The organism is Pseudomonas mucoides, assembly GCF_015461845.1.
GTDB classification, from domain to species: Bacteria; Pseudomonadota; Gammaproteobacteria; order Pseudomonadales; family Pseudomonadaceae; genus Aquipseudomonas; species Aquipseudomonas mucoides.
Genome location: NZ_JACOPW010000006.1, coordinates 1 through 113,471, shown reverse-complemented (window position 1 = coordinate 113,471; position 113,471 = coordinate 1). Strand labels below are relative to the sequence as shown.

Annotated in this window: 105 protein-coding genes, 4 tRNA genes and 1 pseudogene (1 of these 110 running past the window's edge); 59 read left to right on the top strand and 51 right to left on the bottom strand. The window is 59.3% G+C overall.

Features of this window, described 5'->3' with window-relative positions; all coding sequences use genetic code 11:
• The 3 genes in view from katB to radA are tightly spaced (at most 59 nt apart) and all read left to right on the top strand, a layout consistent with a single transcriptional unit that may run on beyond the window.
• On the top strand, nt 1–1,366 hold the 3' portion of the coding sequence (katB, locus tag H8F22_RS23810) for a catalase KatB (RefSeq protein ID WP_059182126.1). It extends 176 nt beyond the left edge of the window; 1,366 of the gene's 1,542 nt are visible here — the last part of the coding sequence; the start codon falls outside the window, past its left edge; the stop codon is at nt 1,364–1,366.
• 59 nt (nt 1,367–1,425) lie between these two features.
• Entirely contained in the window at nt 1,426–1,968 is a 543-nt protein-coding gene (locus H8F22_RS23805) for an ankyrin repeat domain-containing protein (RefSeq protein WP_194940757.1), read from the top strand.
• 45 nt (nt 1,969–2,013) lie between these two features.
• The gene (gene radA / locus H8F22_RS23800) at nt 2,014–3,381 is read left to right on the top strand and encodes a DNA repair protein RadA (protein ID WP_008040321.1); all 1,368 of its coding nucleotides are present in this window, start codon (nt 2,014–2,016) and stop codon (nt 3,379–3,381) included.
• Nucleotides 3,382–3,500: 119 nt separating this feature from the next.
• On the opposite strand, the gene H8F22_RS23795 is transcribed toward radA, so the two are convergent.
• Nucleotides 3,501–3,869 carry a PilZ domain-containing protein gene (locus H8F22_RS23795; protein WP_194940756.1) on the bottom strand — a complete coding sequence of 123 codons (369 nt, stop codon included), beginning with the start codon at nt 3,867–3,869 and terminating at the stop codon, nt 3,501–3,503.
• A 160-nt stretch (nt 3,870–4,029) separates the two neighbouring features.
• Here H8F22_RS23795 and H8F22_RS23790 point away from each other — a divergent pair, with 160 nt between their 5' ends.
• The 3 genes from H8F22_RS23790 (at nt 4,030) to yjiA (ending at nt 7,447) form a co-directional block, all read left to right on the top strand.
• Nucleotides 4,030–6,096 carry a carbon starvation CstA family protein gene (locus H8F22_RS23790; protein WP_027924221.1) on the top strand — a complete coding sequence of 689 codons (2,067 nt, stop codon included), beginning with the start codon at nt 4,030–4,032 and terminating at the stop codon, nt 6,094–6,096.
• Nucleotides 6,097–6,111: 15 nt separating this feature from the next.
• Nucleotides 6,112–6,309, top strand: coding sequence for a YbdD/YjiX family protein (locus tag H8F22_RS23785; RefSeq protein WP_007895266.1), 198 nt, complete (start codon nt 6,112–6,114; stop codon nt 6,307–6,309).
• 163 nt (nt 6,310–6,472) lie between these two features.
• The gene (gene yjiA, locus H8F22_RS23780) at nt 6,473–7,447 is read left to right on the top strand and encodes a GTPase (RefSeq protein ID WP_027924220.1); all 975 of its coding nucleotides are present in this window, start codon (nt 6,473–6,475) and stop codon (nt 7,445–7,447) included.
• Nucleotides 7,448–7,543: 96 nt separating this feature from the next.
• Here yjiA and H8F22_RS23775 read toward each other — a convergent pair whose 3' ends face one another.
• From H8F22_RS23775 to H8F22_RS23755, 5 genes are all read right to left on the bottom strand, one after another.
• Entirely contained in the window at nt 7,544–8,233 is a 690-nt protein-coding gene (locus H8F22_RS23775; RefSeq protein WP_194940755.1) for a GntR family transcriptional regulator, read from the bottom strand.
• 24 nt (nt 8,234–8,257) lie between these two features.
• Nucleotides 8,258–8,962, bottom strand: coding sequence for a FadR/GntR family transcriptional regulator (locus H8F22_RS23770; protein WP_027924218.1), 705 nt, complete (start codon nt 8,960–8,962; stop codon nt 8,258–8,260).
• Nucleotides 8,963–9,019: 57 nt separating this feature from the next.
• Nucleotides 9,020–10,333, bottom strand: coding sequence for a C4-dicarboxylate transporter DctA (locus H8F22_RS23765; RefSeq protein WP_027924217.1), 1,314 nt, complete (start codon nt 10,331–10,333; stop codon nt 9,020–9,022).
• A 276-nt stretch (nt 10,334–10,609) separates the two neighbouring features.
• Entirely contained in the window at nt 10,610–11,863 is a 1,254-nt protein-coding gene (gene glyA / locus H8F22_RS23760) for a serine hydroxymethyltransferase (RefSeq protein WP_059182128.1), read from the bottom strand.
• Between the two features lie 250 nt (nt 11,864–12,113).
• Nucleotides 12,114–15,962, bottom strand: coding sequence for a sensor domain-containing protein (locus H8F22_RS23755; RefSeq protein WP_194940754.1), 3,849 nt, complete (start codon nt 15,960–15,962; stop codon nt 12,114–12,116).
• A gap of 285 nt (nt 15,963–16,247) precedes the next feature.
• Between H8F22_RS23755 and ettA the strand changes: the two genes are divergently transcribed.
• A complete protein-coding gene (gene ettA / locus H8F22_RS23750; RefSeq protein ID WP_027924214.1) occupies nt 16,248–17,912 on the top strand; it encodes an energy-dependent translational throttle protein EttA in 1,665 nt (554 codons plus the stop codon).
• 91 nt (nt 17,913–18,003) lie between these two features.
• Here the strand turns inward: ettA and H8F22_RS23745 are convergent, their stop codons facing one another.
• From H8F22_RS23745 to H8F22_RS23730, 4 genes are all read right to left on the bottom strand, one after another.
• The gene (locus H8F22_RS23745) at nt 18,004–18,498 is read right to left on the bottom strand and encodes a GreA/GreB family elongation factor (protein WP_027924213.1); all 495 of its coding nucleotides are present in this window, start codon (nt 18,496–18,498) and stop codon (nt 18,004–18,006) included.
• Between the two features lie 70 nt (nt 18,499–18,568).
• On the bottom strand, nt 18,569–18,925 hold the full coding sequence (locus H8F22_RS23740; RefSeq protein WP_027924212.1) for a hypothetical protein: 357 nt from the start codon (nt 18,923–18,925) through the stop codon (nt 18,569–18,571).
• Between the two features lie 216 nt (nt 18,926–19,141).
• Nucleotides 19,142–20,995, bottom strand: coding sequence for an Lnb N-terminal periplasmic domain-containing protein (locus H8F22_RS23735; RefSeq protein ID WP_194940753.1), 1,854 nt, complete (start codon nt 20,993–20,995; stop codon nt 19,142–19,144).
• A gap of 92 nt (nt 20,996–21,087) precedes the next feature.
• Entirely contained in the window at nt 21,088–21,576 is a 489-nt protein-coding gene (locus H8F22_RS23730; RefSeq protein WP_027924210.1) for a DUF3015 domain-containing protein, read from the bottom strand.
• A 278-nt stretch (nt 21,577–21,854) separates the two neighbouring features.
• Between H8F22_RS23730 and H8F22_RS23725 the strand changes: the two genes are divergently transcribed.
• Nucleotides 21,855–24,293: a Lon protease family protein gene (locus tag H8F22_RS23725; RefSeq protein ID WP_027924209.1), complete on the top strand. Its 2,439-nt coding sequence runs from the start codon at nt 21,855–21,857 to the stop codon at nt 24,291–24,293.
• 324 nt (nt 24,294–24,617) lie between these two features.
• Nucleotides 24,618–24,947, top strand: a complete 330-nt coding sequence (locus H8F22_RS23720; protein ID WP_027924208.1) for a PA4575 family protein — start codon at nt 24,618–24,620, stop codon at nt 24,945–24,947.
• A 4-nt stretch (nt 24,948–24,951) separates the two neighbouring features.
• On the opposite strand, the gene H8F22_RS23715 is transcribed toward H8F22_RS23720, so the two are convergent.
• On the bottom strand, nt 24,952–26,781 hold the full coding sequence (locus H8F22_RS23715) for a hypothetical protein (RefSeq protein ID WP_027924207.1): 1,830 nt from the start codon (nt 26,779–26,781) through the stop codon (nt 24,952–24,954).
• A gap of 171 nt (nt 26,782–26,952) precedes the next feature.
• Between H8F22_RS23715 and H8F22_RS23710 the strand changes: the two genes are divergently transcribed.
• From H8F22_RS23710 to H8F22_RS23700, 3 genes are all read left to right on the top strand, one after another.
• Nucleotides 26,953–27,441 (top strand): TIGR00645 family protein, encoded by a 489-nt coding sequence (locus H8F22_RS23710; RefSeq protein WP_027924206.1) that lies wholly within the window; start codon nt 26,953–26,955, stop codon nt 27,439–27,441.
• 212 nt (nt 27,442–27,653) lie between these two features.
• A complete protein-coding gene (locus H8F22_RS23705; protein ID WP_027924205.1) occupies nt 27,654–27,965 on the top strand; it encodes a DUF6482 family protein in 312 nt (103 codons plus the stop codon).
• 121 nt (nt 27,966–28,086) lie between these two features.
• Entirely contained in the window at nt 28,087–28,704 is a 618-nt protein-coding gene (locus H8F22_RS23700) for an FKBP-type peptidyl-prolyl cis-trans isomerase (protein WP_027924204.1), read from the top strand.
• A gap of 113 nt (nt 28,705–28,817) precedes the next feature.
• Here the strand turns inward: H8F22_RS23700 and H8F22_RS23695 are convergent, their stop codons facing one another.
• The 3 genes from H8F22_RS23695 to H8F22_RS23685 all read right to left on the bottom strand — a co-directional run bounded on the left by H8F22_RS23695 (nt 28,818) and on the right by H8F22_RS23685 (nt 30,714).
• Nucleotides 28,818–29,075 (bottom strand): PA4570 family protein, encoded by a 258-nt coding sequence (locus tag H8F22_RS23695; RefSeq protein ID WP_027924203.1) that lies wholly within the window; start codon nt 29,073–29,075, stop codon nt 28,818–28,820.
• A 206-nt stretch (nt 29,076–29,281) separates the two neighbouring features.
• On the bottom strand, nt 29,282–29,623 hold the full coding sequence (locus H8F22_RS23690) for a zinc ribbon domain-containing protein YjdM (protein WP_027924202.1): 342 nt from the start codon (nt 29,621–29,623) through the stop codon (nt 29,282–29,284).
• 122 nt (nt 29,624–29,745) lie between these two features.
• Nucleotides 29,746–30,714: a polyprenyl synthetase family protein gene (locus H8F22_RS23685; RefSeq protein ID WP_027924201.1), complete on the bottom strand. Its 969-nt coding sequence runs from the start codon at nt 30,712–30,714 to the stop codon at nt 29,746–29,748.
• Nucleotides 30,715–30,954: 240 nt separating this feature from the next.
• On the opposite strand from H8F22_RS23685, the gene rplU reads away from it, so the two are divergent.
• The 5 genes from rplU to H8F22_RS23660 all read left to right on the top strand — a co-directional run bounded on the left by rplU (nt 30,955) and on the right by H8F22_RS23660 (nt 34,730).
• Entirely contained in the window at nt 30,955–31,269 is a 315-nt protein-coding gene (gene rplU / locus H8F22_RS23680) for a 50S ribosomal protein L21 (RefSeq protein WP_003176051.1), read from the top strand.
• A gap of 34 nt (nt 31,270–31,303) precedes the next feature.
• Nucleotides 31,304–31,579 (top strand): 50S ribosomal protein L27, encoded by a 276-nt coding sequence (gene rpmA, locus H8F22_RS23675; protein WP_007943982.1) that lies wholly within the window; start codon nt 31,304–31,306, stop codon nt 31,577–31,579.
• Nucleotides 31,580–31,773: 194 nt separating this feature from the next.
• Nucleotides 31,774–32,997, top strand: coding sequence for an Obg family GTPase CgtA (cgtA, locus tag H8F22_RS23670; protein ID WP_027924200.1), 1,224 nt, complete (start codon nt 31,774–31,776; stop codon nt 32,995–32,997).
• 137 nt (nt 32,998–33,134) lie between these two features.
• Nucleotides 33,135–34,253, top strand: coding sequence for a glutamate 5-kinase (gene proB / locus H8F22_RS23665; protein ID WP_027924199.1), 1,119 nt, complete (start codon nt 33,135–33,137; stop codon nt 34,251–34,253).
• A gap of 12 nt (nt 34,254–34,265) precedes the next feature.
• Nucleotides 34,266–34,730 carry a CreA family protein gene (locus H8F22_RS23660; RefSeq protein ID WP_008022496.1) on the top strand — a complete coding sequence of 155 codons (465 nt, stop codon included), beginning with the start codon at nt 34,266–34,268 and terminating at the stop codon, nt 34,728–34,730.
• 184 nt (nt 34,731–34,914) lie between these two features.
• Here H8F22_RS23660 and rpsT read toward each other — a convergent pair whose 3' ends face one another.
• Entirely contained in the window at nt 34,915–35,193 is a 279-nt protein-coding gene (gene rpsT / locus H8F22_RS23655; RefSeq protein WP_007942340.1) for a 30S ribosomal protein S20, read from the bottom strand.
• 252 nt (nt 35,194–35,445) lie between these two features.
• Here rpsT and murJ point away from each other — a divergent pair, with 252 nt between their 5' ends.
• From murJ to ispH, 6 genes are all read left to right on the top strand, one after another.
• Nucleotides 35,446–36,984: a murein biosynthesis integral membrane protein MurJ gene (murJ, locus tag H8F22_RS23650; RefSeq protein WP_027924198.1), complete on the top strand. Its 1,539-nt coding sequence runs from the start codon at nt 35,446–35,448 to the stop codon at nt 36,982–36,984.
• A 128-nt stretch (nt 36,985–37,112) separates the two neighbouring features.
• On the top strand, nt 37,113–38,063 hold the full coding sequence (gene ribF, locus H8F22_RS23645; protein WP_027924197.1) for a bifunctional riboflavin kinase/FAD synthetase: 951 nt from the start codon (nt 37,113–37,115) through the stop codon (nt 38,061–38,063).
• Nucleotides 38,064–40,895, top strand: a complete 2,832-nt coding sequence (ileS, locus tag H8F22_RS23640) for an isoleucine--tRNA ligase (RefSeq protein ID WP_027924196.1) — start codon at nt 38,064–38,066, stop codon at nt 40,893–40,895. It abuts the gene before it with no gap.
• The gene (gene lspA / locus H8F22_RS23635; RefSeq protein ID WP_027924195.1) at nt 40,888–41,400 is read left to right on the top strand and encodes a signal peptidase II; all 513 of its coding nucleotides are present in this window, start codon (nt 40,888–40,890) and stop codon (nt 41,398–41,400) included. The genes ileS and lspA overlap by 8 nt, the downstream gene beginning before the upstream one ends.
• A 7-nt stretch (nt 41,401–41,407) precedes the next feature.
• Nucleotides 41,408–41,845, top strand: coding sequence for an FKBP-type peptidyl-prolyl cis-trans isomerase (fkpB, locus tag H8F22_RS23630; protein ID WP_010467538.1), 438 nt, complete (start codon nt 41,408–41,410; stop codon nt 41,843–41,845).
• A gap of 147 nt (nt 41,846–41,992) precedes the next feature.
• Complete coding sequence (ispH, locus tag H8F22_RS23625; RefSeq protein WP_027924193.1) at nt 41,993–42,940, top strand: 4-hydroxy-3-methylbut-2-enyl diphosphate reductase; 948 nt, start codon at nt 41,993–41,995, stop codon at nt 42,938–42,940.
• Here the strand turns inward: ispH and H8F22_RS23620 are convergent.
• A complete protein-coding gene (locus H8F22_RS23620) occupies nt 42,937–43,455 on the bottom strand; it encodes a GspH/FimT family pseudopilin (protein WP_027924192.1) in 519 nt (172 codons plus the stop codon). The genes ispH and H8F22_RS23620 overlap by 4 nt on opposite strands.
• A 130-nt stretch (nt 43,456–43,585) precedes the next feature.
• Between H8F22_RS23620 and H8F22_RS23615 the strand changes: the two genes are divergently transcribed.
• The 7 genes from H8F22_RS23615 to thiO are packed head-to-tail and all read left to right on the top strand — an operon-like array spanning nt 43,586 to nt 50,333.
• Nucleotides 43,586–44,059, top strand: coding sequence for a GspH/FimT family pseudopilin (locus H8F22_RS23615; protein ID WP_027924191.1), 474 nt, complete (start codon nt 43,586–43,588; stop codon nt 44,057–44,059).
• Nucleotides 44,056–44,505 (top strand): type IV pilus modification protein PilV, encoded by a 450-nt coding sequence (pilV, locus tag H8F22_RS23610; RefSeq protein WP_027924190.1) that lies wholly within the window; start codon nt 44,056–44,058, stop codon nt 44,503–44,505. The genes H8F22_RS23615 and pilV overlap by 4 nt, the downstream gene beginning before the upstream one ends.
• The gene (locus tag H8F22_RS23605) at nt 44,502–45,215 is read left to right on the top strand and encodes a PilW family protein (RefSeq protein ID WP_027924189.1); all 714 of its coding nucleotides are present in this window, start codon (nt 44,502–44,504) and stop codon (nt 45,213–45,215) included. Before pilV ends, H8F22_RS23605 begins: the two co-directional genes overlap by 4 nt.
• A complete protein-coding gene (locus tag H8F22_RS23600; RefSeq protein ID WP_027924188.1) occupies nt 45,212–45,682 on the top strand; it encodes a pilus assembly PilX family protein in 471 nt (156 codons plus the stop codon). The genes H8F22_RS23605 and H8F22_RS23600 overlap by 4 nt, the downstream gene beginning before the upstream one ends.
• The gene (locus H8F22_RS23595) at nt 45,669–48,761 is read left to right on the top strand and encodes a pilus assembly protein (RefSeq protein WP_194940752.1); all 3,093 of its coding nucleotides are present in this window, start codon (nt 45,669–45,671) and stop codon (nt 48,759–48,761) included. The genes H8F22_RS23600 and H8F22_RS23595 overlap by 14 nt, the downstream gene beginning before the upstream one ends.
• A gap of 14 nt (nt 48,762–48,775) precedes the next feature.
• The gene (locus tag H8F22_RS23590) at nt 48,776–49,177 is read left to right on the top strand and encodes a type IV pilin protein (protein ID WP_194940751.1); all 402 of its coding nucleotides are present in this window, start codon (nt 48,776–48,778) and stop codon (nt 49,175–49,177) included.
• A gap of 55 nt (nt 49,178–49,232) precedes the next feature.
• The gene (thiO, locus tag H8F22_RS23585; RefSeq protein ID WP_194940750.1) at nt 49,233–50,333 is read left to right on the top strand and encodes a glycine oxidase ThiO; all 1,101 of its coding nucleotides are present in this window, start codon (nt 49,233–49,235) and stop codon (nt 50,331–50,333) included.
• Between the two features lie 72 nt (nt 50,334–50,405).
• Here the strand turns inward: thiO and H8F22_RS23580 are convergent, their stop codons facing one another.
• From H8F22_RS23580 to H8F22_RS23565, 4 genes are all read right to left on the bottom strand, one after another.
• The gene (locus H8F22_RS23580) at nt 50,406–51,746 is read right to left on the bottom strand and encodes a sigma-54-dependent transcriptional regulator (protein WP_032833556.1); all 1,341 of its coding nucleotides are present in this window, start codon (nt 51,744–51,746) and stop codon (nt 50,406–50,408) included.
• A 2-nt stretch (nt 51,747–51,748) separates the two neighbouring features.
• The gene (locus tag H8F22_RS23575; protein WP_194940749.1) at nt 51,749–53,338 is read right to left on the bottom strand and encodes a sensor histidine kinase; all 1,590 of its coding nucleotides are present in this window, start codon (nt 53,336–53,338) and stop codon (nt 51,749–51,751) included.
• Nucleotides 53,328–53,561 carry a PP0621 family protein gene (locus H8F22_RS23570; RefSeq protein WP_194940748.1) on the bottom strand — a complete coding sequence of 78 codons (234 nt, stop codon included), beginning with the start codon at nt 53,559–53,561 and terminating at the stop codon, nt 53,328–53,330. Before H8F22_RS23570 ends, H8F22_RS23575 begins: the two co-directional genes overlap by 11 nt.
• A gap of 122 nt (nt 53,562–53,683) precedes the next feature.
• Entirely contained in the window at nt 53,684–54,706 is a 1,023-nt protein-coding gene (locus tag H8F22_RS23565) for an outer membrane protein assembly factor BamD (protein ID WP_027924181.1), read from the bottom strand.
• A 151-nt stretch (nt 54,707–54,857) separates the two neighbouring features.
• On the opposite strand from H8F22_RS23565, the gene rluD reads away from it, so the two are divergent.
• From rluD to H8F22_RS33125, 9 genes and pseudogenes are all read left to right on the top strand, one after another.
• Nucleotides 54,858–55,820 (top strand): 23S rRNA pseudouridine(1911/1915/1917) synthase RluD, encoded by a 963-nt coding sequence (gene rluD / locus H8F22_RS23560; RefSeq protein ID WP_007942311.1) that lies wholly within the window; start codon nt 54,858–54,860, stop codon nt 55,818–55,820.
• Nucleotides 55,817–56,569 carry a peptidoglycan editing factor PgeF gene (gene pgeF / locus H8F22_RS23555; RefSeq protein WP_059182139.1) on the top strand — a complete coding sequence of 251 codons (753 nt, stop codon included), beginning with the start codon at nt 55,817–55,819 and terminating at the stop codon, nt 56,567–56,569. Before rluD ends, pgeF begins: the two co-directional genes overlap by 4 nt.
• A 264-nt stretch (nt 56,570–56,833) precedes the next feature.
• The gene (clpB, locus tag H8F22_RS23550) at nt 56,834–59,398 is read left to right on the top strand and encodes an ATP-dependent chaperone ClpB (protein WP_194940747.1); all 2,565 of its coding nucleotides are present in this window, start codon (nt 56,834–56,836) and stop codon (nt 59,396–59,398) included.
• A 299-nt stretch (nt 59,399–59,697) separates the two neighbouring features.
• A tRNA-Asn gene (locus tag H8F22_RS23545) sits at nt 59,698–59,773 on the top strand.
• Between the two features lie 9 nt (nt 59,774–59,782).
• Nucleotides 59,783–59,859: transfer RNA gene (locus H8F22_RS23540), tRNA-Pro, on the top strand.
• A gap of 5 nt (nt 59,860–59,864) precedes the next feature.
• Nucleotides 59,865–59,940 (top strand) — tRNA-Lys (locus H8F22_RS23535).
• 96 nt (nt 59,941–60,036) lie between these two features.
• Nucleotides 60,037–60,113: transfer RNA gene (locus H8F22_RS23530), tRNA-Pro, on the top strand.
• A 171-nt stretch (nt 60,114–60,284) separates the two neighbouring features.
• Nucleotides 60,285–61,055 (top strand): annotated as a pseudogene (locus H8F22_RS33130) (MCP four helix bundle domain-containing protein); the annotation flags it as partial.
• The gene (locus tag H8F22_RS33125; protein ID WP_371258950.1) at nt 61,047–61,910 is read left to right on the top strand and encodes a methyl-accepting chemotaxis protein; all 864 of its coding nucleotides are present in this window, start codon (nt 61,047–61,049) and stop codon (nt 61,908–61,910) included. The pseudogene H8F22_RS33130 and the gene H8F22_RS33125, both read left to right, overlap by 9 nt.
• 62 nt (nt 61,911–61,972) lie before the next feature.
• On the opposite strand, the gene H8F22_RS23520 is transcribed toward H8F22_RS33125, so the two are convergent.
• The 5 genes from H8F22_RS23520 to H8F22_RS23500 form a co-directional block, all read right to left on the bottom strand.
• The gene (locus tag H8F22_RS23520; RefSeq protein ID WP_194940746.1) at nt 61,973–62,371 is read right to left on the bottom strand and encodes an HvfA family oxazolone/thioamide-modified RiPP metallophore; all 399 of its coding nucleotides are present in this window, start codon (nt 62,369–62,371) and stop codon (nt 61,973–61,975) included.
• Between the two features lie 319 nt (nt 62,372–62,690).
• Entirely contained in the window at nt 62,691–63,989 is a 1,299-nt protein-coding gene (locus tag H8F22_RS23515; RefSeq protein ID WP_059182141.1) for an NAD(P)/FAD-dependent oxidoreductase, read from the bottom strand.
• A 60-nt stretch (nt 63,990–64,049) separates the two neighbouring features.
• Nucleotides 64,050–64,223, bottom strand: a complete 174-nt coding sequence (locus H8F22_RS23510) for a DUF3094 domain-containing protein (RefSeq protein WP_032833555.1) — start codon at nt 64,221–64,223, stop codon at nt 64,050–64,052.
• A 50-nt stretch (nt 64,224–64,273) separates the two neighbouring features.
• The gene (locus H8F22_RS23505) at nt 64,274–64,801 is read right to left on the bottom strand and encodes an MOSC domain-containing protein (protein WP_059182142.1); all 528 of its coding nucleotides are present in this window, start codon (nt 64,799–64,801) and stop codon (nt 64,274–64,276) included.
• On the bottom strand, nt 64,798–65,424 hold the full coding sequence (locus H8F22_RS23500) for a DUF1780 domain-containing protein (RefSeq protein WP_027924174.1): 627 nt from the start codon (nt 65,422–65,424) through the stop codon (nt 64,798–64,800). Before H8F22_RS23500 ends, H8F22_RS23505 begins: the two co-directional genes overlap by 4 nt.
• Before the next feature lie 128 nt (nt 65,425–65,552).
• Here H8F22_RS23500 and H8F22_RS23495 point away from each other — a divergent pair, with 128 nt between their 5' ends.
• From H8F22_RS23495 to H8F22_RS23485, 3 genes are all read left to right on the top strand, one after another.
• Complete coding sequence (locus H8F22_RS23495) at nt 65,553–66,020, top strand: hypothetical protein (RefSeq protein ID WP_027924173.1); 468 nt, start codon at nt 65,553–65,555, stop codon at nt 66,018–66,020.
• Entirely contained in the window at nt 66,017–66,706 is a 690-nt protein-coding gene (locus tag H8F22_RS23490) for an energy-coupling factor ABC transporter permease (protein WP_027924172.1), read from the top strand. Before H8F22_RS23495 ends, H8F22_RS23490 begins: the two co-directional genes overlap by 4 nt.
• A gap of 63 nt (nt 66,707–66,769) precedes the next feature.
• Nucleotides 66,770–66,985, top strand: coding sequence for a hypothetical protein (locus H8F22_RS23485; RefSeq protein ID WP_027924171.1), 216 nt, complete (start codon nt 66,770–66,772; stop codon nt 66,983–66,985).
• Nucleotides 66,986–66,989: 4 nt separating this feature from the next.
• On the opposite strand, the gene yacG is transcribed toward H8F22_RS23485, so the two are convergent.
• The 5 genes from yacG to pilB are packed head-to-tail and all read right to left on the bottom strand — an operon-like array spanning nt 66,990 to nt 71,601.
• Nucleotides 66,990–67,190, bottom strand: coding sequence for a DNA gyrase inhibitor YacG (yacG, locus tag H8F22_RS23480; RefSeq protein WP_027924170.1), 201 nt, complete (start codon nt 67,188–67,190; stop codon nt 66,990–66,992).
• Nucleotides 67,187–67,810: a dephospho-CoA kinase gene (coaE, locus tag H8F22_RS23475; protein WP_027924169.1), complete on the bottom strand. Its 624-nt coding sequence runs from the start codon at nt 67,808–67,810 to the stop codon at nt 67,187–67,189. Before coaE ends, yacG begins: the two co-directional genes overlap by 4 nt.
• The gene (locus H8F22_RS23470) at nt 67,807–68,679 is read right to left on the bottom strand and encodes a prepilin peptidase (RefSeq protein ID WP_059182143.1); all 873 of its coding nucleotides are present in this window, start codon (nt 68,677–68,679) and stop codon (nt 67,807–67,809) included. Before H8F22_RS23470 ends, coaE begins: the two co-directional genes overlap by 4 nt.
• A gap of 1 nt (nt 68,680) precedes the next feature.
• On the bottom strand, nt 68,681–69,898 hold the full coding sequence (locus H8F22_RS23465; RefSeq protein ID WP_194940745.1) for a type II secretion system F family protein: 1,218 nt from the start codon (nt 69,896–69,898) through the stop codon (nt 68,681–68,683).
• Between the two features lie 2 nt (nt 69,899–69,900).
• Nucleotides 69,901–71,601 (bottom strand): type IV-A pilus assembly ATPase PilB, encoded by a 1,701-nt coding sequence (gene pilB, locus H8F22_RS23460; RefSeq protein ID WP_027924166.1) that lies wholly within the window; start codon nt 71,599–71,601, stop codon nt 69,901–69,903.
• 225 nt (nt 71,602–71,826) lie between these two features.
• On the opposite strand from pilB, the gene H8F22_RS23455 reads away from it, so the two are divergent.
• Complete coding sequence (locus H8F22_RS23455; protein WP_027924165.1) at nt 71,827–72,249, top strand: pilin; 423 nt, start codon at nt 71,827–71,829, stop codon at nt 72,247–72,249.
• Nucleotides 72,250–72,559: 310 nt separating this feature from the next.
• A complete protein-coding gene (locus H8F22_RS23450) occupies nt 72,560–72,913 on the top strand; it encodes a BON domain-containing protein (protein WP_027924164.1) in 354 nt (117 codons plus the stop codon).
• A 181-nt stretch (nt 72,914–73,094) separates the two neighbouring features.
• Here H8F22_RS23450 and H8F22_RS23445 read toward each other — a convergent pair whose 3' ends face one another.
• From H8F22_RS23445 to dksA, 16 genes are all read right to left on the bottom strand, one after another.
• Complete coding sequence (locus H8F22_RS23445; RefSeq protein WP_050590206.1) at nt 73,095–73,355, bottom strand: DUF2845 domain-containing protein; 261 nt, start codon at nt 73,353–73,355, stop codon at nt 73,095–73,097.
• Nucleotides 73,356–73,390: 35 nt separating this feature from the next.
• Nucleotides 73,391–76,342, bottom strand: coding sequence for a DUF748 domain-containing protein (locus tag H8F22_RS23440; RefSeq protein ID WP_032833554.1), 2,952 nt, complete (start codon nt 76,340–76,342; stop codon nt 73,391–73,393).
• 93 nt (nt 76,343–76,435) lie between these two features.
• On the bottom strand, nt 76,436–77,452 hold the full coding sequence (locus H8F22_RS23435; protein WP_059182146.1) for a class I SAM-dependent rRNA methyltransferase: 1,017 nt from the start codon (nt 77,450–77,452) through the stop codon (nt 76,436–76,438).
• A 156-nt stretch (nt 77,453–77,608) separates the two neighbouring features.
• Entirely contained in the window at nt 77,609–78,481 is an 873-nt protein-coding gene (locus tag H8F22_RS23430; RefSeq protein ID WP_027924160.1) for an oxygenase MpaB family protein, read from the bottom strand.
• Nucleotides 78,482–78,531: 50 nt separating this feature from the next.
• Complete coding sequence (gene acs / locus H8F22_RS23425) at nt 78,532–80,469, bottom strand: acetate--CoA ligase (RefSeq protein WP_027924159.1); 1,938 nt, start codon at nt 80,467–80,469, stop codon at nt 78,532–78,534.
• 227 nt (nt 80,470–80,696) lie between these two features.
• Nucleotides 80,697–82,361, bottom strand: a complete 1,665-nt coding sequence (gene pgi, locus H8F22_RS23420; protein WP_027924158.1) for a glucose-6-phosphate isomerase — start codon at nt 82,359–82,361, stop codon at nt 80,697–80,699.
• Between the two features lie 229 nt (nt 82,362–82,590).
• Nucleotides 82,591–82,971 (bottom strand): aspartate 1-decarboxylase, encoded by a 381-nt coding sequence (gene panD, locus H8F22_RS23415; protein WP_003228271.1) that lies wholly within the window; start codon nt 82,969–82,971, stop codon nt 82,591–82,593.
• Between the two features lie 195 nt (nt 82,972–83,166).
• On the bottom strand, nt 83,167–84,027 hold the full coding sequence (gene panC, locus H8F22_RS23410) for a pantoate--beta-alanine ligase (protein WP_194940744.1): 861 nt from the start codon (nt 84,025–84,027) through the stop codon (nt 83,167–83,169).
• Nucleotides 84,024–84,824: a 3-methyl-2-oxobutanoate hydroxymethyltransferase gene (panB, locus tag H8F22_RS23405; RefSeq protein WP_027924156.1), complete on the bottom strand. Its 801-nt coding sequence runs from the start codon at nt 84,822–84,824 to the stop codon at nt 84,024–84,026. The genes panC and panB overlap by 4 nt, the downstream gene beginning before the upstream one ends.
• Nucleotides 84,825–85,189: 365 nt before the next feature.
• The gene (gene folK, locus H8F22_RS23400) at nt 85,190–85,675 is read right to left on the bottom strand and encodes a 2-amino-4-hydroxy-6-hydroxymethyldihydropteridine diphosphokinase (RefSeq protein WP_027924155.1); all 486 of its coding nucleotides are present in this window, start codon (nt 85,673–85,675) and stop codon (nt 85,190–85,192) included.
• Between the two features lie 3 nt (nt 85,676–85,678).
• A complete protein-coding gene (locus H8F22_RS23395) occupies nt 85,679–87,079 on the bottom strand; it encodes a polynucleotide adenylyltransferase PcnB (protein ID WP_027924154.1) in 1,401 nt (466 codons plus the stop codon).
• Between the two features lie 739 nt (nt 87,080–87,818).
• The gene (locus tag H8F22_RS23390; protein WP_027924153.1) at nt 87,819–89,255 is read right to left on the bottom strand and encodes a sigma-54-dependent transcriptional regulator; all 1,437 of its coding nucleotides are present in this window, start codon (nt 89,253–89,255) and stop codon (nt 87,819–87,821) included.
• 22 nt (nt 89,256–89,277) lie between these two features.
• On the bottom strand, nt 89,278–92,232 hold the full coding sequence (locus H8F22_RS23385) for a sensor histidine kinase (RefSeq protein WP_027924152.1): 2,955 nt from the start codon (nt 92,230–92,232) through the stop codon (nt 89,278–89,280).
• A complete protein-coding gene (locus H8F22_RS23380) occupies nt 92,216–92,392 on the bottom strand; it encodes a hypothetical protein (RefSeq protein ID WP_003176118.1) in 177 nt (58 codons plus the stop codon). Before H8F22_RS23380 ends, H8F22_RS23385 begins: the two co-directional genes overlap by 17 nt.
• 77 nt (nt 92,393–92,469) lie before the next feature.
• Nucleotides 92,470–93,366, bottom strand: a complete 897-nt coding sequence (gene gluQRS / locus H8F22_RS23375) for a tRNA glutamyl-Q(34) synthetase GluQRS (RefSeq protein WP_027924151.1) — start codon at nt 93,364–93,366, stop codon at nt 92,470–92,472.
• Between the two features lie 197 nt (nt 93,367–93,563).
• Nucleotides 93,564–94,004, bottom strand: coding sequence for an RNA polymerase-binding protein DksA (dksA, locus tag H8F22_RS23370; RefSeq protein ID WP_027924150.1), 441 nt, complete (start codon nt 94,002–94,004; stop codon nt 93,564–93,566).
• A 332-nt stretch (nt 94,005–94,336) separates the two neighbouring features.
• Here dksA and H8F22_RS23365 point away from each other — a divergent pair, with 332 nt between their 5' ends.
• Both H8F22_RS23365 and sfsA read left to right on the top strand, forming a co-directional pair.
• Nucleotides 94,337–95,509 carry a pyridoxal phosphate-dependent aminotransferase gene (locus H8F22_RS23365; RefSeq protein ID WP_194940743.1) on the top strand — a complete coding sequence of 391 codons (1,173 nt, stop codon included), beginning with the start codon at nt 94,337–94,339 and terminating at the stop codon, nt 95,507–95,509.
• Nucleotides 95,509–96,222 (top strand): DNA/RNA nuclease SfsA, encoded by a 714-nt coding sequence (gene sfsA / locus H8F22_RS23360; protein ID WP_194940742.1) that lies wholly within the window; start codon nt 95,509–95,511, stop codon nt 96,220–96,222. Before H8F22_RS23365 ends, sfsA begins: the two co-directional genes overlap by 1 nt.
• On the opposite strand, the gene H8F22_RS23355 is transcribed toward sfsA, so the two are convergent.
• The gene (locus tag H8F22_RS23355; protein WP_194940741.1) at nt 96,219–96,536 is read right to left on the bottom strand and encodes a Rieske (2Fe-2S) protein; all 318 of its coding nucleotides are present in this window, start codon (nt 96,534–96,536) and stop codon (nt 96,219–96,221) included. The genes sfsA and H8F22_RS23355 overlap by 4 nt on opposite strands.
• A 165-nt stretch (nt 96,537–96,701) precedes the next feature.
• Here H8F22_RS23355 and H8F22_RS23350 point away from each other — a divergent pair, with 165 nt between their 5' ends.
• From H8F22_RS23350 to H8F22_RS23335, 4 genes are read left to right on the top strand one after another with little or no spacing between them, the layout of a single operon-like run.
• The gene (locus tag H8F22_RS23350; protein WP_027924146.1) at nt 96,702–97,574 is read left to right on the top strand and encodes a heme/hemin ABC transporter substrate-binding protein; all 873 of its coding nucleotides are present in this window, start codon (nt 96,702–96,704) and stop codon (nt 97,572–97,574) included.
• A gap of 50 nt (nt 97,575–97,624) precedes the next feature.
• Complete coding sequence (locus tag H8F22_RS23345; protein WP_177327618.1) at nt 97,625–98,608, top strand: FecCD family ABC transporter permease; 984 nt, start codon at nt 97,625–97,627, stop codon at nt 98,606–98,608.
• Nucleotides 98,608–99,375: a heme ABC transporter ATP-binding protein gene (locus H8F22_RS23340; RefSeq protein ID WP_027924144.1), complete on the top strand. Its 768-nt coding sequence runs from the start codon at nt 98,608–98,610 to the stop codon at nt 99,373–99,375. The genes H8F22_RS23345 and H8F22_RS23340 overlap by 1 nt, the downstream gene beginning before the upstream one ends.
• A gap of 19 nt (nt 99,376–99,394) precedes the next feature.
• On the top strand, nt 99,395–100,246 hold the full coding sequence (locus H8F22_RS23335; RefSeq protein ID WP_194940740.1) for a ChaN family lipoprotein: 852 nt from the start codon (nt 99,395–99,397) through the stop codon (nt 100,244–100,246).
• A 238-nt stretch (nt 100,247–100,484) separates the two neighbouring features.
• Here the strand turns inward: H8F22_RS23335 and H8F22_RS23330 are convergent, their stop codons facing one another.
• The 3 genes from H8F22_RS23330 to H8F22_RS23320 all read right to left on the bottom strand — a co-directional run bounded on the left by H8F22_RS23330 (nt 100,485) and on the right by H8F22_RS23320 (nt 102,970).
• Nucleotides 100,485–100,757: a TfoX/Sxy family protein gene (locus tag H8F22_RS23330; protein WP_007948654.1), complete on the bottom strand. Its 273-nt coding sequence runs from the start codon at nt 100,755–100,757 to the stop codon at nt 100,485–100,487.
• A gap of 221 nt (nt 100,758–100,978) precedes the next feature.
• On the bottom strand, nt 100,979–101,323 hold the full coding sequence (locus H8F22_RS23325; protein ID WP_027924142.1) for a pentapeptide repeat-containing protein: 345 nt from the start codon (nt 101,321–101,323) through the stop codon (nt 100,979–100,981).
• A 90-nt stretch (nt 101,324–101,413) separates the two neighbouring features.
• Nucleotides 101,414–102,970, bottom strand: a complete 1,557-nt coding sequence (locus H8F22_RS23320; protein WP_027924141.1) for a bifunctional aminoglycoside phosphotransferase/ATP-binding protein — start codon at nt 102,968–102,970, stop codon at nt 101,414–101,416.
• A 118-nt stretch (nt 102,971–103,088) separates the two neighbouring features.
• Here H8F22_RS23320 and mrcB point away from each other — a divergent pair, with 118 nt between their 5' ends.
• From mrcB to H8F22_RS23305, 3 genes are read left to right on the top strand one after another with little or no spacing between them, the layout of a single operon-like run.
• Nucleotides 103,089–105,413, top strand: coding sequence for a penicillin-binding protein 1B (gene mrcB / locus H8F22_RS23315; RefSeq protein WP_059182150.1), 2,325 nt, complete (start codon nt 103,089–103,091; stop codon nt 105,411–105,413).
• 16 nt (nt 105,414–105,429) lie between these two features.
• A complete protein-coding gene (locus H8F22_RS23310; RefSeq protein ID WP_027924139.1) occupies nt 105,430–106,170 on the top strand; it encodes a tetratricopeptide repeat protein in 741 nt (246 codons plus the stop codon).
• On the top strand, nt 106,170–106,505 hold the full coding sequence (locus H8F22_RS23305; RefSeq protein WP_194940739.1) for a YqcC family protein: 336 nt from the start codon (nt 106,170–106,172) through the stop codon (nt 106,503–106,505). The genes H8F22_RS23310 and H8F22_RS23305 overlap by 1 nt, the downstream gene beginning before the upstream one ends.
• 31 nt (nt 106,506–106,536) lie before the next feature.
• On the opposite strand, the gene H8F22_RS23300 is transcribed toward H8F22_RS23305, so the two are convergent.
• On the bottom strand, nt 106,537–106,953 hold the full coding sequence (locus tag H8F22_RS23300) for a DUF4124 domain-containing protein (RefSeq protein ID WP_027924137.1): 417 nt from the start codon (nt 106,951–106,953) through the stop codon (nt 106,537–106,539).
• A 400-nt stretch (nt 106,954–107,353) separates the two neighbouring features.
• Here H8F22_RS23300 and H8F22_RS23295 point away from each other — a divergent pair, with 400 nt between their 5' ends.
• The 6 genes from H8F22_RS23295 (at nt 107,354) to msrQ (ending at nt 113,337) form a co-directional block, all read left to right on the top strand.
• Complete coding sequence (locus H8F22_RS23295; RefSeq protein WP_027924136.1) at nt 107,354–109,078, top strand: acetolactate synthase 3 large subunit; 1,725 nt, start codon at nt 107,354–107,356, stop codon at nt 109,076–109,078.
• A 2-nt stretch (nt 109,079–109,080) separates the two neighbouring features.
• On the top strand, nt 109,081–109,572 hold the full coding sequence (ilvN, locus tag H8F22_RS23290) for an acetolactate synthase small subunit (protein WP_003176102.1): 492 nt from the start codon (nt 109,081–109,083) through the stop codon (nt 109,570–109,572).
• 48 nt (nt 109,573–109,620) lie between these two features.
• A complete protein-coding gene (gene ilvC / locus H8F22_RS23285; protein WP_007948647.1) occupies nt 109,621–110,637 on the top strand; it encodes a ketol-acid reductoisomerase in 1,017 nt (338 codons plus the stop codon).
• A 145-nt stretch (nt 110,638–110,782) separates the two neighbouring features.
• Nucleotides 110,783–111,640: a CDP-diacylglycerol--serine O-phosphatidyltransferase gene (gene pssA, locus H8F22_RS23280; RefSeq protein ID WP_007948646.1), complete on the top strand. Its 858-nt coding sequence runs from the start codon at nt 110,783–110,785 to the stop codon at nt 111,638–111,640.
• Nucleotides 111,641–111,703: 63 nt separating this feature from the next.
• On the top strand, nt 111,704–112,717 hold the full coding sequence (msrP, locus tag H8F22_RS23275; protein WP_027924135.1) for a protein-methionine-sulfoxide reductase catalytic subunit MsrP: 1,014 nt from the start codon (nt 111,704–111,706) through the stop codon (nt 112,715–112,717).
• Nucleotides 112,717–113,337, top strand: coding sequence for a protein-methionine-sulfoxide reductase heme-binding subunit MsrQ (gene msrQ, locus H8F22_RS23270; RefSeq protein ID WP_194940738.1), 621 nt, complete (start codon nt 112,717–112,719; stop codon nt 113,335–113,337). The genes msrP and msrQ overlap by 1 nt, the downstream gene beginning before the upstream one ends.
• Nucleotides 113,338–113,471: the final 134 nt, after the last annotated feature.

The following is a 113,471-nucleotide window of genomic DNA, read 5'->3' as shown; positions in this document are numbered from 1 at the left end:
GGACGTGCAACTGATCCAGAAGCTGCAGCGCTTTGACCGTGAACGCATTCCTGAACGTGTGGTGCATGCTCGTGGCACTGGCGCCCACGGCACCTTCACCGTGACCAATGACCTGAGCGACCTGACCAAGGCGAAAGTGTTTGCTGGCGGTCAGAGCACACCGGTGTTCGTGCGATTCTCCGCCGTCGTTCATGGCAACCATTCGCCGGAAACCCTGCGCGACCCTCGTGGTTTCGCTACCAAGTTCTACACCGCCGACGGCAACTGGGACCTGGTGGGAAACAATTTCCCGACTTTCTTCATCCGTGATGCGATCAAGTTTCCAGACATGGTCCACGCGTTCAAACCCGACCCGCGCACCAACCTCGACGATGATTCGCGGCGATTTGATTTCTTCTCCCATGTCCCTGAAGCCACTCGCACCCTGACCGAGTTGTATTCCAACTCGGGTACACCGGCCAGTTATCGGGAGATGGATGGAAACGGTGTGCATGCGTACAAGTTAGTTAATGCCAAAGGCGATGTGCATTACGTGAAGTTTCACTGGAAGAGTTTGCAGGGGATTAATAATCTCGATCCTGAGTTGGTGTCGAAAGTTCAAGGAAAAGATTACAGCCATATGACCAATGATTTGGTTGCTCATATTAACAAGGGTGACTTTCCGAAATGGGACTTGTACGTTCAGGTTGTGAGCTCTCAAGATTTGTACAAGTTTGATTTCGATCCATTGGATGCGACGAAGATCTGGCCTGGAGTTCCTGAACGAAAAGTTGGACAAATGATCCTGGATCGTAATCCTTCGAATGTCTTCCAGGAAACCGAACAAGTGGCGATGGCTCCGGCCAATCTGGTTCCCGGTATCGAACCTTCGGAAGATCGCTTATTGCAAGGACGAGTGTTCTCCTATGCCGATACTCAACTCTATCGCCTGGGTGCCAATGCACTTCAGTTGCCGATCAATGCGCCAAAAGTTGCCGTGAATAACGGCAATCAGGACGGTGCGATGAACATCGGTCACAGCACCACAGGCGTGAACTATCAGCCAAGCCGTTTGATGCCCCGCGACGAGCCGCAAACCGCGCGTTACAGCCCATCGGCGCTGACGGGCAGCACCCAGCAGGCGAAGATCCCGCGCGAGCAAAACTTCAAGCAGGCCGGTGATCTGTATCGCTCCTTCAGTAAAAAGGAGCGGAACGACCTTATCGAGAGTTTTGGCGGTTCGCTCGCGACAACCGATGACGAGAGCAAGCACATTATTCTGTCGTTCCTGTACAAAGCCGACCCGGAATACGGGACCGGCGTGACCAAGGTGGCCAAGGGTGACTTGAGCCGGGTCAAGGCGCTGGCGGCCAACCTGGTCGACTGACGGCGTTTGCCTGAAATGCGGGACCTCCGATGAGGTCCCGTCGGGCCAAGGAGTTTGCGATGCGTATTTATCTGTTTGTGTGGCTGGCGTTGCTCTCGACCAGTGCCTTTTCCACCACACCCGACGACTCTGCGGCGCTGTCTGCTCAACTGCAGGATTACTACTTCGACGCCGCCCGCCGTGGCGATGTGCCCATGCTCGACACGTTCATTGAGGCTGGCTACTCACTCAATACCCGCGACAGCAAGGGCTACACCGCGCTGATCCTGGCGGCCTATCACGGCCAGACCGCCGCAGTAGAGCGTTTGCTCGCCGCCGGCGCGGATGCCTGTGCTCAGGACCAGCGAGGCAACACGGCATTGATGGGGGCGATTTTCAAAGGGGAAGTACAGATTGCCCGGACTTTACTATTGGCCAATTGCAGCCCCGACCAACGCAACGGCGCGGGGCAAACGGCTGCGATGTACGCCGGATTGTTCAAGCGTGCCGAACTGCTCGACGCACTCAAGGCCAAAGGTGCGGACCTGGAGGCCGAAGATCCATTGGGCAACAGTGCCACGCGTCTGGCCAGCGGCGAAATCCGTATCGCCGCGCCGCGCTGATCGGCGTCAGCTGAGCTATCATCGCGGTTTTTGCCGGGAGTTCAGATGGCCAAGGCCAAGCGCATGTACGGCTGCACCGAGTGTGGCTCAACCTTCCCCAAGTGGGCCGGCCAGTGCGGCGAGTGCGGGGCCTGGAACACGCTGACCGAAACCATGGTGGAAAGCGGTGGTGCCGCCGCCCCGAGCGGTCGCACCGGCTGGACTGGCCAACAGGCCCAGATCAAGACCCTGGCCGAAGTCAGTGTCGAGGAAATCCCGCGCTTTTCCACAGCCTCCAGTGAACTCGATCGAGTGTTGGGTGGGGGCTTGGTCGACGGTTCGGTGGTGCTGATCGGCGGTGACCCGGGCATCGGTAAATCGACCATCCTGTTGCAAACCTTGTGCAACCTCGCCAAGAGCATGCCGGCGCTGTACGTCACCGGCGAAGAATCGCAGCAACAAGTGGCCATGCGCGCCCGCCGGCTGGGCTTGCCGCAGGACCAACTGCGAGTGATGACCGAAACCTGCATCGAAACCATCATCGCCACGGCCCGGGTGGAAAAACCCAAGGTCATGGTGATCGACTCGATCCAGACGATCTTCACCGAACAACTGCAATCGGCCCCGGGTGGCGTCTCCCAGGTTCGCGAGAGTGCGGCCTTGCTGGTGCGGTATGCCAAGCAGAGTGGCACCGCGATTTTCCTCGTTGGTCACGTAACCAAGGAAGGCGCCCTGGCCGGTCCCCGTGTGCTGGAGCACATGGTTGATACCGTGCTGTATTTCGAAGGCGAATCCGATGGGCGTTTGCGTTTGCTGCGAGCGGTCAAAAACCGTTTCGGCGCGGTCAACGAATTGGGTGTGTTCGGCATGACGGACAAGGGTCTGAAAGAAGTCTCTAACCCGTCGGCGATTTTTCTCACACGCGCTCAGGAGGAAGTCCCTGGCAGTGTGGTCATGGCGACGTGGGAAGGGACGCGGCCCATGCTGGTGGAAGTCCAGGCCCTGGTGGATGACAGCCATTTGGCCAACCCGCGCCGGGTCACGCTGGGGCTGGATCAGAATCGCCTGGCGATGTTGCTGGCGGTTCTGCACCGTCATGGCGGCATTCCGACCCACGATCAGGACGTGTTTCTCAACGTGGTCGGTGGTGTGAAGGTGTTGGAGACCGCGTCTGATCTGGCCTTGATGGCGGCGGTCATGTCCAGTTTGCGCAACCGGCCATTGCCACATGATCTGCTGGTGTTTGGCGAAGTCGGCCTGTCCGGCGAAGTGCGCCCGGTGCCAAGCGGTCAGGAACGCCTGAAAGAAGCCGCCAAGCACGGCTTCAAGCGCGCCATCGTGCCCAAGGGCAATGCGCCGAAAGAGGCGCCGCCGGGTTTGCAGATTATTGCCGTTACCCGTCTGGAGCAGGCCCTCGACGCACTGTTCGAGTAACCATAGATGTAGGAGCCGGGCTTGCCCGCGATAGCGACTTGTCATTCAACGATGATGTTGAAAGTGAAGTCGCTATCGCGGGCAAGCCCGGCTCCTACATTAGTGGATTTGTAGTGGGTTCAAACTTCGATCAGGGCGCCCAGCTCGCGTTCCAGCTCTTGCGGATCCCCCAGATTCAATTCGATCAACCGCCGTAGGCGTTCAATCGATTCCAGGCTGATGTGTTTGCAGACGAAGCCGAGCTGGCCATGGTCATCGTGGGTCAGTAGTACATCCATCTTGATCGCGACTTCAGGCGTCAGATGAACATCAACGCAAAAGTGATGCTCCCGATTGCCCAGCCATGGCTCGGGCTTCTCGACCAACAGCCCCTTGAGCGACAGATCAATCAACTTCACCTGCCAGATGTATTCGTCCTGGCCCAGTTCGGTTTGGGCGTCGAACGCGATACGTTTGAAGCGACGGCGGTCGGCTGCGTGTTCGCTCATGGCGCAATCCTCGGAAAGGTACGCTGACTATAGACCTGCATTGTTAAAGCCTGCCAGCGCGGGCAGGCGTCTAGACCAATGTCGGGGTATGGCCTTTGCCGTCAGGGGAGCTAAACTCGGGGTGGCTGTCTTTCTTGTCCACTCTGGCTGGAATCATAAAATGAAAAATAATAATAGCCTGCTACGCCATTTACCCTGGCTGCTGCTGGCAATCGTCGGTGCGTGCGCCCTTGGTGTGGTGGCATTGCGCCGAGGTGAGGCGATCAACGCCCTGTGGATTGTAGTCGCTGCCGTGGCCATTTATCTGGTTGCGTATCGCTACTACAGTCTGTTCATCGCCACCAATGTGATGCAACTCGACCCGCGACGGGCCACCCCCGCCGTACTCAATAATGACGGTCTGGACTACGTTCCGACCAACAAGCACATCCTCTTCGGTCACCACTTCGCAGCCATTGCTGGCGCGGGGCCGCTGGTCGGGCCGGTGTTGGCGGCGCAGATGGGGTATCTGCCCGGCACATTGTGGCTGATTGCCGGCGTGGTGCTGGCCGGTGCGGTTCAGGACTTCATGGTGTTGTTCATGTCGACCCGCCGCAATGGCCGGTCCCTGGGCGACATGGTCCGCGAAGAAATGGGCCGTATCCCCGGCACTATCGCGCTGTTTGGCTGCTTTCTGATCATGATCATCATCCTCGCGGTGCTGGCGCTGATCGTGGTGAAAGCCCTGGCCGAAAGCCCGTGGGGCATTTTCACGGTGATGGCGACCATCCCGATTGCGATGTTCATGGGCATCTACATGCGCTACATCCGTCCGGGTCGCATTGGCGAAATCTCCGTGGTCGGCGTGGCGTTGCTGCTCGGTTCGATCTGGCTCGGTGGGCAGATTGCCGCTGATCCGGTCTGGGCCAAGGCGTTCAGTTTCACCGGGATCCAGATCACCTGGATGCTGGTCGGCTACGGTTTTGTCGCGGCGGTACTGCCGGTGTGGCTGATCCTGGCACCCCGTGACTACCTGTCGACGTTCCTGAAAATCGGCACCATCGTGGCCTTGGCGATCGGCATTCTAGTGACCATGCCCGAGCTGAAAATGCCCGCGCTGACCCAGTTCATCGACGGCACCGGTCCGGTGTGGAAGGGTGGTCTGTTCCCGTTCCTGTTCATCACCATCGCCTGTGGCGCGGTCTCGGGTTTCCACGCGCTGATCTCTTCCGGCACCACGCCGAAGCTGCTGGATAACGAAGTCAATTCCCGTTACATCGGTTACGGCGCGATGTTGATGGAATCCTTCGTGGCCATCATGGCCATGGTTGCCGCCTCGGTGATCGAGCCGGGCGTGTACTTCGCGATGAACAGCCCGGCTGCCGTAGTTGGTGGTGACATCGTAGCGGTCGCGCAAACCGTCAGCAGCTGGGGCTTTGCGATTACCCCGGAAGCCCTGCAAGCGGTGGCCCATGACATTGGTGAAACCACTATCCTGGCCCGTGCCGGTGGCGCACCGACCCTGGCGGTGGGGATCGCGCAGATCCTGCACAGTGTCCTGCCGGGTGAAAACACCATGGCGTTCTGGTACCACTTCGCGATCCTGTTCGAAGCGCTGTTCATCCTGACGGCGGTCGATGCCGGTACCCGTGCCGGTCGCTTCATGCTCCAGGATTTGCTCGGCTCCTTCGTGCCGGCCTTGCGCCGTACCGAGTCCTGGACCGCCAACCTGATCGCCACCGGCGGTTGTGTGGCGATGTGGGGCTGGTTGCTCTACCAAGGCGTGATCGACCCGTTGGGCGGGATCAACACCTTGTGGCCGCTGTTCGGTATCTCCAACCAGATGCTGGCTGGTATCGCGCTGATGCTGGCAACCGTTGTGCTGATCAAAATGAAACGCCAACGCTATATCTGGGTGACCATGCTGCCGGCCGTCTGGCTGCTGATCTGCACCGTGACGGCGGGTTTCATCAAGCTGTTCGACGCTAATCCGGCCATCGGCTTCCTGTCGCTGGCGAAGAAATACAGCGATGCGCTGGCCAATGGTCAGCTCCTTGCCCCGGCCAAGGACATCACGCAGATGCAGCACGTGATCTTCAATGCCTACACCAACGCAACGCTGACAGCGCTGTTCCTGTTCGTGGTCTTCAGTATCCTGTTCTACGCACTCAAGGTCGGCATTGCCGCCTGGGGTACCAAAGAGCGTACGGATAAAGAAGCGCCATTCCAGGCCCTGCCGGACGCGTAATCGAGGATTGCAAGCATGTTCAATGACCTGAGTCGCCTCGGTAAATACCTCGGTCAGGCCGCGCGCCTGATGGTCGGCATGCCCGACTACGACAACTACGTCGAGCATATGCAAACCAAACACCCGGACAAACCGGTGATGAGCTACGAGATGTTCTTCCGCGAACGCCAGGAAGCTCGTTACGGTGGCAAGGGTGGGCCGAAGTGCTGTTGATCCGGTTGTCGGCTTAACAGCAATACCTGTGGGAGCGAGCTTGCTCGCGATGGCGGAATTTCAATCAACAGTGATGTTGAATGTTAAGCCGCTATCGCGAGCAAGCTCGCTCCCACAGTTGTTTTGTGTTGATACTTTAATTTTGTGAGTCAGGAGATCCAGTTTGTCCTCTCCCATCCCGGTAACAATCCTCAGCGGCTTCCTCGGCGCTGGCAAGACCACGCTGTTGCGCCACCTGCTCAAAGCCGAGCACGGGCTGAAAATCGCCGTGATCGAAAACGAATTCAGTGATGCCGGTATCGACACCCAGCTGTTGGGCGACGAGCCGGTACAAGTCATGACGCTGTCCAACGGCTGTGTCTGCTGCACCATCCACACCGACCTCACCAAAGCGCTGTACCTGTTGCTCGAACGCCTGGACAGCGGCGACATCGCCTTCGACCGTCTGGTGATCGAATGCACCGGGCTGGCCGATCCGGCGCCGGTGGCGCAAACCTTCTTCATCGATGAAGAGCTGCGCGAGCGCTACATCCTCGACGGCATCATCACCCTGGTGGACGCGGCGCACGCCGAGACTCACCTGACCCAAACCATCGCCCAGGCGCAAATCGGTTTCGCCGACCGCTTGCTGGTGAGCAAACGCGATCTGGTGGACGAGCCGACGTTCACCGCATTGAGTGAGCGTCTGACCCGCATCAACCGGCGTGCACCGATCCGCGTGGTCGATCACGGCCAGATCGACCTGGCCGAATTGCTCGACGTGCGTGGTTTTAACCTGAATGCCGACCTCGGCGGTGGCGTGAGTTTGCGTCCGGTGAGCAAAGCGCCGTCCATCGACCGCATCTCCAGCCTGGTGCTGCGCACCGACCAGCCACTGGATATCGACAAACTCAGCGAGTTCATGAATGAGCTGCTGGAGGATCACGGCAAGCAGTTGCTGCGCTACAAAGGCGTGTTGAACATTGCTGGCGAGCCGCGACGCATGGTGTTCCAGGGTGTCCTGAAGTTGTACGGATTCGACTGGGACACGGAATGGGCAGAGGGCGAGGCGCGGGAAAGCGTGATCGTGTTTATTGCCGATGATTTGCCGGAAGAGAAGATTCGTGAGGGATTTGCGCGGGTGGCGGCGCAGCCCTGATATTTTCGGTGGCTGAAAGAGCCTCTTCGCGAGCAGGCTCACTTCTACAGGGGAATGCATTCCAATTGTAGGCGTGAGCCTGCTCGCGATGGCGATTTACCCGGCAACACGATTCTGGCTGAGAGTCGGCCCAGAGCTCAGCAACACCGCTCCCAAATGATCCAGATGCTGATTCAGCAAGGCGACCGCCATCTCCTCATCGCCACGCTCCACCGCCGTCAAAACCCGCTGATGCACCTGCCAATCGCAATAACCCTCCAGCCAGCCATCAAACTGCGCAACGGCCAACGCAGTCAGCGGCACCAGACTGTCCAGAAAATGCGCCAAAGGAGCATTCCCCGCCATTTTCGCCAGTTGTAAATGAAACTCCCCCGACAACCGAATCGCCGAACCACGCTGGGTACTTTCGCGCTCGCTGTCGATCAACGCTCCCAGGCGTTTTAACGCGTGCGGGCACGGGTGCTGACAGGCCAACCGCACCAGCGTGATCTCGGCCAGCCGCCGTGCATGCAGCGTTTGCCGGACCTGCTCGACATCGAGCGCAGCGACACGGGGCCGATGATTTGCCCGAAGGACGATGATCTGCTGATGAGCCAATCGCGTCAGCACGCCCCGGATATCACCGCGTCGAGCGTTGAACATCTGCGCCAGGCTTTCTTCGGTAAAACGACTGCCCGCATCAAGGCGCTGTTCGAGAATCGCATCGAAAACCCGTGAATACAGATTCTCCTCCCGGTTGGGAAAGGGCAGGGCAACAAGCGTCTGCGGTGAAGCGAAGCTGTTCATGGCCGGTCTCCGGTTCCAATGGTTTTAACTGCCGAGGTTGTCTTCCGGTATGTTCAATTCGATGCCCATTCGCCGTCCTTCGCGAAGGATGTGCCGACGCATTTCGGCACTGGCCTGGGCGCTGTTCTTGCTACGGATGGCGCGCACCACGGCTTCGTTTTCTTCCAAGCGCTCGGCCAGGTGTTCCGGCGAGTTGCGCAGCACTTGCGCGCTTTGCTTGAGTGCGTTACTGGTCTGCTGCACCACGCTCTGGAAAATCGGATTGGACGTCAGCGTGAACAATTCTTCGTGGAAGGCGATGTAGGCGTTGACCCCGGCCTCGGCGTCGTTGGCTTCCAGCGCTTCGCGCATGTCCATCAGGGTCAGGCGCAGTTGCCCGACTTCCTTGCTGCTGATCGACTGCGCCACCAGACCGACGATGAACGGCTCAAGGGTGTAGCGCAGCTGCAGCACGTCTTCCAGGCTCGCGCCGGCCACTGCGCTGTCGTGGCTTTGGCTGTCGCCGAGGTGGGCGTCGAGCACCACCACGCCTTTGCCCGGCATCGAGCGCACCAGACCGAGGGTTTCCAGCACGATCACGGCTTCGCGCAGGCTCGGACGGCTGATGCCCAGTTGTTCGGCCAGTTCACGCTGGCCCGGCAACATCTCGCCGGAGCGCCACTGACCACGGGCCAGTGCGGCCCGAAGTTTTTCTACGACTGAATTGACGACCGTTGAAGTGGTAATCACGGTTTGCTCCATGGATAAAGGCAGGGGAGCCCGCCGTCTGGCAGGCTCCCACTTGATTCAAAATTCCTGCTGGTGCGCCGGCGCGACCGGTTTTCTCGGCTGGAAGGTATAACCCACCTGACCGGAAAGCACCTTGTTCGCGCGCTGGATGTCTATGTCTTTCTCCCAGCGGGCGATGGCCACGGTGGCAACGCAGTTGCCGATCAGGTTGGTCAGCGCCCGGCCGATGCCCATGAACCAGTCCACCGCGAGCACCAACACCAGGCCAACCACCGGAATCGCCGGGATCGCTGTCAGGGTGGCCGCGAGAATCACCAGCGCCGAGCCGGGAATACCGTGGGCGCCTTTGGACGTGATCAAGGACACCAGCAGAATCGTGAGCAAGTCGGTCATGGCCAGCGGCGTACCGGTGGCGTTGGCGATGAACACGATGGCGAGGGTCAGGTAAATCGAGAAACCGTCGAGGTTGAACGAGTAACCGGTCGGAATCACCAGCCCGACCGTCGAGCTGCCGATGCCCAGATGCTCAAGCTTGCGCATGATTTGCGGCAACACGGCGTCTGACGAAGCGGTGCCCATGACGATCAGCAGTTCTTCGCGCAGGTACTTGAGCAGCGGCCACATACGCAGGCCGGACAGGCGCATCACCAGGCCGAGGATCAGCGACACAAAAGCGGCGCACGTCAGGTAAAACAGGCCGACCAGGCTGCCCAGATGCTGCAGCGAATCCAGGCCATATTTGCTGGTGGTGAAGGCTATTGCGCCGAACACGCCGATCGGCGCCAGGCGCACGATCATGCCCATGATGCGGAAAATGACGTGGCTCAGTTCATTGATCAGTCGGGAGATGCCCGAGGCCGCTTCGCCCACCAGGTTCAACGCGCTGCCGAACAGCACCGAAAACAGCAGCACCTGCAGGATGTTGTTGTCGGCGAAGGCGCCAATCACCGAGGTCGGGATCAGGTCCATCAGGAATTGCGTGGTGGTGTGCATGTGCTGGCCGCGCTGGGCGATGTCACCCATGTCGGCAGCAGAGAGCTGATCCAGATGAATGTTCGCGCCACTGCCGATGCCGGTGCTGAAGGCGAAGACCAGGCCGATCACCAAGGCGATGGTGGTCAACACTTCAAAGTAAATCACCGATTTGAGGCCAATGCGCCCGACCTTCTTCAGATCGCCGGCACCGCTGATGCCGCTGACCACCACACAAAACACGATCAGGCCAATGAGCATCTTGATCAGCTTGATGAAACCGTCGCCGAGGGGTTTGAGCTGGGCGGAGTATTCGGGAAGGGTCAGCCCGCAGACGATGCCGAGCACCAGTCCGAGAACCACTTGAAGGAAGATTGAACGCGAGCACCATCTGAGCATGGGAGGAATCCTGGTCGGTGTCCTGGCTGCCGTGCGCGAGGCGCATCAGATTCAGGACTTAATTATTGTGGTCTTACCGGTATGTCCAGTGCAGGCGCAGTCTAGACGCAGGTTTTAGGTGGTCGCAAGCAGAAATTGCATCAGTGGCATGACCGGTCTTACCAGTTGCGCGGAATGCCCCGATCTTGAGCCTTTTCGACCCTCGAAAAAATCACAGGTGAAAAAAAAACCGGCCATCTCTGGCCGGTTTTTCATGTTGCTGGTCTAGCGGTGCAATTAAGCGCCGTACACCGGCAGTTTCTTGCAGATGGCCTTGACCTTCTCACGAACGGCGTCGATCACCGCTTCGTTGTTCAGGTCAGCCAGGATGTCGCAGATCCAGCCAGCCAGTTCCTTGCACTCGGCTTCCTTGAAGCCGCGAGTGGTTACCGCCGGAGTGCCGAAGCGCAGGCCGGAGGTGACGAACGGGGAGCGAGGGTCGTTTGGCACGGAGTTCTTGTTCACGGTGATGAACGCCTTGCCCAGAGCGGCGTCAGCGTCTTTACCGGAGATTTCCTGCTTGATCAGCGACAGCAGGAACAGGTGGTTTTCAGTACCGCCCGATACCACGTCGAAACCGCGCTCGATGAATACGCCGGCCATGGCCTTGGCGTTTTTCACCACTTGTTGCTGGTAGGTCTTGAACTCAGGCTGCAGCGCTTCCTTGAAGCAGATCGCTTTAGCGGCGATCACGTGCTCCAGCGGGCCACCCTGGGCGCCCGGGAATACCGCGGAGTTCAGCTTTTTCTCGATGTCGGCGTTGGCGCGAGCCAGGATCAGGCCGCCACGTGGACCGCGCAGGGTCTTGTGCGTGGTGGTGGTCACGACGTCAGCGAATGGCACCGGGTTCGGGTAGACGCCAGCGGCGACCAAACCGGCCACGTGGGCCATGTCGACGAACAGGTAAGCACCGACTTTGTCAGCGATTTCGCGGAAGCGTGGGAAGTCAAGAATCTGCGAGTAGGCAGAGAAACCGGCCACGATCATTTTCGGCTTGTGCTCAACCGCCAGACGCTCGACTTCGTCGTAGTCGATCAGGCCGTTGGCGTCGATGCCGTACTGGATGGCGTTGTACAGTTTGCCGGAGGATGAAACGCTGGCACCGTGGGTCAGGTGACCACCGTGGGCCAGGCTCATGCCCAGGATGGTGTCGCCAGCCGACAGCAGGGCCAGGTAAACGGCGCTGTTGGCTTGGGAACCGGCGTGCGGTTGAACGTTGGCGTAATCGGCGCCGAACAGTTCCTTGGCACGATCAATTGCAAGCTGCTCGACGACGTCGACGAACTCGCAACCACCGTAGTAGCGCTTGCCCGGGTAGCCTTCGGCGTACTTGTTGGTCAGTACCGAGCCTTGAGCCTCCATCACCGCTGGGCTGGTGTAGTTTTCCGAAGCGATCAGCTCGATGTGTTCTTCCTGGCGCTGAGCTTCTTGCTCCATGGCGGCAAAAAGATCGGCGTCGTACTTGGCAATAGTCAAATCACGGCTGAACATGGCGGTCCTCAAGGATCGGGGGCAGAAAAGGGGGGCATTCTAACCCAACCGCTTTTAGATGGCATATGAAAGGACATCATGTCGCAGACAAGTGGGCTTCATGACGGGATCAGCGGTGATCGTGCTGGCCTCATCGCCAGCAAGCTCGCTCCGACAGTGGATCTGCGGTGTTCACAAAGGGGGTGTACACCCCAAAAACCTGTGGGAGCGAACTTGCTCGCGATAGGGCCGGTCGCTGCCGCACAAAATCTCAGTCGAACATGAAGAGCGCATCATTGCTGAACTGCGCCTCAAACCGATTGGCCGGCATCGGTCGTCCGAACAGATACCCCTGAACCTCATCGCACCCATGCTCACGCAGGAATTCGAGTTGCTCATGGGTTTCCACGCCTTCGGCGATCACCGCCAGGTTCAGGCTGTGGGCCATGGCGATGATCGCTCGGGCAATCTGTGCATCCTGTTCGCCCGACGGCAGCCCATCGACGAAGGTGCGGTCGATTTTCAGCACATCGATCGGGAATTGCTTGAGGTAGTTGAGCGATGAATAACCGGTGCCGAAGTCGTCGACCGCAATGCTCAGGCCGAGGTTCTTCAACCCGGCGAGTATCTGCATCGCTTCGCTGACTTCGCGCATCAGGATACTTTCGGTCAGTTCCAGCTCCAGGCACGCCGGCGGCAGGCCGGTTTCCCTGAGAATGGTGGCGATCCGCGTGCCCAGCTGGCCGTCGGAGAACTGCCGCGCCGAGATGTTCACCGACACCTTCGGCACACGGACCTTGGTCTGGTGCCAGGTCTTGAGCTGACGGCAGGCTTCGGCGATCACCCAGTCGCCGACATCCACCACCAGACCGAGCTCTTCGAGCACCGGAATGAAATCCCCCGGCGGCACCAGTCCGCGTCGCGGATGACGCCAGCGCAGCAAGGCTTCGGCACCGGTCAGGCGTTTACCATCGCCGCTGAACTGCGGTTGGTAATACAGCACGAATTCGTTCTGTTCCAACGCGTGGCGCAAGTCGCTTTCCAGCTCCAGGCGTTCCAGGGCGCTGGCGTTCATGTCCGCCTGATAAAACTGGAAATTATTCTTGCCGCGTTCCTTGGCGTGGTACATCGCCGTGTCGGCGTTCTTCATCAACTGACTGAGTTCGTTGCCGTCCTGCGGGCTCAGGGCGATGCCGATACTGGCCGTGACGAAGAACTCGCGCCCTTCGAGCACAAAGGGTTTTACCAGGCTGGCGAGAATCTGTTCTGCCACGTGGATCGCCCGGTTCAGCGCGACTTCACGGTTGACCTTCGGCTGCAGCAGCAAGGTGAATTCATCGCCGCCCATGCGTGCCACGGTGTCGTCATCGTCGACGCAGCCGAGCAGGCGCGTGGCCATTTCCTTGAGCATGCGGTCGCCGGCGGCGTGACCGAGGGAGTCGTTGATCGGTTTGAAACGGTCAAGGTCGAGGAACATCAGCACCACCCACGACTTCTGTCGTTCCGCCGATTGCAGCGCGGTGTGCAGGCGATCCTGGAACAGCGTGCGGTTGGGCAGGTGGGTCAGGGCGTCGTAGTAGGCGAGGCGGTGAATCCGCTGCTCACTGGCCTTGCGTTCGCTGATGTCGCTGAAGAAGCACACGTAACTGGCCAGGTCGCCTTCGTCATCGAGTACCGCCGTGATACCGACCCAGGCCGGATAGTGTTCGCCGCTACGGCGCTTGAGCCAGACTTCACCTTCCCACGTGCTGTTTTGATGAAGTTGCTTGAGCACATAGCGCAGATGCGCTTCCTGCTGCTCGTCGACGGTCAGGATGTTCGGCAACTGGTCGAGCACCTGTTCCACGGCGTAACCACTGACGCGACTGAACGCTTCGTTGGCCTGAACGATGTAACCGGCCGGGTCGGTGATCAGGATCGCCGAGGTCGAGTGCTCAAATACCGTGGCCGCCATGCGCAGGTCTTTCTCGGCCCGGCGCTGCTGGCTGATGTCGCGACCGACACCGAGCACGCCTTCGAAGGCACCGTGTTCGTCCCAGACCAGCACCAGCCGCAGCTCGATGGGAATCTTTCGACCGTCGGCCCGCAGGCAATCGAACAGAAACAGTTGGGTCTGCACCTGGCTGCGCAACAGCGCCAGTTGCTCGGGTTTATCCAGCGCTTTGCTGACCCGGTCCATCAGGGTGAAGATGCCGGTCAGTTGTTGCGGGTTGGCGACGATCGATTGCCAACCGTTCTGGAAGATCCAGTCTGAGTCATAACTCAGCACGGCTTGCACCGAGGGGCTGACGTAGTTGAGCGACAGCTTGCTGTCGGTGGAGAAAATCACGTCGCTGATGCTTTCGGCGAGCATCCGGTAACGCTGCTCGCTGTCGCGCAACGATTCGCTGGCTTCGATCTGGTCGGTGATGTCCTTGGCCACGCCAATGATGCGCGTGACTTGATTGTGCTTGTCCCGTGCCAGGGCCTGTTCACGAATCTCGAATCGCCGCCATTTGCCGTCGCGATGACGGAAGCGCAGCTGGCACTGCATCAATTGACTGTAACCCGCCTGGCGCTGGGTCTGGCGGGAGCGGTGGTAGAAATCGGCGTCTTCGGGGTGCAGCAGGATTTCCCAGAAATACTCACCCATTTGATGCAGTTCGGTGCGGTCGTAACCCAGGGTCTGGCCCAGGTGGTGGTTACTGAAAATCATCCGCTGGCTGATCACATCCTGCACGTACAGGTGATCCGGCACGGTGCGCACCACATCGGACCAGAACCCTTCACGTTCCAGCAGCGACAGCTCGATCAGCTTGCGGCTGGTGATGTCGGTGATGCTCAGGATCACCGCTTTATAGTCGTCCTGATCGGCCGGCAGGCGCAGAACCAGCCACAAATGCTGATCACGCTCATTGGCGCCCTGCAATTTGATTTCCAGCTCCAGCTGGTTTTGCTGGTTGAGCACCGCTTCAAGCACTTGATTGCCGATGGCGGTGCCGTCCAGCGGATTGCCGTCGATCAGCAGGTTCCAGGCTTGATCGCAGGAATTGACGTTGAGCAGTTGCAGGGCAACCAGGTTGACCTCGGTGATGCGCAGCTCCTGCAGCAGTTGCCGTCGTTGTTCCGGATTATCAAGCCAGGCCTGCAATTGTTCGCTGCTGTTCAGCTGCGCCTTGTCGAAAACGTTCTTGAGCCCGGAAACATCGAGAACACAGAGGGCAACTCCCGTCCCTTCGAAAATGTCCTGATAACGTCGACGGCCTTCATGCACCTGGCGTTGACGCCGGCGCATGTTCAGCAACGCAATGAAGGGCAGTAACGAGAGCGCCAGGCCCAGCAGGCATTTGCCGATGAAGGCCGGCAGCAGGTCTTCGAGCACCCGCTGCCGATCGAACAACCCACGCAACTGCCAGTCGCTGCTGCTCAGGGGAACGGTCAGCACACTGCTGGCCAGTTCATCTGGCGTCAGCACGGTTGGCGTGCTTGACGGCAATGCATCATCGCGGCTGATGATCTGGCGATTGACGCGGTTCTCCACCAGCCACAGCGGGCGGATGCCGGCTTCGTTTTGTTTGGTCAGGGCCGAGAAAAAGGTCGGTGTCAGGCGCAAGGCCCAATAGCCTCGCGTGCTGCCGCTGGCCTGATGCAATAGTAGATGCACCATGGAGCCGTCATCGGCATTACTGAAATAGTGCGCCTGGGCGTGACTGCGCCGCACCAGTTCACTCAGGTAGTCGGCGTCCTGACTGTCAGTGGCACTGTCGCTGATAATCTTTCCGGAGGGACTGAGCAACGCCAGGCTGCGCAATTCGGGCAATGACTGCTGCAGCTTGCGCAGTAACGCCTGTTGTTCGTCGGCACTTTGCGGTTGCTCGACGATCGGTAGCAGGTTAAGGGCGATCTGGGCGTTGAGCGCCATGTTCAGGCTGATTTGCGCGGCCAGGTCGGCGGTGTAATCGATGGTGTATTGGCGCTGGTGTTTCTGGGTTTCGCGAAGTTGATCCAGCAACTGCCAGAACAGCAGCGCGAGCAGTAACAGGACGAGGGTGGCCAGTGCGCCTTTCAAGGTTCCGCGCAGGGGCGAGCCGGTCGCAGGACTGGGGGCGCTCACGGGAACTGGCGGGGTGGCATTAGGCAAACTGGAATCCTGCGGTTTGACTGGACTGGCGCGACGTGCACTATAAGCCTGACGCCCGAAGGGCGGCTAGCATGCCTTGAGTTGTGGCTAAGTGCCAGCCCCTGTCGGCTGGACTGCCTTCCGTCATTCAGGTAGCTTTGCCGGTTACGCGGGAGCGTTCCAGCTCCTAAACTCAGACTTTTTCAGCGCGCACGCATTGACCCCCATCAATCGAACGACGCGCACGGTCTGGCCGGGCTTCGCCTGCGCTGCAATCATTCATCTGTCACTGACCCAAGGTTCTCCATGGCTCAATACGTCTTCACCATGCATCGGCTGGGCAAAGTTGTTCCGCCGAAGCGGGAAATCCTGAAAAACATTTCTCTGTCGTTCTTCCCCGGCGCCAAGATCGGCGTACTCGGCCTCAACGGTTCGGGTAAGTCCACGCTGCTGAAAATCATGGCCGGCGTCGACACCGAGTTCGAGGGCGAAGCCCGTCCGATGCAGGAGCTGAACATCGGCTACCTGCCACAGGAACCGATCCTGGACCCGACCAAGACCGTGCGTGAAGTGGTCGAGGAAGCGGTCAGCGTGATCAAGAACGCCCAGGCGCGCCTGGACGAGGTCTACGCGGCTTACGCTGAAGAAGATGCCGACTTCGACAAACTGGCGGCAGAACAGGCCAAGCTCGAAGCTATCCTGCAAGCCAGCGACGGTCACAACCTGGATCGCCAACTGGAAGTCGCCGCCGATGCGCTGCGCCTGCCGGCGTGGGATGCCAAGGTCGAATTCCTGTCCGGTGGTGAAAAGCGTCGTGTGGCCCTGTGCCGCCTGCTGCTGTCCGCCCCCGACATGCTGCTGCTCGACGAACCGACCAACCACCTGGACGCCGATTCCGTCGCCTGGCTGGAGCACTTCCTGCACGACTTCCCGGGCACCGTGGTAGCGATCACGCACGACCGTTACTTCCTGGACAACGTTGCCGGCTGGATTCTGGAACTCGACCGCGGCGCCGGTATTCCGTACGAGGGCAACTATTCGGGTTGGCTCGAAGCCAAGTCCGATCGTCTGGCCGCTGAATCCAAGCAGCAATCGGCTCACGAAAAAGCCATGAAGGAAGAACTGGAGTGGGTGCGCAAAGGCGCCAAGGCCCGCCAGTCCAAATCCAAGGCTCGTCTGCAACGCTTCGAAGAAATGCAATCGCAGGAATTCCAGAAGCGCAGCGAAACCAACGAGATCTACATCCCGGCCGGTCCGCGCCTGGGCGACAAGGTCATCGAGTTCAAGAACGTCTCCAAGGGTTACGGCGATCGCGTGTTGATCGACAACCTGTCGTTCTCCATGCCTAAAGGCGCCATCGTGGGCGTGATCGGCGGTAACGGTGCCGGTAAATCGACCCTGTTCCGCATGCTGATGGGCAAGGAACAACCGGATTCGGGCAGCATCGAAGTCGGCGAAACCGTGCAACTGGCGTGTGTCGATCAGAGCCGAGAAGACCTGGACGGCAGCAAGACCGTGTTCCAGCAGATCTCCGACGGTTCGGACCAGATCCGCATCGGCAACTACGAGATCCCGTCGCGTACCTACGTCGGTCGCTTCAACTTCAAGGGCGGCGATCAGCAGAAGTTCGTCAAGGACCTGTCCGGTGGTGAGCGGGGTCGCTTGCACCTGGCCCTGACCCTGAAAGAGGGCGGCAACGTCCTGCTGCTCGACGAACCGTCCAACGACCTCGACGTTGAAACCCTGCGTTCCCTGGAAGAAGCCCTGCTGGACTTCCCGGGCGCCGCCATTGTGATCTCTCACGATCGGTGGTTCCTTGACCGCGTCGCGACCCACATCCTGGCGTACGAAGACGATTCGCAAGCGGTGTTCTTCGAAGGTAACTACACCGAATACGAAGCCGACCGCCGCAAGCGTCTCGGCGAAGCGGCTACCCAGCCGCATCGTGTACGGCACAAGAAACTGGCCTGATATCGGGTCGGTTGCATAAAAAACGGAGCCTCCGGGGCTCCGTTTTTTTATGGGCGTTCAGATAGACCCAGTCGCGAAGGCGGCCTGATGGTCACTCAATATCTATGCTCAACACCTCAATCACCAAATCCCCCACCGGCCGTTTCCAAACCACCTCATCCCCCACCCGCGCGCCCAACAACGCCCGCCCCAACGGCGAGCCCCAATTGATTAATCCGCTGGCGGCATCCGCCTGATCCTCACCCACCAACTGCACACGTTGTTCGCTGCCCTGTTCATCGGCAAAGGTCACCCAGGCGCCAATCTGTACCTTGTCGGTCGAGGAAGCAGTCACGACCAGTTGAGCGCTTTGCAGTCGCTGGTTGAAATACCGCCAGTCACGCTCAAGGTCGGCCTGGCGCTGTTTGTCGGCCAGTTCACCTTTCGCGCTCTGTTCATTGATCAGGTTTTGCACCTCGGCGACTTTCGCCTGCAACTGCGCAAGTCCTGTGGGTGTGACGTAATTGGGTTGTGTGCTGACCTGCCGTTCGACCGGCTGATCGGCTTGCTCGGCGGCGTTATCTTCGTTGACGAATGCCCGGCTCATGGTCTTCTCCCGTTATAGGGTTTGGGCCATGGTTGCAGGCCTTTAGTTTCGGCGGATGTCTGTAAGCGACTCATGGCGAGTGATAGGCACGTGCAGCGTCCTGGTCTTTCTGTTGCTGCCAGGCTTTGTCCCGGTCGTCCCAATGGTGGCTGCGATAGTCATCGCGGTTCTGGTTCTCGAGCATGGCCTGACACTGACGAAAGCCATCGCTCCAGCCTTCGGCGTACTGCTTGTCCTTGAGATAACGCGGGACGTTTTTGCGAAATTCGCCACTGATCGCCCCGGCGGCTTGCCGTCCACTGCTGCAACCGTCATCGAAGCCGTCGGCGAAAGCCGGTGGATAACCTTTGGAGATCAACTCTTCGTGGGTTGTCTGGCAACCTGCGATCAATATCAACACACCTATGACTGCAACGCAGCGCCACATCTCAAACTCCCGGGCCGTGCAACGGCTATAAGGGAAGTCTAGAAGTGGATTCGTGAGGCGTGTGTGAAAGGCCTGTGATGAATCTGTCGGATAACGCCAATCCCCGTGTAGGAGTGAGCCTGCTCGCGATAGCGGTGTGACAGTCGACATCAATGCTGAATGACAGTCCGCTATCGCGAGCAGGCTCACGCCTACAGGGGGGGCGGTGGATTTTAGTCAGTAGTGATACCACTTCACTTCAAGCATCACTTCGTTCTCGGGTGTGGCGAGGTGGCTGAAGTCGCGCTGGGCGCTCAGGCGCAGGCCGAGGTTGCGCGACAGTTCCCACTGCTGATTCAGGCTGATGTTGCGGCGCACTTCGCCATTGGTGAAGAAATCGCCCTTGGTCTCCAGACTGAAGTTGCCCAGTGGGTTTTTCCACAGTACGCCAGTGTTGAAGCCCGCCGCGGGGGCGATGAATTCGGCGAAGTCATTGTTGTGTTCGATGCGCACCGTGCCCAGTGCAAAACCGAGCATGTCCTCGCCCAATTGCCAGGTACCGCCGCCACCGCCATTGACGTGGCTGACCAGGGTTTCGTCGTCATGCTTGCCCGGCACCCGCTCCAGGCCGCCCGTTACCTGCCACGACAGCGGCTGCAGCAGCTCGTTGCGCGGGGTCAGGGAGCGAATTGTCGCCAGATCCAGCTGCTGAAACTGCCAGTGATTGCCTTCGTACTGGCGCAGTTTCATTTGCAGGATTTCAATCTGGGCGCCGAGCGGGAAGCTTTCGGCGTTGTCGTTGAGATCGTGATAGGCCATGCGCAAGCCGTATTCGCCAAACGCCTTGTCACCGCGGGTGCCGATGCCGGCCTGCCAGGTGCGCGATTCATGGCCATCCTCGGGCAGGCCGGGTTGTGGGATATCCAGTTCCGGCGCCGGGTTCTGGTTGATCGCCCGCAGCAGTTCGAAACTGCGCTGAGCCCGCGCCGGGTCGCGCTCCTGACCATTGGCGCGGTAGCGTTCAAGACGATAGGCCGCATCGATGATCAGCGCCTGGCGAGCCTTGGGTTGCGCCTTGAACGCGGGCGCCTGCAACTGTTTCTGATCGGCGCTGACTTTGAGCACCCATTGCTGTTCTTCAGGGTTCAGCGGTTCGGCACGACTTAACAACTCACGTTCGCGGGACGGGCGGTATTGAATGGATTCCACCAGACCGGCCTCTTTCACGGCTTTGACGGTGTCGGTCGGAATCGCAGTCAGCGGGAATTGCTCGGTCAGGCGCAGGCTCGGCCGTGCCACTTGCAGCAATTCCAGCAGGCGGTAGGAGCAGTTTTCGTCGAAGAAAAAATAGTCGAACTTGATCTGTTTCAGCTCCCAGACATGCTCGACCATGCGTGCGGTTTCTTCCTGGGTCAGGTTCAGCCGGTATTCCCACAAGTCACGGTTCTCGAGGCTGCGGTATTCCGAGAGTTTTTCCTGATAGGGCACCAGCGCGAACAGCCCCGGATAACCGCCCATCAAGCCTTTCCAGGCATAGAGGATGCTGTTGTCCGAACCTTCGATGTAGGCGCCGAAGTTGATCGCATAACTGAGCAGGGCCGTGTGGTCGCTCTGTACATCAGCCTGGTCGATGCGCAGCAACGTGTGGCCAAACATTGATGACGGACTGTTCAAATACGCTGCCGGGAAAATCATCACCGCACTGTGGGGCGAGACGTCCTTGAACCATTGCTTGAATTCGCGGCAGTCCAGTGTCGGCAGATCGGTCAGGTTGAGCTGTGCTTTCAGCCAGCGGGTACGGGCCGGATAGACGCATTGGGCGTGGTGTTCGCCGGCGCTGGCCGGGGCGTACAACGCTTGCACGGTGGCGGCCAGTTCATGGTCGGGGTGTTCGTTGCCGTCGGGCGCAAGGAAGAATTTCTTGTCGCTGACATAGCTGCGCCAGCCGCCGAGCTTGGCGGTTTCATAGTGGCCCAGGGAAATCCAGAAGGGGTCATTGGCCAGTTGCTGCAAACGTTGAGGTTCGATGTGCGGCGCGGCGGCCAGCGGGGCGCAGACACAGAGCGCCAGCCAGGCAAGGCGTTTGAGCATAGTGGGCAACTTAAGTCGAAAAAAACAAAGACCCAAGGAGGGGCGGGTCAAAAAAATAAATCCGCTCCCCGAAAGGAGCGGGCGGTTCGAGCTTAAGCTTGAGTGGCGTACTTGGCCAGACGCGGATCGCTCTTCAGAACGGCCAGGGTGTTGGTATGCACGTCTTCAGCGGTCACGTCAGCCTTGCTGAAGATTTGCTGGAAGTGCTCGTGAGTCACGGCGGCGAAATGCGCACGGTCTTCCGGCGCCACGCCCAGGACCACGGCGTAAGTGGTCAGCGCTTCGCCCTGACCTTTGGCCATGTCTTCGGACAGCTCGTTCATCATGCCATTCATGGCAAACCAGGATTTGCCGCCGTAGGTCAGCGACGCATTCGTTGCGCAGCCGTTGGTGCCGGAGGTCATACCGAAGGTTGCGTTGCCGGAGGTGCCGTTGGTGGTGGAGGCCAGGAAGTGAGCCGGGGTGCCACGCTGACCTTCGAACAGCATGTTGCCCCAACCGCAATCCGGCCCGCCTGGGGCTTGCGCCATGGCGTTGAGGGATACAACGGTGAAGAGAGTACCGAGAAGAATCCGTTTCATAGCTATGTTCTCTTAGTGTGCATACCAATGGACAAGGGGTTCTGGCCCGTGTCGGCGCCAGTTGGGCCGGTTATTAGTCCAGCCGCGCAGTTTGGAGTTTAGGCACGATCACGGGGTTCCGTGATTTTTTGCAAAACATTCGCCGAAATCAGTGATTTAGCCCCGGCCTGCCTGAGGATGGCAGTTTGTCTATGCTTTGGCTGGAGGCGCGCCTTGCAAGTGGGGTATGGGCAGCGCCAGAATGCCGCTATCTGCCCCGCCTGATGTAAGGAAGCCCGATGCCTGATCCTGTTGCTGCCAGCTTGCGTCTAGCGCCTGAAGCGCTGACCCGTCCGTTTTCCGCTGAACAGTTCAGCTTCTCTACCACCAATGATCTGGAGCCCTTCCGCGGTGTGCTTGGCCAGGAACGTGCGGTCGAAGCCTTGCAGTTCGGTGTGGCCATGCCACGCCCCGGTTACAACGTGTTCGTCATGGGGGAACCCGGCACCGGCCGGTTTTCGTTCGTCAAACGCTACCTGAAGGCCGAAGCCAAACGCCAGCAGGCCCCGGCGGACTGGGTCTACGTCAACAATTTCGATGAGCCGCGCGAGCCCCGCGCCCTGGAATTGCCGTCGGGCACCGCCGGTGCCTTCATCGGCGACATCAACGGCTTGATCGATAACCTGCTGGCGACCTTTCCTGCGGTGTTTGAACACCCGTCCTACCAGCAAAAGAAAAGCGCCATCGACCGCGCCTTCAACCAGCGTTACGACAAGGCGCTGGACGTCATCGAGCGCCTGGCCCTGGAGAAAGAAGTCGCGCTGTATCGCGACGCCAGCAACATCGCGTTTACCCCGATGAGTGAAGGCAAGGCGCTGGACGAAGCGGAGTTCGCCCAATTGCCGGAAGCTGATCGCGAGCGTTTTCACGATGATATTTCCGGCCTGGAAGAGCGTCTGAATGAGGAGCTCGCCAGCCTGCCGCAATGGAAGCGTGAGTCGAGCAATCAACTGCGCCACCTCAACGAAGAGACCATTACCCTGGCCTTGCAGCCGCTGTTGTCGCCGTTGTCGGAGAAGTACGCCGAGAACGCGGCTGTATGCGGTTACCTGCAAGCGATGCAGGTTTACCTGCTGAAGACGGTGGTCGAGCAACTGGTGGACGACAGCAAGACCGACGCCATTGCCCGCAAGCTGCTGGAAGAGCAATACGCGCCGAGCCTGGTGGTCGGGCATTCGGCCAGCGGCGGTGCGCCGGTGGTGTTCGAGCCGCACCCGACTTACGAAAACCTGTTCGGCCGGATTGAATACAGCACCGATCAGGGTGCGCTGTACACGACCTACCGACAACTGCGACCGGGTGCCTTGCACCGGGCGAACGGCGGCTTCCTGATTCTTGAAGCGGAAAAAATGCTCAGCGAGCCGTTCGTCTGGGATGCGCTCAAGCGCGCCCTGCAATCGCGCAAGCTGAAAATGGAATCGCCGTTGGGTGAACTGGGGCGACTGGCCACTGTCACCCTGACGCCGCAACACATTCCGCTGGCGGTCAAAGTCATCATCATCGGTGCCCGTCAGCTGTATTACACGCTGCAAGACCTTGATCCGGACTTCCAGGAGATGTTCCGCGTCCTGGTGGACTTCGATGAAGACATCCCGATGGTCGACGAGAGCCTGGAGCAGTTCGCCCAGTTGCTCAAAACCCGCACCTCCGAAGAAGGCATGGCGCCGCTGACGGCGGATGCCGTCGCACGTCTGGCGACTTACAGCGCGCGTCTGGCTGAACACCAGGGGCGTTTGTCGGCGCGCATCGGCGATCTGTTCCAACTGGTCAGCGAGGCGGATTTCATTCGCCACCTGGCGGGCGATGAAATGACCGACGCCGGGCACATCGAGCGTGCGCTCAAGGCCAAGGCCACCCGTACCGGGCGCGTCTCGGCGCGGATTCTTGATGACATGCTGGCCGGGATCATCCTGATCGACACCGATGGCGCCGCCGTCGGCAAGTGCAACGGCCTGACAGTGCTGGAAGTCGGCGACTCGGCCTTCGGTGTACCGGCGCGGATTTCCGCCACGGTGTATCCGGGCGGCAGCGGCATTGTCGACATCGAGCGTGAGGTCAACCTCGGGCAGCCGATTCACTCCAAAGGCGTGATGATCCTCACCGGGTATCTGGGTAGTCGTTACGCTCAGGAATTCCCGCTGGCGATTTCCGCGAGCATCGCCCTGGAGCAATCCTACGGTTATGTCGATGGCGACAGTGCGTCGCTGGGCGAAGCCTGTACGCTGATTTCGGCCTTGTCGAAAACACCGCTCAAGCAGTGCTTTGCGATCACCGGTTCGATCAACCAGTTCGGTGAAGTGCAGGCCGTGGGCGGGGTCAACGAGAAGATCGAAGGCTTCTTCCGCCTCTGCGAAGCGCGCGGACTGACCGGCAAACAAGGTGCGATCATTCCGCAGGCGAACGTTGCCACCTTGATGCTCGACGAGAAGGTGCTGGCTGCCGTGCGTGCGGGGCAGTTCCATGTTTACGCGGTGCGTCAGGCGGACGAAGCGTTGAGCCTGTTGGTCGGCGAGCCGGCGGGGGCGCCGAATGAAAATGGCGAATTCCCTGAAGGCAGCGTCAATGCGCGGGTGGTGGAGCGCCTGCGGGTGATCGCGGAAATGATCAGCGAGGAAGACCTCAAGGAAGCCGAGAAAGAAGCGGCGCAGGAAGCGTTGGTCGAGGCCAAGCCGGCCTGAGACAAACGAATCTGAGGCTCATCCCGATCCACTGTGGGAGCGAGCTTGCTCGCGATTGCGGACTTTCAGACAACAGAGATGTTGAATGTTAGAGCCTTATCGCGAGCAAGCTCGCTCCCACATTTTTTTGTGTGAATCCAAGTAAAAGTGCCATCAGTCTGGCGTCAATATTCACACTATGACCATTCGGCGCCTTCTGGTCTCGCCTGACGTGCTGGCCAGACTTTTCTTCTATTCTCTGGTTCAAGGATATCGACAGCAATCACAGGATCGAAACAGCCTTCCCACGGGGGCTGAATACCGGATCTACCGAGGGTCGCCGCCATGTCGCGCAACCTCTGCCTTACCCGTCAATGCCTGGGCCTAGTGACCCGTATCGAGTGTGCCATCCGCCCTTTGGCGGGAGATACCGGCATGTGGACCTTGCTCTTCGCCGCCGGAATGGCTGGCGAGCAACCTTCAGCCATCAAGGCACAAGGCCCGTTTCATGGCCCTTTCGTGGCTGAATCCATCCTCGACACTATTGTGGAAAGCCTGACGCTGCACGGCTACGAACTGGCCGATGATCCCCAAATCTGGTGTTTGCACCTGCAAGCCCAGCTGCGGGAAATCAACGGCGGTCGTTGCCGCAATCTGGGTGGCTTCGAGCACTGATGGGTTATTGGTCGAGCTGGCTCAGATCAGCCTTGGCCAGTTTGACCTCGAAACCATATTGCACAGTGGTGAGGTCGGTTCGCTGATAAGTTTCCAGACGTGTGGGCTGGCCATAGAAGTAGTGCACGTCAAATAACGCCGGACCATCGGCACCAGCGTCATGAGTGACCGCAAGAATCTCCTTCAGGTAGTTCCCGCTGTCGTCCCTGGCGAAAAATCGCCAGTCCTGCGCAGGAAACAGTTTCGCATCCACCACCAGCGCATTGCCTTTGAGCTCAAGCCCCTTGGGCAATTTCTGTGCGTCGAGCGATTGCTTGTCGACCGTGGCCAGGAACAAGGGCATGGAGCCCACGGCGAACGCCGGCGTTTGCGGAAACAGGTTCAGGTCGTAGGTGATCGTGCCGCGCAGAGGGTCGACCTGATAGGCCTCCGGTGGCAGTTCGATCGGCTCATCGCGTTTACCGCTGCTGTCCGCGGTAAAGAAACTGACCGGGCTATTGCCGGGGCTGAATGACGTGCCGAGCAACTCGTCGTTGAAACTTCTGGGGTGATCGAATTCGATGCGCGCGGCACTCGGGTCGTCCACCGACTGATTGACGTTGATGCTTTTTTTCAGCTGCTCCTCACTCAGTGTCGCGCCCTTGAGCCAGTTTGGCGCCTGATCGTCATACACCACCACCGGCAAGTTCAGCGGCTGCACGGTTTTTGCCGTGGTGTGTGGGTCGAAGCGGCGTACCGGCAAGTTCAAGTCCTTGCGTGTGACGGTGGCGGTCGAGAAATCCAACAGGCTGACTTCAAGGGTCTCGATCGGCCCGTTGAAGTACACCTTGGAATAATGCTGGCCTTGCTGCTGCTCGAACGTACGCTGTTCGTCATTGAGCTGTTTTTCGAACGCCTCGCTCCAGGTTTTCTGTTGCTGCATTTTCGCCAGTTGTTTTTGGTAGAAGGCAATTTGCGTGGGGGTTTCGTTGATCGATCCGGAGCGCGAGAGAAATTGCCCGGTGCTGTCCCTGGCCTGGACGATCAGTGGGTTCAACGGTGTTTCACCGACTTCTGGGGCCACCGGTACGCTGTTGTTGTACTCGATTTCGGCGTAGTTCTTTCCGAGCTTCAACAGGGTGACGCTGAGGTTGTCGTTGGTGCGGGTCTGGCCGACGTCCTTTTTGCTCAGGACAACGCTGTAGAGCCGGCGGGGTGCGATCACTTCGACTTTGCCTTGCAGGCTCACCGGTTGCGGTTGGTTCTTCTTGTCGACATCCAGGCCGTCGATGAAAGGGTAGGTCACCGTCAGGTCGTCGGGGTTGGTCAGGTTGGAGCTCGACGGGCTGAGCTGGATGCCGGGATCGGTTTCCGACCATTCGGGTTGGAAGGGGATGACCCGTTTGTTGCTCAGCGTCACCGATTGCCATTCCAGGCCATGGGGGAACAGGAATGCCGCCGGAATATTGAAGTTGAACGGGAATACCGGTTGCAGGTCGGTCAGGTAATCGGAGCTGGAATCCTTGTGCAGCACGAACAGGCCATTGATGTAGGTGTCTACCAGGGCCTGTGGCGTTGGGTAGTGCTTGAGCACGGCGAGGGCATCTTCGCCGTATTCGGTTTCCACCGGTTTGCTGTCGAGCTTGAGTTGCGCACGTTCGAGCAGCAGCAGTGAGCCGCCGAGCTCGGACACGGCGTCCTTGAGTTTCGGGTCCTGGATCTGATCCAGCGATTGTTCGAACTGTGCGGTTTTTTCCTCGAGGCTGACCTGATGCTTGTCCTCGCCGGGCGAGCAGCCGCTCATCAGCAACGTCAGGCAAATGCCGACACTCGTTAAAGGCAATCGCACATCCATTCCCAGTCTTCCTGTCCGATGTCGCTGAGCGGTCAATAGTCTGGACACTAGCAGAAAAACTTTGTGACACACGGCGCAGGTGGCGGATTTCTCGATGGTTCCTGGCAGCTTCTGGATAGCGACGGGTGGCTGGTATACTCGCGGCCATTTTCAACCCCTGTGTGAGATTCAATGGAACGCTTTATCGAAAATGCAATGTACGCCTCCCGCTGGCTGCTGGCGCCGATCTACTTCGGGTTGTCGCTTGGGCTGCTGGCGCTGGCGCTGAAGTTCTTCCAGGAAGTTTTCCATGTTATCCCCAACGTGTTTTCGATGGCGGAATCGGACTTGATCCTGGTGCTGCTGTCGCTGATCGACATGGCGCTGGTGGGCGGTTTGCTGGTGATGGTGATGATTTCAGGTTATGAGAACTTCGTCTCTGAACTGGACATCGATGACCATAAGGAAAAGCTCAACTGGCTGGGCACCATGGATTCTTCTTCCCTGAAGATGAAAGTGGCCGCTTCCATCGTGGCGATTTCCTCTATCCACCTTCTGCGGATCTTCATGGACGCCAAGAACGTCGATCCCGAGCATTTGAAGTGGTACGTGATCATCCACATGACATTCGTCGTGTCGGCCTTCGCCATGGGTTATCTGGACAAGCTGACCAAGCACTGATTCGCCCAAAATCCCTGTGGGAGCGTGGCTTGCCCGCGATGGCATCATCTCGGTCTGGCGCTAAACCGCGCTGATGCCATCGCTGGCAAGCCACGCTCCCGCAAGGAGAGATGGTCGAACCGGACGGGCGGTGCCGTTGCTGGCTTGTACTTTGATGCGCCGGGGCCTATCCCTGTAAGTAGTCTTGGCTCGCCATTGTATGAGGTGCCTTCATGAACCTTGTTGAACTACGCGCATATGCCCTCGCAGGGAAAGTCGATGAGTTGAACCTGATCTCCATGGAAGGCGGGATCTATCTGCTGGAAGCGCGCATGCACGGTGCCGCGTATCCCTTGAGCGATGCCCACGACCATATGTTCCACCTGCGCTCGGTCGAGCATGCTCGTCAGGTGCTGCATAAATTCCCGACCTTACCCTTCAATCTGGTTCACGCCTCGGTTCATGATGAAATGTGCGGGCTGGGTGCCAGCGTGGGGGAAAGTCTGAAGGTGCCGATTGCCTTCCGCTCTTCCTGGCATCACTGACAGCCCTCATCAGGACGATGCCATCTGTGCTAGTCTGCTGGCCCTTTTGGTTCCGGGCGCTCCGGGACGCGCTGTGCACGCACGGCAAGTTCCCGGGCCGTCCGCACAGCGGAGCAGTGTCATGTCCGAAGTAAATCTGTCCACCGACGAAACCCGCGTCAGCTACGGTATTGGCCGTCAGCTGGGCGACCAACTGCGCGACAACCCGCCACCGGGCGTTAGCCTGGACGCGATCCTGGCGGGTCTGACCGATGCCTTCGCCGGTAAGGAAAGCCGTGTTGGCCAGGAAGAAATGTCCGCCAGCTTCAAGGTGATCCGTGAAATCATGCAAGCCGAAGCGGCTGCCAAGGCTGAAGCGGCTGCTGGCGAAGGCCTGGCTTTCCTGGCTGAAAACGCCAAGCGTGAAGGCATCACCACCCTGGCTTCCGGCCTGCAATTCGAAGTGCTGACTGCTGGTGAAGGCGCGAAGCCGACCCGTGAAGATCAGGTGCGTACCCACTACCACGGCACCCTGATCGACGGCACGGTGTTCGACAGCTCCTACGAGCGCGGCCAGCCTGCAGAATTCCCGGTTGGCGGCGTGATCGCTGGCTGGACCGAAGCCCTGCAACTGATGAATGCCGGCAGCAAATGGCGTCTGTACGTGCCGAGCGAACTGGCTTACGGCGCTCAAGGCGTTGGCAGCATTCCGCCGCACAGCGTACTGGTGTTCGACGTCGAACTGCTCGACGTTCTGTAAGACCTCTGTGGGAGCGAGCTTGCTCGCGATAGCGGCGTAACAGTCGACAGAGATGTTGGATGTTAGTCAGTCATCGCGAGCAAGCTCGCTCCCACATTTTTTTGCGGTGATTTTCATATTTCGATCTTGTGGTGCAGTTCATTCGATGGGCGCAACGCCCGGGCATAACAGAACAGAAACAGATTACGCACCAGTTCCTTCAGCACCACTGGCTCGCTGGAGCTTAGTCCGTTGACGTCCAGATCCCCCTGATCCTGCAACTCGCTCAAGGCTTCTTCTTCAAGCACGGCACAGACTTCCCCGGTTTCCCGATGCAGGATCCTGAGGTAAGGGTGTGGTCGATCCAGCCAGGCATCGATCAAATAAGTCATGTCTCATCTCCATTGATTTGGGTTTCAATGAGAATAATTCTTATTCATCAAATAGCAAGGGCCTATTGGCAGTTTGTGCTTCTTTCCGGGTAAAGGTTGCGTAAGGTCAAATCGGCTGGCGTTTAGCTATTGCGCGGGCAGGCGGGTTGAAGCGGGGGAGGGCGAAGCACCATCCCACGCGTGGCGCGGGATGGAATACAGCGGATTCAGACTTTTCTGACGAACTCGGATTTGAGCTTCATCGGGCCGATGCCGTCGATCTTGCAGTCGATGTCGTGGTCGCCATCGCACAGGCGGATGTTCTTGACCTTGGTGCCGACCTTGACCACCAGCGACGTGCCCTTGACCTTGAGGTCCTTGATCACGGTGATGGTATCGCCGTCCTGCAGGACATTGCCGACCGAATCCTTTTTCACGGCGTCATCGGACGCCACATCGGCTTCGCCGCTGGCGGACCATTCGTGCGCGCACTCGGGGCAGATCAGCTGTGCGCCGTCTTCATAGGTGTATTCGGAATTGCATTTTGGGCAGGGTGGCAACGTGCTCACTAAAGCTCCTTGGATTCAGGATCGCTAAAAAGCGCACATTATATAGGGTTTTAGCTGGGAGGGGGCGACGCCGAAAACTGTGGGAGCGAGCAGGCTCACTCCCACAGGGTATTACGGTGCAGTTAGTGCGTGCGGGCTACCGCAAACTCACTCAACTCAACCAATGCGTCGCGATATTCACTGGCAGGCAGTGCGTCGAGGCATTTGATCGCACGGGCCACGTAATCACGGGCCAGTTTCGCGGTGTATTCCAGCGAGCCGGAGGCTTCTACCGCTTCGCGAATGCTTTCCAGATCCTCGATGCCGCCTTTCTGGATCGCCTTGCGCACCAGGGCTGCCTGTTCCGGCGTGCCTTCGCGCATGGTGTAGATCAACGGCAGGGTCGGCTTGCCTTCGGCCAGGTCATCGCCGACGTTCTTGCCCAGGGTTTCCGCGTCGCCTTTGTAATCCAGGAGGTCGTCGACCAGTTGGAAGGCCACGCCCAGGTGGTCGCCAAAGGTGCGCAGGGCTTCGGCCTGCTCAGCTGTGGCTTCGCAGAGTGCGGCAGCACTGTGGGTCGACGCCTCGAAGAGCATCGCGGTCTTGCCGCGGATGACTTCCATGTAGGTTTCTTCGGTGGTGCTGGCGTCACGGACCTTCGACAGCTGCAACACTTCGCCTTCGGCAATGATGCGGGTCGCTTGCGAAAGGATCTTCATCACCGGCATGGAGCCCAGTTCGACCATCATTTCGAAGGAGCGCGAATACAGAAAGTCGCCGACCAGTACGCTGGGTGCGTTGCCCCACATGGCGTTGGCGGTCGAGCGGCCACGGCGCATGCCGGACATGTCGACCACGTCGTCGTGCAGCAGGGTGGCGGTGTGCAGGAACTCGATGGTCGCGGCCAGCAGACGCAGGTCGTCGCCTTCGCGGCCCAGCGCCTTGCCACACAGCAACACTAATAAAGGACGCAGGCGTTTGCCGCCAGCCGAGGTAATGTAATCGCCGATTTTCGATACCAGCGGCACTCGGGAAGTCAGCTGCTTCTTGATGATGCCGTCGACGGCGCTAAAATCGTCCGCCACCGCGCGGTAGAAAGCTTGGGGTTGCATCAGCGACAGTTGCTCCAGAAGGGTTGCGCGGCATGCTAGGACCCACGTCGGCGAGTGTCAAGGCGCGATGGACGGCCTCTTGCATCACTCCGGCAGCTTGCGTACAATCGCGCACCCTGAACTTCCTGGGCAGCACCTGCCTTACGCAATTGCAAACCGGCCTTCCAGCCCTATGCAGCCATGCCAGCCAATACCTCTTCTTATAAAGAGCTGGGTGAGCAGGATTATCGGAGAAATACCATGTCGTACGCAGTAATTGTTACTGGTGGCAAGCAATACAAGGTCGCCCCAGGTGAATACCTGAAGATCGAAAAACTGGAAATCGCTACCGGCGAATCCGTTACTTTTGATCGCGTTCTGTTGGTCGCCAATGGCGATGACGTGAACATCGGCGCTCCAGTTGTTGCTGGCGCTACCGTTGTGGCTGAAGTGATCTCCCAAGGTCGTCACGATAAAGTCCGCATCATCAAGTTCCGTCGTCGTAAGCACCACATGAAGCGTATGGGCCACCGCCAGTGGTACACCGAGATCAAAATCACCGGTATTCAGGCTTAATTTCAGCCTAATTCCTCACTAGGAGAATTGACTCATGGCACACAAAAAAGCTGGTGGTAGTACCCGTAACGGTCGCGACTCAGAAGCCAAACGCCTTGGCGTGAAGATGTATGGCGGCCAGGTTATCATTCCGGGCAACATCATCGTGCGTCAGCGCGGCACCCAATTCCACGCCGGTTACGGTGTTGGCATGGGTAAAGATCACACTCTGTTCGCTAAAATCGACGGCGTGATCAAGTTTGAAGTAAAAGGCGCTTTCAATCGCCGTTACGTAAGCATTGTTCCGAAGACTGACGTCGTCGCGGCATAATTGCGTGGTTGCTGGAAAAGCCCTGTCTTGCGACGGGGCTTTTTCGTTTGTGGGGTGAGTCTCTTGCAAAGCTGTTTGTGATGGGCTCCAGCGCAGGTTTTTGCGGTCGTTGATTGAGGTCGCTGCGCTCATTTTTGCAAGAGTCTTATGTCTAGATTTTTTCGGCTCGTCCGTATGGCGAGAGGCGTTTTGTTATGAAGTTTGTTGATGAAGTATCGATTCGAGTAAAGGCCGGCGACGGCGGCAACGGTTGCATGAGCTTCCGTCGCGAGAAATTCATTGAAAACGGCGGCCCGAATGGCGGTGACGGTGGTGATGGCGGCTCGGTCTACATGATCGCCGACGAAAACCTCAACACCCTGGTCGACTACCGTTACACCCGTCACTTCGACGCTGAGCGCGGTTCCAACGGCGGCAGCACCGACTGCACCGGCAAGAAAGGTGAAGAGCTGGTACTGCGCGTGCCGGTGGGCACCACCGTCATCGATGCGGCCACTCAAGAGGTGATCGGCGACCTGACCAAGGCTGGCCAGAAGTTGCTGGTGGCTCACGGCGGCTGGCACGGTCTGGGTAATACCCGGTTCAAATCCAGTACCAACCGTGCTCCGCGTCAGACCACTCCGGGTAAGCCGGGTGAGGCGCGTGACCTCAAGCTGGAAATGAAAGTGCTGGCGGACGTCGGTCTGCTGGGCTTGCCGAACGCCGGCAAAAGTACCTTCATTCGCTCGGTGTCGGCCGCCAAGCCGAAAGTCGCCGATTACCCGTTCACCACCTTGGTGCCGAACCTGGGTGTGGTCAGCGTCGATCGCTGGAAGAGCTTCGTGGTCGCGGACATTCCGGGTCTGATCGAAGGCGCTTCCGATGGCGCTGGCCTGGGGATTCGCTTCCTCAAGCACTTGTCGCGTACCCGTTTGCTGCTGCACCTCGTGGACATGGCGCCACTGGATGACACCAGCGCACCGGATGCGGCTGAGGTGATCGTCAGCGAGCTGACCAAGTTCAGCCCGTCCCTGGCTGAGCGTGATCGTTGGTTGGTGCTGAACAAGTGCGACCAGATCCTTGAAGAAGAGCACGATGCTCGCGTCAAGGAGATCGTTGATCGTCTGGAATGGACTGGTCCGGTCTACGTGATCTCGGCCATCTCCAAGCTTGGCACTGAGCGTCTGTGCCACGACATCATGCGTTACATGGAAGATCGTGCTGATCGTCTGGCTGCCGACCCTGCCTACAAGGAAGAGCTGGCAGAGCTCGATCAGCGCATCGAAGACGAAGCTCGTGCTCAGCTGCAGGCCCTGGATGACCAGCGTGCCCTGCGCCGTAGTGGCGTGAAGTCGGTCCATGACATCGGCGACGATGATTGGGACGAAGAAGATGTGGATGACGAAGACGGTCCGGAAATCATTTACGTGCGTGACTGATTCGTTGCAGTAAACTTAAGCGCCGCTCAATCGAGCGGCGTTTTAGTATCTGGAAATCGATCGTTGGTCAGTAATAGCCACGATTAACGTCACGGGCAGTGCCAGGTCGCGCTGTCCTCAAGCTAAGGTTGAAGATGATGCGGAGCAAGGTGACAGGTGCGCAGCGTTGGGTCGTGAAGATCGGCAGCGCTTTGCTGACAGCGGACGGCAAGGGCCTGGATCGCGCGGCAATGGGTGTCTGGGTCGAGCAGATGGTGGCTTTGCATGAAGCTGGCGTCGAGCTGGTGTTGGTGTCTTCCGGGGCTGTGGCCGCGGGCATGAGCCGCTTGGGCTGGACCGTACGACCCAGCGCGATGCACGAGTTGCAGGCCGCCGCCGCCATCGGTCAGATGGGGTTGGTGCAGGCCTGGGAGTCGAGCTTTGCCGAGCATGGCCGGCACACCGCGCAGATTCTCCTGACGCACGATGACTTGTCCGATCGCAAGCGCTACCTGAACGCCCGCAGCACCTTGCGCGCCCTGGTTGAGCTGAAAGTGATCCCGGTGATCAACGAAAACGACACCGTGGTGACCGATGAAATCCGATTTGGCGACAACGACACGCTGGCGGCGCTGGTGGCTAACCTGGTTGAAGCTGATTTGCTGGTGATCCTCACGGATCGCGATGGCATGTTCGACGCCGATCCGCGCAACAACCCTGACGCCAACCTGATTTACGAGGCGCGCGCTGATGATCCGGCGCTGGATGCGGTGGCGGGCGGTACTGGCGGTGCGCTGGGGCGTGGCGGTATGCAGACAAAATTGCGTGCGGCGCGTCTGGCAGCTCGTTCCGGGGCGCACACCATCATCGTTGGTGGGCGCATTGAGCGCGTGCTGGATCGCCTGAAGGCGGGTGAGCGCATCGGCACCTTGCTCTCGCCTGAGCGTGGCATGCTGGCGGCGCGCAAGCAGTGGCTGGCCGGGCACCTGCAAACCCGTGGCACGCTGGTGCTGGACGGTGGTGCGGTGAAAGCGCTGGCCCAGGACCATAAAAGTTTGCTGCCGGTGGGGGTCAAGCTGGTACAGGGCAGCTTCCGTCGCGGCGAAATGGTGGTGTGCGTGGCGCCGGATGGTCGCGAGATCGCCCGTGGCCTGGCCAACTACAGTGCGCTGGAAGCACAAAAAATCATCGGTCAGTCGTCTGAGGCGATTGTCGGTCTGTTGGGTTACATGGCTGAGCCGGAACTGGTTCACCGCGATAACCTGATTCTGGTCTGAAGGAATATTTGAATGCGTGTGGCAAAAGGATTATTGGGTCTACTGCTGGCGATGCCGCTGCTGGCTTCGGCTGAGGAAATTGGCCAGGTGTCGACGGTGTTCAAATTCGTCGGGCCGAACGACCGGATTGTCGTCGAGGCGTTTGATGATCCTAAGGTCGACGGCGTGACGTGCTACCTGTCGCGCGCCAAGACTGGAGGCGTGAAGGGTGGTTTGGGCCTGGCGGAAGATCGCGCCGAGGCCTCCATTGCTTGCCGCCAGGTCGGTCCCATCAGTTTCAAGGGTGAGCTGAAGGATGGTGATGAGGTGTTCAAGGAGCGCACGTCGCTGGTGTTCAAGACCATGCAGGTGGTGCGCTTCCTCGACAAGAAGCGCAATACGCTGGTGTATCTGGTCTACAGCGATCGCTTGATCGAGGGTAGTCCGCAGAATGCGGTGACGGCGATCCCGATCCTGCCGTGGGCGCACGCTCAATAATCTGACGCAAAACCAAATGTGGGAGTGAGCCTGCTCGCGATAGCGGTGCAACAGTCGACATCAGTGTTGAATGTTGCACCGCTATCGCGAGCAGGCTCGCTCCCACATTTTTTTGTATGGTGTCTGTTAAATCGCAGGCAATAAAAAACCGACCCTGAGGTCGGTTTTTCAACAAGCTTATCGCTTATGCGGCAACAGCAAGGTTCAGAGCCTTGACGTGACCGTTCAGGCGGCTCTTATGACGAGCAGCCTTGTTCTTGTGGATGATGCCTTTATCGGCCATACGGTCGATAACTGGCACGGCCAGAACGTAAGCAGCTTGAGCTTTAGCAGCGTCTTTTGCGTCGATGGCTTTAACTACATTCTTGATGTAGGTACGAACCATGGAACGCAGGCTGGCGTTGTGGCTGCGACGCTTCTCAGCCTGTTTTGCACGTTTTTTGGCGGAAGGTGTGTTGGCCACCGTCGAGCTCCTCGAAAGACTTTTTAGGAAATAGCAAACAAAATAGGCCGCGAATCATGCCGATGAGTTGATGTCTTGTCAAGGGCGGTTGAGACGTTCCGCTAAGTGGTAGGTATAAAGAGGCGGGATATTTATTTCCGGCGCTTGACCTGTAAACTCGCGAGCTTTGGCTCTGTGCTGCTGCGGCGCGGAGTATCGCATAAGTAGGCGCTTTGTTCGCCTGCTGTTTATCGACAGGCACAAACTCTTTCAATGAATCTGCTCAAATCGTTGGCCGCCGTCAGCTCTATCACGATGATTTCCCGGGTTTTGGGGTTTGTTCGTGACACGCTGATCGCACGTACATTTGGTGCCGGGATGGCGACGGACGCCTTCTTTATCGCCTTCAAATTGCCCAATCTGTTGCGGCGAATCTTCGCCGAGGGGGCGTTTTCCCAAGCCTTCGTGCCGATTCTGGCCGAATACAAAAGCCAGAAGGGCGAGGAGGCGACGCGAACATTCATTGCCTACGTCTCGGGCCTGCTGACACTCGTGCTGGCGCTGGTCACGGCACTGGGGATGATTGCAGCGCCCTGGGTTATCTGGGCAACGGCGCCGGGTTTTACCGATACACCGGAAAAATTTGAGCTGACCTCCAGCCTGTTACGGGTGACCTTTCCCTACATATTGCTGATTTCCCTGTCGTCCCTGGCCGGTGCGATCCTCAATACCTACAACCGTTTTTCGGTGCCGGCCTTTGTGCCGACCTTGCTCAACGTCAGCATGATCGTCTTTTCGGTGTTCCTGACGCCGTACTTCGATCCGCCGGTCATGGCACTCGGATGGGCGGTTCTGGTGGGTGGCCTGGCGCAATTGCTTTACCAGCTGCCGCACCTGAAAAAGATCGGCATGCTGGTGTTGCCGCGTCTGAACCTGCGCGACAGCGGCGTGTGGCGGGTCATGAAGCAGATGCTGCCGGCGATTCTCGGCGTATCGGTCAGCCAGATTTCCCTGATCATCAACACCATTTTCGCGTCCTTCCTGGTGGCCGGTTCCGTGTCCTGGATGTATTACGCCGACCGCCTGATGGAGTTGCCGTCCGGCGTATTGGGTGTGGCGCTGGGCACGATTCTGTTGCCGACGCTGGCCAAAACCTACGCCAGCAAGGACCGTCACGAATATTCGCGGATCCTCGACTGGGGCCTGCGCCTGTGCTTCGTCCTGGTGTTGCCGTGTTCGCTGGCGCTCGGGATCCTGGCTGAGCCGCTGACCGTTTCGCTGTTCCAGTACGGCCAGTTCAGTGCCTTTGATGCGTCGATGACCCAGCGTGCACTGATCGCTTATTCCGTCGGTTTGCTCGGGATTATCGTGATCAAAGTGCTGGCACCGGGCTTTTATGCGCAGCAAAACATCCGCACGCCGGTAAAAATCGCCATTTTCACCCTGGTGGTTACGCAGTTGTTCAACCTGATGCTGATCGGTCCGCTGGCCCACGCCGGCCTGGCCCTGGCCATCAGTGCCGGTGCCTGCATCAACGCCGGGCTGTTGTTCTATCAACTGCGCAAGCAGCAGATGTACCAACCGCAGCCGGGCTGGGCGAAGTTCGGCGCCAAGCTCGTTATCGCCGTGTTGGTGATGTCCGCCGTATTGCTGGTCGGGATGCACTTTATGCCGGCATGGGATCAAGGGCATATGCTTGAAAGATTCCTGCGTCTGGGCGCCTTGATCGCCGCCGGCATCGTCGCTTACTTCGGAATGTTGCTGCTGATGGGCTTCCGTTTGCGCGACTTCAATCGCAAGGCATTGAGCTGAGGTTGCAGTCTCGATAAACACGGGCGAGCCGGTGGTTTTGTCGGCTCGATCACTTTGGTTACGGTGTTGCCTGTCGTCGGCCGCCGGGTGTGGTTATAATCGACCACTTTATGAGCAAGAAGCGCGTTATGCAGCTGGTTCGAGGCCTCCAAAATCTGCGCCCCCAGCATCGGGGCTGTGTCGCCACTATTGGCAACTTTGACGGTGTTCACCGTGGCCACCAGGCTATCCTGGCGAGGCTGCGTGAACGTGCGCTCGAGTTGGGCGTGCCGAGCTGCGTGGTGATTTTTGAGCCGCAGCCGCGAGAATTCTTCGCCCCGGACACGGCCCCGGCCCGTCTGGCCCGGCTGCGGGACAAACTGCAGCTGCTGGCCGACGAAGGTGTCGACCGCGTCCTGTGCCTGGCCTTCAACCAGCGGCTGAGCAAGCTCAGCGCCAGCGAATTCGTCGATACCATTCTGGTGGACGGCCTTGGTGTGCAGCACCTTGAGGTCGGTGACGACTTCCGCTTCGGCTGTGACCGCGTTGGCGATTTCGATTTCCTGCAACAGGCCGGCATCGTTCAGGGCTTTACCGTGGAAGCTGCGCAAACCGTCGAACTGGACGGCATTCGCGTCAGTAGCACCCAGGTCCGCAATGCCCTGGCCGCTGCCGATTTCGTCCTGGCCGAGCGACTGCTCGGGCGGCCGTTCCAGATTACTGGCCGGGTGCTACATGGCCAGAAGCTGGCGCGCCAGCTGGGTACGCCCACGGCCAACATACAACTCAAGCGTCGTCGCGTGCCGCTGACCGGGGTTTACCTGGTCAACGTCGACATCGACGGCAAGACCTGGCCAGGCGTCGCCAATATCGGCGTGCGACCAACGGTCCAAGGGGATGGCAAAGCCCACCTCGAAGTGCATCTTTTAGATTTTGCCGGCGATCTGTATGACCGGCGTTTGACGGTGGTCTTCCACCACAAGCTGCGTGAAGAGCAGCGTTTTGCCTCTCTGGAGGCGCTTAAGACGGCGATCAATGCGGATGTCGCCGCCGCCCGTGCCCTGTCGCACCTAGCGCCAATCGCTAATGAAGAGCCTTAAATGACCGACTATAAAGCCACGCTAAACCTTCCGGACACCGCCTTCCCAATGAAGGCCGGCCTGCCTCAGCGCGAACCGCAGATTCTGCAGCGCTGGGACAGCATTGGCCTGTACGGTAAGTTGCGCGAGATTGGCAAGGATCGTCCGAAGTTCGTACTTCACGACGGTCCTCCGTACGCCAACGGCACGATTCACATCGGTCATGCGTTGAACAAGATTCTCAAGGACATGATCATCCGCTCGAAGACCCTGTCGGGTTTCGATGCGCCTTATGTTCCGGGCTGGGACTGCCACGGCCTGCCGATCGAGCACAAAGTCGAAGTGACCCACGGCAAGAACCTGGGCGCGGACAAGACCCGCGAACTGTGCCGTGCCTACGCCACCGAGCAGATCGAAGGGCAGAAATCCGAATTCATCCGTCTGGGCGTGTTGGGCGACTTCGCCAACCCGTACAAGACCATGGATTTCAAGAACGAAGCCGGTGAAATCCGTGCCCTGGCTGAAATCGTCAAGGGCGGCTTCGTGTTCAAGGGCCTCAAGCCTGTGAACTGGTGCTTCGACTGCGGTTCGGCCCTGGCTGAAGCGGAAGTCGAGTACGAGAACAAGAAGTCCTCGACCATCGACGTAGCGTTCCCGATCGCCGACGAAGCCAAACTGGCTGCCGCATTCGGTCTGTCGTCGCTGGACAAGCCGGCTTCGATCGTGATCTGGACCACCACCCCGTGGACCATCCCGGCCAACCAGGCGCTGAACGTTCACCCGGAATTCAACTACGCCCTGGTCGACGTCGGCGACAAGCTGCTGGTACTGGCGGAAGAGCTGGTCGAGTCGTGCCTGGCCCGTTACAGCCTGGAAGGTTCGGTCATCGCGACCACCACCGGTAAAGAACTGGAACTGATCAATTTCCGTCACCCGTTCTACGATCGCCTGTCGCCGGTTTACCTGGCCGAGTACGTTGAACTGGGCGCTGGCACCGGCGTGGTTCACTCCGCACCGGCCTACGGCGTGGACGACTTTGTGACCTGCAAGAAGTACGGCATGGTCAACGACGACATCCTCAATCCGGTACAAAGCAACGGCGTTTATGTGCCGTCGCTGGAGTTCTTTGGCGGCCAGTTCATCTGGAAAGCCAACCCGGCCATCGTCGATAAACTGACTGAAGTCGGTGCGCTGCTGCACACCACCATCATCGAACACAGCTACATGCACTGCTGGCGTCACAAGACCCCGTTGATCTACCGCGCCACCGCGCAGTGGTTCATCGGCATGGACAAAGAGCCTGCGACCGGCGACACCCTGCGCAAGCGGGCGATCAAAGCCATCGAAGACACCAAGTTCGTTCCGGCCTGGGGCCAGGCGCGCCTGCACTCGATGATCGCCAACCGTCCCGACTGGTGCATCTCCCGTCAGCGCAACTGGGGCGTGCCGATCCCGTTCTTCCTGAACAAGGAAAGCGGCGAACTGCACCCACGCACTGCCGAGCTGATGGAAGAAGTTGCCAAGCGCGTCGAAGTCGAAGGCATCGAAGCCTGGTTCAAGATGGACGCCGCCGAACTGCTCGGTGACGAAGCGCCGCTTTACGACAAAATCAGCGACACCCTGGACGTCTGGTTCGATTCGGGCACCACGCACTGGCACGTCCTGCGCGGTTCGCACCCGATGGGCCACGAAACCGGTCCACGTGCCGACCTGTACCTGGAAGGCTCGGACCAACACCGTGGCTGGTTCCACTCGTCGTTGCTGACCGGTTGCGCCATCGACAACCACGCGCCGTACCGCGAACTGCTGACCCACGGCTTCACTGTCGATGAGTCCGGTCGCAAGATGTCCAAATCGTTGGGCAACGTGATTGCTCCGCAAAAGGTCAACGACACCCTGGGCGCCGACATCATGCGTCTGTGGGTGGCTTCCACCGATTACTCGGGTGAAATGGCGGTGTCCGAGCAGATCCTGCAGCGCAGTGCGGACGCCTACCGGCGTATCCGTAACACCGCGCGCTTCCTGCTCTCGAATCTGACCGGTTTCAACCCGGCCACCGACATCCTGCCGGCCGAAGACATGCTGGCGCTGGACCGTTGGGCCGTGGACCGCACCCTGTTGCTGCAACGCGAGCTGCAAGAGCACTACGGCGAATACCGCTTCTGGAACGTCTACTCCAAGATCCACAACTTCTGCGTGCAGGAGCTGGGTGGTTTCTACCTCGACATCATCAAGGACCGTCAGTACACCACTGGCGCCAACAGCAAGGCCCGTCGTTCGGCGCAAACCGCGCTGTACCACATCTCCGAAGCGCTGGTGCGCTGGATCGCGCCGATCCTCGCGTTCACCGCTGACGAACTGTGGGAATACCTGCCGGGCGAGCGTAACGAGTCGGTGATGCTCAACACCTGGTACGAAGGTTTGACCGAGCTGCCGGAAGGCGTCGAGCTGGACCGCGCCTACTGGGAGCGGATCATGGCCGTCAAGGTAGCCGTCAACAAGGAAATGGAAATCCAGCGCGCGGCCAAGGCCGTCGGTGGCAACCTGCAAGCCGAAGTGACGCTGTTTGCCGATGACGCGCTGAGCGCCGACCTGGCCAAACTGAGCAACGAACTGCGCTTCGTGCTGATCACCTCGACCGCGACCGTTGCGCCGTTTGTACTGGCACCGGCCGATGCGGTGGTTACCGAAGTCAGCGGCTTGAAGCTGCAAGTGGTCAAGTCCAGCCACGCCAAGTGCGCCCGTTGCTGGCACTGCCGTGAAGACGTCGGCGTGAACCCGGAGCATCCGGAAATCTGCGGTCGTTGCGTCGACAACATCAGCGGCGCTGGCGAGGTTCGTCACTATGCCTAATGCCGTTGGCCGTTTCGGACGGCTGAGCTGGCTCTGGTTGAGTTTGCTGGTCCTGGTCATCGACCAGGTCAGCAAGTTCTACTTCGAAGGCAAGCTCCAGATGTACCAGCAAATCGTGGTGATCCCCGATTACTTCAGCTGGACCCTGGCTTATAACACCGGCGCTGCGTTCAGCTTCCTGGCTGACAGCTCCGGCTGGCAGCGCTGGCTGTTCGCCCTGATCGCCGTGGTGGTCAGCGCGGTGCTGGTGGTATGGCTCAAGCGTCTTGGGCGCAACGAAACCTGGCTGGCCGTCGCGCTGGCGCTGGTGCTGGGTGGCGCGCTGGGCAATTTGTATGACCGCATCGCCCTGGGCCATGTGATCGATTTCATTCTGGTGCATTGGCAGAACCGCTGGTATTTCCCGGCGTTCAACTTTGCCGACAGCGCAATTACTGTCGGTGCGGTGATGCTGGCACTGGATATGTTCAAAAGTAAGAAGACCGGAGAAACCGTTCATGACTGAACAGGTATTGGCTGAGCAACGCATCCGCCAGAACACGGAAGTCACCTTGCACTTTGCACTGCGCCTGGAGAACGGCGACACCGTCGACAGCACCTTCGACAAAGCCCCGGCGACCTTCCAGGTCGGCGACGGCAACCTGTTGCCAGGTTTCGAAGCGGCACTGTTCGGCTTCAAGGCAGGCGACAAGCGTACGCTGACCATTCAGCCGGAAAACGCTTTCGGCCAGCCGAACCCGCAAAACGTACAGATCATCCCGCGTTCGCAGTTCAAGGACATGGAGCTGTCACCGGGTTTGCTGGTGATCTTCAACGATGCGGCGAATACTGAGCTGCCTGGCGTGGTGAAAGAATTCGATGACGAGCAAGTGACCATCGACTTCAACCACCCGCTGGCCGGCAAGACATTGACCTTTGACGTCGAGATCATCAGCGTCAAATCGTTGTAACTGACCGAACACGGTCACCTGTAGGAGCAGAGCTTGCTCGAAGGCGTCACCACATTCAGCATCAATGTTGACTGACACAGCGCTTTCGCGAGCAAGCTCAGCTCCTGCAATGTTTTAATTTCTTGCGCGCAAGACACGAGGCACAGCATGCAAATCAAACTCGCCAACCCCCGTGGCTTCTGCGCCGGTGTGGACCGTGCGATCGAAATCGTCAATCGCGCCCTGGAAGTATTCGGGCCGCCGATCTACGTGCGCCACGAAGTGGTCCACAACAAATTCGTCGTCGAAGACCTGCGTGCTCGCGGGGCGATCTTCGTTGAGGAACTGGATCAGGTGCCGGACGACGTCATCGTGATCTTCAGTGCCCACGGCGTTTCCCAGGCGGTGCGTACCGAAGCCGCCGGCCGTGGCCTCAAGGTGTTCGACGCAACCTGCCCACTGGTGACCAAGGTGCACATCGAAGTCGCACGCTACAGCCGCGATGGTCGTGAATGCATCCTCATCGGCCACGCCGGTCATCCGGAAGTCGAAGGCACCATGGGCCAGTACGATGGCAGCAATGGCGGTGCGATTTACCTGGTCGAAGACGAGAAAGACGTCGCCGAGTTACAGGTGAGCAACCCGGAAAAACTCGCTTTCGTGACCCAGACCACCCTGTCCATGGACGACACCAGCCGCGTGATCGACGCACTGCGTGCACGTTTCCCGGCGATTGGTGGTCCGCGCAAGGACGACATCTGCTATGCCACGCAAAACCGTCAGGACGCGGTCAAGCAACTGGCCGACGAATGCGACGTGGTGTTGGTGGTTGGCAGCCCGAACAGCTCCAACTCCAATCGCTTGCGTGAACTGGCCGAGCGCATGGCCACCCCGGCTTACCTGATCGACGGCGCCGAAGACCTGCAAAAGAGCTGGTTTGAGGGTGTCGAACGTATCGGCATTACCGCTGGTGCCTCCGCTCCGGAAGTGTTGGTGCGGGGCGTGATCCAGCAATTGCAGGCATGGGGCGCCACCGGTGCCGATGAACTGGCCGGTCGCGAGGAGAACATCACGTTCTCCATGCCTAAAGAGCTGCGCGTGCGTTCCCTGCTTTAACGCTGACATAAAGCCTGCTCAGCCTTGTCGCTGCGCAGGCTGACGCGACCTGTAGCGGCCAGCACCACCTGGAGCTGGCTGACCGGTTCGCGGGCTGCGCAAAAATGCACAGTCCCCGCTTGAAACGCCCGTCCGGGCATCTGGGGTTCGCCGATCCCGCTGAATCGAACATATCGCCTGACCGGCCAATTGCCGACAATCGCTCCCCGAGCGCTATCCACGCGCTCAACCAGCAGCGGATTGCTGCTGTCCTCTGGTCCTTTGCCACTGATGTCCAGAATGATCCGCCAGCCCTGACCCCAATCCCCGTTGATGCCGTGAATCACAACGGCCTGATTGCGTGTAATGGCCAAGGTTCTGGCATTGCGAATACCACTGACCAGAGCGTTCGCCGTCGCCTCGCGATGGTTCGATTCAGTGAGTGCTGCGAACGCCGGACTGACCAACAGCAGAACAATTGCGGCAATCGCCAGTCCCATAAGCAGTTCGATCAGGCTGAAACCTCGCTGATGCATGGCATTTCCCTCCCTGGAGTGGTGTGACCCGCGCAATCCTTGCGCGAGTAATGGCAAAACAACCCGCCTGGGCCGGTCGAATGTTCTAGCGTGTAGAAGCAGGTATAGCCGACGGCAACGGAGGGCACCGATGGATCATCGTACAAAAGGTTTCACGCTGATCGAGTTGTTGATCACGCTCGCGGTGTTTCTGATCCTCATTACCCTGGCCGTGCCTGCGTTTACCCGTTCGGTGCAAACCACCCGGGCCGACACCGAAATCGGCGACTTGCAGCGTGGACTTAACTTCGCCCGGCTGGAGGCCATCGACCGTGGCATTACCACCCGGGTCCGTCCGACGGCGGGCGGCAGTGTGTGGACCGGTGAATTGACGGTCTATGACGGTACTGGCACACCGGCCAATGTATTGCGGGTTGTTCCAGCGATGAGCAGCGGCGCCACTCTGTCGCTAACCTCAGGAGTAACCGCGCTGGACTTCAACAACCTGGGCGGTTTGTCGGCACCGTCTACCGCCGTGGTCATCAACTATGTATCGGGGGCGCAAAACAGGACGCTGAACGTGTGTTTGAACGGACGAATTCTATTGGGTGGAAGTTGCGGATGAGGGAAGGGAGCAAGCGTGCACAGGAGGGCATGACGCTGATCGAGGTCTTGGTGGCGTTGTTGATACTGACCGTGGGGCTATTGGGGGCGGCGGCGATTCAGCTCAATGCACTGAAGTACACCGACAGTTCACGGATGACCAGCCAGGCGAGTTTTATCGCCTACGACATGATGGACCGCATCCGCGCCAATTCCGCCGCCGATTACACCGTCACGCCTCCGACCTCGGGCAACCTGAGTGTCGCCCGGGACCAGGACCTCTACGACTTCACCACCAACATCGTCAATTTCGGTGGCGCGACGGCCACTGGCAGCGTGACGCTGAACCAGCGGGTCTACACCATCACTATCACCTGGGATGACTCGCGCGCCGCCAATATCGCCAGCGCGCGCCGCAGCTTTGTCCTGACCAGTCGCGCCACGGTCGACCCGGTGTCCACGCCATGAACCGCTCCAGCCGAGGGTTCGGTTTGATCGAGTTGCTGATTGCGCTGGCGTTGAGCCTGATCGTGGTCCTGGGCGTGGCGCAGATTTTCATCGCGGCGAAAAATACCTACGTTAGCCAGAACGTCTCCGCCGGGATGCAGGAAGACGCGCGTTTTGTGTTGAGCAAAATGATTCAGGAAATCCGTATGGTCGGCATGTTCGGCTGTCTGGGCACCATCACCGATTCGAGTTCGTCGGGTGACTTCAACGCCAGTCAGATCACGCCCATCAGTTGGGACAACGCCAACCTCAAGCTGACCCTGGTGACGGCGGATGTCGGCGGCAACGGCGGGGCGCCGACCTGGACGGTGGTGTCTGACTGTCGAAACTTGGCGACGGCATACACCGGCGCACGTACACCCGCGACAGGGTTTCTGGCGTTTCCGATCCGGCGATTGATCTACAGCTTCAGCAACAATCAGATATTGATGGGCGCCGGCGCCGGCACGCCCGCCCAGTACGTGCTGGTGAACAACGTGAGTGCGTTCAACGTGAGCTTCGGCCTCGCCAGTTCCGCCACCGATGTGGCGGCTTCCAGTTACAGCAGCAACCCGTCGGACCCGGCGCGCATTCGCAGCGTACGTCTGAGCCTGACCCTCACCGACCCGAATAATCGGGTACGCAATCAGACCTTCAGCGTGGTTGCCGCCTTGCGCAACCGTCTGCCATGAGGACGGCCACCATGACGTCTCAAGCCCAACGTGGCATGGCGCTGCTGGTCAGCCTGGTGTTTCTGCTGTTGCTGACACTGATCGGCCTTTCTTCGATGCAGAACGCCACCCTGCAGGAAAAAATGGCCGGCAGTGTGAGCCTGCGCAACCAGTCGTTTCAGGGGGCCGAAGCGGCGTTGCGCGTGGGTGAAAGCGCGGTGCAACTCGACAGCTATTCATTGCCGGTCTGCAGCCAGTGTGCACCGCCGGCCGAGGCCACAAGCATCACGGCCGCCGGTCTCAACTCCAGCTCTGGTGTGACGTGGATCGCTTCCGGCAGTGGATTTTACGGGGTGCAGAACATCGGCACCACGCTGAACGCCGTCAATGTGCCGAGCAATACCTCGGCGACGCTTTACCGGGTGACCGCCGTCGGCATCGCGGGCAACTCGCGCAGCGTCGTGGAGAGTATCTATGCGAAGTACTGAATGGCGCGCCCGCATTGGGCAGCTGTTTTGCGGCATTGTGTTCGGCCTTTATCTGTCGGCCCCGGCGTATGCCTTCACGCCTTCGGATTCACCGCTGTTAAGCGCTGCCGCTGTTGCACCGAACGTGATGTTGCTGATCGACGATTCGGGGAGCATGAACAGCATCCTTTACGCCGCCGGGTTCGATCCGACCGTCACGGGGCGCCCGCCCGCCAAGCAATGTAATTTTTTCCTCGGGCTGTGTTTGAGCGGCAGCGACATCGTCGGTGATTCGATCTTCCTGTCCAGCCTGCCGCAGTCCGGTTGTTCCAGTGGGGCCTACGCGTTTTACAACAACAGCCTGGCGCCGTTGTGCCTGAAGTTGCCGGACCCGGTGGGCAATGAAAACACCCGCTACTCCGACGATTACCTGTCCTACCTGGTGGGGTTGGCCAACGGCAGCAACCGGGACTTCACCACCGGCTCGATCCCCAACGACTACCGCATGAACGTGGCGCGAAACGTGTCCACGGCACTGGTGAGCAGCAACCGCGGCCTGCGCATGGGGCTTGCAACGTTCAATCCGGTAAATAGCAGCAACTCCGGCAATGGCGGCTTCATCGCCCGCTCGATCAGTGATCTGTCGGTGGTGAGCGGCAGCGTGACCCAATCGCAGGCCGACAACAATTACAACAACCTGATCTCCTCCATCAACGGCTTGAGCGCCGTGGCCAATACGCCACTGGCGGAAACCTATTACGAAATCACCCGCTACTTCCGGGGGGTGGCGCCGTACTACAACTCGACGCCGGCCACGTACACCAGCCCGATCCAGTACCGTTGCCAGAAGAACTACGGCGTGGTCATCACCGATGGCCTGCCGACGTTTGACCGCAGCTTCCCGACCAACGATCCGCTGGGAGGTGCTCGCCTGCCGAACTGGGATGGCGTGAACAATGATGGCAACAACCTCAATGGTGACGGCGAAGGTGACACGCTTTATCTCGACGATATCGCCAAGTTCGCGTTCGACATCGACATGCGCTCCACCGGCACCGACGCGGCCGGCAAAAGCTGGAACGCGGTGGATTTCCCGAAACAGAACATGAACACCTACACCGTGGGGTTCACCGCTGCGAATCAAATGCTGTCGGACTCGGCGAGCTATGGGCAGGGCAAGTATTATCAGGCGACCGATAGTGTGGGGCTCAACAACGCATTGTCGTCAGCGTTGAGTGAGATCACTTCCAAGGCTGGTTCCGGGGGGAGCGGGGTCACCAGCGGCACCACTCTGGCCAGCGGTTCCAGCTATTTTCAGACCAGCTATGACCCGAAAGACTGGCGCGGCACCCTCAAGTCCTTTGGTTTCACGTCCGGTGGAGCGGTGAACACTGCCGCTGTGCAATGGACCACCGACACCACCATCGTCCCCGGTGCCACCGCACCGACCTTTCAATCCTGGAACACCCTGAACAACACCGCCGTCACGCTGGCTTACAGCAGTTTCTCCCCGGCGCAGCAGACATCGTTGAGTCAGAGCTTGCCCACCGGCATCACTGGCAGCGATCTGGTGGAGTGGAGCAAGGGCACCAACAAAACCGGGCTCAAGGTGCGTAGCGTATTGCTCGGCGACATCATCAACTCGCCGCTGGTGTTGGCCTCCCCTGTGGATAAAACCGCATCCGATCTGCTGGGCGACAGTACTTACAGCACCTTCCTGAACACCAAAGCCGCCAATATGAGTGCCAGCCTGGTGGTGAACGCCAATGACGGTTTTGTGAATGTCATCAACTCGGCCAATGGTGTCAGGCGCTATGCCTACATGCCGTCCAGTGTTTTGCCCTCGCTGCGGTACATCGCCGATCCAGCCTACATCAACGGTGTGAGCCACAAGTATTTGGTCGATGGGCAGGTCGGTGTGTTCGATGCTCAACTCAGCGGCGCCTGGAAAACCCTGGCCATTGGCGGCACCGGGGCGGGCGGCAAAGTCTTCTATGCGCTGCAACTGTTCGATGCCTCGTTGGGTAACGCATTCAAGGCGCTGTGGGAAATCGCTGCGCCGACCACGCCGAGTTCGGCAAACGTGTTCAATGACCTGGGTTATGCCTACGCTCGACCGGAAGTGGCACGCTTGGCCGATGGTCGATGGGCCGCTTTTATCTCTAACGGTTATGGCAGCAACTCCGGCGTCGCTGCGTTGTACGTGGTGGATGTGCGTGATGGGTCGTTGATCAAGAAAATCGTGGTCGACAGCACTGAAACCACCAATGGTCTGTCGTCGGTGAAGCTCAGGGTCAACTCGCAGAATGTGGTGCAGGCCGCTTATGGCGGCGACTTGAAAGGGCGGTTGTGGAAGTTCGATCTGAGCGCCACGGCGCCTGATACCTGGGGCGTAGCCTTTTCCGGCAAACCGCTGTTTACCACGGCAGGCGGCGCCACTCAGCCCATCACTGCGCAGCCGTTGCTGGCGGATAATGCATTGGGCGGTAAGGAAGTGTTTGTCGGCACCGGAAAATTCAACGAGACGGCCGACAAGACCAACAAGGATCTACAGGCATTTTATGCGGTGTGGGATGCGGACGGCGGATCAGGTCAAATCACCGTGGCCAGTTTGCAGGCTCAGGCGGTAACGGGGGTGTTCTCTGGCAGCACTGGCCAGTTCATCACCACCAGCCAGAACGACGTGACCTACCCGGCAGAGAAGGGCTGGTATTTGCCACTGGTGTACAACAACGCGCTGATCGGCGAGCGAGTGATCAATCAGGCCAGTCTGATACTGGGGCGGATCGTTTTTACTACGGCGAGTGTGGACACTACGGACCCGTGCGCCAGCTTCGGTACCGGCAAACTGGTCGAGCTGGAGGCATTCAGCGGTAAGATGCTCAACTATGCGGTGCTTGATACCAATGGCGACGGGGTGGTCGACAGTACAGATACGGTGTCGAGCGGAGTGATTTTCACCGGTGGCATTCCGACCCTGAACGCCATCGTCAACGGTGCAACCCGCAAAATCGTGAACGATTCCAGTGGCGGTATCAGCACGCTGGTGGAAAAATCCGGCGGCGGCAGCCGTCGCATCATGTGGCGACAAATACAGTAAGTGAGAGTTGAGGCATGCGTAGATCCAACCGAGGTTTTACCCTGATCGAAATCATGATCGTGATTGCGATCATCGGGATCGTCATGACCATTGCCGCCCCGAGCTTCACCGAGTACCTGAAGAAGGGCCAGCGCAGCGAAATCGCCGGGGTGTTGTCGGAGCAGGCGCAGATCCTTGAACGGTTCTACACCAAGAGCAATGTCTACACCGGCGCCACAGGCCTGAGCGTCGGCAATGACTATTACACCATCACCCCGACTATCACTGACCAGACCTTCCTGCTGACGGCCGTGCGCAAGGCCGGTTCGAGCATGGCAACCGACAAGTGCGGGGATTTCACCCTCACCAATACCGGTGTCCGGAACATGGTCAACGCCACAGCCGGTTTGACCGCCAAGGATTGCTGGGGTCGCTGAGTTTCCTTTCGGGCGCCTTTTGCGCCCTCTGTCTATTTAACGGTTGGATCTGAACATGACCAGGCAACAGCAAGTGGTGATTGTCGGCGGCGGGGTGATCGGGCTGCTGACGGCGTTCAATCTCGCGTCCGAAGTGCGCAGCGTGGTGCTGCTGGATCGTTCGAACGTCGGGCAGGAGTCGTCATGGGCGGGCGGCGGGATTGTTTCGCCACTCTACCCGTGGCGCTACAACCCGGCGGTCACTGCGTTGGCGCATTGGTCTCAGGATTTTTATCCACAGCTCGGTGAGCGTTTGTTCGCTGCGACCGGAGTCGATCCTGAAGTTCACACCACCGGCCTGTACTGGCTGGACCTGGATGACGAAGCCGAGGCACTGGTGTGGGCCAAACGGGAAAACCGCCCGCTGCGGGCTGTGGATATCTCGGCGGCACACGATGCGGTGCCAGTATTGGGCACGGGGTTCTCGCGGGCGATCTACATGGCCGATGTGGCCAATGTGCGCAATCCGCGGCTGGTGAAGTCGCTGAAGGCTGCGTTGCTGGCACTGCCAAATGTGACCATCCATGAGCAGTGCGAAGTCAGCGGGTTTATTCGTGAAGGCGATCAAGTCGTTGGCGTGCAGACTTCGACGGGGGCCATTCAGGGCGATCAAGTGGTGCTGACCGCTGGCGCCTGGAGTGGAGATTTACTCAAGGGGCTGGGCCTGGCGCTGCCGGTCGAACCGGTAAAAGGGCAGATGATTCTGTACAAGTGCGCGGCCGATTTTCTGCCGAGCATGGTATTGGCCAAAGGGCGTTACGCGATTCCCCGCCGCGACGGGCACATTCTGATCGGCAGTACGCTGGAGCATGAAGGCTACGACAAGACGCCGACCGATTCGGCTTTGGAAAGCCTGAAGGCATCGGCGGTGGAGTTGATTCCCGCGCTGGCGGAGGCCGAAGTCGTCGGGCACTGGGCCGGATTGCGGCCGGGCTCGCCGGAAGGCATTCCTTATATCGGTCAGGTGCCGGGGTTTGAAGGGCTTTGGCTCAATTGCGGGCACTACCGAAACGGGCTGGTGCTGGCGCCGGCGTCGTGTCAGTTGTTTGCGGATGTGATGCTGGGGCGTGAGCCGATTATTGATCCCACGCCTTATGCACCGGTCGGGCGTATCTAGTCGCAGGATCTACGGCGACTGTCATATTGCCTTCGTCGGAACGCCGCCCGGAGCCTGCTCGCCAAGGGGCACTTAATCCAGGCCCAGTTTTTTGAGCCTGTAACGCATCGACCTGAACGACAAATTCAACCGCTGAGCCGCCGCCGTACGGTTCCAGCGGGTTTCCTCCAGCGCCTGGAGGATGACTTTGCGCTCGATGTTTTCCAGATAGTCTTCCAGATTGTCGATCTGCGTCAGGTCCGGCACCCCGCCTTCTGCCGCGCAATTACCGTCGGCCAATCGTAAATCGCTGGTTTCGATCTGCTTGTTCTCGCACAAGGTGTGAGCCCGTTCGAGTACGTTCTCCAGTTCCCGCACATTGCCGGGAAAGCGATAGCTTTTGAGCGCATCCAGGGCGAGCGGATGGAGTGTCGCGGGAGGTCGGCCGCTGTCGGCCGCCAAGCGCTTGAGCACATGGCTGGCCAATGCCTCGATGTCGTCACGGCGTTCGCGCAAGGGCGGAACCCGCAGTTCGATCACGTTGAGCCGGTAGTACAAATCCTGACGAAAACGCTCGGCGACGATTTCGGCCTCAAGGTCTTTATGGGTGGCGCAAAGGATGCGCACATCGACCACGGTTTCCTGTTGCTCGCCAATACTGCGCACGGCTTTTTCCTGAATCGCACGCAGCAGTTTGACCTGCATCGCCAACGGCAAATCCGCGACTTCATCGAGGAACAGCGTGCCGCCCTGGGCGGCCTGGAACAGTCCGCGCTTGTCTTCGACGGCGCCGCTGAAACTGCCTTTGCGATGCCCGAAGAACTCGCTTTCCATCAGCTCTGACGGAATCGCCCCACAGTTGACCGGGACGAAGGGGTGATGAGCTCGCGGGCCTTGTTCGTGGATCAGTCTTGCAACCAACTCCTTGCCGCTGCCGGACTCGCCGCTGATGTACACCGGCGCCTGGCTGCGGGCGAGTTTGTCGATGTGTTTGCGCAGGTTACGCATGGGCAGCGAGTTGCCCAGCAGCCGGCGATCAATCGCCGTACTGGCGTCGGCTGGAGCAGGCAGGCGCAGGGCGCTGGTGACCAGTTCCCGCAGGCGAGTGAGGTCGACCGGTTTGGTCAGGAAGTCGAAGGCGCCGGCCTTGAGTGCGTTAATGGCTGTTTCAAGGCTGCCGTAGGCCGTGATCATCGCCACCGGCACCTGTGCGTAACGCTTCTGGATGTGTTGCACGAGCTCAAGGCCGGTGCCGTCGGGCAGGCGCATGTCGGTCAGGCACAGATCGAAGGTTTCCCGGGCCAGCAAGGCTTGGGCGTCGACCAGGTTGCGGGCACTGAAGGTATCGAGTTTCATCCGTCCCAGGGTTATTTCCAGGAGTTCGCGGATATCCGGTTCGTCGTCGACGATCAGGACTTTGGGCCGTGGGCTCATGTTCAACTTTGTTTCCGTCCGTGAGCAAAAGTGATGCGAAAGCAGCCGCCGCCTTGGCGTGGTTTGAAGTCTAGGCGGGCCTGGTTGCTTTCGCACAGCTCACGGGACAGATAAAGCCCAAGGCCTGTGCCTTGGCTACTGGTGGTAAAAAACGGCTCGAACAAATGCCCCTGCTGGTCGGGCGCCACGCCGGGGCCGTCGTCCACAACTTCGAGAACCGGCAATTGGCTGTCGGTATCGACAAACAACTCGAGCCAGACCTGAGCCGTGTCGTGATTCAGGGCGCTGTGGCGCCAGGCATTTCGCAACAAATTGTCCAGGACCTGGGTGAGCTGGTTTGGGTCCATCAAGGTGTTGAAGTCGCCGGAACCCATACGCAGGTGGATCTGCTGGGCGTCGTTCGCGTTCTCACGGGTTTCAGCAACGAACCTTTCCAGCCACGGCTTCAGGTCCAGCCGTTGCGGGACGGTTTGCTGGCGGCGAGACAGTTGCAGGACGTTTTCGATAACCCGATTCATTCGCTGAGAGTGGTCTTGAATAATCTGGGTCAGACGCCGATCCGCACCGTTGAGTTCCTCGGATTCGCGCAGCAATTGCGCGGCATGACTAATGGCACCCAATGGATTGCGGATTTCGTGGGCAATACCCGCCGTCAGTCGACCGAGGGCGGCGAGTTTCAATTGCTGCGCCTGTTGTGCAACCTGAGCGATGTCTTCGAGAAAAACCAGGGTTTGTGGGTTCGGGCTTTGGTCCAGGGCAATGAAGCTGGGTTGCAGCTCCAGGCCGCTGGCGGGGATTTTCAGGCTTTGCGGGCGCAAGATCGGATTGTTGAGCCACAGCTGGAGACGTTCGACCAGCGTCGGGGAAAAATCGTCGATCAGCCGTCCGTCGAGTGCTTTGTGCCCCAGCAGGATCAATGCGCTGTGATTGGCCAGTTGCACTCGTCGCTGTTCGTCGAGCACCAGAATGCCCGTGCGCATGCGTTGCAGGATCAGCGCATTGAGCGTTTCGAGCCCCATCACTTCGCCGGCTCGCTGTTCGGCGAGGTGTTCGCTGACTTCCAGGCGTCTGCTCAGCCCTTGCACCAGCAAAGCCGCGGCAAAACAGAGTGCGCCGAGCATGCCGACTTGCAGGTAATCGTTGGGGCTGGCCGGATGGCTGAAGCTCAGGAGGAAGCTCAAACTGACGATGCCCAGCGCGCCGACCGCGGCGATTAACAGGCCGACACGCCCACGCAGCAGGGTATTGCTGATGGCCACCGACACAATCAACAGATTGCCGATGGCGCTGGCCACTCCGCCCGCGGCGTAGAACAAACCGCAGAGCAGCAAGACATCGACCAGCGCCAGGCTGAACAGCTGCGCCGGCCGGCGGGTGTTTTCCAGGAACACCACCAGCAGAATGTTCAGTACCAGGTACAACCAGCTGCCATTGCGCAACAGGTCGTCATTGGCGAACGCCAGCAACTGGTTGTCCAGGTTGCTGGTCATCAACAGCACGAGGGTGATGCCGATACTTAAACGGTAGAGGTGATAGAGGCGCAGCAGTCGCTGAGCCTGTTTGCCGCCGGGACTGGAGGTCTCAGCGACCACTTGGGCCCGGGCCTTGCTCAAGGTGAGCCTGGCTGCAATACCACTGTTGTTGAAGTCTCAGCGCGCGGTCGCGGGGCAAGTGCACGCCGCAATGGGCGCAACGGACCATGGGAGCCGCCTCCAGCTCGGCGGAGGACCTTGGGGCATTAGCCGCGCCCTTGAACTTGCGCCAGAACCATACTGCAGCGGCAATCAGGGCGATCCAGAACAGTAAACGAAGCATGGTGAGCTGCTTTATGACGAGTGATTCAGCAGTTTAGCCAAGGTCATGCCGAGCGCACAGCGTAATCATCACGCCCATAAAAAAGGAGCCTCGCGAGGCTCCTTTTTGTACAACCTGAGGTGTCAGTCAAACACGCCAAAGGTCATGTAGCTGAACCACGAGCGGTCGCTGCTGTTGCCTTCGGACTCGTGTTGCTCTTCTTCGACGGCATCGCCATTGCCATCTTTAGGCTTCAGCTCGCTCGGAATCGCGTCCTTGGCATCCTGGTACTGCTTCTGCACGTCCTGGTTGGCGCGGGTTTCGCCCGGCGGCAGCGGCGGACGGGATTCGATCAGGCCCAGGGTAGCCTTGCTCAACCACGAACGGTTGTCGGCTTCGGCAACCGAAGGCTGGAACTGACCGTCCACCAGGCTTGGGTGGTTCGGGTAGTTGAGCTTCAGGGTTTCGAGGCTGGTGGCTGCCAGTTCGTCCAGGTGCAGGCGCTGGTAGGCTTCAGTCATGACCGCCAGGCCGTCACCGACGGACGGGGTTTCCTGGAAGTTTTCCACCACGTAACGGCCACGGTTTGCGGCGGCGACATAGGCCTGACGGGTCAGGTAGTAGTCGGCAACGTGAATCTCGTAGGAGGCCAGCAGGTTGCGCAGGTAAATCATGCGCTGCTTGGCATCCGGCGAGTAGCGGCTGTTCGGGAAGCGGCTGGTCAGCTGGGCGAACTCATTGTAGGAGTCGCGAGCGGCACCCGGGTCACGCTTGGTCATGTCCAGCGGCAGGAAGCGCGCCAGCAGGCCGACGTCCTGGTCGAACGACGTCAAACCTTTCAGATAGTAGGCGTAATCCACGTTCGGATGCTGCGGGTGCAGGCGAATGAAACGCTCGGCAGCAGACTTGGCGGCTTCAGGCTCGGTGTTCTTGTAGTTGGCGTAAATGAGCTCGAGTTGAGCCTGATCAGCGTAGCGACCGAACGGATAGCGCGATTCCAGAGCCTTCAACTTGGCAATGGCGCTGGTATAGCTACTATTGTCCAGATCGTTCTGAGCCTGCTGGTACAGCTCGACTTCGCTAAGGTTTTCGTCTACGACTTCCTTCGATGAGCAAGCAGCGGTCAATGCGAGGATGGCGATCAGCAGCAGGTGTTTCACTTGCATGGCGGCTTGCGTCCCTATGACGGCCGCTGTCTTGGGCGGGGCCGTCCTGTTATGATGAGCGCCCCGTTGAATAGCCTCGGGGCAAAAGACGCCGTATTTAACCACAAGCGCGCAGCCGAAACCAAAGGCTGTGCCGACGCCTAGTCTGAGCATGTCCGATAAAATTGAACTTCGCGCAGAGGTGCCGTCCGAATTGGGCGGCCAACGCCTCGATCAAGTCGCCGCACAATTATTCGCTGAGCACTCGCGCTCGCGCCTTTCCGCCTGGATCAAAGACGGCCGCCTGACTGTGGATGGGGCGGTTATCCGCCCGCGAGACATCGTTCACGGTGGCGCCATTCTTGAACTGACCGCCGAGCAGGAAGCTCAGGGCGAATGGATCGCTCAAGACATCGAACTGGACATCGTCTATGAAGACGACGACATCCTGGTGATCAACAAACCTGCGGGTCTGGTGGTGCATCCGGCTGCCGGCCACGCTGATGGCACCTTGCTCAACGCCTTGCTGCACCACGTGCCGGACATTATCAATGTGCCCCGCGCCGGTATCGTGCATCGCCTGGACAAGGACACCACCGGTCTGATGGTGGTGGCCAAGACCATTCAGGCGCAGACACAGCTTGTCACGCAATTGCAGAGCCGCAGCGTAAGCCGGATCTACGAATGCATCGTGATCGGCGTGGTGACGGCAGGCGGCAAGATCAATGCGCCAATCGGTCGTCACGGCCAGCAACGTCAGCGCATGGCGGTCATGGAAGGCGGCAAACAAGCCGTCAGCCACTATCGCGTGCTCGAGCGTTTCCGCTCCCACACTCACGTGCGGGTGAAGCTGGAAACCGGTCGTACCCACCAGATTCGTGTGCACATGGCCCACATCAACTACCCGTTGGTCGGAGACCCTGCCTACGGCGGTCGCTTCCGTATCCCGCCGGCAGCCAGTGTGACCATGGTCGAATCGTTGAAGGCGTTCCCGCGCCAGGCCCTGCATGCGCGGTTCCTGGAACTGGATCACCCGACCACCGGTAAACGTATGAGCTGGGAATCGCCGCTGCCGGACGATTTCGTCTGGTTGCTGACCCTGCTCAAGCAAGACCGTGAGGCGTTCATCGGATGAGTGACTGGCTGATTCCCGACTGGCCTGCGCCTGCCGGGGTGAAAGCCTGCGTGACCACCCGTGCGGGCGGCGTCAGTCTGGCGCCGTTCGACAGCCTCAACCTCGGCGATCACGTCGACGACAGCCCCGAAGCTGTGGCCGAAAATCGCCGGCGTCTCACCGATCATTTCTCTATTCAACCGGCCTGGCTGCAACAGGTTCACGGCATTGCCGTGGCCCACGCGGACCCAGGCCAGGTCGTCACTGCTGACGCCAGTTGGACAGCCACGCCCGGTATTGCCTGCGCTTCAATGACCGCTGACTGTCTGCCGGTGCTGTTTTGCAACCGTGCCGGCACTCGCGTTGCGGCGGCCCATGCCGGTTGGCGTGGATTGGCGGCGGGTGTGCTGGAAGCAACGCTCGACAGCCTGGACGTGCCGCCCGTTGACGTATTGGTCTGGCTCGGCCCGGCCATTGGCCCCAAAGCCTTTGAAGTCGGCCCGGAAGTGCGCGAAACCTTCGTCGAGCAATTGCCGGAAGCCGCCAAAGCCTTTGTGCCGAGTGCCAATGCTGGCAAGTTCATGGCCGATATCTACGAACTGGCGCGTTTGCGTCTGGCGGCCCGTGGTGTCACCGCTGTTTACGGTGGCGGTTTTTGCACCGTGACCGATCCGCGCTTCTTTTCTTACCGCCGCAGTCCTCAAACGGGCCGCTTTGCCTCCCTTATCTGGCTTGAAGTGCCCTGTCTCACGAATACTGTTCCTTTTTGACGGTGTCTGTTGCCGTCATGCTGCGTTGCCGCCCCTCGCCATAGCGGGCTATGACTCGTCGCGGCGCCTTGCCTGACGACAACAGCCACTCGTCAAAAGAGGAACGTATTCGTGAGACAGGGCACAAACGCTAGACTTCTCTGATCTGCATCAACTGATCGACGCTTGAAACTCCCAGAATCGACCGCATCTATAACGGTATCTGGCAGGTTTCTTCATTCAGGATGTTTTATAGGTCCGGCCTGCTCAAAAGGAAGGTGACCCATGCGCATAGATCGATTAACCAGCAAATTGCAGTTAGCACTCTCCGACGCCCAATCCTTGGCCGTCGGCCTCGACCATCCCGGCATCGAGCCGGCGCACTTGATGCAGGCCATGCTCGAACAGCAGGGCGGCTCGATCAAACCCCTGCTGATGCAGGTCGGTTTCGACGTCAACAGCCTGCGTAAAGAGCTGACCAAAGAGCTCGACCAGCTGCCGAAAATCCAGAACCCGACCGGCGACGTGAACATGTCGCAGGATTTGGCGCGCCTGCTTAATCAGGCTGATCGCCTGGCCCAGCAGAAGGGCGACCAGTTCATCTCCAGCGAACTCGTGCTGCTCGCCGCCATGGACGAGAACAGCAAGCTCGGCAAGTTGTTGCTGGGGCAGGGCGTGAGCAAGAAAGCCCTGGAAAACGCGATCAATAACCTGCGTGGCGGCGAAGCGGTCAACGATGCCAACCACGAGGAATCGCGCCAGGCGCTGGATAAATACACCGTCGACCTGACCAAGCGCGCCGAAGAAGGCAAGCTCGATCCGGTCATCGGCCGTGACGACGAAATTCGCCGGACCATTCAGGTCCTGCAACGCCGTACCAAAAACAACCCGGTGCTGATCGGTGAGCCTGGTGTGGGTAAAACCGCCATTGCCGAGGGGCTGGCCCAGCGCATCATCAACGGCGAAGTGCCGGACGGCCTGAAAGGCAAACGTCTGCTGTCCCTCGACATGGGGGCGCTGATCGCCGGTGCCAAGTATCGCGGTGAGTTTGAAGAGCGCCTGAAATCGCTGCTCAACGAGCTGTCGAAGCAGGAAGGGCAGATCATTCTGTTCATCGACGAACTGCACACCATGGTCGGCGCCGGTAAAGGCGAAGGCTCGATGGATGCGGGCAATATGCTCAAGCCTGCGCTGGCGCGCGGCGAGCTGCATTGCGTCGGCGCGACCACGCTCAATGAGTACCGCCAATATATAGAGAAGGACGCAGCCCTCGAGCGGCGCTTCCAGAAAGTGTTGGTGGATGAGCCGAGTGAAGAGGACACCATCGCGATACTGCGTGGCCTCAAAGAACGCTATGAGGTTCACCACAAGGTGGCGATCACCGACGGCGCCATCATTGCAGCGGCCAAGCTCAGCCATCGCTATATCACTGACCGTCAGTTGCCGGACAAGGCCATCGACCTGATCGACGAAGCGGCCAGCCGCATCCGCATGGAGATCGACTCCAAGCCGGAAGTGCTCGACCGTCTGGAGCGTCGCCTGATTCAGTTGAAGGTGGAATCCCAGGCACTGAAGAAAGAAAGCGATGAAGCGGCGATCAAACGCCTGGAAAAACTCCAGGAAGAAATCGTCCGCCTCGAGCGTGAGTACTCGGACCTCGAAGAAATCTGGAATGCGGAAAAAGCCGAAGTCCAGGGTTCTGCACAGATCCAGCAAAAAATCGAACAGTCCCGTCAGGAACTGGAAGCCGCACGCCGTAAAGGCGACCTGAACCGCATGGCCGAGCTGCAATACGGGGTGATCCCGGACCTGGAGCGCAGCCTGCAAATGGTCGACCAGCACGGTAAAAGCGAGAACCAGTTGTTGCGCAGCAAGGTGACTGAGGAAGAAATCGCTGAAGTCGTGTCGAAGTGGACCGGCATTCCGGTGTCAAAAATGCTCGAAGGCGAGCGCGACAAGCTGATGAAGATGGAAAGCCTGTTGCACCAGCGTGTGATCGGCCAGGACGAAGCAGTCATCGCGGTCTCCAATGCGGTGCGGCGTTCCCGGGCCGGGTTGTCCGACCCGAATCGCCCGAGCGGTTCGTTCATGTTCCTCGGCCCGACCGGTGTCGGTAAAACCGAGCTGTGCAAGGCACTGGCCGAGTTCCTCTTTGATACTGAAGAGGCGATGGTGCGGATCGACATGTCCGAGTTCATGGAGAAACATTCCGTGGCCCGGCTGATTGGTGCGCCACCAGGCTATGTAGGCTATGAAGAGGGCGGTTACCTGACCGAGGCGGTGCGTCGCAAGCCTTACTCCGTGATCCTCCTGGATGAGGTCGAGAAGGCCCACCCGGATGTGTTCAACATCTTGCTGCAAGTGCTGGAAGATGGCCGCTTGACTGACAGCCATGGCCGCACGGTGGATTTCAAGAACACCGTGATCGTCATGACGTCCAACCTGGGCTCGGTACAGATCCAGGAACTGGTCGGTGATCGTGAGGCACAGCGCGCGGCGGTGATGGATGCGATTTCCACCCACTTCCGGCCGGAGTTCATCAACCGGGTCGACGAAGTGGTGATCTTCGAGCCATTGGCGCGGGATCAGATCGCGGGCATTACCGAGATTCAGTTGGGTCGCCTGCGCAGTCGCCTGACCGAGCGTGAACTGAAGCTGGAACTGAGCCCTGAGGCCATGGATAAGCTGATCGCGGTGGGTTACGACCCAGTGTACGGCGCACGTCCGCTCAAACGAGCGATTCAGCGCTGGATCGAGAACCCGCTGGCTCAGTTGATTCTGTCGGGTCGTTTCATGCCCGGCGATACCGCCAAGGGTGTGGTGGAAAACGACGAAATCGTATTCGTCTGACCTATCCAGGCAACAAAACCGACGAGGCCTCGCATTGCGAGGCCTTTTTTTCGCCAGGCTGTTGAACTCTAAGGAAAAGGCTTGTAAAGTGCGCCCCGCAGTCAGTCACCCGCCAGGGTTTCCGCTCCCCAAGCAGGAATCCAAAATAAGTTGCAAATCATTAACTTGAAAGCAATTTAGGGGGTTGACAGAGGTGCTGAAGATTGTAGAATAGCGCGCCTCAGACACACGAACGCAGCGATGCGAACGGGTCGAAGAGAACGCAAAAAGCTTCACCGTTGTAAATTGAAATATGTAGTTCCGTGATAGCTCAGTCGGTAGAGCAAATGACTGTTAATCATTGGGTCCCAGGTTCGAGTCCTGGTCACGGAGCCAATTTCAAACCGGGGTATAGCGCAGTCCGGTAGCGCGCCTGCTTTGGGAGCAGGATGTCAGGAGTTCGAATCCCCTTACCCCGACCATTTTTGGGTCGTTAGCTCAGTTGGTAGAGCAGTTGGCTTTTAACCAATTGGTCGTAGGTTCGAATCCCACACGACCCACCATTTTTGAAACCAGTTAACGCTGGGATCAGATCTTAAGATCAGAGGCCAAAAGCGCTGATCGAAGAAGGCGACTTGTGAAGGTCGCCTTTTTTTTACCGGGGTATAGCGCAGTCCGGTAGCGCGCCTGCTTTGGGAGCAGGATGTCAGGAGTTCGAATCCCCTTACCCCGACCATATTAAAAATCCTCGTATCGAAAGATACGGGGATTTTTTTTGTCTGCCGTTTTTTGTCTGCCGAAAAGGCGATTCCCTTCAAGTCATCGTACAACTTGCCGATAGCGAAGCGACGGGGTTCTGCCGACACACGCCCCTTATCCAGGCCATTACAAGAAAAGGGCGTTCGTTATGTTGCTTCGTCAGTTGAATATTGCTCCTCGGGCGGCCTTGGGGTTTGCCCTGATCGCCGTGTTGGTTGCCTTGCTCGGTGTGTTTGCGCTGGGGCAGATGTCGAGCATTCGCGACAGTGAGGTGGCGGTGGAGAAGCAATGGCTGCCGAGCATTCGCGGTGGCGACGAGATCCGCGAAATCATGCTGCGCATCCGTACCATTTCCCTGCGCATGGCCCTGGATCAGGACCCCAGGAACATTCCTCAATACCGCAGCCAGATGGATACTCGCGACAAGGAGCTCAGCGACAGGATCGCCGCGTACGACAAGTTGGTAAACACGGCCGAAGGCAAGGCGTTATATGACCAGTTCAAAACCACCTTCGCGGCCTACCGTTCCGGTATTGCCCAATCGTTTTCCCTGGCGGAACAAGGTCGTCGTGACGAACTGACCAAATTGCTGCTGATTGACATGAAAACCGTGGTCGATGGCTCCGGTAAACAGCTCAGTGATCTGGCGGACCTGTTCGCCAGGCAAGTCGCCGCCGAAAGCGAGAAATCCGCCGCGCATTACGACACCTCGCGAATGATCGTCAGCCTGTTCATCGCATTGGCGGCACTGGCCACCGTCGGCCTGGCCATGTTGCTGACCCGCAGCATCGTCAAGCCCTTGGGCGAAGCGTTGCAGGCCGCGGAAAACGTGGCCCGTGGCGATCTGACGCGGCCGATCGAAACCCATGGCAACGACGAAGTCAGCCGCTTGCTCAAGGCGCTGGCAACCATGCAGCAGAACCTGCGCGACACCTTGCAAGGCATCAGCGGCTCGGCGGCGCAACTGGCGACGGCGGCGGATGAGTTGAACGCGGTCACCCTCGACAGCACGCAAAACCTGCAACAGCAGAACAACGAGATCGAACAAGCCGCCACGGCCGTCAACGAGATGACCACAGCGGTTGAGGAGGTTGCCCGCAATGCGGTGTCGACGTCCGACGCTACGCGCCAATCCAGCGAATCCGCCCACGCCGGTCAGGAGCGCGTCAGCGAAACGGTCACGGCCATCGGTGCGCTAGCCAGTGATGTGCAAGTGACGGGTGGCCTGGTTCAGTCCCTGGCCAACCAGTCGCAGGACATTGGCAAGGTGCTGGATGTGATTCGCGCGATTGCCGAGCAGACCAATCTGCTGGCGCTCAACGCCGCCATCGAAGCGGCGCGCGCTGGGGAAAGCGGCCGAGGATTTGCAGTGGTGGCCGATGAAGTTCGCGCACTGGCTTATCGCACGCAGCAATCGACCCAGGAAATCGAACAAATGGTTCAGGGGATGCGCAGCGGCTCGACCCAGGCGCTGGATTCGATGCAAGCGAGCTCAACTCGCGCAGCGACGACGCTGGCCCTGGCCGAGCGTGCGGGTGAAGCGCTGCAGACCATCACCGACTCGGTTCACCAGATCCATGAGCGCAATCTGGTGATCGCCAGCGCGGCTGAAGAACAGGCCCAAGTGGCGCGAGAAGTGGATCGCAATCTGGTGAATATTCGCGATCTGTCCGTGCGTTCCGCTGCCGGGGCGAATCAGACCAGTGCCTCCAGCCATGAGCTCTCACGCCTGGCCAATTCGTTGAGCACTATGGTGCAACGCTTCCAGGTGTAAAACCGCCCGACGAAAAAAGCCCCGCTTCTCGGTAGAGAAAGCGGGGCGTGGTGCTCAGAGGCTTAGGCGCCGTCTTGGTCTTTCAGGTGCTCGAACAGGCCTTTTGGCATTTTCTTGCCGTTGGCTTCGTAGTTGGCTTTCACGTTATCAAACGCTTCTTGCTCGTCGATGAAGCCATCGTGGTTAGTGTCGATCTTGTCGAAGTTGGATTTCGGCGCGACAGCCTGGAATTCGGCGCGGGAGACCTTGCCGTCGCCATCAGTGTCAGTCTTGGCCATCGACGCATCGCCACACTTGCCTTCGCCACACTTGCCTTCAGGGGTTTTCACCACCTGTTCAGCCGAGGCCAACAGATAGCCTTGAGTCAGTGGCTGCGAAGCGAAGACGGAGCCGGTCAACATCATGCCGCCCGCCAGAATAGCGCCAAGCAGACCGATAGTATTTTTGGTAGTACGGGACATTTCAATTCTCCTGGGTTGCACGACACAACCACTTGATAGAGGGTTGCCACGTAAGTGCGGCGACAACCGAAGCTGGCGAGTTGCCTTGCTCGGGTGTGGCCATTTAGCGGGATGGGTGTATCGCTACTGTGTCGCGCAAGGGGGGAGTTTGTAAGCGAAGGGGCGAAAACGCAGGGGGAGATACAGTGAGACACAGAAGTGTTTGCAGGTGAGCCCGAGGCGACTGCATCGCGGGCACGCCACGCTCCCACAGGAGGATGCAGATCAACTGTGGGAGTGTGGCGTGCCCGCGATGAGGCCCTGACGCATGCCGGAAATTTTAGTGCAGTTTGAGTCGCGGCTCAGTCCCGCGCCCGATTTTACTGCCCAGCATCAGCATCGCCGTACGGAACGCCCCATACAGCGCCATCTGGTGCATGCGGTACAGCGACACGTAAAACATCCGCGCCAGCCAGCCTTCCAACATCACGCTGCCCGTCAGGTTGCCCATCAAGTTACCCACAGCCGAAAAACGCGACAGCGAGATCAACGAGCCGTAATCGGTGTACTTGTACTCCGGCAACGCCTTGCCCTCGATCCGCAGCTTCAGCGATTTGGCCAGCAACGACGCCTGCTGATGCGCCGCCTGAGCGCGCGGCGGCACATTGCGATCGGTACCTGGTTGCGGGCAGGCCGCGCAATCGCCGAATGCGAAGATGTTCTCGTCGCGGGTGGTTTGCAGGGTCGGCAGCACTTGCAGCTGGTTGATGCGGTTGGTTTCCAGGCCATCGATGTCCTTGAGGAAGCCCGGCGCACGAATCCCGGCGGCCCAGACTTTCAGGCTCGCGTTGATCACTTTGCCATCGGCGGTGATCAGGCTGTCGGCCGTCACTTCACTGACCGCCGCATTGGTCATGACGTTGACCCCGAGTTTCTCCAGGGTTTTATGCACAGGCCCGCCGATGCGTTCCGGCAGGGCCGGCAATACCCGTGGACCGGCTTCGATCAGGGTGATGTGCATGTTTTCCGGTTTGATCCGGTCCAGACCATACGCCGCCAGTTCATGCGCTGCGTTGTGCAGCTCGGCAGCGAGTTCGACACCGGTGGCCCCGGCGCCGACGATGGCCACGCTGATCTGTTCGACCTTGTCGGTTTGCCCGGCATGGGCACGCAGATAATGGTTGAGCAATTGCTGGTGGAAGCGTTCGGCCTGTTTGCGGGTGTCGAGGAACAGGCAATGCTGCGCCGCGCCCTGGGTGCCGAAATCATTGGTGGTGCTGCCGACCGAGATCACCAGCGAGTCGTAACCCACTTCACGGGCGGGCACCAGTTCCAGGCCGGCTTCGTCGTAAGTGGCGGCCAGCTGGATTTTTTTATGCGTGCGATCGAGCCCGCTCATGCGCCCCAGCTGGAACTCGAAGTGGTTCCATTTGGCTTGGGCAACATAGTTGAGTTCGTCTTCGGAAGAGTTCAGCGACCCGGCCGCCACTTCGTGCAGCAGCGGTTTCCAGATGTGGGTCAGGTTCGCGTCGACCAGCATCACACTGGCCGTGCCACGCTTGCCCAGAGTCTTACCCAGACGGGTAGCCAACTCCAGACCGCCGGCGCCGCCGCCGACAATAACAATACGATGGGACATGGGGATAACTCGCAAGGCTAAAAGAAATCGGTACGGTTATCCGAGCGAGCGCAAGGCAGCTCATAGCGTCAGGTAACTGATAAATCGGCTCAACAGGCCAAGGCCTATGGTCACTGCCAACACCACCACCAGGAGCATCCACGGCCGGAAAGGCCGGCGCTCGACTTGGTGCTGGGACAAGTGCAGGTACTCTTCGACATGCTTTTGGTCGTCGGGGTTCAGGCGGCTGGTCATAAAGGCCTCGTCAGTAGACGTTGCTGAATGTGTAGAAGCTACAGGCAGATTTAACGCACGTTGAACGGAGCATAGCCGCTGTCCGGGATGGGCTCGACGCTCACCGTGTCGTCCAGTCGAATGATTCCACTTTGTATCACCCGAGCGGTGATTCCGCCATGGCCACGCACGGCCTGAAAGGTCCCGGGGCCGAGGTTGTTTTGCAGACGCGCGCAAGGCTGGCACCAACCGGTGGTTTCGAAAATCGCCTGACCGATCCGGAAGCGCCGGCCCTTGAGACTGAACAGGTTGATACCGCTAATAACGAGGTTGCGCCGCAAATCATCAGGTAAAACCGGTTGATCGTCCGGGCGGCCCATCAGCGAACTGATGACGGCCAAGTGTTCCCATTGAATCAATGTCACCTGCCGCGCGTTACGGATGCCAGGACGGGCTCGATCGCCAGTCAAGCCGGCCTCGAGTCGCGCTTCCACTGCATCCAGTTCGATCATCGGTACGTGAGGTTCCGGGCGCACGCCGATCCAGCGGACTCGGCCGGTTTGCGGGACATGTGCGATCAATTCCTGCAATGGGCTCACAGGCTGATTCCGACATCGAAGACGATGCTGCGCCCCAGGTTGCTGCGCAGGAAATCCGGTGCATCCGGGTGCGCGAACAGCACCCGGGCAAATGTCGGGCCGACCAGCGACAACGAACGCCAGCCCTGGCGCAAATATTCGGTGGGCGGCGGAAAATGGCTGTTGAGGTCCAGCACTTCACGCTTGAGGCTGGCGAAGGCGATGATGTCGAGCTCCCCCAGGTCCATGCCGCGTTCTTTGTAGTTGTGCGCTTTTTTGCGCAAGGTCGGCGCCAGTCGCAGCAAAAACTCATTGGCAGGAATGCGCTTAGGCTTGGCTTCGCGGCGCACCAACTGGCTCAGTGAGAACGCGCTGCGCCGACGTTGCAGCTCGTCGCGCCATTCGTCGTTCAGTCGGCGGCCCTCATCGAGTACGAAGAACACTTCGAAATTCGCCTCGCGAAACAACACGTCCGGCGGCTCACCGGCCGGGGCGAACTCGTCGGCGCGGTAGGAAATGTTCAGGCCTTGCAGCAGGCGCTGGCACACCCAACGCTCACGCTCCCATTTGCGGGCATTGGAAAGGAACGCGTTGGCTTGCTCGGCCGCAATGGTCAGCAGGCGTAAATAATCTGAGTCATCCATAGGCCCAAGCTTAGCGTTCAAATGCGACAAGCAGAAACCGTTTACCGGCATTGGAGATCACTGGGCAGTCAGAATCGGCGGTGTAGACTGATGGCCATCATGCGTAAGCGATAGTACGAGGTGTGAACGTGAAATATTGGCCGGTGTTGCTGCTCAGTTTTCTACCCGTGTGGGCCCAGGCGCTGGAGGTGGGTGAGCGACTGGCGCCCTGGACCCTGCTCGATCAGTTCGATCAGGCCTTCACGCTCGATAATCAGACTCAGACGCTGCTGGTGGCGCGGAGCATGGAAGCCGCCAAACTGGTTGAGGCGGCGTTGCAAGGCCAGCCCAAAGGCTATCTGGAGGCGCGGCACGTTGTATTTCTAGCGGACATCCAACGCATGCCACAGCTGATCGCGAAGATGTTTGCCATTCCGGCCATGCGCGATTATTCCTACAGGGTAATGCTGGACCGTGAGGGGCGCGTAGTGCCGCGTTACCCAGGTGCAGAGGATAAAGTGCTGTGGCTGCAACTCAAGGCAGGCCAATTGGTGGCGCAACACGAATACAGCACGGCCGCGCAGCTGCATGAGGCGCTGGAGAAGGTCCGGCCATGATCGGTGCCGAGCTGCTGTCACCCGAAACGCTGACGGTCGGCTGGCTGATCTATGTGCCCGTGCTGCTCTGGGCGATCTGGCGTGCGCCGTGGGTGGAGTTATTCACCGACAGTCGGCGCCAGCATTTGCTGTTCGGTACGGTGTTCGCGCTGTTTATGCTGTGGCTGGTGCGGCGGGATTTTGATACCGGCGTGTCTTATCACTTCATCGGTATGACGGCCGTCACGTTGTTGCTGGACTGGCCGCTGGCAATCGTCGGTGGCTTGATTGCGCAGTTCGGGCTGGTGCTGCTCGGGCGTCAGGACCTGGTCGCCGTAGGGGTGAACGGGGCGTTGCTGATTTTGCTACCCGTGCTGGTTACTGAGTGCATCGCCATCCTGGTAGAGCGGGCGCAACCACGAAATCCCTTTGTGTATATCTTCTGTTCGGGTTTTTTTGCCGCCGCGCTGTCGGCATTGTTGTGTCTGCTGCTGGCGCTGGGGGTGCTGTGGTACGACGAAATTTTTGTCATGCCGTATTGGCTCGAAGATTTTGTCGGCTATCTGTGGCTGCTGATTTTTCCGGAAGCGTTCATCAACGGCATGATCGTCAGCGCGTTGGTGGTGTTTTGCCCGGAATGGCTGGAGACGTTCAATCGCACGCGCTACCTGTCGGCCCCTTGGAAAGACGACGATCCGAATTCTTGATCCACATCAAATCGGCTAAACGCCGGTGAACTCATGCTCGACAAAATCTTGAGGAGCATCGACATGAGTGTGTACGAATGGGCAAGACAGGAGCTGCGTCAGAGTCTGGATGGGGCGCAGGAGGTGGGTTTTGATCCGGGGTTGAGCCTGCGCGCCTTGCTCAGCGCAGTGGTGCAACAAAGCAAGGCGGTGCGCAGTATCGAGGACCTGGCTGACGAGTTGCGCTTTCTCGCGGAAAACCTCGATGACGACCAGGACTACGGTTTTATGCGGCCCTGAGAAATCAGTGGCGCGGGTCGAAATCTTCGCTGAACAGCTCGTCTTCAGCGTCCGGGCTGACCGGAATCTTGTGTTCTTCCGATGCCCATGCCCCGAGGTCGATCAATTTGCAACGGTCCGAGCAGAACGGCCGAAATTTGTTCTCGGGGCTCCATTCGACAGGCGCGCCACAGGTTGGGCATTCGACGGTTGTTGGTTGGCTCATGACTGGCCTCCACGCAAAGTAAGGTAAAAGTGATGCAGGCGTTCGACCTCGCTGTGCAGCCAGGCGAGGTCGCGGTCGTTGACCACCACATCGTCGGCATGGCTCAAGCGGTCTTCGCGGCTGGACTGGGCCTTGAGGATCGCCTGGACCTGTTGCTCGCTGGTCTGGTCGCGCTGCAAGGTGCGTTCGATCTGTAACTGTTCCGGCGCATCGATCACCAGCACCCGTTGGGTCATGGCGTACTGCCCGGACTCGATCAACAGGGGCGAAACCAGAATCGCGTAGGGCGATTGTGCCTTGGCCAGATTGTGTGCGATTTCTTCACCGATCAACGGATGCAGCAGGCCTTCGAGCCACAGGCGTTCTTCCGGCACTTCAAAAATCAGTTTTCGAAGAGCGGCGCGGTCCAGTTGCCCATCGGCTTGCAGCACGCCGGGGCCGAAGTGTTCGGCGATGGCGGCCAGCGCCGGGCGACCCGGTTCCACCACCCAACGCGCCGCATGATCAGCGTCGACGACGTGGATACCGAGGTCGATGAAGTGTTGGGCCGCCGCGCTTTTGCCGCTGCCGATGCCGCCGGTCAGGCCAAGAATCCAGGGTTTTTCCACAGGGGTATTCATTTCAAACCGACAAACTGCCAATAGAAGTCGGTTATTTGACCACCCCAGAGCAAGGCAATCCAGCCGGCAATCGCCAGATAGGGGCCGAAGGGGATTGGCGACGAGGTTTTCGCGTCGCGCAGGCGCAACAAAATCACCCCGAGAAGGGCGCCTACCAGCGATGCCAGGAGGATCGTCAGTGGCAAAATCTGCCAGCCGCCCCAGGCACCGAGCATGGCCAGTAACTTGAAATCGCCATGGCCGATCCCGTCCTTGCCGGTGAGCAGTTTGAACAGCCAATACACCGACCACAATGCCATATACCCGGCCACTGCCCCCCAGAGCGCTTCATGCAGTGAGACGAAAACGCCGAAGCTGTTGACGATCAACCCCAGCCAAAGCAGCGGCAATACCAGCACATCCGGCAGCAGTTGGTGCTCGGCGTCGATCAGACTCATCGCCAGCAAGCCCCAGGTCAGGATCAGCACCGTGCAAGCCGGCCAGCCGAAACCGAAATGCCAGGCGATAAACGCCGAAAGCAGACCGCACGCCAGTTCGGTCAGCGGATAGCGCTTGCTGATCGGTGCGGCGCAGCTTGAGCAGCGACCGCGTAAAAACAGGTAACTGAGCACCGGAATGTTTTCCCACGCGCGAATCCGATGGTCGCAGTGCGGGCAGTGGGAGTGGGGCAGCATCAAGTTGTAGGTCGGGCCCGGCACTTCGGGAGGCACGCCCAGCACGTCATGGGCTTGCAGTCGCCATTCGCGCTGGAGCATTTTTGGCAGGCGCCAGACCACCACATTGAGAAAACTGCCCACCACCAGGCCCACCGCCAAGGCGATGACCACGAAAAACGCCGGGTAAACCGTGAGGATTTCAGTCAATGGCATGTCAGATCGCTGAGCCGAGTTGGAAGATGGGCAGGTACATCGCAACCACAAGGCCTCCGACGATAACACCGAGCACGACCATGATGAATGGCTCCATCAGGCTGGTGAGGTTATCGACCATGTTGTCCACTTCGTCTTCGTAGAAGCTCGCGACCTTGTCGAGCATGTCGTCCAGCGCACCGGACTCTTCGCCAATGGCCGTCATCTGAATCGCCATGTTGGGAAAGATGCCGGACGTGCGCATGGAAAAATTCAGCTGCATGCCGGTCGACATGTCCTGCTTGATGCGCAACACCGCGCGCTTGAACACGATGTTGCCGGTGGCGCCGGCCACTGAATCCAGCGCTTCGACCAGTGGCACGCCAGCGGCAAAGGTGGTCGACAGCGTGCGGGCGTAGCGGGCCACGGCAGACTTGTACATCAGCGTGCCAATCAACGGCAGTTTCAACAGCCAGGTGTCCAGCCAGTCGCGAAACCCCGGGGATTTCCTGAAGGCGTGACGCACACCGAAAATGCCCGCGAACAACCCGCCGAGCATTGCCCACCACCACTGCTGCATGAATTCCGACAGACCGATGACCATCACTGTGAACGCCGGCAATTCGGCCCCAAAGCCCTTGAACACTGACTCGAACTGCGGCACGACCTTGACCAGCAGAATCCCGGTGACAATGATCGCGACGAAGACCACCGCCAGCGGGTAGGTCATGGCTTTCTTGATCTTGGCCTTGAGGCTTTCGCTCTTTTCCTTGTAAGTCGCAACCCGCTCCAACAGGGTATCGAGGGCGCCGGCCTGCTCGCCGGCGTCCACCAGGTTGCAGTAAAGCTCATCGAAATACTGCGGCTTCTTACGCAGGGACGCGGCGAAGCTGTTACCCGCCGCCACTTCCTGTTTGACCTCGTCCACCAGCTTGCGCATCGCCGGGTTATCGAAGCCTTCGCCGATGATGTCGAACGATTGCAGGAGCGGCACGCCGGCTTTCATCATTGTCGCCATCTGCCGGGTGAACAGGGCTATGTCCTGGGCCTTGATGCGTTTGCCCAGGTTGAAAAACGACGCGGATTTCTTGCGCACCTTGCCGGGGTTGATGCCTTGCTTGCGCAGTTGAGCCTTGATCAACGCCGGGTTCTGGCCGCTCAGCTCGCCGGTCATTTTCGTGCCTTTGCGGTCTGTGCCTTCCCAGGCATAGACGCTGATTTTTGCTGCTTTGACCGCCATGTTCAGTCCTTGGTGACCCGGTTGATTTCTTCAAGGCTGGTGACGCCGTGCATGGCCTTGATCAGGCCCGAGGTGCGCAAGTCGTTGAAACCGTCCTTGCGCATCTGGCTGTCGATTTCCAGTGAATTGCCTTCGGCCATGATCAGCCGTTGCAGGTCCTTGGTGTTCTTCACCACTTCATAAATCCCGACTCGCCCTTTGTAGCCGCCGTTGCACTGATCGCAACCGACCGGATCATAGATCGTGAATGAGCCGATGCGTTCCTCGGGAAAGCCTTCCTTGAGCAGCGTTTCGCGGGGAATCTCGAGGGGTGTCTTGCAGTGACTGCACAATTTGCGCGCCAGTCGCTGGGCGATGATCAGGGTGACCGAGGTGGCGATGTTGAAGCCCTGAATGCCCATGTTGAGCAAACGGGTCAGGGTTTCGGCCGCGCTGTTGGTGTGCAAAGTGGACAGCACCATGTGCCCGGTCTGCGCGGCCTTGATGGCGATCTCGGCGGTTTCGAGGTCACGGATTTCGCCGACCATGATCACGTCCGGGTCCTGGCGCAGGAACGAACGCAGTGCCTGGGCGAAATCCAGCCCTTGCTTGGGATTGACGTTGACCTGATTGATGCCTTCCATGTTGATCTCTACCGGGTCTTCGGCGGTGGAAATGTTGATGTCGACGGTGTTGAGAATATTCAGGCCGGTGTAGAGCGACACGGTCTTGCCCGAGCCGGTGGGGCCGGTGACCAGAATCATCCCCTGTGGCTGCTTCAGGGCGGCCATGTACAGGTCTTTCTGGTCGGGTTCGTAGCCGAGGGCATCAATGCCCATTTGCGCGCTGGCCGGGTCGAGGATCCGGATCACCACTTTCTCGCCCCACAAGGTCGGCAGGGTATTGACCCGAAAGTCGATGGACTTGCTTTTGGACAGGCGCATTTTGATCCGCCCGTCCTGAGGTTTGCGCCGCTCGGAGATGTCCAGGCTGGCCATGACTTTCAGCCGCGCCGCAATGCGGCTGGCCAACTGGATGGGCGGCTTGGCCACTTCGCGCAACATGCCGTCGGTGCGCATCCGCACCCGGTAGGTTTTTTCGTAGGGCTCGAAGTGCAGGTCGGAAGAGCCGCTCTTGATCGCGTCGAGCAGCATTTTGTGGACGAACCGCACCACGGGGGCGTCATCGGCATCCTGCCCGGCGATGGCGTCATTTTTGTTGTCGTCGGCCGACTCGATGTCCAACCCATCGAGGTCAACGTCTGCCATGTCTTCCAGGCCACTGGCGTGGCTGTCGAAGAATTTTTCGATGGCCTCACTGAGTTTGTCGTCCTCCACCAGGATGGCTTCGGTGTTTAGCCCGGTGCTGAACTGGATGTCATTGATCGCCTGATGATTGGTCGGGTCGGAAACCCCCACGAACAACTTGTTGCCGCGCCGCCAGAGGGGCAGGGCGTGGTGCTGGCGGATCAGTTTTTCGCTGACCAGTCCCTTGGGCTGGGTTTCCCTGTCCAGGCCATTGAGGTCGAGCAGCGCCATGCCGAAATGCTCCGAGGCGATCTCGGCGATCTGGCGGCTCTTCACCAGTTTGTTTTGCACCAGGTAACTGACCAGGGAGATTTTATTGCGTTGGGCTTGCTGATACGCCTGTTGCGCGCTTTTGTCAGTGAGCAGCTCGGCCAGGACCAATTGCTTGGCCAGACCGCTAAGGGCGATGTCATTCATTGGGATACCGGACACAGACAGTTCATGACTTATAGCCTAGTCAAGGACCCGAGCCCAACCAGCCGTGTTGAGGTGACAAAAAGTGTCAGATAGTGCGGTTGCTGGGTGTCGCAAAGGTCCTTTGATCGACACTGCTCCCCGCCAGCAGGGGCTGTAGCGCTTGGCACGGGCTGTGCTGGAGCTCTTTCAGATCATGAGATTCCGACTCATGCATGGAGCTTGTCTATGAAGACTCAGAAAGGTTTTACCCTGATCGAACTGCTGATCGTGGTGGCGATCATCGGGATTCTGGCGACGTTTGCGTTGCCGATGTATTCCAAATATCAGGCCCGGGCGAAAGTGACGGCGGGTCTGGCCGAGATTTCCGCGATGAAGGTGCCGTATGAAGATGTGATCAACCAGGGCACTGCGCCAACGGTTGCCAACGTGGCGCCGGCAGGTAGTGCCACGACCAGCAATTGTACGGTCGCGGTGACTGGCACGGCGTCCACAGGCGCGGGCACGATTGTGTGCACGATTCTGAATGCACCGGCGCCAGTGCTGAGCAAGACCATTACCTTGACCCGCGATGCAACCAATGGCTGGTCGTGTACCAGCACCGCTCAACAGGACTACGTGCCTAAAGGTTGCACGGGTTCCGCTACCTGAAGGCTGACCTCCAGAACAGCCCCGCGTCCAAAGGACACGGGGCTTTTTTTTGCTTGCGAATGTCTTTCAGACACAGAAAAAAAGCCAAAAAATTCAGCGTGTTAGGAACTTTGTGAAAAGCCGCATGTTGCATGCAGAGATTTCCCAGGTCATGCATTTTGCATGATTTCGAAAATGGGTCTAATTTGCAAGCTATTGATTTATAAGGATTTATTGGTTGTCTCAAAGTTGGCACAGCGTTCGCAACATACTCAGTAACCCTGCTGAGAAGACAACCAGCAGACTTTCTAGAAAAACAGGAGTTACTCGTATGAAGAAGTTCGCTATCGCTGCCGCTACTGCTACCGCGCTGACCCTGACCATGGCCAACGTGGCATTCGCACAGACCACCACCACTCAAGCGCCAATGACCTTGGCTGCTGGTGAAATGACCAAGGCCGAGGAAGCTACTTCCGATACCTGGATCACTACCAAAGTCAAAAGCGACCTGCTGACCGAAAAAGGCATTCCTGGTACCGACATCAAAGTTGAAACCAACAAAGGTGTTGTGTCGCTGTCGTCCACTGTTGCAGTGACTGATTCCCAGAAAGCCACCGCCGTGGCGATCACCAAGAAAATCAAAGGCGTCAAAGCGGTCTCCGCTGACGGCCTGAAAGCCGAGTAAGGCAAGACTTCTCGCCTGGACCGGGAGAAGGTGTGGCAGACGGGCTGAGTAATACGCCTGCCGCTTCTTAGGAGTTCATGCGAACGGCCATAAGGATGTGGCCATTACAGGCCTCCGACATTCGTGTCGGGGGCCTGTTCTATTTGCGGCACCCAAAATCAAAATGTAGGAGTGGTGAAGTTCAGTTGCCGCGCTTGCTGGTGATCTGCCTCAGGCGATTCCCTTCAAACCGCAGGAACTGGTACATCCCGCCATTGGGCCCGTACGTCCATTCTTCCACCTGAAACTCTTCGCGTCGGTTGGCACTGCGTTTGTAGCCCAGCACATCGCGGCTGACCGGTTCCCCGCACTTCTGCAGCACTTCGCTGGACCTGTCCCCAACGCTGATCAATTGACTGCCGCAGCGCAGCGTATCGGCCGCCGAGGCCTGGCTGGCAACCATCACCAGGGCCAGGCCCGCCAGCAATCGCCTCACGATCACTCCGCGTCCAGATGCAGCGGCGTTACCACCCGGCCATCACTTTCGGCTTCGCCAAGGTTGGCGTCGATGAAGTACACACGGTCATCGGCCAACTGACCCTTATCCACCAGATAGTCCTTGATGCTGCTGGCGCGCTCCTGCCCCAACTGACGCAACAGCACATCGCTGGTGCTCCAGAACTTGATCACGTCGGCGCGCATTTTCGCGGTGCGTTCTTCCTTGCCCAGGTCCTTCCATTCGGCTGGCGGCTGGGTCTTCAGGCGTGTGCGGTAGATGCCTTCCAGCAGCGGGCCTTTCTCGTTCTCCGGGACCTCGAGCAACGAAGCCTGGGCCGGCACCTTGTCGCCACGACGCTGGAGCATTTTGTAGTAGTTGTACTGGTATTCACGTTCCAGGCGTTGCTCGGCAATCAGCGGGCCGTCGCTGCTGGCGGCGGCCGTGCCTTCGATTTCCAGGCGCAGGGCTGGACGTTCCTTCAAGGCTTGGGACAGTTTGACCAGGGCGCCTTCAGCGTCCTTGCTCAAATCGCTTGAACCCGGCGCGAACGACACGGTGCCCAAGTCCTCGGAACCGCCGCCACTGACCAGTCCGCCAATCAGTTTGAACGGCGCAGCGGCCGCTTTGACGATCAGGTTGCGCAGGGTCTGCCAGACAATCGGCATGATGCTGAACTGCGGATTATTGAGGTCGCCAGTGACCGGCAACTCGATGGAAATCTTGCCATCGACATCCTTGAGCAAGGCAATCGCCAGTTTCAGCGGCAGGCTTACGGCATCCGGGCTGTCGACCTTTTCACCGAGTTGCAATTGCTCGATCACCACTTTGTTTTCGGCTTTGAGCTGGCCTTTGGTTATCAAGTAATGCACATCAAGATTGAGCCGGCCCTTGCGGATGCGATACCCGGCGAATTTGCCGGAGTAGGGCGTCAGCGTGGTCAGTTCCACCCGTTTGAAACTGGTCGCGATGTCGAGACTGGCCATTGGGTCGAACGGATTGACTGCGCCCTTGATGGTCACCGGCGCATAACGGTCAACCTTGCCCTTGACGTCCACGCTGGCCGGTTTCGCCTGACGGCTGTCGATGGTGCCGATCTGTCCGTTGAGCTGTTGGATGGCGGTGGCGAAGTTCGGTGTCAGGCTGAAGTCGGCGAAGTTCGCCGAACCGTCATTGATGGCAATGCCGCCGATGTGAATGCCCAGGGGTTTGTCTTTGCTGGCCGGTTTGGCCGCTGCGGTTTTGGCGCCGCTATCGGGCGGTTGCGGGATCAGCAGGTCATCGATGTTGGTGGTGCGATCATCGTTGATCATGAAGCGCGCATACGGCTGGAACAGGTTGACCTTGTCGATCGACAGGCTGTCGCCGTGCTGATAATTCAGGCCTTCGAGCACCAGTTGTTGCCACTTGAGGAAGTCGCGGGTTTTAAGGGTGTCGAGGGTGTGCAACTGATCGACCTGTGCACGACCGGTGACGCTGAACGCCAACGGCTCGGTGCTTTTCAGATCGACCGCCAGATCACTGCCCAGCATGCCGCTGCGCAGTTCCAGGCGAATGAACGGGGTGATGTAGGACTGTGCGATACGCAGGTCAATGTCTTTGGTCTGTACCTTCAGTTTGGCGCTGATCGGGGCGAGATTGACCACGCCGTCTGCCAGGAGCTTGCCCTGTTTACCCACGCCGGTGTCGAGCTTGAGATTGAAAGGTGAGCCATTAAGGCTGTCGAAGTTCTGCAAGTCCAGATTCAACGGGCCGACTTCCAGCGCTACGGGGGGCTGCGCCTTGCGGTCGGCCAGATGCACCTGGTAATCGCGCAGCTGCACGTCTTTGAGCAGCACCTGCCACGGTTTGCTCGGTGGCGCCGGTTCCGGTTTGGGCGAGTCGGCTGCCGCTGGCGTACTGGCCGGTTCGGCTTTGGCTTTGGCGGCGGATTTGGACGGCTGGCTGGCGAACAGCTTTTGCCAGTCGAGTTGCCCGTCGGCTTCGAGGGCGGCCCAGGTTTCCAGTTTCTGGCTGCGAATCTTGCCGACCACCACTTGCTGCTTGGCCAGGTCGACCGTGGTTTCGCTGATGTCCAGTCGTTCCAGTTTCGCTAAAGGTCGGCCGTCCGGGGCCTTGATCGCGAACGGCGCGATGCTGACCGCAACGTTGTTCAGCAACAGTTCGGTTTCTTTGGACAGGTTGAGTTTGTAGTCGGTACTGAGGTTCATGATGCCGCTTTCGAGGTCCAGGGGCACGGCGTCGCGCACGTAGGGCCAGAAGGCTTTCATCTTGCCGTCGGTGATTTTCAGCTTACCTTCGGAGGCGAGCGGGATCAGGCTGAAGTTGCCGGTCCAGTCGACCTGGCCGCCGTTGGGGCCGATGGCTACCAAGGTCATGTCGGCGCTGTCGTCGGGCAGAGTGCTGAGGTTTTTCAGCTCGAAGTCGAGTTTGTCGTAGAGAAATTCGATGGGTTCGCTGGGACGCGAGTCCTCGAAGTGCAACGCGCCGCCAGCGAGATTGATCCGGTCCACGCGCAGCGGAAATGGTTTGGCGTTCGGGTCGGCAGGTGTCGGTTCGCTCGCGGGCAGTTTGAACAACCCGAGCAGGTTGAGCTGGCCGTCCTTGCCGAAGAGGATTTCGGTCTTGGGTTTGTCCAGTTCGATGTCGGACAGATGCACGGCCTTGGTCCAGAGACTGTCGACTTGCACATTGGCGTAGAGGCGTTCGAAGCCGATCTGCTCCTTGCCCGGTTCGCCGATGATCAGCCCCCAAAGGGTGACTTCAAGGCTGAACGGGTTGAGTTCGATCCGTTGAAGGTGGGCGGGCACCGTGGCGTAGTTGGCCAATTGCTGGTTGGCAACCCGCAACGCGATGCCCGGCAAAATCAGAAACCCCAGCAAGCTGTAGAGAGCCAGAGCAGTCAACAAGGCGCCGATAGCGCGAATCAATCCTTTGGGCATGTGCGGCTTCATCTGTCTGAATCGGAGTGCCTTGGAGTATGGCACGCGATTACGGTTCCGAAGTCATCACGCTTTACAGGATTTGTCTGAAAGTCAGGGGGAATCTCAGAGCTGCAGGATCAGCGTTTTCAGCGGAGGTTGTTGATCCATCGACGGAAAATCCCCGCCCGGCGTCATCACGGTCCACTCGCGTACTGGCCGTCCGGCCTTCTCTGCACAGCGCAACACCTGTTCGCGCCAGTCGTTCATGCTGACCTTCGCCAGGTTGTTGCAGCAGATCAGCACGCCGTTGTCGGCGGTGGTCAGCAGCGCGGGTTTGAGCAGGCTCTGGTAGTCGCGCAGCAGGTCGACGGTGCCGAAAGCGCTCTTGGCCCAGGCGGGTGGATCGAGCAGCACCAGATCGTACTGACGCTGTTCCAGTCGCTGGTAACTCGGCAGTTTCTGCCCGCGTCGTTGACTGATCGGCAGGCCCGCCAACTGGCGGATTGCCGGAAAGTAATCGGACTGGATGAATTGCATGGCGGGCAATTGTGGATTGAGCAGCCCGTTCTCGCGGCCGACCGCCAGGTTACCCTCGGCGAAATCCAGGTTGCACACCTCACGGGCGCCACCGGCCGCAGCACTCAGGCCGACGCCACAGGTGTAGGCAAACAAGTTGAGCACGCTTTTGTTTTGGCTGTGCGCCTTGACCCATCCGCGGGTGTTGCGCAGGTCGAGGAACAGCAGGGGATCCTGGCCGGCGTGACGCCCGCGAACACGGTAGTTCAGGCCCCATTCGTGGCCGACCAGGTCCGCCAGCGCGGCTTCATCGGCCCGGTAGACCGTGTCTTCGCGGTCGATGCGTGAATTGCCACGGGAGCGGTCGTTGTAGACCAACAGGGTGTCGAGGCCCAAATGCTGATTGATTGCCTCGTGCAATTGCAGCAGCGCATCGCGTTCCAGCGCCTGGTGAAAGCTTTGCACCAGCAGTTGCGGACCATAGCGGTCGATGGTCAGGCCGCCGGCGCCTTCCTGGCTGCCGTGGAACAGGCGATAGCAATCGGTGCCTTGCTGATGCAGTTCGGCAAGCAGGTCCTGGCGATGTTCTAGGGCGGCGCGCAGCGCCTGATTCAAGGAAGACATGCTGGGCGCCTTGCAGGAGGGAATTTGGCGCGGGAGTTTAGCAGCTTGGCGCCATACCGAGGTGCTGCCTTCGCAAGCAGGCTCGCTCCCACAGGAATTTTGTGTTCGACACCGATCAAATGTGGGGTCGGGCTTGCTCGCGAAGCTTTTAGCTTTTCAGGTGAGCAACCCCATCCGCCGCTTCGCCCGCTGCACCGAGCCATTACGCACCGCCCAGCGCAACATCGGCGCACTGCGATTGACGCTGGCGCGGATCAGTTTGCGTTGCAACGGATTCTGGCTGATGCCCAGCATGTCACTGGCCCAGTCCGGCAGCAGATCGATCCCGGCCTGCATCATCAACCCGCCGAAAGGCCTGGCCAGACGGCTGGGTGATGGCGCGTTCAACAACAGTCGCAACACTTCACGGCTGCGTTCATCGCACAGCAACTGTGGGCGAATGCGCTCAAGATAATCAGCAATTTGTTGTCGCGAGCGGGGCACATCACGGGCGCCCAGTCGTTCGGCGATCAACGCGATTTCTTCGTAGTAACGGTCCTGGTCGGTCAATGACAGGTGCGGATTGCGATAACGCAAATGCGCGGCGAGGAAGTTGCTGACCTCGGCCACGTGCACCCAGGTCAGCAGGTCCGGATCGCTGGCCGCATAAGGCCGACCATCCGGTGCTGTGCCGGTCACTTGTAGGTGAATGGTGCGGACTTTCTCGATCAGCCAGTCGGCATCTTTTCGTGAGCCAAACGTGGTGCCGGAGATGAACTGCCCGGTGCGGCGCAGTCGGCCGAGCATGTCCTCGCGGAAATTCGAATGGTCCCAGACCCCGGCCAGGGCCAGGGGGTGCAAGGCTTGCAGCATCAGCGCACTGATGCCGCCAATGAGCATGCTGCTGAAGTCGCCATGCACTTGCCAGCTCACCGAATCGGGGCCGAACAGGCCCGGATCGCCCTTGGGGTTTTCCAGGTCGAGCTTGCCGAGGGACAGACCGGACAGGCTCATGACCTGGGTTTCGATGCGGGTGCGGATAAATTCCATGGCGACTCAGTGGCGAAAATGAAACGCGGCCATGGCTGGCCGCGTCGGGCTTATTGGTTCAGGCGTTTATCGACCAGGTCCTGAACAACACTCGGATCAGCCAGGGTCGACGTATCGCCCAGGGTGTCCAGTTCGTTGCAGGCGATCTTGCGCAGGATACGCCGCATGATCTTGCCCGAGCGGGTTTTCGGCAAGGCCGGGGCCCATTGGATCAAGTCCGGTTTGGCGAAGCTGCCGATTTCCTTGCTGACGTGGGCCAGCAGTTCTTTCTTCAGTTCGTCGCTGGGTTCGGTGCCGTTCATCGGGGTGACGAAGGCGTAGATGCCCTGGCCCTTGAGGTCGTGGGGGTAACCGACCACGGCGGCTTCGGCGATGCTGTCATGCAGCACCAGGGCACTTTCCACTTCGGCGGTGCCGATACGGTGGCCGGAGACGTTGATCACGTCGTCGATACGCCCGGTGATCCAGTAATCGCCGTCCTCATCGCGTCGCGCGCCGTCACCGGTAAAGTAATAACCGGGGTAGGGTTTGAAGTAGGTGTCGACCATTCGTTGCGGGTCGCCGTAGACACTGCGGATCTGCGCCGGCCAGCTGGATTTGATCGCCAGCACGCCGCTGCCAGCGCCTTTGATTTCCTTGCCCGTTTCATCGAGCAACACTGGTTGCACGCCGAACATGGGCTGCGTGGCGCAACCCGGTTTGATCCGTTGCGCACTGACCAGCGGGCTGAGCATGATGCCGCCGGTTTCAGTCTGCCACCAGGTATCGACTATCGGGCAACGTTGTTCACCGACCGCATTGAAGTACCAATCCCACGCCTCCGGGTTGATCGGCTCACCGACGCTGCCGAGTAATCTGAGGCTGGCGCGGGACGTTTCCTTCAACGGTTCCGGCCCTTCGCGCATCAGCGAACGCAACGCAGTGGGCGCGGTGTAGAAAATGTTCACGTGGTGCTTGTCGATGACTTGCCAGAATCGCGAGCTGGTCGGGTAGCTTGGCACACCTTCAAAGATCAGCGTGGTCGCGCCGTTGGCCAGCGGGCCATAAACGATGTAGCTATGGCCGGTGACCCAGCCGACATCGGCGGTGCACCAGAACACTTCGTTATCACGGTAGTCGAGCACGTATTTGAAGGTCATCGCCGCTTGCAGCAGATAACCGCCGGTGGTGTGCAACACGCCTTTGGGCTTGCCGGTGCTCCCGGAGGTGTAGAGGATGAACAGCGGGTCTTCGGCGTCCATCGGCTCTGGCGGGCAATCGTCGCTGACATCGCGCAGGGCCTGGTGATACCAGAGGTCGCGCCCTTCAACCCAATTCACTTTGCCTTGTGTGCGCTCGACCACGATGACGGTGCTGACGTTCGGGCAACTCTCCAGCGCCTTGTCGACTTTCTCTTTCAGCGGTACGAATTTGCCGCCGCGCACGCCTTCATCGGCGGTGATCACGGTGCGGCAATCGGCATCGAGAATCCGGTCGCGCACTGAGTCCGGGGAAAAACCACCGAAGACCACCGAATGCACCGCGCCGATTCGTGTGCAGGCGAGCATGGCGTAAGCGGCTTCAGGAATCATCGGCATGTAGATGCAGACGCGGTCGCCTTTCTTTACGCCTCGGCTTTTGAGCACGTTGGCCAGGCGGCAGACGTTGTGGTGGAGTTTTTTGTAGGTGATCTGTGCGGATTCGGCGGGATCGTCGCCTTCCCAGATAATGGCGATTTGCTCGCCGCGCTGTGCCAGATGACGGTCGATGCAGTTGTAGCTGACGTTCAGCTTGCCGCCAGCAAACCAGCTGGCTTCACCGGTTTTCAGGTTATAGCGCTGGACGGTGTCCCACGGCGTGCTCCAGTCGAGAAAGCGCGAGGCTTGTTCGGCCCAGAAAGTGGTGGGGTGTTCGATGGATTCGCGGTACAGGCGGTGATAGTCGTCTTGACTCAAATGCGCAGCCCGGCGGACGGCATCGGCTTTGGGGAACGTGCTGATATCGAACATGACGGTTCCTTATGCTTGTTTTGCGACAAGTAATAAAGATGCGCCGAGCGGTCAACGGGTTCAAGTCATACACAAAACAACTGCAGGAGTGAGCCTGCTCCCGATGGCGGTGGATCAGCCAACATTAATGTTGAATGACAAACCGTTATCGCAAGCAGGCTCACTCCTGCAGGGGGATGGTGTTGCCCACAGGGTTTATGTTTCAACCCTGTGGGCAAGGCGTCAGATCAACCGCGGTGACGGCCGCGGAAATAGTTGATCAGGCCTTGGGTCGAGGCATCGTCAGCAGGCGTTTCTTCGCTGCCGACCAGGCGGTTGTAGACGCCTTTACCCAGTTCTTTACCCAGCTCCACACCCCACTGATCGAAGGCGTTGATGCCCCAGATCACGCTTTGCACGAAGACTTTGTGTTCGTACATCGCCACCAGTGCGCCGAGGCGACGCGGACTGATTCGTTCAACCACCAGGGTGTTGCTCGGACGGTTGCCCGGGATCACTTTGTGCGACGCCAGTTTCTTCACGTCTTCTTCGCTCATGCCTTTGTCACGCAGTTCGGCTTCCGCTTCGGCAAGGGTCTTGCCGAGCATCAGCGCCTGACTCTGTGACAGGCAGTTGGCGTACAGCCACTGGTGGTGGTCGGACACCGGGTTGAAGCTGACGATCGGCACAATGAAGTCGGCCGGAATCAGTTGGGTGCCTTGGTGCAGCAACTGATGATAGGCGTGTTGACCGTTGCAACCGACGCCGCCCCAGATCACCGGACCGGTGTCGGTGGACACCGGGGTGCCGTCCTGACGCACGCTCTTGCCGTTGGATTCCATGTCCAGCTGTTGCAAGTGCTTGGTGATGTTACGCAGATAGTGGTCGTACGGCAGGATCGCGTGGCTTTGCGCGCCCCAGAAGTTGCCGTACCACACGCCGAGCAGGGCCAGCAGCACTGGCATGTTCTGTTCGAATGGCGCGGTCTGGAAATGCTGGTCCATGGTGTAGGCACCGGACAGCAGTTCCTTGAAGTTCGACATGCCGATGGCCAGGGCAATCGGCAAACCGATGGCCGACCACAGCGAGTAACGGCCGCCGACCCAGTCCCACATCGGGAAAATGTTTTCTTCGCGAATGCCAAACGCCACGGCGGCCGCATTGTTGCTCGATACGGCGATGAAGTGACGATACAGCTCGGCTTCCGAACCGCCCTGAGCCAGATACCAGGCGCGTGCGGCCTGGGCATTCTTCAGGGTTTCGAGGGTGTTGAAAGACTTCGATGACACGATGAACAGCGTGGTTTCGGCGCGCAGCTTCTGGGTCAGTTCGTGGAACTCACTGCCGTCGATGTTCGCCAGGTAGTGGCACCGCACGCCTTTCTGGGCGTAGGACAGCAGCGCCTCGGACACCAGCTCAGGGCCGAGGAACGAACCACCGATGCCGATGTTCACCACGTCGGTGATCGGCTTCTCGGTGTAACCGCGCCACAAACCGTCGTGGATGCGGCCCACGAGGTCGGTGATCTGGTTCAGCACTTTGTGCACTTCCGGCATCACGTTGACACCGTTGACCGACAGCTTGTCGCCCACCGGGCGGCGCAGTGCGGTGTGCAGGGCCGGACGACCTTCGGAGGCGTTGACGATTTCGCCTTCGAACAGCGACTTGATCGCGCCCTTGAGGTCGACTTCATTGGCCAGGCCCACCAGCAGGTTGCGGGTCTCGGCGTTGATCAGGTTTTTTGAGTAATCGAGAAACAGCCCGCAGCTGCTCAGGGTGAATTGGGTAAAGCGCTGCGGGTCGGCATTAAAGGCTTCGCGCATGCTGAAATCCTGCATGGCTTGGCGGTGATCATTCAACGCCTGCCAGGCGGGCAGAGCGGTCACGTCGTGAGGAGTGCGGTAGTACGCCATCGCTGCGGGTTTCCTTTTTACTTGAACGGCTTTTTGAACACTAAAAATCCCGGAGCGCTGCGGGTCGGCGTCCGGTCAACTGCGTCGACACGATTTCATGGCGCAGGGCGAATACAGTAAACCCCGCGCCTTGATCTGTCTTGACTTTGTCTGACCTGTTTCCGGTACTTTTTTAACATCAAAGTTTGAAGCGGCCGACAAACGGAAAAAAGACAGGGCTACGGCTCGATCAGGCGACCTGGACCGGAATGGCATTGCTGGTGTGGCTCAGTTCATTGCCTGGTGCCATGTAGAGCATGCGCGGCTTGAAGTTGAGCAGCTCGGCTTCGCTGTAATGAGCGTAAGCGCAGATGATTACGCGGTCACCGACCTTGGCCTTGTGAGCTGCGGCGCCGTTGACCGAGATCATGCGCGAGCCTTCTTCGCCACGGATGGCGTAGGTGGTGAAGCGTTCGCCGTTGTCGACGTTATAGATCTGGATTTGCTCGTATTCGCGGATGCCGGACAAGTCCAGCCATTCGCCGTCGATGGCGCAGGAACCTTCGTAATCAAGTACAGCGTGGGTAACTTCGGCGCGATGCAGCTTGGCCTTGAGCATGATGGCGTGCATGAGTGTTTCCCCAGGTCGGAATCGAACGGCGGGCAGTTTGCCCGAAGGCTTTGGAGGCAGCAATACAGTGTGTTTAACCACTGCTAACCCCTGTGGGAGCGAGCTTGCTCGCGATAGCGGATCAACATTCAACATTGATGTTGGCTGATCCACCGCTATCGCGAGCAAGCTCGCTCCCACAGGGTTTGCTGGTGTTTAGGCGAGCGCGTCGAGGTTCAGGTGCAGGTTGTCGATCAACCGCGTGGTGCCCAGGAACGCCGCCACCAGAATCACCAGGTCACGATCTTCCGGCGTCGCCGGGCGCAAGGTCAGCGCATGGCGAATCTCCAGGTAGTCGGTACGCAATCCCGCGGCTTCGAGCTGCTTGATTTGCGCGTCGATCAGCGCCGGGAAATCCCGGTCACCCTGTTTGATCGCGTCGGCAATTGAACTCAGGGTGCGGTAGACCACCGGTGCCACGGCACGCTGTTCTTCGCTGAGAAAGCCATTGCGAGACGACAGCGCCAGGCCATCGGCCGCGCGGACGGTCGGTTCGCCAATGATCTGGATCGGCATGTTCAAGTCATGCACCAGGGACTTGATCACAGCCAGTTGCTGATAATCTTTTTGGCCGAAAATCGCCAGGTCCGGCTGGACCATGTTGAACAGCTTGCTGACCACCGTCGCCACACCTTCCAAATGCCCCGGACGGCTGGCGCCGCACAGGCCTTCTGACAGCAGCGGAACGCTGACACGCGTCTGGCCGGCCATGCCGTCCGGGTACATTTCTTCAACGGTCGGCGCAAACAGCAGGTGACAACCGGCCTGGAGCAGTTTCTCCTGGTCGGCGGCGAGGGTGCGCGGGTACTTGTCGAGGTCTTCGCCGGCGCCGAATTGCAGCGGGTTGACGAAAATGCTCGCGACCACAAAATCCACCCGCTGGGAGGCTTTGGTAATCAGTGCAACATGACCGCTGTGCAGGTTGCCCATGGTCGGCACGAAGCCGATGCGCTTGCCTTCGCTGCGGGCACGGGCCACGGCGGCCCGCAGTTCGCGTACGGTTTTTACGGTGTTCATGCAGAAAATCCGTGTTCGATGCCTGGAAAAGTCGCCGCTTTGACTTCAGTTACGTAAGCACTCAGGGCTGCTTGAAGGGTGGGCTGGCCGGTCATGAAGTTCTTCACGAATTTTGGCACGCGACCGGTAATCGACAAGCCCAGCATGTCGTGCAGGACCAGCACCTGGCCGTCGGTGCTATTGCCAGCGCCGATACCAATGACCGGAATCTTCACGGCCTGGGTGATTTCTTCAGCCAGTTCGCTGGGTACGCACTCCAACAGCAGCATGGCGGCGCCGGCCTGCTCCAGCGAAATCGCATCGGCACGCATCTGTCGCGCCTGGTTTTCGTTACGGCCCTGGACTTTGTATCCGCCCAGGATGTTCACCGATTGCGGCGTCAGCCCCAGGTGCGCGCACACCGGGATGCCGCGCTCGGCCAGCAGGCGAATCGAGTCCGCCAGCCACAATGCGCCTTCTACCTTGACCATGTGCGCACCGGCCTGCATCAACAGCGCGCTGTTGGTCATGGCTTGTTCGGTGGTGGCGTAGGCCATGAAGGGCAGGTCGGCGAGGATGAGCGCATCGGTGTTGCCGCGTTTGACGGCTGCGACGTGATAAGCCATCTCTGCAGTCGTCACGGGCAGGGTGCTGTCGTGGCCCTGCAAAACCATGCCGAGGGAGTCGCCCACCAGCAGCACTTCGACGCCAGCCTCATTACAGGCGTGGGCGAAGGTCGCGTCATAGCAGGTCAGCATGGTGATTTTTTCACCTTTTTGCTTCAGACCTTGCAGAGTGGTCAGGGTGATGGCTGGCATGAAAAGATCCTCATTCAGGCGCTGTGGAAACTACTGCGAGTAACGCGCGTGATTCTTCGTTAAATACAGGCGCACGGTCTGTTGTCGTGCTTTTACGGCCTGGATTGCGCCCTTCAACGCCGTGTTGGCGGCAGCGGGACGCCTATAGTCGTGAGGAGAACTCGGGAAGTCAATTGCATGTGTTACCGCATTGTTACGACAGGGGTGTTACCGGGGTAACTGATGCGATTCAGCAACGGATTTTGGCTTCAACACAAAAACCAATGTAGGCGTGAGCCTGCTCGCGATGGCGTCCTGACAGTCAACATCTTGGGTGAATGTCAGGACGCCATCGCGAGCAGGCTCACGCCTACAGGGGGATAGGGTCAATTTTTGGGGAGGCGTTCCAGGCCGACGAACGGGCAGGCTGCAAGTAATTCGCTGAGGTGGCGGCCATCGGCCAAGCGCAAATCCGCAGGCGCCAGTTCGGCCAGTGGATACAGGACGAAGGCCCGTTCCTGCATATGATAGTGAGGGACTTTGAGCCGAGGCTCATCGATCAGTCGATCGCCAAACAGCACGATGTCCAGATCCAGCGTACGAGGCCCCCAACGTTCCAGGCGCTCGCGACCCTGGCCATTCTCGATGGCTTGCAGCGCATCGAGCAGGTCCAGCGGCGCGAGTGTGCTGTCGAGGGCGGCGACCGCGTTGGTGTAGCGCGGTTGGCCGGGTAGCAGCGAGTCGCTTTGATAGAAAGCGGACACCCCGACCAGCTCGGTTTGCGGTAACCGCGCCAGCGCTTCGACGGCGCTGCGCAATTGTTCGGCGGGGTCAGCCAGATTGCTGCCCATGCCGATGTAGATGCGTTCCATGGATTACTCGCCCGAGACGCTCGGTGCGCCGGCGGCGCGTTTACGCTTGGCGCCACCGCTGCGGCGACGTTTGCGCGGTGCACCGGTGCCGTCTTCCTTGCCGCTGAGGTCGCGGATCATGTCGCGACGTTCGCTGTCGTTGGCGTCCTGATAATCCGTCCACCATTCGCCCAGGCCATCGGTCTGCTCACCGGCGCTTTCGCGCAGCAGCAGGAAGTCGTAACCGGCACGGAACCGCGGATTCTCCAGCAACAGATCGGCACGCTTGCCGCTACGACGTGGCAGGCGCTCCTGCATGTCCCAGATTTCGCGGATCGGCATGGTGAAGCGTTTCGGGATGGCGATGCGTTGGCACTGTTCGGCAATCAGCTCGTGAGCGGCTTCCTGCATGGCCGGAATCGGCGGCATGCCACGTTCTTGCAGGCGCAAGACGCGAGCCGGCAGGGCAGGCCACAACAGGGCGGCAAACAGGAACGCCGGGGTCACCGGTTTGTTCTGCTTGATGCGCAGGTCCGTGTTGACCAGCGCATCGCTGATCAGGGTGTGGGTGTACGTCGGGTTGTATTCCAGCGCCTCGGCACTGGCGGGGAACAGCGGATCGAACAGCTGCAGGTCGACCAGCATCTCGAAGGTGTCCGCGGCGTGGCCGGAGAGGAACAGCTTGAGCACTTCTTCGAACAGGCGGGCCGACGGGATCTCGCGCAGCATCGGAGCCAGCTCGCGAATCGGCAAGGCGCTGTGTTTTTCGATACCGAAATTCAGCTTGGCGGCAAAACGCACGGCCCGCAGCATCCGTACCGGGTCTTCCTGGTAGCGCTGTTTCGGGTCGCCAATCAGGCGGATCAGATGATTGCGGATGTCGTGTACGCCGTTGGCGTAATCGAGAATGCGCTCGCTGACCGGATCGTAATACAGCGCGTTGATGGTGAAGTCGCGGCGTTGCGCGTCTTCTTCCAGGGTGCCGTAGACGTTATCGCGCAGGATGCGCCCGCTTTCATTACGGGAAGACTGGTTGCTGTCTTCTTCCTCGTCGTTTTGCGGGTGATTGGCGCGGAAGGTCGCCACTTCGATGATTTCGCGACCGAAGTGAATGTGCACCAGTTTGAATCGGCGACCGATGATCCGCGCATTGCGGAATTCGGCACGCACCTGTTCAGGTGTGGCACTGGTGGCGACGTCGAAATCTTTCGGCGTGATGCCGAGCAGCATGTCACGCACGCAGCCGCCGACCAGGTAAGCCTGGTAACCGGCGTTCTGCAGGCGTTCGACGATATTCACCGCGTAACGGCTGAATTGGGCCTTTTGCAGCGAGTGTTGGCCGCTGTTGAGCACTTCAGGCGTACTGCGAATGTGTTGCGTATGACGCTTGGGAGAACGGAATGACTGGAACAGCTTCTTCAGCATGGGATGCACTGTTTGAAGGAATGTTCGGCCATAACAGAAGAATGACCGCATGATGGGCGGGGATTCTAGCATTTAGTCGAGGGATGGTGTAGGACACAGCAGATATGAGCTGTAAGCCGCAGGCCTCCAGCGAAAAACAAAGCAGATTGGGGCAGGTTTTTCGAATCGTAGAAACTACAAGGGGAGCCGAAGCTCCCCAAGAAGTAGTTGCATGCTCTATTTTTATTATTGGTTTCGGGCTTTTTGTTTTTGTTAAGTGCCCTCGTCATGAAGCTTTTCCTTCATGACCCTCCCAATCGGGAGCCAAGAGCAAACGGATTGCTTTGGTCGCTGTGCTGCAGTGATCTTGCGATCCAACCAGTTCAGGCACTGTCTTAGGACAGTTTTTTATTATTCTCGGCCTGGTCGTGGGGCAAGCCCCAAATACAACGCCTCTCCAAAAGAATCAGTTAGCTGCGCCTCTCGCCGTCTTGTTTTTATTGTGCGTGAGTCGATTCGTCTTATTTTTATTATGTTATGCATTGCTTGTTATTGTTCTTGTACCAAACATATAGCAGGGTGCGTGCCAACTTTTGCGAACCCCAGTAAAACAAGGGGTTAGGTCGGTCCGTGGGGTTTTTGGAGGCCAAAAAAAGCCGGGGCTTCGTTACCGTAAGCCCCGGCTTCTGTTACGTGAAAAATCTGGGGTAACAGTTTTTTCACGAAGTCACGTGTTACCCACACCTCGGACAGGTGACATTCAGCTTTCGCTGGCGACCCCGGTCTTGCGCCGCGGGATGCCCAGGCGCTGACGACGCTCCCACAGGCATTTGCGGCTGACCCCGAGTTTGCGCGCCAGCTCGGTTTCGGTCATGTGGTCCTGATGCTCGAGGACGAAATGCTGGAAATAGTCTTCCAGCGACAAGTCTTCGGTCGGCTCATGGCTGGTGTTACTGCCATTGTTGCCCTGTTGCGGTGCCAGGCCGATGAACTCGTCCTCTTCCAGGCCACTCAATTCGATGTCGATACCCAACAGCTCGGCAGAAATTTCCGGGCTCTCGCACAGGATCACCGCGCGCTCGACAGCGTTTTCCAGCTCGCGAACGTTACCGGGCCAAGAATAATGACGAATCGCCTGTTCGGCATCCGGGGCGAATTTCAGATCGGTGCGGTTGACCCGCGCGCTCTGTCGCGCCAGGAAGGCATTGGCGATTTCGTTGACGTCCGCACCACGCTCGCGCAAGGCAGGCAGTTTCAGGGCGATGACGTGAAGGCGGTAATACAAGTCTTCACGGAACTGGCCGATTTTCGCCAGGCTCTTGAGGTCCCGGTGCGTCGCGGCGATCAAACGTACATCGACCTTTTGCGATTGAACCGAACCCACACGGCGAATTTCGCCTTCCTGCAACACGCGCAGCAAACGGGCCTGGGCTTCCAGAGGCAGTTCGCCGATCTCGTCGAGGAACAGCGTGCCACCGTCCGCTGCTTCCACCAGACCGGCTCGCCCGGCGCTGGCGCCGGTGAACGCACCTTTTTCGTGACCGAACAGCTCGGACTCGATCAGGCTTTCCGGAATGGCCGCGCAGTTCACCGAAATCATCGGCGCCTTGGCGCGCTTGGACAGGTTGTGCAGGGCACGCGCCACCAGTTCTTTACCGGTGCCGGATTCGCCCTGGATCAACACGTTGGAATCGGTCGGCGCGACTTTACGGATTTTGCTGTAAAGGTCCTGCATCGGCGGGCACGAACCAATGATGCCGATTTCGCCGTTGCTGTTGTCGACGCCCGCTTTCGCCGCGCCGTTGGTGGCTTTGCCAGCAGGCATTTCGCCACCGGCCGGCAACGATTGCCGATCACGCAGGATGCGGGCGACAGCCTGGAGCATTTCATCGTGATCGAAAGGCTTGGCGATGTAGTCCACCGCGCCCATCTTCATCGAGTCGACCGCCGAACGCAGGCTGGCGTAGCTGGTCATGATCAGCACCGGCGTGCCCTGGCCGAGTTTGATCAACTCGGTGCCCGGAGCGCCCGGCAGACGCAGGTCACTGACGATCAGGTCGAACGTGGGAATAGTGAAGCGTTCTTGTGCTTCCTGCACTGAACCGGCTTCGCTGACCTGGTACTGGTTACGTTCCAGCAGGCGGCGCAAGGCGGAGCGGATAATTGTTTCGTCTTCGACGATCAAAATGTGCGGCATTGATTCGATACTCTCGACGGTCTCAGTTCACAGCGGACGTCGCTTCGACATGACGCGGCAAGGTCACCCGGATACGGGTGCCGCGTTGGCTTTGTACATCAGCCGGGCTGTCGATGGTGATTTGTCCATAATGCTCTTCAACGATGGAATAGACCAGTGCAAGGCCCAGACCGGTGCCTTCGCCAGGATCCTTGGTGGTGAAGAAAGGTTCGAACAATCGGTCCATGATGTTCTTCGGAATACCGCTGCCTTCGTCTTCCACGATCAGGTCGACCGTGTGTTCGCCGGCTTCGCTTTTCACGCGCACTGCGCTGCCTGGAGGCGAGGCGTCGCGGGCGTTTGAGAGCAGGTTGATCAGTACTTGGGCGAGTCGCTGCGGATCGCCTTCGACCCAGTGATCGGGGTCGCACAGATTATAGAACTGCACTTCGAAATTGCGTCGGTTCAGGGCCAGCAAACCGATGGCATCCTGCGCCACTTCGGCCAGACAGACGGGCTCATCGCTGTGCTGGTGGCTGCCGGCGTGGGCGAAGCTCATCAGCGACTGGACGATGCGCGACACGCGTTTGGTCTGCTCGAGAATCTGCCCGCTGATTTCCTTCAACTCGCCATCATCTTCGCGTTCTTCGCGCAGGTTCTGCGCCAGGCAGGCGATGCCGGTGATCGGGTTGCCGATTTCATGGGCCACACCCGCCGCGAGTCGTCCGATGCTGGCCAGACGCTCGGAGTGCACCAGTTTGTCTTCGAGCATCTGGGTTTCGGTCAGGTCTTCCACCAGAAGCACCAGGCCGCTGTTACCCGGCGCCAGCGGTTCGTCGATCGCTGCTTTGTGCAGGTTCAACCAGCGTGTCTGGCCGTCGAGGGCCAGGTGCTGTTTGTGCAAATGCTCGTCCGGCAGATTGATGAAGCCTTGCAGCAGTTCTTTCCACGGATCGGCAATGGTGCTCAGGCGCGAACCCACCACGCGTTGCGCGGCAATCCCGGTCAGCTCCTCCATGGCTTTGTTCCACATGAGGATTTCCTGATCCTTGGCCAGTGAGCAGACGCCCATCGGCAGCTCCTGCAAGGTCTGGCGGTGGTAGCGGCGCAGGGCATCGAGTTCGGCGGCCAGGCCGGTCAGGCGCGAGTGGTAATCCTCAAGGCGACTTTCGATGAAGTGAATGTCTTCAGTGACATAGTTCTCGCCGCCGGCCTTATAGGGCAGGAAGGTTTCGACCATGTCCTGCGCCACGCTCGGGCCCATCAGGCCGGACAGGTTGGCTTCGATGCGGTCACGCAGGCGGCGCAAGGCGTAAGGCCGGCGCTCGTCGAACGGCAGGTAGAGATCACGCAGCGCCTGTTCGACTTCTTTCTGCGCCGCTTTGGCGCCCAAGGGTTTTGCCAGCTGCGTGGCGAATTCCTGCGGGGACGCGGCGTGCAATTCTCGGCGCTGCGGGCGACGCACGTTATCCACGGCGCAGGCTTCGGCGGCGCTGGCTTCTTCCGGGCTGGCGTTGGTAAACAGCGAGATCAGGGTGAACATCAGTACGTTGGCGGCCAGCGAGGCAATCGCCGCCATGTGCCAACTGGTGTCGTCCAGCACGTAGATCATGTTCAGCAGCGGGATGTAGAAACCCTGAAGATTGCCTACCAGCGGCAACAGCATGGTCACCAGCCACACCAGAATCCCGGCGAGCAAACCGGCAATGAAGCCGCGGCGGTTGGCGGTCGGCCAGTACAGCACCGACAGGACACCCGGCAGAAACTGCAGCGTGGCGACAAACGCGACGATGCCGAGGTTGGCCAGATCCTGTTCTGCACCCAGCAGCAGGTAGAAACCGTAGCCGGCCATGATGATCGCGACGATCAGGGCGCGGCGGGTCCACTTCAGCCAGCGGTAGATGTTGCCTTCGGCCGGTGGCTGATAGAGCGGCAACACCAGGTGGTTCAGGGCCATCCCGGACAGCGCCAGGGTGGTGACGATGATCAGGCCGCTTGCTGCCGACAGGCCGCCGACGTACGCCAAAAGTGCCAAGGCCTTGCTGTTGGCGGCGATGCCGATGCCGAGCGTGAAGTATTCGGGATTGGTGGTGGCGCCGAGTTTCAGTCCGGCCCAGAGAATCAGCGGCACTGCCAGGCTCATCAGCAGCAGGAACAGGGGCAGGCCCCAGCTTGCACTGACCAGCGAGCGCGGGTTGAGGTTTTCGGTGAAAGTCATGTGATACATGTGCGGCATCACAATCGCCGAAGCGAAGAACACCAGCAGCAGCGTGCGCCACGGCCCTTCTTGCAGTGGCGTGTGCAGAGCGGCGAGGGCGGTCTGGTTTTGCAGCAGCCACAGTTCCAGCTGCTGAGGGCCGTCGAACACGCCGTACAACGCATACAGGCCGACGCCGCCGATGGCGATCAGCTTGATCACCGACTCGAAGGCAATGGCGAACACCAGGCCTTCATGTTTCTCGCGGGTCGCGATGTGGCGCGAGCCAAAGAAGATGGTGAACAGGGTAATCAGTGCACAGAAGCTCAGGGCGACCCGATGCTGCACCGGTTCGCGGGTGAGGATGCCGATGGAGTCGGCGACCGCTTGAATCTGCAGGGCCAGCAGGGGCAATACACCGATCAGCATGAAAATCGTGGTCAGTGCGCCGGCCCATGTGCTGCGGAACCGGAACGCGAACAGGTCGGCCAGCGACGACAGTTGATAGGTCCGGGTAATTTTCAGGATCGGGTACAGCAGCACCGGCGCCAGCAAAAATGCGCCGGAGACCCCGAGGTAGCTGGACAAGAAGCCGTAGCCGTACTGATAGGCCAGGCCCACCGTGCCGTAAAACGCCCAGGCACTGGCGTAGACGCCCAATGACAGGGTGTAGGTCAACGGGTGGCGAATGATCGCCCGGGGAATCATGCCCCGTTCACTAACCCAGGCCACGCCGAACAGCACCGCCAGGTAGGCAGCGCTGATCAGGATCATCTGGGTCAGGCTAAAGCTCATCGGCATCTTTTTGGCTCTGCAGGATGAAGGTCACGACGATCAGAATCAGCCAGAGCAGATAAGGGCGATACCAGGCGCCAGTGGCGTCGATCCACCAATCCATGATGGCCGGGGAAAACAGATAAATCCCCACTACCAGGAGCAGGACCAAGCGATAGATGTACATCCCGGCCTCTCTTTTTTATGCGCGTGCCCGAAAACGTGCGGCGATGGTAACGGATGGGCGCGCCACTGCAAGTGCGATCACTGCAGTTGCGCCTCGGGCAGGTTCAGTGTGCGCGGGATAAGCGACGCATCCCAGTGCGCGATGCCCCAATTCAACACTTCCCGTGGGCTGGCGTAAGCCAGTTCGGTGCCGGGTTTTTGCCCGAGTGCGCGCAATGCCCGTAGCAATAAAGGCGTTGCCTGATCTTCGGTCAACGGTGGCGAGCGGTAGGACTTGCCAAGCTTGTTGCCATCGGGCTGGGTGATCAGCGGGATGTGCAGGTAGCGCGGTTGGCGCAGGCCGAGCAACTCTTGCAGATAGAGTTGTCTCGGTGTCGAGTCCAACAGGTCGGCACCACGCACGATGTCGGTGATGCCTTGCCAGGCATCGTCCAGCACCACGGCCAGTTGATAGGCGTAGAGCCCGTCGCGGCGGCGAATGACGAAATCGCCGACCTCTCGGCCCAAATGCTGGCGGTATTCGCCTTGCACGCGGTCGATGAAGTGGTATTCCAGCTCGGGTACGCGCAGGCGAATGGCCGCGTCTTCGGTGCCGTAGCCGGCGTTGCGGCACAGTCCCGGATAAATGCCGTGATACGGCTCCAGTTGTTTGCGCGAACAGGTGCAGGCGTAAGCGAGGCCGTGACTGAACAGGCGATTGAGCACTTCGGCATAAGCCTCGTGGCGGTCGCTCTGACGAACCATTTCACCGTCCCACTCGAAACCGTAGCTCTCCAGTGCCTTGAGAATCGCTGCCTGTGCGCCGGGTTCTTCCCGTGGCGGGTCGAGGTCTTCCATGCGCATCAGCCAGCGCCCCCCCACCGAGCGAGCGTCGAGGTACGAGGCCAGGGCAGCGACCAGCGAACCGAAATGCAAATGGCCACTGGGCGTGGGGGCGAAGCGCCCGATGTAGGGAGTGGAAGTCGTGGCGTTCATGGACGAATGTTACATCTCTGGTCGTGCGCGAGTCCCTGGGGGTGAGCCTGCTCGCGAAGGGGCCGTCAGCGCCAACATTATTGTTGGCTGGCACACCGCTTTCGCGAGCAGGCTCGCTCCTACAGGTTTCTCTCCATGGCAAATATCAGAAACAAAAACGGAGCGTTCGCACGCTCCGTTTTTCGTTCAAGTCGATATTACTTGCCGACTTGCTTTTCCTTGATTTCCGCCAGGGTCTTGCAGTCAACGCACATGTCGGCGGTAGGGCGGGCTTCCAGTCGTTTGACGCCGATCTCGACGCCGCAGGACTCGCACCAGCCATATTCTTCGTCTTCGATCAGCTGAAGCGTCTTGTCGATCTTCTTGATCAGCTTGCGCTCGCGGTCGCGGGCACGCAGTTCGAGGCTGAACTCTTCTTCCTGGCTGGCACGGTCTGCCGGGTCCGGGAAGTTGGCCGCTTCGTCTTTCATGTGATCAACCGTACGGTCGACTTCCTGCATCAAGTCCTGTTTCCACTTGTTCAGGATCTTGGTGAAGTGAGCGCGCATGGGCTTGCCCATGTACTCCTCGCCCTTGACTTCTTTGTAGGGTTCGAAGCCGCTGATCGTCGTGGTTTGCTGCTTTGCTTGGGTGGACATGAAATAGACCGCCTCTACTCTTGTAATCCATTGCGCAGGATTGCTCCATCACCGACACCTGCCGGCCCTGCGGCTGCAAGCGGGCGAACTTACCAGATCAAATCGGGGCGCGCTACTCCCGGATGTCGAGGTAGTGGCCAGCGGGGCTTGCAAATCATTGCAAAGCCTTGCCTGGTGGTGTTGGAGGCCTGATCAAATATTGATTTTAGTCAAACCTGGGGTACTCGTTTGAGTCGTTTATGGTCAGGGTTCTAAGGCGTCTGACCGCTTTAGGTTCTCGCTCGTTCCTGCGCTTGGGTAGAATTGGTTCTTTTCCCGTCGAAGGAAGGCTAATGGCCCAGTCCTACAGTGCTCGCAGTCGTGCGATCGAACCTTTCCATGTCATGGCGCTGCTGGCGCGGGCCAATGAATTGCAGGCCGCCGGCCACGACGTGATCCACCTGGAAATCGGCGAGCCGGACTTCACCACCGCCGAGCCGATCATCCAGGCCGGCCAGGCCGCATTGACGGCGGGGAAGACCCGTTACACCGCGGCGCGGGGCATTCCCGAGTTGCGCGAGGCGATTTCCAATTTTTATCAGCAACGTTACGGGTTGAACATTGACCCTCAGCGAATCCTCATCACCCCCGGCGGTTCGGGCGCCTTGTTGCTGGCCAGCGCCTTGCTGGTGGATCCGGGCAAGCACTGGCTGTTGGCGGATCCGGGCTACCCGTGCAACCGGCATTTTCTGCGACTGGTGGAAGGCGCGGCGCAGCTGGTTCCAGTCGGTCCGGACGTGCGTTATCAGCTGACCCCTGATCTGGTCGCCCGGCATTGGGACCACGACAGCGTCGGTGCGTTGGTGGCGTCCCCGGCCAATCCGACCGGGACCATCCTGACCCGCGACGAACTGGCGGGGCTGTCTGCGGCGATCAAGGTTCGTCACGGCCACTTGGTGGTGGACGAGATCTATCACGGCCTGACGTACGGCACCGACGCCGCCAGCGTGCTGGAAGTCGATGACAGTGCGTTCGTGCTCAATAGCTTCTCCAAGTATTTCGGCATGACCGGTTGGCGCCTCGGCTGGTTGGTGGCGCCGGAAGCGGCCGTCGGCGAGCTGGAAAAACTCGCGCAAAATCTCTACATCAGCGCGCCGAGCATGGCTCAGCACGCCGCTCTGGCCTGTTTTGAGCCGGCGACCATCAGCATTCTGGAAGAGCGCCGCGCTGAATTTGGTCGTCGTCGCGATTTCCTCCTGCCGGCCCTGCGCGAGTTGGGTTTCGGGATTGCCGTGGAGCCGGAAGGCGCGTTCTATTTGTACGCCGATATCAGCAAGTTCGGCGGAGATGCCTTCGCGTTCTGCCGGCACTTCCTGGAAACCGAACACGTGGCCATTACCCCGGGGCTGGATTTCGGGCGTTATCAGGCCGGGCACCACGTGCGTTTTGCCTACACCCAAAGCCTGCCGCGCTTGCAGGAAGCGGTCGAGCGCATTGCTCGCGGGCTGAAGAGCTGGCAAGGCTGATGCGTTTTCATCCTCCCCTCGAAGAAGGTCGCCTGATCCGTCGTTACAAGCGTTTTCTCGCCGATATCGAAACCATTAGCGGCGAGTTGCTGACCATTCATTGCCCCAACACCGGCTCGATGCTCAATTGCCAGGTCGAAGGCGGGCAAGTCTGGTTCAGCCGCTCAAACGACCCCAAGCGCAAGTTACCCGGCACCTGGGAAGTCGGTGAAACCCCGCAAGGGCGCTTGTTTTGCGTGAACACCGCCCGCGCCAACGGGTTGATCGAAGAGGCGCTGCGTGCCGGTGTCATCAGTGAGCTGAACGGGTTTACTGAACTGAAGCGTGAAGTCGCCTACGGACAGGAAAGCAGCCGCATCGATTTTCGTCTCGAATACCCCGGCGGCCCGGCTTATATAGAGGTCAAAAGCGTCACCCTGGGTTTCGACGGGTCGTCGGTAGCGGCGTTTCCCGACGCAGTGACCCTGCGCGGGGCCAAGCATTTGCGCGAATTGGCGCACCTGGCCCGGGACGGGATTCGTGCGGTGCAGTTGTATTGCGTCAACCTGACCGGCATCGACGCGGTGCGTCCTGCAGCAGAAATCGATTCGGCCTACGCGGCAGCCTTGCGTGAGGCGGTGACGTGCGGGGTCGAGGTGCTGGCTTATGGCGTGCGTTTGAGCCATGAAGAGATGGTCGTCGACCGACGTCTGGACGTGCTGCTCGACAGTTAAAGGCTGACCCAGAGGCCTTGCGCATCTTCGCGGCAGGGCACGGCGGTCAGTGATTGACCGGCGCAGGGGCCCGAAACGCATTCGCCGTCTTCGATCAGAAACAGTGCGCCGTGGGTGGCGCACTGGATCAGGCTGTTGCTGGGGTCGAGAAAGCTGTCTGGCGTCCATTCCAGGCCGACGCCACGGTGCGGGCAACGATTGATGTAGACGTAGACCTGGCCGCCCCGGCGTACGGCGAAGAGCTTCTGCCCGTCGATGTCGAAACCGCGACTGCTGGCGTCAGCCAATTCGGCGCCTGTACAAAGAAACTTCATGTCTATCCTCTAGTCCAGCGTCTCGTGACCGGATAAGTCCGAGCTTGACGTTCAAATGCAAACAATTATCAAATGGCCGTCTTGCCCGTCGGGTGCAGGTGCCAGTGGCCAAGGATACTTGGCCTGTCATCTCGATGCCTGGGAAAACTATGAAGGAAGCTGTTTATGCGCCTGAGTACCCGCGTTGCTGTGCTCTGTGTCGGACTCCTTGTCAGTCACCACGCTGCAGCGGCCGAGTTACCGCAACGTTGGGTCAGTGCCGGCGGCGCGTTGTCCGAGTGGGTAAGCGTGCTGGGCGGCGAATCGAAACTGGTCGGCGTCGACACCACCAGTCAGCACCCTGAAAGCCTCAAGGCGCTGCCCAGCATTGGCTACCAGCGGCAATTGTCGGCGGAAGGTATCTTGAGCTTACGCCCGCAGATCCTCATCGGCACCGAAGAAATGGGTCCGCCGCCCGTGCTCTCGCAGATTCGTAACGCGGGGGTGCAGGTCGAGTTGTTCTCGGCGCAGCCGGATTTGCCGACATTGCAGGGCAATTTGCAGCATTTGGGCAAGTTACTGGGGGCTGAAGAGCAGGCTGTTCAGGCGTACCAGCGTTATCAGGAGCAACTCGATCAGCAAAAAATCCGCGTGACCAAGGCGCAGCTGACGCAACCATCACCGGGTGTGCTGTTGCTACTCGGGCATGCGGGCGGCAAACAGCTCATCGCGGGCAAGGACACCGCCGCCGATTGGTTGCTGCGCCAGGCCGGCGGCCACAACCTGGCCACGCATACCGGCTACAAACCGTTTTCTGTCGAGTCGCTGATCAGCCTCGACCCCGAGGTGCTGGTGTTTTCCGACCGGGCGCTGACGGGTGATGCGGCGCGTGCCGCGTTGTTCAAGGAAAACCCGATGCTGTCCTCGACGCGTGCGGCGAAGGACGGACGGGTCATGGAACTGGATCCGACGTTGCTGGTGGGCGGGCTGGGGCCACGGTTGCCGGACAGCCTCAAAAAGCTGTCTGACGGTTTCTTTCCTGGCACGGCCAGCCAATGACCGTCCTGGTTAAGCCTCGTACGTTGTTCATTGGCCTGAGCCTTCTGTGTGTGCTGGCGATCTGGCTGTCGCTGGCGCTGGGGCCGGTCAGTCTGCCGTTGCTCGACACCTTGCACGCTGCATTGCGCCTGGCCGGATTGCCGATTGCTCCGGATGGGCTGGAGCAAGCCGAATTGATCGTCGGGCAAATTCGCCTGCCGCGAACCTTGCTGGGGTTGGCGGTGGGGGGCGTGCTGGCGCTCTCCGGTGTGGCAATGCAGGGCCTGTTTCGCAACCCGCTGGCCGATCCGGGGTTGGTAGGGGTGTCCAGCGGCGCGGCATTGGGTGCCGCCATCGCCATTGTTGGCGGCTCGGCGTTTGGCGGTTTGCCTGAGTCCTTCGGGCCTTATCTGTTATCGGTGTGTGCGTTTCTCGGTGGGCTCGGGGTGACTGCGCTGGTGTATCGACTGGGCCGGCGCAACGGCCAGACCAACGTCGCGACGATGCTGTTGGCCGGTATCGCATTGACCGCACTGGCGGGCTCGGCGGTGGGTTTGTTCACCTATCTGGCCGACGACGCGACCCTGCGTACGCTGACGTTCTGGAATCTGGGCAGTCTCAATGGCGCCAGTTACGCGCGACTCTGGCCGTTGCTGCTGGTCAGCGCGGCTGTGGCGCTCTGGTTGCCGCGTCGGGCCAAGGCCTTGAATGCGTTGTTGCTGGGGGAATCGGAGGCCGGTCATCTGGGCATCGATGTTGAAGGGCTCAAGCGCGAACTGGTGTTCTGTACAGCGCTGGGTGTGGGCGCGGCGGTGGCAGCGGCGGGGATGATCGGGTTTGTCGGTTTGGTGGTTCCGCACCTCGTGCGTTTGCTTGCCGGTCCTGATCACCGAGTGTTACTGCCCGCTTCTGTGCTCGCCGGTGCGAGTCTTCTGTTGTTTGCCGATCTGGTGGCGCGACTGGCCCTGGCGCCGGCCGAACTGCCGATCGGCATTGTTACGGCCTTCATCGGTGCGCCGTTTTTCCTGTTCTTGTTGCTCCGGAGGCGCGCCTGATGCTGCGCACGCAGAACCTGCACATCCGTCGTGGCGCCAAGACCGTGCTGTCGGACATCACGATTGAGCTTCGACCGGGCGAAGTGCTGGGCGTGCTCGGTCCCAATGGCGCCGGCAAAAGTACCTTGCTCGGTGCCTTGTGCGGCGAGTTGCATGCCGATCATGGAAGCGTCTGGCTCGATGATCGCGAATTGCGTCACTGGGCCGCACCGCAGCGCGCGCAGCGACTGGCGGTGCTGCCGCAGGTGTCGACCCTGGACTTTGCCTTTCGCGTCGAAGAAGTGGTGGGCATGGGGCGTTTGCCCCATCAAAGTGGGCGAGTGCGCGATGACGAGATTGTCGCTGCCGCGCTACACGCCGCCGATGCCAGTCACCTGAGTGGTCGCAGCTACTTGGCCTTGTCTGGCGGCGAGCGTCAGCGGGTGCATTTGGCCCGAGTGCTGGCGCAGCTCTGGCCGGGTGAAGCGGGGCAGACGCTGTTGCTCGATGAGCCGACCTCGATGCTCGACCCGCTGCATCAGCACACCACCCTGCAAGCGGTGCGCGAATTTGCCGATCGCGGCGCGGCGGTGCTGGTCATCCTGCATGATCTGAACCTGGCGGCGCGGTATTGTGATCGTCTGTTGCTGCTTGAGGGCGGGCGACCGGTGGCGTTGGACACGCCGGAGCAGGTCCTGAAACCCGAGCCGCTCAAAGCCGTGTTCGGGCTGGAAGTGTTAGTGCAGCAGCATCCGGAGCGTGGGCATCCGCTGATCATCGCCCGCTGAGACTGTCATCGAGGTGAACATGCGTGGGATTTTGCTGCTGGCCGTACTGCTCTTGAGTGCCTGCCAGCATGTTGCGGAGCCACCGCCGGTCAACGGTGAAATCCGTGACCTGCGAAACGGTCAGGTCCTGACCGCGCAGGAACTGCTTGAGCGACTGGCCAAGCCTTCGCGGCTGATCGTCGGCGAGCAGCATGACAATCGCGATCACCATCAGCTGGAACTGTGGTTGTTGCAGTCACTGGGTGAGCAACGGCCGCAAGGCAGTTTGCTCCTTGAAATGCTGACGCCGGATCAGCAGTCGCGGGTTGATGATGTTCGCCATGCGCCGACGCCACCGTCCAATTTGCCAGCTGCCTTGGCTTGGCAGGAAGGGTGGGACTGGGCGCTTTACGGTCCCATCGTGCGTTTTGCGCTGACTCAGCCCTATCCGCTGCTTGCGGCCAACCTGGACAACCTCGACGTTCGTGCGGTCTACGCCAAACCTCCGGCATTGATTGGCTCGCGCTCCAATGCGGCAGCAGTCAAGGATGAGTTGCTGGCAGAGATCAGCGACTCCCATTGCGGTTTGCTGCCCACTTCACAGATGCCCGCCATGTTGGCCGTGCAGCAGCAACGAGACCGGCGAATGGCCGAGCGCTTGCTGGCGGCTCCAACGCCTTCATTGCTGTTTGCCGGTGCCTATCACGCGCGCAAGGACGTGGGTGTGCCGATCCATGTGCTGGATTTGGGGCAGGCGCCAGCGCCGACGGTGTTGCTGCTGGCAGAGCAGGGGGCGGAGGTGACAGCGGCAATGGCCGATTACGTCTGGTACACGCCTGCTTCGCCGCCTCAGGATTACTGTGCACAGATGCGCAAGCAATTCGGCAAGTAACGACCGGTGCTTTCACAGGTAAAAAGGCGCAGGCAAAAAAAGACCCGGCAAGAGCCGGGTCAAATAACCGTGATTAGCCTGATGAGGAGATATCTGAGAGTCCGAACCAAGGGCTTTTCAAATATCGACCAGTCTCGCGACCAGTTGGTGGTAATCATAGCGATTCTCATTACCGTGTCAACCGCTGTTTTTCAGTTTCTTTGAGATGCCCCGTCAATTCGGTTCAAAGCCAATGCCATCAAGCCTTGTGGCGCGAGGAAATCGCTTCCAGCTGTTTGTTCAAGGCTTCTTTACGCTCGGCTGGAATGTCGTTCCAGTGCACATCCATCAGTGCACCTTCGATCGCATACAACAACACCTTTGACGCCCGAAACCCGCGCGTACGCACGGCCCGATAAGCATCCACCGCCCCGAGGCGACGCAAATCCGAGGCGCTGTGGATGCCCACGGCATGCAGCCACTGCGCCGACGTCTTGCCAAGATTCTTCAGGTGTTGCAGTTCATCATTCATCAAGCCTCCTTGCGACGGCCGAACGGTGCGTGGGCGAGCTTCTCAGGAGTGTAGCCATCAGTAGGAAAAGCGTGATTGTTTGGTCGGTTTCGACGCAAAAGCTTCTAAGAGGACGAGGCAAAGACGGGTAGGGAAGGGGCGTCAGAAGTCGGTTTTCGGGCGATCACACGGCATCCAGCGCAAAGCGGGGGCGCTGGACGTGTCAGGCTAAGACGTCGTTTTTAGCGAGTGCGATAACGCAGGCGTGTGCCGAAGTTCATCGACATCAGGATCTCGTCCGCGCTCAGCTCTGCCGGGAAGTAGGCGCCGGAGATCTGTGCATGGGCCAGGCTGGCGCCTTCCAGCTGTGCGCTGCGAAAATCGATGCCGCGCAAATCGGCGGAGCGGAAATAAGCATCAGTGAAGTCGACGCCATCGGCATTCAGTTCACGCAAGTCCAGGCCACGGAAATCGCCACCGGCCATGTCGATAGGTCCGTCTTTGGGCCGCTCATTGTTGAATCCTGCGATGTCGTCTTTGTGCAGCAAGGCATACAGCGGGGTGTCGAGAAGTTTGGGCTGGCTCATGTCGCATCACCTGATGGTTTTATGACGCCAGTATAGTGCCACTATTTGACAGCCGTGAAGCCAGGGAAGGCTTCACGGCTGAAATAGTTTTTACAGGCCTGGCATGCGTTGGCGGATTTGCGCAACAACGGTGTCGAGGGTCCCGCTTTCATTGGTCTGGACTCGCTTGCTGCACAGAATCTCAGCGGGTGTCAGCGCTTCACGATTGGCTTGCTGGGCTGCGATAACGGCCAGGTTGGCGTCGGACGGATCCTTTTTGTCTGCCTGACGCAGGGCCAGCCAGCTCTCAATGACAGCTTGCGGCGCATGGCAATCGAGGATCAGGAACGGTGCACCGGTGGCCTCGGCAATTTTCGCCGCGCCGTCACGCTGATCGCGCTTGAGGTAAGTGGCATCGATCACTACCGGGAAACCGGCGCGCAGGATGATTCCGGCGATTTCATGCAGGCGGCTGTAGGTGGCGGCAGTGGCGTCTGCGTTATAAATGCCGGCCTGTGGATCATTCGCTACGGTTTGTTCACCGAACAGACGTTTGCGTTCTACATCGGAGCGCAGGCGAATGGCGCCCAGCGCTTCGACCAGGCGCATGGCCACGTGGCTTTTGCCGACAGCGGACACGCCGTGGGTAATCGCCATGAAGCGCGAAGGAATGGTGCTGTAGCTTTCCGCCAGGTTGGCGTAGTTGCGGTATTGGCGCAGGGTCGTGGCGCGCTGCACCGGATCGGCTTCGGCGGGCATGCTGAACAGGCTGACCTTGGCGCGAACCAATGCGCGGTAGGCTTTATAGAAGTTCAGCAGTTCAAGGCCTTGATAGTCGCCGGTCAGCTCCAGGTATTGGCTGACGAAACGGCGTGCGAGGCATTTCAAACCACGGTCTTCCAGGTCCATCGCCAGGAAACCGGTGTCGGCGTAGACGTCGGTGAAACGGAACGGTTCGTTGAATTCGATGCAGTCGAAAATCACGACCTTGCCATCGATCACGGTGGCATTGCCCAAGTGGATATCACCGTGGCATTCACGAATGAAGCCTTCGGCCTTGCGCTGGGCGAACAGTGGTTTGAGGCGTTCGAAGCTGCTTTCGGCCCAGGCTTGCAGGGCGTCGAGTTGCACCAGGTCGGCCTTGTCGCTGAGGAACGGACGGATCTGCTCGAAGTTCTGGCGTACCGGGGCCATCACGCTGTCCGGGGTGCCGGCGTCGTGTTCGGCAGGCACTTTCGGCGCGTTGAGATGGAACTGAGCAATCTGCGCGGCCATCTCGTCGATGTGCGCGGTGGTCAGTTCGCCATTGGCCTGCAGGGTGCTGAGCAACTGGCTTTGTGGGAATTGACGCATTTTCAGGGCGAAATCAACGACCGGGCCATCGCCACCGAATTGAGGGGCTTCGGCGCTGCCGGTGATTGGCAACACCTCCAGATACAAATCGTTGGTCAGGCGCTGGTTCAAACGCAGTTCTTCGCCGCAGAAATGCTCGCGGGCATCGAGGCTGGTGAAGTCGAGGAAGCCGAAGTTCACCGGCTTCTTCACTTTATAAGCAAAGGGGCCTGTGAGGATGACCCAGGAAATATGGGTTTCGATGACCTGGAACCCGTCTACCGGATGCGGGTAGAGGGCCGGGTTTTGCAGAGCGGCGATCAGGGACTGGCTCACAGGCGATCCTTCAAAGACTGGGAAAAATTCAAGGCCGCCATTATGGCCGCAAGTCCGCCTGACGCAAACCTCGGAGGGCGTCTGTTGAGTATCAATAAAGTGCGTATAATCCGCCGCCATGACTCGTACTCGATCCCCCCGCACTCCAAAAAAACCACCTTCCAGGGGCCTTAGCCCGTGGCTGGGTTGGGCCCTTAAACTCAGTCTGGTCGGCCTCGTGGTGCTCGCCGGATTCGCGGTTTACCTCGACGCTATCGTCCAGGAAAAGTTCTCCGGCAAGCGCTGGACGATCCCGGCCAAGGTATATGCGCGCCCGCTGGAGCTGTTTACCGGCCAGAAGCTGAGCAAGGATGACTTCCTCACCGAGCTCGACGCCCTGGGCTACCGCCGCGAAAGCGTGAGCAATGGCCCCGGTGCTGCGGCGGTCAACGGCAATACCGTGGACTTGAATACCCGCGGCTTCCAGTTTTATGAAGGCCTGGAAAAGCCCCAGCCTGTGCGCGTGCGTTTCTCCGGCGACTATGTCGCCGAGCTTTCGGCGACGAACGGTTCGAAGCTGTCGGTGGTGCGCCTGGAGCCGCTGCTGATCGGCGGGATTTACCCGAAAAACCTCGAAGACCGCATCCTGATCAAAATCGACCAGGTGCCGCCGTATCTGCTGGAGACCCTGGTCGCCGTGGAAGACCGGGATTTCTATAGCCACTGGGGCGTGTCGCCGAAGTCGATTGCCCGAGCGGTCTACGTCAACACCTCTGGCGGCAAGATGACCCAGGGCGGCAGTACGCTGACCCAACAGTTGGTCAAGAACTTCTACCTGACCAGCGAACGCAGCCTGACCCGCAAGCTCACCGAAGCCATGATGGCGATGTTGCTTGAGCTGCATTACGACAAGCGGGAAATTCTTGAGGCTTACCTCAACGAAGTGTTCGTCGGTCAGGACGGCCAGCGCGCGGTGCACGGTTTTGGTCTGGCCAGCCAGTTCTTCTTCGGACAGCCATTGTCCGAACTGAAATTGCATCAGGTTGCCTTGCTGGTGGGGATGGTCAAAGGGCCTTCCTATTACAACCCGCGTCGCAATCCCGAGCGTGCGCTTGAACGACGCAACCTGGTGCTCGACGTCCTTGAACAGCAGGGCGTCGCCACCGCTGAACAAGTTGCTGCGGCGAAGAACATGCCACTGGGTGTGACGACACGCGGCAAATTGGCCGACAGCTCGTTCCCGGGTTTCCTCGATCTGGTTAAACGCCAGTTGCGCGAAGACTACCGTGACGAAGACTTGACCGAAGAAGGCCTGCGGATCTTCACCAGCTTCGACCCGATTCTGCAGATGAAAGCCGAAGCCTCCGTCAACGACACCTTCAAGCGTCTGTCGGGTCGCAAGGGTTCCGATGACGTTGAAGCAGCGATGGTCGTGACCAACCCGGAAACCGGAGAGGTTCAGGCCATGATCGGCAGTCGCCAGGCGAGTTTCGCCGGCTTCAACCGTGCGCTGGATGCGGTGCGACCTGTGGGGTCGTTGATCAAGCCGGCGGTTTATCTGACGGCCCTTGAGAAACCTACCCAGTACACCTTGACCAGTTGGCTGTCGGACGAATCCTTCTCGGTCAAAGGCGCGGACGGTCAGGTCTGGAAACCACAGAACTACGATCGTCGTTCCCACGGGACGGTGTTCCTTTATCAGGGGCTGGCGCATTCCTACAACCTGTCGACCGCGCGTCTTGGCCTGGCAGTGGGTGTACCGAATGTCCTCAAGACCCTCGCTCGCTTGGGCGTGACCCGAGAATTCCCGGCATTCCCGTCGATGTTGCTGGGCGCAGGTGGCATGACGCCGATTGAAGTGGCGACCATGTACCAGACGCTGGCCAATGGTGGTTTCAATACGCCGATGCGCGGGATTCGTAGCGTTTTGACCGCTGAGGGCGAACCGCTCAAGCGTTATCCGTTCCAGATTGAGCAGCGTTTTGATCCGGCGTCCATTTACCTGATCCAGAGCGCCATGCAACGGGTCATGCGTGAAGGTACCGGCAGTTCGGTTTATAACGTGTTGCCGAAAACCCTGACACTGGCCGGCAAGACCGGTACCAGTAACGACTCGCGAGACAGCTGGTTCGCCGGTTTCAGTCAGGACTTGCTGGCGGTGGTCTGGCTAGGCCGTGATGACAACGGCAAGACGCCGTTCACCGGCGCGACCGGTGCGTTGCAAGTCTGGACCAGTTTCATGCGCAAAGCCGATCCGCTGCCGCTGGACATGCCGCAGCCGGATAATGTGGTTCAGGCCTGGGTCGATTCGCGTACCGGGCAAGGCTCCGACGCCAACTGCCCAGGCGCCGTACAGATGCCGTATATTCGCGGCAGCGAGCCACCTCCCGGTGCGGCTTGCGGTGGCGAAAGCCCTGCTTCCGGCGAAACGGTGATGGATTGGGTCAAGGGCTGGATGAATTAAGCAAAGAGGGATTTACGTGAACAAGTGGTTGATACCAGCGGTTGCCGCCGTGGCGTTGCTCAGCGGTTGCTCCACCGTACAACGCGGTTCGATTCCGGTTGAAGACTCCGGCACGGCTGTGTCCAACAGTGAGCGGATTTCGGCGAATGGCGGTTTCCGCAAGTCGACCGTGAAGCGTCCTGCGCAAGCCCAATCGCAAACCCAGGCGATCCCGCAAGGCGATACCGGTGTGGTGGTGATGGTCCCGGGTGGCGGCGCTGTCTCCTCGGCACCGATCAGCACTTCGCCGATCACGCCAGGCCCGATCACTCCGGGTCCGATCGACACGTCTCCGGTCCAGTCGGCACCGATCAATCAGGGCAGCTATAGCATGCCGTCGACGCCGAGCGGGATTCCTTCGGCAAACGCCGGCGGTCTGTCAGCCGACGAGCAGCTGGATGGTCCGGTGCTGGCGCTGTTGACCACGGCTCAGCAGCAACAGGCGAGCGGCGACCTCAACGGTGCTTCGTCCAGCCTGGAGCGTGCCCAGCGCGTTGCACCGCGTGAGCCGCAAGTGCTTTATCGTCTGGCTCAGGTGCGCATGGCCCAAGGCGATGCGCCGCAGGCTGAACAATTCGCTCGACGTGGTCTGACGTTTGCCAATGGCCGTCCGGACCTTCAGGCCAGCCTGTGGGAATTGATCGCCCAGGCACGCGAGAAGCAAGGTGATTCTGCCGGCGCAGCATTGGCCCGTCAGAAGGCCAAGGTTTCGCTGTGATGGACGCGCGCTTCCCGAAGATTGCCGAGCAGTTGCTGCTGATTGAGCGTGAACTGCGGGTGCAGGGGTGGTGGGATGAAGTCTCGCCCTCCGCTGAAGCGCTTTCCAGCGTCGAGCCGTTTTCGGTCGATACGCTGGATTTCGAGCAGTGGCTGCAATGGATCTTCCTGCCCCGGATGAAGATGCTCCTCGAGCAGGACCTGCCGTTACCCGCCGCCTCCGGGATTCAGGAGATGGCGGAAATGGTCTTCGCCGCCCGTGATGTCCAGGGCAAGGATCGACAGCTGCAAGTGCTGCTCAAAGAGTTCGATCTGCTGATCACCGCCTCCCGCTGAATCGGAAACTGCCAGTGCTTACTGCCAGTGCTTACTGGCAGTTCTGCGCAATCTGTTTCTGCGTTTCGCTGATGCGTTCCTGACGTTGTTGATCGGTCAGGCGACGCATTTCGCCCTCCACATCCTCCCGAAGTCGCGGATTGTTCTGCAGTTGCGCCAGATTTGTGCGTGCCTGCATGCAAAATGCCTTGAGCTGGGCCTGCTGTTCGGCGACCTGTTTTTTCACCGTGTTGTCGATGTCCTGCTGATTGCCGATGGCTTTACTGCCGGGCACCGTGGCCGGTTGGCTCACGGCAGAGGAGGGCGTCACCACGGTGGTGGCCTGCTGGCCTTGGGGTGGTTGTGCGTCAAAGTGAGTCACGCCCTGGGCATCGACCCATTTGTAGATCTGGGCGGCTGTGCACAAAGGGCTGATCAGCAGGCTGACCATGAAGAAGATCGTTCGCATGCCATTTCCTTGTCATGAGTTGCGCAATCGAAGCTAACACAGTCGCTGTTTGGCGATTTTTTCTTGCTTTCTCATGTGCTTACTTCAATAAAGCACATAGACGACTTGACTTGCAGGGGACGAAACAGAAGAATCCAAAGTCCGCTGTAGAGGGACTGCCAGAAGCAGACCCACTCAGCAGATCATGAGGCGCACATCCGCGCCGACCTGTTACACCCGCAACGCGTTACCTCGCGCTGGGTGGGAAAGGCCCGCAACACTTGGGACGATCCCAATACTTGCTCAGTCAGTGCTGACGTAGTCGGCGACCACCGTCGCTCATGCTCTGCTGAGAAGTAAACCTATTAAGACCCGTCCCCGTTTATGTGGGCGGTATTCTGGCGTTTTAGAGGTGAACAACGTGGAGCTTTTATCTGGCGGTGAGATGCTCGTCCGCTTCTTGCGTGACGAAGGCGTCAAATATATCTACGGGTACCCGGGTGGTGCTCTTCTTCATGTTTACGATGCCCTGTTCAAAGAACCGGAAGTGACCCACATCCTGGTTCGTCACGAACAAGCGGCTACCCATATGGCTGACGGCTATGCCCGTGCCACCGGTAAAGCCGGCGTGGTACTGGTGACTTCCGGTCCTGGCGCAACAAACGCCATCACCGGTATTGCCACCGCCTATATGGACTCGATTCCGATGGTGGTCATTTCCGGCCAGGTGCCTAGCAGCATGGTGGGCACCGACGCATTCCAGGAAACCGACATGATCGGTATCTCCCGGCCGATCGTGAAGCACAGCTTCATGATCAAGCACGCGTCGGAAATTCCGGAAGTCATGAAGAAAGCCTTCTACCTGGCGCAATCCGGTCGTCCGGGCCCGGTCGTTGTCGATATTCCGAAAGACATGACCAACCCGGCCGAGAAGTACGAATACATCTTCCCGAAAAAGGCCAAGCTGCGTTCCTACAGCCCAGCCGTTCGCGGTCACTCCGGGCAAATCCGCAAGGCGGCAGAAATGCTCCTGGCGGCCAAGCGTCCGGTGATGTACGCCGGCGGTGGCGTGATTCTCGGTGGTGGCTCCGCGCCGCTGACCGAATTGGCGAAGATGCTCAACCTGCCAGTGACCAATACCCTGATGGGGCTGGGTGCCTACCCTGGCACTGACCGTCAGTTCATCGGCATGCTCGGCATGCACGGCAGCTACACCGCAAACCTGGCGATGCACCACGCCGACGTGATCCTTGCGGTCGGCGCGCGTTTCGATGACCGCGTGATCAACGGCCCGGCGAAGTTCTGCCCGAATGCCAAGATCATTCACATCGACATCGATCCGGCTTCGATCTCCAAGACCATCAAGGCAGACGTACCTATCGTCGGCCCGGTCGAGAGCGTCCTGACCGAAATGGTCGCGATCCTCAAGGAAATCGGCGAGACCCCGAACAAGGAGTCCGTTGCCAGCTGGTGGAAGCAAGTTGACGAGTGGCGCGGTGATGCTGGCCTGTTCCCTTACGACAAGGGCGACGGCAGCGTCATCAAGCCGCAGACCGTGATCGAAACCCTGTGCGAAGTCACCAAGGGCGATGCTTATGTCGCTTCGGACGTGGGCCAGCACCAGATGTTCGCCGCGCAGTACTACAAGTTCAACAAGCCTAATCGCTGGATCAACTCCGGTGGCCTGGGCACCATGGGCTTCGGTTTTCCGGCGGCCATGGGCATCAAGTTGAGCTTCCCGGATGCCGACGTCGTCTGCGTGACGGGCGAGGGCAGCATCCAGATGAACATTCAGGAATTGTCCACCTGTCTGCAATATGGCTTGCCGGTCAAAATCGTCATCCTGAACAACGGTGTTCTGGGTATGGTTCGCCAGTGGCAAGACATGAGTTACGGCAGCCGTCACTCGCACTCGTACATGGAATCGCTGCCTGACTTCGTCAAGCTGGCAGAAGCCTATGGTCACGTTGGCGTGCGCATCACCGACTCGAAAAATTTGAAGTCGCAGATGGAAGAGGCGTTCGCCATGAAGGATCGCTTGGTCGTGCTGGATATTTCAGTCGACACCAGCGAGCACGTCTATCCGATGCAGATCAAAGACGGCTCCATGCGCGATATGTGGCTGAGCAAGACGGAGCGTACTTAATCATGCGACACATTATTTCCTTGCTTCTGGAAAACGAACCGGGCGCTTTGTCTCGTGTAGTCGGCCTGTTCTCGCAGCGCAACTACAACATCGAAAGCCTGACCGTGGCGCCAACCGAAGACCCGACCCTGTCGCGTCTGACGCTGACCACGGTTGGCCATGATGAAGTGATCGAGCAGATCACCAAGAACCTGAACAAGTTGATCGAAGTGGTCAAATTGGTCGACCTGTCGGAGAGTGCTCACATCGAGCGCGAACTGATGCTGGTCAAGGTCAAGGCCACCGGCGCCCAGCGCGCCGAGATCAAACGCACCACCGATATTTACCGTGGGCAGATCGTCGATGTCAGCGCTAGCGTGTATACCGTTCAACTGACCGGTACCAGCGACAAGCTCGACAGCTTCATTCAGTCCATTGGCACTGCGTCGATTCTGGAAACCGTCCGTAGCGGCGTAACCGGTATTGCTCGCGGCGACAAAGTACTCAGCATCTAAACCAAATTAGCGAATGGCCTGAACGGCCTGGATATATAGGGGAATTTCATGAAAGTTTATTACGAAAAAGACTGCGACCTGTCCATCATCCAGGGCAAGAAAGTTGCCATCATCGGTTACGGTTCCCAGGGCCACGCTCAAGCGTGCAACCTGAAAGACTCCGGCGTTGACGTTACCGTTGGTCTGCGTAAAGGTTCGGCCACTGTTGCCAAAGCCGAAGCTCATGGCCTGAAAGTGACCGACGTTGCTTCTGCTGTTGCAGCTGCCGACCTGGTCATGATCCTGACCCCGGACGAGTTCCAGTCTGCCCTGTACAAGAACGAAATCGAGCCAAACATCAAGAAAGGCGCCACCCTGGCCTTCTCCCACGGCTTCGCGATCCACTACAACCAGGTTGTTCCGCGCGCTGATCTCGACGTGATCATGATCGCGCCGAAAGCACCGGGCCACACCGTGCGTTCCGAGTTCGTCAAAGGCGGCGGTATCCCTGACCTGATCGCTATCTACCAGGATGCTTCGGGCAACGCCAAAAACGTTGCACTGTCCTACGCTGCTGGCGTTGGTGGTGGTCGTACCGGCATCATCGAAACCACCTTCAAGGACGAGACTGAAACCGACCTGTTCGGCGAGCAAGCCGTTCTGTGCGGCGGTACCGTTGAGCTGGTTAAAGCCGGTTTCGAAACCCTGGTTGAAGCTGGCTACGCGCCAGAAATGGCCTACTTCGAGTGCCTGCACGAACTGAAACTGATCGTTGACCTCATGTACGAAGGCGGCATCGCCAACATGAACTACTCAATCTCCAACAACGCTGAGTACGGCGAGTACGTGACCGGTCCGGAAGTGATCAACGCCGAATCCCGCCAGGCCATGCGCAACGCCCTGAAACGTATTCAGGACGGCGAATACGCCAAGATGTTCATCAGCGAAGGCGCAACCGGCTATCCTTCGATGACCGCCAAGCGTCGTAACAACGCCGCTCACGGTATCGAAATCATCGGCGAGCAACTGCGCTCCATGATGCCGTGGATCGGTGCCAACAAGATCGTCGACAAAGCCAAAAACTAAGTCGCGACCCTGTACGAAAAACGCGGCCTAGGCCGCGTTTTTTCGTTTGGAACGCCGCTTCTGGTATAAAGCTGCATCGTTTGTGGCCGAACCGTCGTCCCAGACGCCTGTCGAAAACTTTCCATCCTGTTGCAAGGTAATGTCCATGAGCGAACGCCCCGAAGAGCCAAACCAGGCTTCTGACGCCGAAAGCCTGCTGCCCATCGATGAACACATCGAGGAAGGGCATGACGCTGAAGGCCGCAAAGTCCGGCATCGTGGTATCTATCTTCTGCCGAATCTGTTCACCACTGCGAACCTGTTTGCAGGGTTTTATTCCATCATCAACTCGATGAGTGCCCAGGCCGCGTTGAGTGCCGGTGATTCGGTCAATGCGAGCAAGTACTTTGCTTTCGCTGCGATCGCGATTTTCGTCGCGATGGTGCTCGATGGTCTCGATGGCCGCGTGGCGCGCATGACCAATACCCAAAGCGCGTTTGGCGCCGAGTACGACTCGTTGTCGGACATGGTCGCCTTTGGCGTCGCGCCGGCATTGCTGGCGTTTGGCTGGGCCTTGGGTGATATGGGCAAGGTCGGCTGGATGGTCGCCTTCATCTATGTGGCTGGCGCTGCGCTGCGTCTGGCGCGCTTCAACACTCAGGTTGGCACCGCAGACAAGCGCTACTTCATCGGCCTGGCCAGTCCGGCAGCGGCGGGTGTGGTCGCAGGGATCGTCTGGGCGTTCAGCGACTACGGCATTCAGGGGTCGAAGATGTCCTTCCTGGTTGCGCTGATGGTGGCGGCGGCTGGCATGCTGATGGTCAGCAATATCAAGTACAACAGCTTCAAGGAGCTGGACTTGAAAGGGCGCGTACCTTTCGTGGCGATTCTTGCGGTGGTGCTGGTGTTTGCCGTGGTCTTCAGTGATCCGCCACGCATTCTGCTGCTGGTTTTCCTCGCTTATGCGGCCTCCGGCCCGGTGCAGTACCTGTTGCGTCTTCGTCGGCACAAAAACGCCGAGTGATGTAATTTCCCTCATACTCCGCAGTCTATTGGTGCAACTGTTCTCCAATGCTGCGGAGTTGCCATGCTGATCAAAGTCCCCAAAGCGTCTGACTGTCATGAGTCGGACGTCACGCCTGAATCCCTCTATCTATCTCGTCGCAGTGTTCTCGGTGCTGCCGTTGCCGGTTTGGCTGTCAGTAGCCTGCCGCGCTGGGCGAGTGCCGAAGACGCTGCGCGCTATGCCGATGTCGAGGCTGGCAAGGCGCCTTCCTGGTTTGCCGAAAAGCTTCCTTCTACTAAATGGGGCGCGGTCAACGTAAGGGACGAAGTGATCACGCCGTTCAAAGACGCAACCCACTACAACAACTTCTATGAGTTCGGCACTGATAAAGGCGATCCTGCTGCCAACGCAAGCGTGCTTAAGACCGAGCCGTGGAGCGTGGTGGTGGATGGCGAAGTGGGTAAGCCGGGACGGTATGCGCTGGAAGACTTCATGAAGCCTTATCAGCTGGAGGAGCGGATCTATCGTCTTCGCTGCGTTGAGGCTTGGTCGATGGTCATTCCGTGGATCGGCTTTCCCATCTCGGCGCTGCTCAAGGAAGTCGAGCCGACCTCCAAGGCAAAATACATTCGTTTCGAAACCCTGGAAGATCCCAAGAGTATGCCGGGGCAGCGCTCCGGGTTTGCCCTGATCGACTGGCCGTATGTAGAAGGGTTGCGTCTGGATGAAGCTATGAACCCATTGGCGATTCTTGCGGTGGGCATGTACGGGCGTGAACTGCCGAATCAGAATGGCGCGCCGCTGCGTCTGGTGGTGCCCTGGAAGTACGGCTTCAAGAGCATCAAATCCATTGTGCGTATCAGCCTGGTCAGCGAGCAGCCGAAAACCACCTGGCAGAGCATTGCCGCGGATGAGTATGGTTTTTACGCGAACGTGAATCCGACGGTTGATCACCCGCGCTGGACTCAGGCGCGGGAGCGTCGATTGCCCAGTGGTCTGTTCAAGCCCAATGTGCGGGACACGCAGATGTTCAATGGCTACTCGGATGAAGTCGCTTCTCTTTATACAGGGCTCGATCTGCGGAAGAACTACTGATGCGATTTCCGGTTTGGCGTATTGGCGTCTTCATCGTGACAGCGGTTTGGCCGTTGCTTTGGTTGTATCAGGCCTGGGCGGATGTGCTGGGACCTGATCCGGGCAAAGTGCTGGTCGATCGGCTCGGGTTGGGTACGCTCATTCTGCTGCTCATCACACTCAGCATGACGCCTCTGCTAAAACTCACCGGGTGGGCGGGGTGGATTGCTGTGCGCCGGCAGTTTGGGTTGTGGTGCTTCGCGTATGTGGTTTTGCATTTAAGTGGCTATACGGCGTTCATTCTCGGGTTTGACTGGTCGCAGCTGGGGGTTGAGTTGCGCAAGCGGCCGTACATTATCGTCGGTACCTTGGGCTTTCTGTGTTTGCTGGCGTTGGCGGTGACCTCCAATCGCTACAGTCAGCGACGTTTAGGTGCGCGCTGGAAGAAGCTGCATCGCCTGGTCTATGTCATTCTCGGACTTGGGTTGCTGCATATGTTGTGGATCGTTCGCGCCGATCTGAAGGAGTGGGCGCTGTATGCCTCTATAGGGGCGTTGCTATTAGTGTTGCGTGTACCGGCGGTTGCCCGTCGAATCCCGCGTTTAGTGGCTAAAAAGGCACCCTCCGTACGAAAGGCGTAATTAAAGGTTGACGGCAGATTCTGGATGTCTATAATTCGCCCCACTTCCGGCGCAGTCGAAACGGAAAACTCCTTGGTAAACAAAGAGTTACGCAGTTTTCGGCAGCAAGCGGCTTCAGGTCATCGAAGCGCGAA

Excerpts from the sequence above, each read along its gene's own strand:
- H8F22_RS23515 (WP_059182141.1), bottom strand. The coding sequence starts at position 63,989 with ATGTCCCATCGTATTGTTATTGTCGGCGGCGGCGCCGGCGGTCTGGAG.
- H8F22_RS23695 (WP_027924203.1), bottom strand. The coding sequence starts at position 29,075 with ATGACTTATTTGATCGATGCCTGGCTGGATCGACCACACCCTTACCTC.
- ettA (WP_027924214.1), top strand. The coding sequence starts at position 16,248 with ATGGCTCAATACGTCTTCACCATGCATCGGCTGGGCAAAGTTGTTCCG.
- H8F22_RS23715 (WP_027924207.1), bottom strand. The coding sequence starts at position 26,781 with ATGGATGTGCGATTGCCTTTAACGAGTGTCGGCATTTGCCTGACGTTG.
- H8F22_RS23330 (WP_007948654.1), bottom strand. The coding sequence starts at position 100,757 with ATGAATGATGAACTGCAACACCTGAAGAATCTTGGCAAGACGTCGGCG.
- H8F22_RS23580 (WP_032833556.1), bottom strand. The coding sequence starts at position 51,746 with ATGAGCCCACGGCCCAAAGTCCTGATCGTCGACGACGAACCGGATATC.
- H8F22_RS23350 (WP_027924146.1), top strand. The coding sequence starts at position 96,702 with ATGCGCCTGAGTACCCGCGTTGCTGTGCTCTGTGTCGGACTCCTTGTC.
- cgtA (WP_027924200.1), top strand. The coding sequence starts at position 31,774 with ATGAAGTTTGTTGATGAAGTATCGATTCGAGTAAAGGCCGGCGACGGC.
- H8F22_RS23395 (WP_027924154.1), bottom strand. The coding sequence starts at position 87,079 with ATGCTGAAGAAGCTGTTCCAGTCATTCCGTTCTCCCAAGCGTCATACG.
- H8F22_RS23325 (WP_027924142.1), bottom strand. The coding sequence starts at position 101,323 with ATGAGCCAGCCCAAACTTCTCGACACCCCGCTGTATGCCTTGCTGCAC.
- yacG (WP_027924170.1), bottom strand. The coding sequence starts at position 67,190 with ATGAGCCAACCAACAACCGTCGAATGCCCAACCTGTGGCGCGCCTGTC.
- H8F22_RS23775 (WP_194940755.1), bottom strand. The coding sequence starts at position 8,233 with ATGAACAGCTTCGCTTCACCGCAGACGCTTGTTGCCCTGCCCTTTCCC.
- H8F22_RS23430 (WP_027924160.1), bottom strand. The coding sequence starts at position 78,481 with ATGGAATTTATCCGCACCCGCATCGAAACCCAGGTCATGAGCCTGTCC.
- ilvN (WP_003176102.1), top strand. The coding sequence starts at position 109,081 with ATGCGACACATTATTTCCTTGCTTCTGGAAAACGAACCGGGCGCTTTG.
- H8F22_RS23685 (WP_027924201.1), bottom strand. The coding sequence starts at position 30,714 with ATGCAACCCCAAGCTTTCTACCGCGCGGTGGCGGACGATTTTAGCGCC.
- H8F22_RS23510 (WP_032833555.1), bottom strand. The coding sequence starts at position 64,223 with ATGACCAGCCGCCTGAACCCCGACGACCAAAAGCATGTCGAAGAGTAC.
- mrcB (WP_059182150.1), top strand. The coding sequence starts at position 103,089 with ATGACTCGTACTCGATCCCCCCGCACTCCAAAAAAACCACCTTCCAGG.
- H8F22_RS23660 (WP_008022496.1), top strand. The coding sequence starts at position 34,266 with ATGCGTGTGGCAAAAGGATTATTGGGTCTACTGCTGGCGATGCCGCTG.
- H8F22_RS23720 (WP_027924208.1), top strand. The coding sequence starts at position 24,618 with ATGTCGCGCAACCTCTGCCTTACCCGTCAATGCCTGGGCCTAGTGACC.
- H8F22_RS23740 (WP_027924212.1), bottom strand. The coding sequence starts at position 18,925 with ATGTGGCGCTGCGTTGCAGTCATAGGTGTGTTGATATTGATCGCAGGT.
- H8F22_RS23305 (WP_194940739.1), top strand. The coding sequence starts at position 106,170 with ATGGACGCGCGCTTCCCGAAGATTGCCGAGCAGTTGCTGCTGATTGAG.
- H8F22_RS23570 (WP_194940748.1), bottom strand. The coding sequence starts at position 53,561 with ATGCTTCGTTTACTGTTCTGGATCGCCCTGATTGCCGCTGCAGTATGG.
- ilvC (WP_007948647.1), top strand. The coding sequence starts at position 109,621 with ATGAAAGTTTATTACGAAAAAGACTGCGACCTGTCCATCATCCAGGGC.
- pgeF (WP_059182139.1), top strand. The coding sequence starts at position 55,817 with ATGAGTGACTGGCTGATTCCCGACTGGCCTGCGCCTGCCGGGGTGAAA.
- ispH (WP_027924193.1), top strand. The coding sequence starts at position 41,993 with ATGCAAATCAAACTCGCCAACCCCCGTGGCTTCTGCGCCGGTGTGGAC.
- H8F22_RS23605 (WP_027924189.1), top strand. The coding sequence starts at position 44,502 with ATGAACCGCTCCAGCCGAGGGTTCGGTTTGATCGAGTTGCTGATTGCG.
- H8F22_RS23335 (WP_194940740.1), top strand. The coding sequence starts at position 99,395 with ATGCGTGGGATTTTGCTGCTGGCCGTACTGCTCTTGAGTGCCTGCCAG.
- H8F22_RS23615 (WP_027924191.1), top strand. The coding sequence starts at position 43,586 with ATGGATCATCGTACAAAAGGTTTCACGCTGATCGAGTTGTTGATCACG.
- msrP (WP_027924135.1), top strand. The coding sequence starts at position 111,704 with ATGCTGATCAAAGTCCCCAAAGCGTCTGACTGTCATGAGTCGGACGTC.
- rpmA (WP_007943982.1), top strand. The coding sequence starts at position 31,304 with ATGGCACACAAAAAAGCTGGTGGTAGTACCCGTAACGGTCGCGACTCA.
- gluQRS (WP_027924151.1), bottom strand. The coding sequence starts at position 93,366 with ATGAACGCCACGACTTCCACTCCCTACATCGGGCGCTTCGCCCCCACG.
- H8F22_RS23600 (WP_027924188.1), top strand. The coding sequence starts at position 45,212 with ATGAGGACGGCCACCATGACGTCTCAAGCCCAACGTGGCATGGCGCTG.
- H8F22_RS23590 (WP_194940751.1), top strand. The coding sequence starts at position 48,776 with ATGCGTAGATCCAACCGAGGTTTTACCCTGATCGAAATCATGATCGTG.
- proB (WP_027924199.1), top strand. The coding sequence starts at position 33,135 with ATGCGGAGCAAGGTGACAGGTGCGCAGCGTTGGGTCGTGAAGATCGGC.
- H8F22_RS23565 (WP_027924181.1), bottom strand. The coding sequence starts at position 54,706 with ATGCAAGTGAAACACCTGCTGCTGATCGCCATCCTCGCATTGACCGCT.
- H8F22_RS23365 (WP_194940743.1), top strand. The coding sequence starts at position 94,337 with ATGGCCCAGTCCTACAGTGCTCGCAGTCGTGCGATCGAACCTTTCCAT.
- H8F22_RS23765 (WP_027924217.1), bottom strand. The coding sequence starts at position 10,333 with ATGCTCAGATGGTGCTCGCGTTCAATCTTCCTTCAAGTGGTTCTCGGA.
- panB (WP_027924156.1), bottom strand. The coding sequence starts at position 84,824 with ATGCCAGCCATCACCCTGACCACTCTGCAAGGTCTGAAGCAAAAAGGT.
- H8F22_RS23730 (WP_027924210.1), bottom strand. The coding sequence starts at position 21,576 with ATGAAACGGATTCTTCTCGGTACTCTCTTCACCGTTGTATCCCTCAAC.
- panD (WP_003228271.1), bottom strand. The coding sequence starts at position 82,971 with ATGCACGCCATCATGCTCAAGGCCAAGCTGCATCGCGCCGAAGTTACC.
- H8F22_RS23445 (WP_050590206.1), bottom strand. The coding sequence starts at position 73,355 with ATGGTTGCCAGCCAGGCCTCGGCGGCCGATACGCTGCGCTGCGGCAGT.
- pilV (WP_027924190.1), top strand. The coding sequence starts at position 44,056 with ATGAGGGAAGGGAGCAAGCGTGCACAGGAGGGCATGACGCTGATCGAG.
- H8F22_RS23725 (WP_027924209.1), top strand. The coding sequence starts at position 21,855 with ATGCCTGATCCTGTTGCTGCCAGCTTGCGTCTAGCGCCTGAAGCGCTG.
- pssA (WP_007948646.1), top strand. The coding sequence starts at position 110,783 with ATGAGCGAACGCCCCGAAGAGCCAAACCAGGCTTCTGACGCCGAAAGC.
- H8F22_RS23340 (WP_027924144.1), top strand. The coding sequence starts at position 98,608 with ATGCTGCGCACGCAGAACCTGCACATCCGTCGTGGCGCCAAGACCGTG.
- H8F22_RS23785 (WP_007895266.1), top strand. The coding sequence starts at position 6,112 with ATGTTCAATGACCTGAGTCGCCTCGGTAAATACCTCGGTCAGGCCGCG.
- folK (WP_027924155.1), bottom strand. The coding sequence starts at position 85,675 with ATGGAACGCATCTACATCGGCATGGGCAGCAATCTGGCTGACCCCGCC.
- H8F22_RS33125 (WP_371258950.1), top strand. The coding sequence starts at position 61,047 with ATGCAGCAGAACCTGCGCGACACCTTGCAAGGCATCAGCGGCTCGGCG.
- H8F22_RS23355 (WP_194940741.1), bottom strand. The coding sequence starts at position 96,536 with ATGAAGTTTCTTTGTACAGGCGCCGAATTGGCTGACGCCAGCAGTCGC.
- H8F22_RS23500 (WP_027924174.1), bottom strand. The coding sequence starts at position 65,424 with ATGGATGACTCAGATTATTTACGCCTGCTGACCATTGCGGCCGAGCAA.
- H8F22_RS23745 (WP_027924213.1), bottom strand. The coding sequence starts at position 18,498 with ATGAGCCGGGCATTCGTCAACGAAGATAACGCCGCCGAGCAAGCCGAT.
- H8F22_RS23805 (WP_194940757.1), top strand. The coding sequence starts at position 1,426 with ATGCGTATTTATCTGTTTGTGTGGCTGGCGTTGCTCTCGACCAGTGCC.
- H8F22_RS23620 (WP_027924192.1), bottom strand. The coding sequence starts at position 43,455 with ATGCATCAGCGAGGTTTCAGCCTGATCGAACTGCTTATGGGACTGGCG.
- ileS (WP_027924196.1), top strand. The coding sequence starts at position 38,064 with ATGACCGACTATAAAGCCACGCTAAACCTTCCGGACACCGCCTTCCCA.
- lspA (WP_027924195.1), top strand. The coding sequence starts at position 40,888 with ATGCCTAATGCCGTTGGCCGTTTCGGACGGCTGAGCTGGCTCTGGTTG.
- H8F22_RS23465 (WP_194940745.1), bottom strand. The coding sequence starts at position 69,898 with ATGGCGGTCAAAGCAGCAAAAATCAGCGTCTATGCCTGGGAAGGCACA.
- H8F22_RS23300 (WP_027924137.1), bottom strand. The coding sequence starts at position 106,953 with ATGCGAACGATCTTCTTCATGGTCAGCCTGCTGATCAGCCCTTTGTGC.
- sfsA (WP_194940742.1), top strand. The coding sequence starts at position 95,509 with ATGCGTTTTCATCCTCCCCTCGAAGAAGGTCGCCTGATCCGTCGTTAC.
- H8F22_RS23440 (WP_032833554.1), bottom strand. The coding sequence starts at position 76,342 with ATGAAGCCGCACATGCCCAAAGGATTGATTCGCGCTATCGGCGCCTTG.
- H8F22_RS23520 (WP_194940746.1), bottom strand. The coding sequence starts at position 62,371 with ATGTCCCGTACTACCAAAAATACTATCGGTCTGCTTGGCGCTATTCTG.
- H8F22_RS23470 (WP_059182143.1), bottom strand. The coding sequence starts at position 68,679 with ATGCCATTGACTGAAATCCTCACGGTTTACCCGGCGTTTTTCGTGGTC.
- H8F22_RS23450 (WP_027924164.1), top strand. The coding sequence starts at position 72,560 with ATGAAGAAGTTCGCTATCGCTGCCGCTACTGCTACCGCGCTGACCCTG.
- H8F22_RS23595 (WP_194940752.1), top strand. The coding sequence starts at position 45,669 with ATGCGAAGTACTGAATGGCGCGCCCGCATTGGGCAGCTGTTTTGCGGC.
- H8F22_RS23455 (WP_027924165.1), top strand. The coding sequence starts at position 71,827 with ATGAAGACTCAGAAAGGTTTTACCCTGATCGAACTGCTGATCGTGGTG.
- H8F22_RS23385 (WP_027924152.1), bottom strand. The coding sequence starts at position 92,232 with ATGCCGATGAGCTTTAGCCTGACCCAGATGATCCTGATCAGCGCTGCC.
- H8F22_RS23485 (WP_027924171.1), top strand. The coding sequence starts at position 66,770 with ATGAGTGTGTACGAATGGGCAAGACAGGAGCTGCGTCAGAGTCTGGAT.
- H8F22_RS23380 (WP_003176118.1), bottom strand. The coding sequence starts at position 92,392 with ATGTACATCTATCGCTTGGTCCTGCTCCTGGTAGTGGGGATTTATCTG.
- pgi (WP_027924158.1), bottom strand. The coding sequence starts at position 82,361 with ATGGCGTACTACCGCACTCCTCACGACGTGACCGCTCTGCCCGCCTGG.
- pilB (WP_027924166.1), bottom strand. The coding sequence starts at position 71,601 with ATGAATGACATCGCCCTTAGCGGTCTGGCCAAGCAATTGGTCCTGGCC.
- H8F22_RS23700 (WP_027924204.1), top strand. The coding sequence starts at position 28,087 with ATGTCCGAAGTAAATCTGTCCACCGACGAAACCCGCGTCAGCTACGGT.
- rplU (WP_003176051.1), top strand. The coding sequence starts at position 30,955 with ATGTCGTACGCAGTAATTGTTACTGGTGGCAAGCAATACAAGGTCGCC.
- H8F22_RS23705 (WP_027924205.1), top strand. The coding sequence starts at position 27,654 with ATGAACCTTGTTGAACTACGCGCATATGCCCTCGCAGGGAAAGTCGAT.
- H8F22_RS23795 (WP_194940756.1), bottom strand. The coding sequence starts at position 3,869 with ATGAGCGAACACGCAGCCGACCGCCGTCGCTTCAAACGTATCGCGTTC.
- ribF (WP_027924197.1), top strand. The coding sequence starts at position 37,113 with ATGCAGCTGGTTCGAGGCCTCCAAAATCTGCGCCCCCAGCATCGGGGC.
- acs (WP_027924159.1), bottom strand. The coding sequence starts at position 80,469 with ATGTTCGATATCAGCACGTTCCCCAAAGCCGATGCCGTCCGCCGGGCT.
- glyA (WP_059182128.1), bottom strand. The coding sequence starts at position 11,863 with ATGTTCAGCCGTGATTTGACTATTGCCAAGTACGACGCCGATCTTTTT.
- H8F22_RS23435 (WP_059182146.1), bottom strand. The coding sequence starts at position 77,452 with ATGTCTTCCTTGAATCAGGCGCTGCGCGCCGCCCTAGAACATCGCCAG.
- coaE (WP_027924169.1), bottom strand. The coding sequence starts at position 67,810 with ATGAATACCCCTGTGGAAAAACCCTGGATTCTTGGCCTGACCGGCGGC.
- H8F22_RS23790 (WP_027924221.1), top strand. The coding sequence starts at position 4,030 with ATGAAAAATAATAATAGCCTGCTACGCCATTTACCCTGGCTGCTGCTG.
- clpB (WP_194940747.1), top strand. The coding sequence starts at position 56,834 with ATGCGCATAGATCGATTAACCAGCAAATTGCAGTTAGCACTCTCCGAC.
- msrQ (WP_194940738.1), top strand. The coding sequence starts at position 112,717 with ATGCGATTTCCGGTTTGGCGTATTGGCGTCTTCATCGTGACAGCGGTT.
- H8F22_RS23735 (WP_194940753.1), bottom strand. The coding sequence starts at position 20,995 with ATGCTCAAACGCCTTGCCTGGCTGGCGCTCTGTGTCTGCGCCCCGCTG.
- thiO (WP_194940750.1), top strand. The coding sequence starts at position 49,233 with ATGACCAGGCAACAGCAAGTGGTGATTGTCGGCGGCGGGGTGATCGGG.
- rluD (WP_007942311.1), top strand. The coding sequence starts at position 54,858 with ATGTCCGATAAAATTGAACTTCGCGCAGAGGTGCCGTCCGAATTGGGC.
- H8F22_RS23390 (WP_027924153.1), bottom strand. The coding sequence starts at position 89,255 with ATGCCGCACATTTTGATCGTCGAAGACGAAACAATTATCCGCTCCGCC.
- murJ (WP_027924198.1), top strand. The coding sequence starts at position 35,446 with ATGAATCTGCTCAAATCGTTGGCCGCCGTCAGCTCTATCACGATGATT.
- radA (WP_008040321.1), top strand. The coding sequence starts at position 2,014 with ATGGCCAAGGCCAAGCGCATGTACGGCTGCACCGAGTGTGGCTCAACC.
- H8F22_RS23710 (WP_027924206.1), top strand. The coding sequence starts at position 26,953 with ATGGAACGCTTTATCGAAAATGCAATGTACGCCTCCCGCTGGCTGCTG.
- panC (WP_194940744.1), bottom strand. The coding sequence starts at position 84,027 with ATGAACACCGTAAAAACCGTACGCGAACTGCGGGCCGCCGTGGCCCGT.
- dksA (WP_027924150.1), bottom strand. The coding sequence starts at position 94,004 with ATGTCCACCCAAGCAAAGCAGCAAACCACGACGATCAGCGGCTTCGAA.
- H8F22_RS23490 (WP_027924172.1), top strand. The coding sequence starts at position 66,017 with ATGATCGGTGCCGAGCTGCTGTCACCCGAAACGCTGACGGTCGGCTGG.